122 protein-coding genes, 2 pseudogenes and 1 riboswitch (2 of these 125 only partly in view) are annotated in these 114,674 nt (G+C 28.9%); of the genes and pseudogenes, 87 read left to right on the plus strand and 37 right to left on the minus strand.

What is annotated here, in order from left to right; genetic code table 11:
• The 9 genes from leuS to hpf form a co-directional block, all read left to right on the plus strand.
• On the plus strand, positions 1-1,211 hold the end of the coding sequence (leuS, locus tag L8W69_RS00310) for a leucine--tRNA ligase (protein ID WP_263666139.1). The gene continues 1,219 nt to the left of window position 1, outside the view; the window shows 1,211 of its 2,430 coding nt (coding positions 1,220-2,430); its start codon lies beyond the left edge, outside the window; the stop codon is at positions 1,209-1,211.
• On the plus strand, positions 1,208-1,705 hold the full coding sequence (gene lptE / locus L8W69_RS00315; protein ID WP_133318709.1) for an LPS assembly lipoprotein LptE: 498 nt from the start codon (positions 1,208-1,210) through the stop codon (positions 1,703-1,705). Before leuS ends, lptE begins: the two co-directional genes overlap by 4 nt.
• Positions 1,706-3,073, plus strand: coding sequence for a hypothetical protein (locus L8W69_RS00320; RefSeq protein WP_263666140.1), 1,368 nt, complete (start codon positions 1,706-1,708; stop codon positions 3,071-3,073).
• 1 nt (position 3,074) lies between these two features.
• Entirely contained in the window at positions 3,075-4,244 is a 1,170-nt protein-coding gene (locus L8W69_RS00325) for a Mur ligase family protein (protein ID WP_263666141.1), read from the plus strand.
• Complete coding sequence (locus tag L8W69_RS00330) at positions 4,231-5,142, plus strand: M23 family metallopeptidase (RefSeq protein WP_243705623.1); 912 nt, start codon at positions 4,231-4,233, stop codon at positions 5,140-5,142. Before L8W69_RS00325 ends, L8W69_RS00330 begins: the two co-directional genes overlap by 14 nt.
• Positions 5,070-5,474: a bactofilin family protein gene (locus L8W69_RS00335; RefSeq protein WP_263660127.1), complete on the plus strand. Its 405-nt coding sequence runs from the start codon at positions 5,070-5,072 to the stop codon at positions 5,472-5,474. The genes L8W69_RS00330 and L8W69_RS00335 overlap by 73 nt, the downstream gene beginning before the upstream one ends.
• Complete coding sequence (locus L8W69_RS00340) at positions 5,464-8,403, plus strand: DEAD/DEAH box helicase (RefSeq protein WP_263666142.1); 2,940 nt, start codon at positions 5,464-5,466, stop codon at positions 8,401-8,403. The genes L8W69_RS00335 and L8W69_RS00340 overlap by 11 nt, the downstream gene beginning before the upstream one ends.
• Positions 8,400-9,080, plus strand: a complete 681-nt coding sequence (locus L8W69_RS00345) for an endonuclease III domain-containing protein (RefSeq protein ID WP_263662500.1) — start codon at positions 8,400-8,402, stop codon at positions 9,078-9,080. Before L8W69_RS00340 ends, L8W69_RS00345 begins: the two co-directional genes overlap by 4 nt.
• A 78-nt stretch (positions 9,081-9,158) precedes the next feature.
• Positions 9,159-9,677: a ribosome hibernation-promoting factor, HPF/YfiA family gene (hpf, locus tag L8W69_RS00350; protein WP_263666143.1), complete on the plus strand. Its 519-nt coding sequence runs from the start codon at positions 9,159-9,161 to the stop codon at positions 9,675-9,677.
• 34 nt (positions 9,678-9,711) lie between these two features.
• Here hpf and L8W69_RS00355 read toward each other — a convergent pair whose 3' ends face one another.
• Positions 9,712-12,255, minus strand: a complete 2,544-nt coding sequence (locus L8W69_RS00355; protein WP_263666144.1) for a hypothetical protein — start codon at positions 12,253-12,255, stop codon at positions 9,712-9,714.
• 162 nt (positions 12,256-12,417) lie between these two features.
• Between L8W69_RS00355 and groES the strand changes: the two genes are divergently transcribed.
• The 3 genes from groES (at position 12,418) to L8W69_RS00370 (ending at position 15,027) form a co-directional block, all read left to right on the plus strand.
• Positions 12,418-12,678, plus strand: coding sequence for a co-chaperone GroES (gene groES, locus L8W69_RS00360; RefSeq protein WP_039626536.1), 261 nt, complete (start codon positions 12,418-12,420; stop codon positions 12,676-12,678).
• A gap of 13 nt (positions 12,679-12,691) precedes the next feature.
• Positions 12,692-14,329, plus strand: a complete 1,638-nt coding sequence (gene groL, locus L8W69_RS00365) for a chaperonin GroEL (protein WP_263659042.1) — start codon at positions 12,692-12,694, stop codon at positions 14,327-14,329.
• A gap of 128 nt (positions 14,330-14,457) precedes the next feature.
• The gene (locus L8W69_RS00370) at positions 14,458-15,027 is read left to right on the plus strand and encodes an NUDIX domain-containing protein (protein WP_263662502.1); all 570 of its coding nucleotides are present in this window, start codon (positions 14,458-14,460) and stop codon (positions 15,025-15,027) included.
• 12 nt (positions 15,028-15,039) lie between these two features.
• On the opposite strand, the gene L8W69_RS09330 is transcribed toward L8W69_RS00370, so the two are convergent.
• The 5 genes and pseudogenes from L8W69_RS09330 to rpmB all read right to left on the minus strand — a co-directional run bounded on the left by L8W69_RS09330 (position 15,040) and on the right by rpmB (position 17,818).
• Entirely contained in the window at positions 15,040-15,501 is a 462-nt protein-coding gene (locus L8W69_RS09330) for a CZB domain-containing protein (protein WP_412175450.1), read from the minus strand.
• Positions 15,487-15,771, minus strand: a pseudogene (locus L8W69_RS09335) (methyl-accepting chemotaxis protein); the annotation flags it as partial. The pseudogene L8W69_RS09335 and the gene L8W69_RS09330, both read right to left, overlap by 15 nt.
• Before the next feature lie 431 nt (positions 15,772-16,202).
• A complete protein-coding gene (locus L8W69_RS00380) occupies positions 16,203-16,418 on the minus strand; it encodes a YdcH family protein (RefSeq protein ID WP_133318720.1) in 216 nt (71 codons plus the stop codon).
• 52 nt (positions 16,419-16,470) lie between these two features.
• Entirely contained in the window at positions 16,471-17,598 is a 1,128-nt protein-coding gene (locus tag L8W69_RS00385) for a potassium channel family protein (protein WP_220566855.1), read from the minus strand.
• A gap of 25 nt (positions 17,599-17,623) precedes the next feature.
• Positions 17,624-17,818, minus strand: a complete 195-nt coding sequence (gene rpmB, locus L8W69_RS00390; protein WP_012661734.1) for a 50S ribosomal protein L28 — start codon at positions 17,816-17,818, stop codon at positions 17,624-17,626.
• 142 nt (positions 17,819-17,960) lie between these two features.
• Here rpmB and rpe point away from each other — a divergent pair, with 142 nt between their 5' ends.
• The 3 genes from rpe (at position 17,961) to thiC (ending at position 20,848) form a co-directional block, all read left to right on the plus strand.
• Positions 17,961-18,608 (plus strand): ribulose-phosphate 3-epimerase, encoded by a 648-nt coding sequence (gene rpe, locus L8W69_RS00395; RefSeq protein WP_220566854.1) that lies wholly within the window; start codon positions 17,961-17,963, stop codon positions 18,606-18,608.
• Complete coding sequence (locus L8W69_RS00400) at positions 18,605-19,369, plus strand: 3'-5' exonuclease (protein ID WP_220566853.1); 765 nt, start codon at positions 18,605-18,607, stop codon at positions 19,367-19,369. The genes rpe and L8W69_RS00400 overlap by 4 nt, the downstream gene beginning before the upstream one ends.
• A 32-nt stretch (positions 19,370-19,401) precedes the next feature.
• Positions 19,402-19,506: riboswitch (TPP riboswitch) on the plus strand.
• Between the two features lie 43 nt (positions 19,507-19,549).
• Positions 19,550-20,848, plus strand: a complete 1,299-nt coding sequence (gene thiC, locus L8W69_RS00405) for a phosphomethylpyrimidine synthase ThiC (RefSeq protein WP_263660121.1) — start codon at positions 19,550-19,552, stop codon at positions 20,846-20,848.
• Between the two features lie 27 nt (positions 20,849-20,875).
• On the opposite strand, the gene L8W69_RS00410 is transcribed toward thiC, so the two are convergent.
• Together L8W69_RS00410 and nrfH are read right to left on the minus strand one after the other, a co-directional pair.
• The gene (locus L8W69_RS00410; RefSeq protein ID WP_263666145.1) at positions 20,876-22,693 is read right to left on the minus strand and encodes an ammonia-forming cytochrome c nitrite reductase subunit c552; all 1,818 of its coding nucleotides are present in this window, start codon (positions 22,691-22,693) and stop codon (positions 20,876-20,878) included.
• Positions 22,694-22,709: 16 nt separating this feature from the next.
• The gene (gene nrfH / locus L8W69_RS00415; RefSeq protein WP_039618639.1) at positions 22,710-23,204 is read right to left on the minus strand and encodes a cytochrome c nitrite reductase small subunit; all 495 of its coding nucleotides are present in this window, start codon (positions 23,202-23,204) and stop codon (positions 22,710-22,712) included.
• Positions 23,205-23,431: 227 nt separating this feature from the next.
• Between nrfH and L8W69_RS00420 the strand changes: the two genes are divergently transcribed.
• On the plus strand, positions 23,432-25,525 hold the full coding sequence (locus L8W69_RS00420; RefSeq protein WP_263664387.1) for an RNA degradosome polyphosphate kinase: 2,094 nt from the start codon (positions 23,432-23,434) through the stop codon (positions 25,523-25,525).
• A gap of 21 nt (positions 25,526-25,546) precedes the next feature.
• On the opposite strand, the gene rpoD is transcribed toward L8W69_RS00420, so the two are convergent.
• Complete coding sequence (gene rpoD / locus L8W69_RS00425; RefSeq protein ID WP_133318727.1) at positions 25,547-27,424, minus strand: RNA polymerase sigma factor RpoD; 1,878 nt, start codon at positions 27,422-27,424, stop codon at positions 25,547-25,549.
• A 134-nt stretch (positions 27,425-27,558) separates the two neighbouring features.
• Here rpoD and L8W69_RS00430 point away from each other — a divergent pair, with 134 nt between their 5' ends.
• The 14 genes from L8W69_RS00430 to purU all read left to right on the plus strand — a co-directional run bounded on the left by L8W69_RS00430 (position 27,559) and on the right by purU (position 39,417).
• On the plus strand, positions 27,559-28,371 hold the full coding sequence (locus tag L8W69_RS00430; RefSeq protein ID WP_133318728.1) for a flagellar hook-basal body protein: 813 nt from the start codon (positions 27,559-27,561) through the stop codon (positions 28,369-28,371).
• Positions 28,372-28,387: 16 nt separating this feature from the next.
• Positions 28,388-29,182, plus strand: coding sequence for a flagellar basal-body rod protein FlgG (flgG, locus tag L8W69_RS00435; protein ID WP_133318729.1), 795 nt, complete (start codon positions 28,388-28,390; stop codon positions 29,180-29,182).
• Between the two features lie 168 nt (positions 29,183-29,350).
• Positions 29,351-32,125 carry a periplasmic nitrate reductase subunit alpha gene (gene napA / locus L8W69_RS00440; RefSeq protein WP_263666146.1) on the plus strand — a complete coding sequence of 925 codons (2,775 nt, stop codon included), beginning with the start codon at positions 29,351-29,353 and terminating at the stop codon, positions 32,123-32,125.
• A 2-nt stretch (positions 32,126-32,127) separates the two neighbouring features.
• Positions 32,128-32,877 carry a ferredoxin-type protein NapG gene (gene napG / locus L8W69_RS00445; protein ID WP_263666147.1) on the plus strand — a complete coding sequence of 250 codons (750 nt, stop codon included), beginning with the start codon at positions 32,128-32,130 and terminating at the stop codon, positions 32,875-32,877.
• Positions 32,874-33,665, plus strand: coding sequence for a quinol dehydrogenase ferredoxin subunit NapH (gene napH, locus L8W69_RS00450; RefSeq protein ID WP_263666148.1), 792 nt, complete (start codon positions 32,874-32,876; stop codon positions 33,663-33,665). Before napG ends, napH begins: the two co-directional genes overlap by 4 nt.
• Positions 33,655-34,173 (plus strand): nitrate reductase cytochrome c-type subunit, encoded by a 519-nt coding sequence (locus tag L8W69_RS00455; protein WP_263666149.1) that lies wholly within the window; start codon positions 33,655-33,657, stop codon positions 34,171-34,173. Before napH ends, L8W69_RS00455 begins: the two co-directional genes overlap by 11 nt.
• Before the next feature lie 4 nt (positions 34,174-34,177).
• The gene (locus L8W69_RS00460) at positions 34,178-35,104 is read left to right on the plus strand and encodes a WD40 repeat domain-containing protein (protein ID WP_263666150.1); all 927 of its coding nucleotides are present in this window, start codon (positions 34,178-34,180) and stop codon (positions 35,102-35,104) included.
• Positions 35,091-35,426, plus strand: a complete 336-nt coding sequence (locus L8W69_RS00465) for a chaperone NapD (protein WP_133318735.1) — start codon at positions 35,091-35,093, stop codon at positions 35,424-35,426. Before L8W69_RS00460 ends, L8W69_RS00465 begins: the two co-directional genes overlap by 14 nt.
• A 2-nt stretch (positions 35,427-35,428) precedes the next feature.
• Positions 35,429-35,596, plus strand: coding sequence for a hypothetical protein (locus L8W69_RS00470; RefSeq protein ID WP_087699327.1), 168 nt, complete (start codon positions 35,429-35,431; stop codon positions 35,594-35,596).
• 2 nt (positions 35,597-35,598) lie between these two features.
• On the plus strand, positions 35,599-36,771 hold the full coding sequence (locus L8W69_RS00475) for an MFS transporter (protein ID WP_263659053.1): 1,173 nt from the start codon (positions 35,599-35,601) through the stop codon (positions 36,769-36,771).
• A gap of 61 nt (positions 36,772-36,832) precedes the next feature.
• On the plus strand, positions 36,833-37,081 hold the full coding sequence (locus L8W69_RS00480) for a hypothetical protein (RefSeq protein WP_087691144.1): 249 nt from the start codon (positions 36,833-36,835) through the stop codon (positions 37,079-37,081).
• Positions 37,078-37,515 carry an effector protein CiaD gene (ciaD, locus tag L8W69_RS00485; RefSeq protein ID WP_263666151.1) on the plus strand — a complete coding sequence of 146 codons (438 nt, stop codon included), beginning with the start codon at positions 37,078-37,080 and terminating at the stop codon, positions 37,513-37,515. The genes L8W69_RS00480 and ciaD overlap by 4 nt, the downstream gene beginning before the upstream one ends.
• Positions 37,484-38,587, plus strand: coding sequence for a CCA tRNA nucleotidyltransferase (locus L8W69_RS00490; RefSeq protein ID WP_263660115.1), 1,104 nt, complete (start codon positions 37,484-37,486; stop codon positions 38,585-38,587). The genes ciaD and L8W69_RS00490 overlap by 32 nt, the downstream gene beginning before the upstream one ends.
• A 2-nt stretch (positions 38,588-38,589) precedes the next feature.
• Positions 38,590-39,417 (plus strand): formyltetrahydrofolate deformylase, encoded by an 828-nt coding sequence (purU, locus tag L8W69_RS00495; RefSeq protein WP_133318739.1) that lies wholly within the window; start codon positions 38,590-38,592, stop codon positions 39,415-39,417.
• Between the two features lie 24 nt (positions 39,418-39,441).
• Here the strand turns inward: purU and glnA are convergent, their stop codons facing one another.
• Positions 39,442-40,872: a type I glutamate--ammonia ligase gene (gene glnA / locus L8W69_RS00500; protein WP_263664393.1), complete on the minus strand. Its 1,431-nt coding sequence runs from the start codon at positions 40,870-40,872 to the stop codon at positions 39,442-39,444.
• A 213-nt stretch (positions 40,873-41,085) separates the two neighbouring features.
• Here glnA and L8W69_RS00505 point away from each other — a divergent pair, with 213 nt between their 5' ends.
• From L8W69_RS00505 to L8W69_RS00590, 18 genes are all read left to right on the plus strand, one after another.
• The gene (locus tag L8W69_RS00505) at positions 41,086-41,793 is read left to right on the plus strand and encodes a protein phosphatase CheZ (protein WP_263659057.1); all 708 of its coding nucleotides are present in this window, start codon (positions 41,086-41,088) and stop codon (positions 41,791-41,793) included.
• Complete coding sequence (locus tag L8W69_RS00510; RefSeq protein WP_263659058.1) at positions 41,790-43,046, plus strand: peptidase U32 family protein; 1,257 nt, start codon at positions 41,790-41,792, stop codon at positions 43,044-43,046. Before L8W69_RS00505 ends, L8W69_RS00510 begins: the two co-directional genes overlap by 4 nt.
• Positions 43,043-43,537 (plus strand): 5-(carboxyamino)imidazole ribonucleotide mutase, encoded by a 495-nt coding sequence (purE, locus tag L8W69_RS00515; RefSeq protein ID WP_133318743.1) that lies wholly within the window; start codon positions 43,043-43,045, stop codon positions 43,535-43,537. The genes L8W69_RS00510 and purE overlap by 4 nt, the downstream gene beginning before the upstream one ends.
• A 9-nt stretch (positions 43,538-43,546) precedes the next feature.
• Positions 43,547-44,053 carry a DUF3972 domain-containing protein gene (locus L8W69_RS00520; RefSeq protein ID WP_220566839.1) on the plus strand — a complete coding sequence of 169 codons (507 nt, stop codon included), beginning with the start codon at positions 43,547-43,549 and terminating at the stop codon, positions 44,051-44,053.
• Positions 44,050-44,910 carry a glycine--tRNA ligase subunit alpha gene (gene glyQ / locus L8W69_RS00525; RefSeq protein WP_263659059.1) on the plus strand — a complete coding sequence of 287 codons (861 nt, stop codon included), beginning with the start codon at positions 44,050-44,052 and terminating at the stop codon, positions 44,908-44,910. Before L8W69_RS00520 ends, glyQ begins: the two co-directional genes overlap by 4 nt.
• On the plus strand, positions 44,900-45,625 hold the full coding sequence (locus L8W69_RS00530) for a Nif3-like dinuclear metal center hexameric protein (RefSeq protein WP_133318746.1): 726 nt from the start codon (positions 44,900-44,902) through the stop codon (positions 45,623-45,625). The genes glyQ and L8W69_RS00530 overlap by 11 nt, the downstream gene beginning before the upstream one ends.
• 11 nt (positions 45,626-45,636) lie before the next feature.
• Complete coding sequence (locus tag L8W69_RS00535) at positions 45,637-46,356, plus strand: zinc ribbon domain-containing protein (protein ID WP_263666152.1); 720 nt, start codon at positions 45,637-45,639, stop codon at positions 46,354-46,356.
• A complete protein-coding gene (gene waaA / locus L8W69_RS00540) occupies positions 46,353-47,537 on the plus strand; it encodes a lipid IV(A) 3-deoxy-D-manno-octulosonic acid transferase (RefSeq protein WP_220566838.1) in 1,185 nt (394 codons plus the stop codon). Before L8W69_RS00535 ends, waaA begins: the two co-directional genes overlap by 4 nt.
• Positions 47,518-48,270, plus strand: coding sequence for a pseudouridine synthase family protein (locus L8W69_RS00545; protein ID WP_263659061.1), 753 nt, complete (start codon positions 47,518-47,520; stop codon positions 48,268-48,270). The genes waaA and L8W69_RS00545 overlap by 20 nt, the downstream gene beginning before the upstream one ends.
• 64 nt (positions 48,271-48,334) lie before the next feature.
• The gene (gene ffh / locus L8W69_RS00550; protein WP_263666153.1) at positions 48,335-49,672 is read left to right on the plus strand and encodes a signal recognition particle protein; all 1,338 of its coding nucleotides are present in this window, start codon (positions 48,335-48,337) and stop codon (positions 49,670-49,672) included.
• 71 nt (positions 49,673-49,743) lie between these two features.
• A complete protein-coding gene (gene rpsP, locus L8W69_RS00555; protein ID WP_012661702.1) occupies positions 49,744-49,971 on the plus strand; it encodes a 30S ribosomal protein S16 in 228 nt (75 codons plus the stop codon).
• Between the two features lie 2 nt (positions 49,972-49,973).
• Entirely contained in the window at positions 49,974-50,219 is a 246-nt protein-coding gene (locus L8W69_RS00560; protein WP_043019956.1) for a KH domain-containing protein, read from the plus strand.
• Positions 50,209-50,733, plus strand: coding sequence for a ribosome maturation factor RimM (gene rimM / locus L8W69_RS00565; protein WP_263666154.1), 525 nt, complete (start codon positions 50,209-50,211; stop codon positions 50,731-50,733). The genes L8W69_RS00560 and rimM overlap by 11 nt, the downstream gene beginning before the upstream one ends.
• A complete protein-coding gene (trmD, locus tag L8W69_RS00570; RefSeq protein ID WP_263666155.1) occupies positions 50,730-51,434 on the plus strand; it encodes a tRNA (guanosine(37)-N1)-methyltransferase TrmD in 705 nt (234 codons plus the stop codon). The genes rimM and trmD overlap by 4 nt, the downstream gene beginning before the upstream one ends.
• A gap of 11 nt (positions 51,435-51,445) precedes the next feature.
• Positions 51,446-51,802: a 50S ribosomal protein L19 gene (gene rplS, locus L8W69_RS00575; RefSeq protein WP_012661698.1), complete on the plus strand. Its 357-nt coding sequence runs from the start codon at positions 51,446-51,448 to the stop codon at positions 51,800-51,802.
• A 1-nt stretch (position 51,803) separates the two neighbouring features.
• Positions 51,804-52,157: a cupin domain-containing protein gene (locus L8W69_RS00580; protein ID WP_243705616.1), complete on the plus strand. Its 354-nt coding sequence runs from the start codon at positions 51,804-51,806 to the stop codon at positions 52,155-52,157.
• Between the two features lie 53 nt (positions 52,158-52,210).
• On the plus strand, positions 52,211-53,551 hold the full coding sequence (locus L8W69_RS00585; protein WP_133318753.1) for a class II 3-deoxy-7-phosphoheptulonate synthase: 1,341 nt from the start codon (positions 52,211-52,213) through the stop codon (positions 53,549-53,551).
• Positions 53,545-53,874 carry a Spx/MgsR family RNA polymerase-binding regulatory protein gene (locus tag L8W69_RS00590; protein ID WP_263666156.1) on the plus strand — a complete coding sequence of 110 codons (330 nt, stop codon included), beginning with the start codon at positions 53,545-53,547 and terminating at the stop codon, positions 53,872-53,874. The genes L8W69_RS00585 and L8W69_RS00590 overlap by 7 nt, the downstream gene beginning before the upstream one ends.
• 52 nt (positions 53,875-53,926) lie before the next feature.
• On the opposite strand, the gene L8W69_RS00595 is transcribed toward L8W69_RS00590, so the two are convergent.
• The 5 genes from L8W69_RS00595 to L8W69_RS00615 form a co-directional block, all read right to left on the minus strand.
• A complete protein-coding gene (locus tag L8W69_RS00595) occupies positions 53,927-56,155 on the minus strand; it encodes an autotransporter outer membrane beta-barrel domain-containing protein (RefSeq protein ID WP_263666157.1) in 2,229 nt (742 codons plus the stop codon).
• Between the two features lie 95 nt (positions 56,156-56,250).
• Complete coding sequence (locus L8W69_RS00600) at positions 56,251-56,817, minus strand: anthranilate synthase component II (RefSeq protein ID WP_263666158.1); 567 nt, start codon at positions 56,815-56,817, stop codon at positions 56,251-56,253.
• A complete protein-coding gene (locus L8W69_RS00605) occupies positions 56,814-58,562 on the minus strand; it encodes a bifunctional anthranilate synthase component I family protein/class IV aminotransferase (RefSeq protein WP_263666159.1) in 1,749 nt (582 codons plus the stop codon). The genes L8W69_RS00600 and L8W69_RS00605 overlap by 4 nt, the downstream gene beginning before the upstream one ends.
• 65 nt (positions 58,563-58,627) lie before the next feature.
• Complete coding sequence (gene fliP / locus L8W69_RS00610; RefSeq protein ID WP_133318758.1) at positions 58,628-59,362, minus strand: flagellar type III secretion system pore protein FliP; 735 nt, start codon at positions 59,360-59,362, stop codon at positions 58,628-58,630.
• Positions 59,363-59,506: 144 nt separating this feature from the next.
• A complete protein-coding gene (locus tag L8W69_RS00615) occupies positions 59,507-61,843 on the minus strand; it encodes an autotransporter outer membrane beta-barrel domain-containing protein (RefSeq protein ID WP_263666160.1) in 2,337 nt (778 codons plus the stop codon).
• Between the two features lie 162 nt (positions 61,844-62,005).
• On the opposite strand from L8W69_RS00615, the gene glmU reads away from it, so the two are divergent.
• From glmU to truA, 7 genes are read left to right on the plus strand one after another with little or no spacing between them, the layout of a single operon-like run.
• Positions 62,006-63,298: a bifunctional UDP-N-acetylglucosamine diphosphorylase/glucosamine-1-phosphate N-acetyltransferase GlmU gene (gene glmU, locus L8W69_RS00620; RefSeq protein ID WP_263666161.1), complete on the plus strand. Its 1,293-nt coding sequence runs from the start codon at positions 62,006-62,008 to the stop codon at positions 63,296-63,298.
• Positions 63,295-64,458, plus strand: a complete 1,164-nt coding sequence (coaBC, locus tag L8W69_RS00625; protein ID WP_263666162.1) for a bifunctional phosphopantothenoylcysteine decarboxylase/phosphopantothenate--cysteine ligase CoaBC — start codon at positions 63,295-63,297, stop codon at positions 64,456-64,458. The genes glmU and coaBC overlap by 4 nt, the downstream gene beginning before the upstream one ends.
• Positions 64,455-65,075, plus strand: a complete 621-nt coding sequence (locus L8W69_RS00630) for a hypothetical protein (protein WP_263660976.1) — start codon at positions 64,455-64,457, stop codon at positions 65,073-65,075. The genes coaBC and L8W69_RS00630 overlap by 4 nt, the downstream gene beginning before the upstream one ends.
• 1 nt (position 65,076) lies before the next feature.
• Positions 65,077-65,745, plus strand: coding sequence for a polyprenyl diphosphate synthase (uppS, locus tag L8W69_RS00635; protein WP_220567269.1), 669 nt, complete (start codon positions 65,077-65,079; stop codon positions 65,743-65,745).
• Positions 65,742-66,491, plus strand: coding sequence for a prepilin peptidase (locus L8W69_RS00640; RefSeq protein WP_263666163.1), 750 nt, complete (start codon positions 65,742-65,744; stop codon positions 66,489-66,491). The genes uppS and L8W69_RS00640 overlap by 4 nt, the downstream gene beginning before the upstream one ends.
• Positions 66,488-67,513, plus strand: a complete 1,026-nt coding sequence (locus L8W69_RS00645; RefSeq protein ID WP_214100351.1) for an LptF/LptG family permease — start codon at positions 66,488-66,490, stop codon at positions 67,511-67,513. Before L8W69_RS00640 ends, L8W69_RS00645 begins: the two co-directional genes overlap by 4 nt.
• Positions 67,513-68,247, plus strand: a complete 735-nt coding sequence (truA, locus tag L8W69_RS00650; protein WP_263666164.1) for a tRNA pseudouridine(38-40) synthase TruA — start codon at positions 67,513-67,515, stop codon at positions 68,245-68,247. The genes L8W69_RS00645 and truA overlap by 1 nt, the downstream gene beginning before the upstream one ends.
• On the opposite strand, the gene L8W69_RS00655 is transcribed toward truA, so the two are convergent.
• Both L8W69_RS00655 and L8W69_RS00660 read right to left on the minus strand, forming a co-directional pair.
• Positions 68,201-69,079, minus strand: a complete 879-nt coding sequence (locus L8W69_RS00655) for an EamA family transporter (protein ID WP_263660096.1) — start codon at positions 69,077-69,079, stop codon at positions 68,201-68,203. The genes truA and L8W69_RS00655 overlap by 47 nt on opposite strands.
• 1 nt (position 69,080) lies before the next feature.
• A complete protein-coding gene (locus tag L8W69_RS00660) occupies positions 69,081-69,533 on the minus strand; it encodes a methylated-DNA--[protein]-cysteine S-methyltransferase (RefSeq protein WP_263660973.1) in 453 nt (150 codons plus the stop codon).
• Between the two features lie 108 nt (positions 69,534-69,641).
• On the opposite strand from L8W69_RS00660, the gene L8W69_RS00665 reads away from it, so the two are divergent.
• From L8W69_RS00665 to L8W69_RS09340, 11 genes and pseudogenes are all read left to right on the plus strand, one after another.
• Positions 69,642-70,889 carry an ankyrin repeat domain-containing protein gene (locus tag L8W69_RS00665; RefSeq protein ID WP_220567259.1) on the plus strand — a complete coding sequence of 416 codons (1,248 nt, stop codon included), beginning with the start codon at positions 69,642-69,644 and terminating at the stop codon, positions 70,887-70,889.
• Positions 70,886-71,632, plus strand: coding sequence for an SDR family NAD(P)-dependent oxidoreductase (locus tag L8W69_RS00670; protein WP_220567258.1), 747 nt, complete (start codon positions 70,886-70,888; stop codon positions 71,630-71,632). The genes L8W69_RS00665 and L8W69_RS00670 overlap by 4 nt, the downstream gene beginning before the upstream one ends.
• 16 nt (positions 71,633-71,648) lie before the next feature.
• Entirely contained in the window at positions 71,649-73,361 is a 1,713-nt protein-coding gene (locus L8W69_RS00675; RefSeq protein ID WP_263666165.1) for a Na+/H+ antiporter NhaC family protein, read from the plus strand.
• Positions 73,362-74,399: a tRNA (uridine(54)-C5)-methyltransferase TrmA gene (gene trmA, locus L8W69_RS00680; RefSeq protein WP_220567256.1), complete on the plus strand. Its 1,038-nt coding sequence runs from the start codon at positions 73,362-73,364 to the stop codon at positions 74,397-74,399.
• Between the two features lie 803 nt (positions 74,400-75,202).
• Entirely contained in the window at positions 75,203-75,526 is a 324-nt protein-coding gene (locus L8W69_RS00685; RefSeq protein WP_133318774.1) for a MarR family winged helix-turn-helix transcriptional regulator, read from the plus strand.
• A gap of 13 nt (positions 75,527-75,539) precedes the next feature.
• The gene (locus L8W69_RS00690; protein ID WP_263659077.1) at positions 75,540-76,712 is read left to right on the plus strand and encodes an MFS transporter; all 1,173 of its coding nucleotides are present in this window, start codon (positions 75,540-75,542) and stop codon (positions 76,710-76,712) included.
• Between the two features lie 74 nt (positions 76,713-76,786).
• A complete protein-coding gene (locus L8W69_RS00695; protein ID WP_220567274.1) occupies positions 76,787-77,158 on the plus strand; it encodes a CoA-binding protein in 372 nt (123 codons plus the stop codon).
• Complete coding sequence (ilvA, locus tag L8W69_RS00700) at positions 77,151-78,362, plus strand: threonine ammonia-lyase (RefSeq protein ID WP_220567254.1); 1,212 nt, start codon at positions 77,151-77,153, stop codon at positions 78,360-78,362. Before L8W69_RS00695 ends, ilvA begins: the two co-directional genes overlap by 8 nt.
• Before the next feature lie 43 nt (positions 78,363-78,405).
• Positions 78,406-78,897, plus strand: a complete 492-nt coding sequence (locus tag L8W69_RS00705; protein WP_133318778.1) for a PAS domain-containing protein — start codon at positions 78,406-78,408, stop codon at positions 78,895-78,897.
• An 85-nt stretch (positions 78,898-78,982) separates the two neighbouring features.
• Complete coding sequence (locus tag L8W69_RS00710) at positions 78,983-79,474, plus strand: PAS domain-containing protein (RefSeq protein WP_220567252.1); 492 nt, start codon at positions 78,983-78,985, stop codon at positions 79,472-79,474.
• 716 nt (positions 79,475-80,190) lie between these two features.
• Positions 80,191-80,862: pseudogene (locus L8W69_RS09340) on the plus strand (methyl-accepting chemotaxis protein); the annotation flags it as partial.
• 10 nt (positions 80,863-80,872) lie between these two features.
• On the opposite strand, the gene lon reads toward L8W69_RS09340, so the two are convergent.
• The gene (gene lon / locus L8W69_RS00720) at positions 80,873-83,251 is read right to left on the minus strand and encodes an endopeptidase La (protein ID WP_220567250.1); all 2,379 of its coding nucleotides are present in this window, start codon (positions 83,249-83,251) and stop codon (positions 80,873-80,875) included.
• Positions 83,251-83,907 (minus strand): outer membrane protein assembly factor BamD, encoded by a 657-nt coding sequence (gene bamD, locus L8W69_RS00725; RefSeq protein ID WP_133318782.1) that lies wholly within the window; start codon positions 83,905-83,907, stop codon positions 83,251-83,253. The genes lon and bamD overlap by 1 nt, the downstream gene beginning before the upstream one ends.
• A 175-nt stretch (positions 83,908-84,082) precedes the next feature.
• Between bamD and fliW the strand changes: the two genes are divergently transcribed.
• From fliW to L8W69_RS00750, 5 genes are read left to right on the plus strand one after another with little or no spacing between them, the layout of a single operon-like run.
• On the plus strand, positions 84,083-84,478 hold the full coding sequence (gene fliW / locus L8W69_RS00730) for a flagellar assembly protein FliW (RefSeq protein WP_012661666.1): 396 nt from the start codon (positions 84,083-84,085) through the stop codon (positions 84,476-84,478).
• On the plus strand, positions 84,478-85,206 hold the full coding sequence (locus L8W69_RS00735) for a pyrroline-5-carboxylate reductase (protein WP_220567249.1): 729 nt from the start codon (positions 84,478-84,480) through the stop codon (positions 85,204-85,206). The genes fliW and L8W69_RS00735 overlap by 1 nt, the downstream gene beginning before the upstream one ends.
• Complete coding sequence (locus tag L8W69_RS00740; RefSeq protein WP_220567248.1) at positions 85,203-85,499, plus strand: hypothetical protein; 297 nt, start codon at positions 85,203-85,205, stop codon at positions 85,497-85,499. Before L8W69_RS00735 ends, L8W69_RS00740 begins: the two co-directional genes overlap by 4 nt.
• Positions 85,483-86,211 carry a hypothetical protein gene (locus L8W69_RS00745; protein ID WP_220567247.1) on the plus strand — a complete coding sequence of 243 codons (729 nt, stop codon included), beginning with the start codon at positions 85,483-85,485 and terminating at the stop codon, positions 86,209-86,211. The genes L8W69_RS00740 and L8W69_RS00745 overlap by 17 nt, the downstream gene beginning before the upstream one ends.
• Positions 86,208-86,624 (plus strand): hypothetical protein, encoded by a 417-nt coding sequence (locus L8W69_RS00750; RefSeq protein ID WP_263666166.1) that lies wholly within the window; start codon positions 86,208-86,210, stop codon positions 86,622-86,624. Before L8W69_RS00745 ends, L8W69_RS00750 begins: the two co-directional genes overlap by 4 nt.
• Here L8W69_RS00750 and L8W69_RS00755 read toward each other — a convergent pair.
• The 6 genes from L8W69_RS00755 to L8W69_RS00780 all read right to left on the minus strand — a co-directional run bounded on the left by L8W69_RS00755 (position 86,617) and on the right by L8W69_RS00780 (position 91,473).
• Positions 86,617-87,252, minus strand: coding sequence for a MarC family protein (locus L8W69_RS00755; protein WP_263659084.1), 636 nt, complete (start codon positions 87,250-87,252; stop codon positions 86,617-86,619). The genes L8W69_RS00750 and L8W69_RS00755 overlap by 8 nt on opposite strands.
• Positions 87,253-87,304: 52 nt before the next feature.
• Positions 87,305-87,565, minus strand: coding sequence for a 30S ribosomal protein S18 (rpsR, locus tag L8W69_RS00760; RefSeq protein WP_039618521.1), 261 nt, complete (start codon positions 87,563-87,565; stop codon positions 87,305-87,307).
• 10 nt (positions 87,566-87,575) lie between these two features.
• On the minus strand, positions 87,576-88,106 hold the full coding sequence (locus tag L8W69_RS00765) for a single-stranded DNA-binding protein (protein ID WP_133318788.1): 531 nt from the start codon (positions 88,104-88,106) through the stop codon (positions 87,576-87,578).
• Positions 88,107-88,109: 3 nt separating this feature from the next.
• Entirely contained in the window at positions 88,110-88,484 is a 375-nt protein-coding gene (gene rpsF, locus L8W69_RS00770) for a 30S ribosomal protein S6 (protein WP_133318789.1), read from the minus strand.
• Positions 88,485-88,574: 90 nt separating this feature from the next.
• Positions 88,575-89,540 (minus strand): DNA polymerase III subunit delta, encoded by a 966-nt coding sequence (gene holA / locus L8W69_RS00775; protein WP_263666167.1) that lies wholly within the window; start codon positions 89,538-89,540, stop codon positions 88,575-88,577.
• Positions 89,533-91,473: a VacB/RNase II family 3'-5' exoribonuclease gene (locus L8W69_RS00780; protein ID WP_263666168.1), complete on the minus strand. Its 1,941-nt coding sequence runs from the start codon at positions 91,471-91,473 to the stop codon at positions 89,533-89,535. The genes holA and L8W69_RS00780 overlap by 8 nt, the downstream gene beginning before the upstream one ends.
• 107 nt (positions 91,474-91,580) lie before the next feature.
• On the opposite strand from L8W69_RS00780, the gene ilvC reads away from it, so the two are divergent.
• The 5 genes from ilvC to L8W69_RS00805 are packed head-to-tail and all read left to right on the plus strand — an operon-like array spanning position 91,581 to position 95,686.
• Complete coding sequence (ilvC, locus tag L8W69_RS00785; protein WP_263666169.1) at positions 91,581-92,603, plus strand: ketol-acid reductoisomerase; 1,023 nt, start codon at positions 91,581-91,583, stop codon at positions 92,601-92,603.
• Between the two features lie 10 nt (positions 92,604-92,613).
• Entirely contained in the window at positions 92,614-93,669 is a 1,056-nt protein-coding gene (locus tag L8W69_RS00790; protein WP_263666226.1) for a divergent polysaccharide deacetylase family protein, read from the plus strand.
• Positions 93,656-94,423, plus strand: a complete 768-nt coding sequence (locus L8W69_RS00795; RefSeq protein WP_263666171.1) for a DNA-protecting protein DprA — start codon at positions 93,656-93,658, stop codon at positions 94,421-94,423. The genes L8W69_RS00790 and L8W69_RS00795 overlap by 14 nt, the downstream gene beginning before the upstream one ends.
• Positions 94,420-94,806 carry a Holliday junction resolvase RuvX gene (ruvX, locus tag L8W69_RS00800; protein WP_263664421.1) on the plus strand — a complete coding sequence of 129 codons (387 nt, stop codon included), beginning with the start codon at positions 94,420-94,422 and terminating at the stop codon, positions 94,804-94,806. The genes L8W69_RS00795 and ruvX overlap by 4 nt, the downstream gene beginning before the upstream one ends.
• Positions 94,793-95,686 (plus strand): RsmB/NOP family class I SAM-dependent RNA methyltransferase, encoded by an 894-nt coding sequence (locus L8W69_RS00805; RefSeq protein ID WP_263666172.1) that lies wholly within the window; start codon positions 94,793-94,795, stop codon positions 95,684-95,686. The genes ruvX and L8W69_RS00805 overlap by 14 nt, the downstream gene beginning before the upstream one ends.
• 187 nt (positions 95,687-95,873) lie before the next feature.
• Here the strand turns inward: L8W69_RS00805 and rpsO are convergent, their stop codons facing one another.
• The gene (rpsO, locus tag L8W69_RS00810) at positions 95,874-96,146 is read right to left on the minus strand and encodes a 30S ribosomal protein S15 (protein ID WP_012661650.1); all 273 of its coding nucleotides are present in this window, start codon (positions 96,144-96,146) and stop codon (positions 95,874-95,876) included.
• Between the two features lie 184 nt (positions 96,147-96,330).
• Here rpsO and L8W69_RS00815 point away from each other — a divergent pair, with 184 nt between their 5' ends.
• Genes L8W69_RS00815 through L8W69_RS00835 form a run of 5 tightly spaced genes read left to right on the plus strand, consistent with a single transcriptional unit; the run spans position 96,331 to position 100,795 of the window.
• Positions 96,331-96,735 (plus strand): Rrf2 family transcriptional regulator, encoded by a 405-nt coding sequence (locus L8W69_RS00815; RefSeq protein ID WP_220567238.1) that lies wholly within the window; start codon positions 96,331-96,333, stop codon positions 96,733-96,735.
• Positions 96,728-98,887 carry a flagellar biosynthesis protein FlhA gene (gene flhA / locus L8W69_RS00820; RefSeq protein ID WP_133318796.1) on the plus strand — a complete coding sequence of 720 codons (2,160 nt, stop codon included), beginning with the start codon at positions 96,728-96,730 and terminating at the stop codon, positions 98,885-98,887. The genes L8W69_RS00815 and flhA overlap by 8 nt, the downstream gene beginning before the upstream one ends.
• A 9-nt stretch (positions 98,888-98,896) precedes the next feature.
• Positions 98,897-99,949 carry a DHH family phosphoesterase gene (locus L8W69_RS00825; protein WP_263666173.1) on the plus strand — a complete coding sequence of 351 codons (1,053 nt, stop codon included), beginning with the start codon at positions 98,897-98,899 and terminating at the stop codon, positions 99,947-99,949.
• Positions 99,933-100,169, plus strand: coding sequence for a hypothetical protein (locus L8W69_RS00830; protein WP_263659094.1), 237 nt, complete (start codon positions 99,933-99,935; stop codon positions 100,167-100,169). The genes L8W69_RS00825 and L8W69_RS00830 overlap by 17 nt, the downstream gene beginning before the upstream one ends.
• Positions 100,166-100,795, plus strand: coding sequence for a hypothetical protein (locus L8W69_RS00835; protein ID WP_263666174.1), 630 nt, complete (start codon positions 100,166-100,168; stop codon positions 100,793-100,795). The genes L8W69_RS00830 and L8W69_RS00835 overlap by 4 nt, the downstream gene beginning before the upstream one ends.
• Here the strand turns inward: L8W69_RS00835 and L8W69_RS00840 are convergent.
• Positions 100,784-100,915: a hypothetical protein gene (locus L8W69_RS00840; protein WP_256374638.1), complete on the minus strand. Its 132-nt coding sequence runs from the start codon at positions 100,913-100,915 to the stop codon at positions 100,784-100,786. The two genes, L8W69_RS00835 and L8W69_RS00840, sit on opposite strands and share 12 nt — an antisense overlap.
• A gap of 240 nt (positions 100,916-101,155) precedes the next feature.
• Here L8W69_RS00840 and L8W69_RS00845 point away from each other — a divergent pair, with 240 nt between their 5' ends.
• Genes L8W69_RS00845 through dnaK form a run of 3 tightly spaced genes read left to right on the plus strand, consistent with a single transcriptional unit; the run spans position 101,156 to position 104,329 of the window.
• A complete protein-coding gene (locus L8W69_RS00845) occupies positions 101,156-101,938 on the plus strand; it encodes an HrcA family transcriptional regulator (protein WP_087700643.1) in 783 nt (260 codons plus the stop codon).
• Positions 101,935-102,444: a nucleotide exchange factor GrpE gene (gene grpE / locus L8W69_RS00850; protein WP_114640401.1), complete on the plus strand. Its 510-nt coding sequence runs from the start codon at positions 101,935-101,937 to the stop codon at positions 102,442-102,444. The genes L8W69_RS00845 and grpE overlap by 4 nt, the downstream gene beginning before the upstream one ends.
• A gap of 22 nt (positions 102,445-102,466) precedes the next feature.
• Entirely contained in the window at positions 102,467-104,329 is a 1,863-nt protein-coding gene (gene dnaK / locus L8W69_RS00855; protein ID WP_263666176.1) for a molecular chaperone DnaK, read from the plus strand.
• 31 nt (positions 104,330-104,360) lie between these two features.
• On the opposite strand, the gene L8W69_RS00860 is transcribed toward dnaK, so the two are convergent.
• From L8W69_RS00860 to L8W69_RS00870, 3 genes are read right to left on the minus strand one after another with little or no spacing between them, the layout of a single operon-like run.
• Positions 104,361-105,014 carry a DNA/RNA non-specific endonuclease gene (locus tag L8W69_RS00860; protein WP_263666177.1) on the minus strand — a complete coding sequence of 218 codons (654 nt, stop codon included), beginning with the start codon at positions 105,012-105,014 and terminating at the stop codon, positions 104,361-104,363.
• Complete coding sequence (locus tag L8W69_RS00865) at positions 105,011-105,454, minus strand: GatB/YqeY domain-containing protein (protein ID WP_263666179.1); 444 nt, start codon at positions 105,452-105,454, stop codon at positions 105,011-105,013. Before L8W69_RS00865 ends, L8W69_RS00860 begins: the two co-directional genes overlap by 4 nt.
• A gap of 10 nt (positions 105,455-105,464) precedes the next feature.
• Positions 105,465-106,424: a Ppx/GppA family phosphatase gene (locus L8W69_RS00870; RefSeq protein WP_263666180.1), complete on the minus strand. Its 960-nt coding sequence runs from the start codon at positions 106,422-106,424 to the stop codon at positions 105,465-105,467.
• A 55-nt stretch (positions 106,425-106,479) separates the two neighbouring features.
• Between L8W69_RS00870 and L8W69_RS00875 the strand changes: the two genes are divergently transcribed.
• Genes L8W69_RS00875 through L8W69_RS00885 form a run of 3 tightly spaced genes read left to right on the plus strand, consistent with a single transcriptional unit; the run spans position 106,480 to position 109,908 of the window.
• Positions 106,480-107,247 (plus strand): pyridoxine 5'-phosphate synthase, encoded by a 768-nt coding sequence (locus L8W69_RS00875; protein ID WP_263662541.1) that lies wholly within the window; start codon positions 106,480-106,482, stop codon positions 107,245-107,247.
• The gene (gene pdxA, locus L8W69_RS00880; RefSeq protein WP_263664426.1) at positions 107,244-108,344 is read left to right on the plus strand and encodes a 4-hydroxythreonine-4-phosphate dehydrogenase; all 1,101 of its coding nucleotides are present in this window, start codon (positions 107,244-107,246) and stop codon (positions 108,342-108,344) included. Before L8W69_RS00875 ends, pdxA begins: the two co-directional genes overlap by 4 nt.
• Before the next feature lie 43 nt (positions 108,345-108,387).
• Positions 108,388-109,908, plus strand: coding sequence for an inorganic phosphate transporter (locus L8W69_RS00885; RefSeq protein ID WP_133318806.1), 1,521 nt, complete (start codon positions 108,388-108,390; stop codon positions 109,906-109,908).
• Here L8W69_RS00885 and mnmH read toward each other — a convergent pair.
• The 7 genes in view from mnmH to L8W69_RS00920 are tightly spaced (each overlapping or abutting the next) and all read right to left on the minus strand, a layout consistent with a single transcriptional unit that may run on beyond the window.
• A complete protein-coding gene (gene mnmH, locus L8W69_RS00890) occupies positions 109,903-110,886 on the minus strand; it encodes a tRNA 2-selenouridine(34) synthase MnmH (protein ID WP_263666227.1) in 984 nt (327 codons plus the stop codon). The two genes, L8W69_RS00885 and mnmH, sit on opposite strands and share 6 nt — an antisense overlap.
• Positions 110,879-111,367 (minus strand): HIT family protein, encoded by a 489-nt coding sequence (locus L8W69_RS00895; RefSeq protein WP_263666181.1) that lies wholly within the window; start codon positions 111,365-111,367, stop codon positions 110,879-110,881. The genes mnmH and L8W69_RS00895 overlap by 8 nt, the downstream gene beginning before the upstream one ends.
• On the minus strand, positions 111,367-111,969 hold the full coding sequence (locus L8W69_RS00900) for an indole-3-glycerol-phosphate synthase TrpC (RefSeq protein WP_263666182.1): 603 nt from the start codon (positions 111,967-111,969) through the stop codon (positions 111,367-111,369). Before L8W69_RS00900 ends, L8W69_RS00895 begins: the two co-directional genes overlap by 1 nt.
• The gene (locus L8W69_RS00905; protein ID WP_263666184.1) at positions 111,954-113,189 is read right to left on the minus strand and encodes a tetratricopeptide repeat protein; all 1,236 of its coding nucleotides are present in this window, start codon (positions 113,187-113,189) and stop codon (positions 111,954-111,956) included. Before L8W69_RS00905 ends, L8W69_RS00900 begins: the two co-directional genes overlap by 16 nt.
• A complete protein-coding gene (locus tag L8W69_RS00910) occupies positions 113,165-113,536 on the minus strand; it encodes a YkgJ family cysteine cluster protein (protein WP_263660942.1) in 372 nt (123 codons plus the stop codon). Before L8W69_RS00910 ends, L8W69_RS00905 begins: the two co-directional genes overlap by 25 nt.
• Positions 113,526-114,218: a tRNA1(Val) (adenine(37)-N6)-methyltransferase gene (locus tag L8W69_RS00915; RefSeq protein WP_263660941.1), complete on the minus strand. Its 693-nt coding sequence runs from the start codon at positions 114,216-114,218 to the stop codon at positions 113,526-113,528. Before L8W69_RS00915 ends, L8W69_RS00910 begins: the two co-directional genes overlap by 11 nt.
• Positions 114,212-114,674 carry the 3' end of an NAD(P)-binding domain-containing protein gene (locus L8W69_RS00920; RefSeq protein WP_220567115.1) on the minus strand. The gene runs 482 nt beyond the window's last position, so only the last 463 of its 945 coding nucleotides appear in the window; its start codon lies beyond the right edge, outside the window; the stop codon is at positions 114,212-114,214. Before L8W69_RS00920 ends, L8W69_RS00915 begins: the two co-directional genes overlap by 7 nt.

The raw sequence follows: 114,674 nt of genomic DNA on the forward strand, positions 1-114,674 counted from the left end.
GTATTGGTAAAAAGGTTACCAATTTTAAAATTCGTGATTGGGGTGTTTCTAGACAAAGATATTGGGGTGCTCCTATACCAATGATTAAGTGTAATTCTTGTGGCATAGTTCCTCAAAAAATAGAAAATTTACCTATTACCTTGCCTGAAGATGTGATTATAAATGGAGAGGGAAATCCACTTGATAAGCATGAAATATGGAAAGAGTGCATTTGTCCAAAATGTGGCAAAAAAGCACAAAAAGAAAGCGATACTTTAGATACTTTCTTTGAAAGTTCTTGGTATTTTGCGCGTTTTGCAAGTGATGATAAAACATGGCAAGAAAAAGCAGTAGATGAAAAAAGCGTTAATTATTGGATGAATGTTGATGAATATATTGGCGGGATTGAACATGCGATATTGCATTTACTCTATGCTAGATTTTTCCAAAAAGCACTTAGAGATTTGGGTTATTTAAAAGATGATGAGCCTTTTAATAGACTTTTAACCCAAGGAATGGTCACTAAAGATGGTGCTAAGATGAGTAAATCTAAGGGTAATGTAGTAGATCCTGATTATATTATAGAAAAATATGGAGCAGATAGTGCAAGATTGTTTATATTGTTTGCTGCACCACCTGCTAAAGAACTTGAATGGAACGATAGTGCGCTAGAGGGTGCGTTTAAATTTATCAATAGACTTTATGAAAAGGCTATGAGTTTAGAATGTGGAAAATTACAAGAAATTGATCATCAAAGTTTAAATAAAGAAGAAAAATATGCTAGATTAAAAGTATATGAAGCTTTGAAAAAATCTTTTGAAGTTTATGAAGAAAGTTTTGCCTTTAATACCTTAATAGCTGCATGTATGGAAGCTTTAAATGCCTTAAATGCTATAAATCATAAAGAAGTTTTAAAAGAAGCTTTTTATATTATTTTAAATATTTTAGAGCCTATTATCCCTCATGTTTGTTTTGAGCTTAGCGAGCATTTGTTTAAATGTGAAAATTTTAAAGTATTAAAAATAAAAGAAGAAGTTTTTGTAAAAGATAGTTTTAATATAGCTATTAGTGTTAATGGCAAAAAAAGAGCACAGATTGAAATAAATTCAGAGGCTAAAGAAGATGAGATTTTAGCTTTGGCTAAAGAAAATGTTGCAAAATGGCTAGAAGGAAAAACCATTGTAAAAGAAATTTATATTGATAAGAAATTGGTAAATTTGGTGGTTAAATGAAAAAATATTTAATATCTTTTTTTGCTTTTTTTATTATATCTTGTGGATATATCCCATCATCTCAAATGGCAAGTAGGGTTTTGGGTGAAAATGTATTTTTGAAAATCAATATTAGTAAACAAGATCCCGAAAATAGTGTTTATATAACAGATATTTTAAGAGAAGCTATGCTTAATAAGCTTGGCAGAAAAGTCACAGATGAGCATAATGCAGATAGTTCTATTATAGTTACGATGAAAAAGTTAGAATTTCATCCTATGGTGTATGATAGAAATGGTTATGTAGTTAATTATAAAGCAGAGCTTTACTTGGAATTTCTTATGCGTTATAAAAATGGTAAAGAAGAAGTTGTAAATACCAAGGGAAGTTATAATTTTGATATTAATCCAAATTCTATTATTAGCGATCAAGCTAGATTTGAAGCAATTAAAAATGCATCAAGTGAAGCTTTTGATGAATTTGTTTCTATCATAGCTATTAGGGGTTATAAATAAATGGCAAGTCATATCAATGAGATTGCAAAAGAAACATTGATAAAATTAAAAGAGCGTAAGTTGCATCCAACTCCTGAAAATTATAGTGAGGTATTTGAAGAATGCGCTAAAAAAGCGGGAGTGATGAGTTTTAATAAAGCAAGGATAGAAAAATATACTAATCTTTTAGATGATATTTATAAGCAAGAGCTAAAAGGAAAAAGCATTCGAACTATTGATGAGTTTTTGATGTTTTTAGTTTCTAGGCTTAATAGGCAAGTAAGTAGAAAATATGAAGATGTTTATGCTTTGCTTGATTTGATTGTGCATCAGCTTAGTATTAGCAAAGATAAAAAAATCAAAGAATTAGCAAAAATTACTCAACACAGATTATCTCAAGCTATGGATTTAGAAACCATATATCTTTTAAGGGCTAAATGGAGAGAGCTTGAAAAATCTTATGAGGATTATGAGCTTTTAAAAAAATTAGAAGAATTTAATATTCGAGCGTTTTTGGATTTTCACACTTTAGTTGAAAAACTCATTGTTATGTTAAAAGAGAGATCTTATGAGAAGCAGGCTGAACTTTTACTAGCTTCTTTGGAGTCTTTGTTTGGAGTAAGTAAAGAGCTTGAGCAGTTTAAACAAAATTTAAAAGAAAATCCTAAATTAATTGCCAGGAAAGAATTTGCACATGAGTATTATTTAATGTTGCAAAAAAAAGAAGCAACAGATAAATATTATATACAAAAAAACCTTTCTTTTTTTAATCAGCACTTAGAAAGCTTAAATGAAATGGTATCAAAGCTTTATGATAACAGCCAAGAAGATGTGAAATTTATTAATGCTTTAACTAAAGATGAAAATGGTAATGTTCAAATTAATTTTGATACACTAAAAGATAAACTTTTATATGCAAACGAGCAAATAGCGCAAATTAAAACTCAAATTCAAGCTACAAGTGACGATGAGCAAAGAGAGCAGTGGAGTCTTGCTCAAGAACTTAAAAAACTTGATGAAAACTATAAGCTTTATGCTGTTAATTATGCATTATGTTTTTTTAAAATTAATAATATAGAGCATGTTATTAATGTCTATGGTGTTGATAGTTTTAAGGCAATTAGTGGAAAGTTTAAAAAGATACTTAAAGATTTATGTAAAGATATGGGTGAAATTTGGATTTTAGATGAAAGTTCTTATTTGGTTATACTTCCGGGTAAAAATTTAGAAAGTGCTCAGATTTTTATAGAAAAAGCCTTAAAGCTTATAGATGATTATAAATTTATTTATAAAGAAGAAGTAGTTAAACTTATTTTATCATCTTCTTACATAGAAAAAAAAGAATTTCCAGATGGCGATATTTTAAAAGAATTAATCCAAAAAGCTTAGCATGAAATTTCAACAAACACTTTCACAAAAAACTATGTATGTGCAAAAAATTAGTAGATTTTTTATGTTTAGTATGTATGAGAAGTATAAAAAATTTATTCCAAAAACTAAAAATATCCAAATTATTGGCACTAATGGCAAAGGAAGTACGGGTAGATTTTTAGCGCTTTTACTTTTAGAGCAAGGATATAAAGTAGGTCATTATACAAGTCCACATATTTTTGAATTTAATGAAAGATTTTGGTTAAATGGCAAAATTGTAAGCAATGGACTTTTAGAAAAAGCGCATGAAAAACTAGAAAGTGTTTTTTTAGAAGATGTAAAAAAACTTAGTTATTTTGAATACGCTACTTTTTTAGCTTTTTTTATTTTTAAAGATTGTGATTATGTGATTTTAGAAGCCGGAGTAGGTGGAGAGTATGATGCGACAAGTGTTTTTGAAATAGATTTTAGTATTTTTACTAAAATAGGATTTGATCATCAAGATTTATTAGGTAAAAATTTAGAAGAAATAGCAAGAACAAAATTAAAAGCCATGAGTGCCAAAGCTTTAATTAATCATAAGCAAGAAGCAAAAGTATTAAATTTGGCTCAAAAAATAGCAAATTTAAAACGAGCTAGTTTAAGTATCAGTTTACTAGAAAAAAATAATTTTATTTATCCTTATGTACAAGAATATATTCAAAAATATAATTTTGCGACTTTTTTAAAAGATAATCTTTTTTTAGCTTTAGAAGCTTTTTCTAAAATTTGTGCTAAAAATGAAAAAGAATTAATTCAAAGTATCAAAAATCTACCAAAACTTGATTTAAAAGGAAGGTGCGAGCAAATAAGTCAAAATATTTTTATTGATGTAGGACATAATGAAATGGCGGCTTTAGCTTTAGTTGAAATTTTCAAGGAAAAAAAAGTTCATTTAGTTTATAATTGCTTTTTAGATAAAGATTCTTATAAAATTTTAAAGGTTTTAAAACCTATAATAAAAATAGTTGAAATTTATGATTATGAAAGTAAAGATAGATCCTTGGCGGGTTCTGTTTTGCTAGAAAATTTAGAAAAATTAGATATTGTTTATCAAAAATTTGAACAAATAAAAAAAGATGAGTTATATTTAGTTTTTGGTTCTTTTGTATTGGTAGAAAAATTTTTAAGAGGCTATAATGAAAGATAAATTTACGCTAACTATTACAGATGTAAATGGTTCTAGACATTTTTTATTAAGTCAGATTATAAAAAAAGTAATAATTTATTTTACTACTTTTGTTTTTGTTGTTATAGTTTTAGGTGCTTTATATATTAATTATCTAGCAGATAAGCGTTCAGAGCTTTTAAAAGAACAAGAAATATTATCTTCAAAGAATACTAAATTGTTTTCTCAAAATGAGAGTATGCAAAAAAGTTTAGAAGAAAAAACAGCCTTATATGATGAACTCCAAACCCAACTTGCAGATATTGAGGATAATTTAGGCTTAAAGCAAGATGAAAGTTTAGATATACCAGAAAGATTAGAAAAAGTCAAACTTACTAATGATCAAGCTTATTTATTTTTAACACAAATTCCAAATGGTCATGTGATAGAAGATAATGGAGTCACAGGTAATTTCGGATGGCGTCATCATCCTATATTAAATAAAAAAGAATTTCATCCAGGTATTGATTTAAGAGCAGCTTTAAAAACTCCTATTTATGCGCCTGCAAATGGAGTGGTTGAATACGCTGCATATAGCAATAATGGTTATGGTTACTCAGTGATTTTGATCCATAATTTTGGTTTTAAAACGGTTTATGCACATATGACGCGTCAGGATGTTGTCAAAGCAGGGCAATTTGTAAAAAAAGGTGATTTGTTGGGTTATACGGGAAATACAGGTCTTTCTACGGGCCCGCATTTGCATTATGAGGTTAGATTTATTAATAAACTTTTAGATCCTAAGATTTTTATAGATTTAAACCGAAAAAACTATGAACAAATTTTTGAAAAAGAAAGGAGAGTGCCATGGCAATCTTTAATAAAGGCTCTATTGCTGCAGTATCCGAAACTACAGTCATTTCAAACGGAGCAAAAATAGAAGGAAAATTTTATTTTGATTCTATGCTTCATTTAGATGGAGAAATTACAGGAGTAATTAATTCTTCTAATGTGATAGTGATAGGTAAAAGTGGTGTTTTAAAAGGACAAGTTAAGGCAAGTAAAATAGTAATCAATGGAGTTTTTGAGGGAGAAATGCAAGTTGATTCTTTAGAAATTTTATCCGGCGGTGTGCTTAATGGTAATATCATAGTTAAACAATTAAGTATTGAAAATGGTGGGAAATTTAACGGAAGTAGTAAAATAATTGAAAAAGAAGAAGAGCTTGCAACTATTGATGTGAGTATAGAAAATTCAGAAAATGCAAGCTAAATTATATGAATATTTATTAAGTAATAAAACTGAGTTAATAATTTGTGAGAATGATAAAGAGGCAGATGAATTAGCTCAAGTTTGCTTATTTTTAAAATTAAAAACTTTTATTTTACCTGATTTTAGAGCAGAATTTGGTAGCGATTTACGCTCTTTTTCTAAAGAACTTTTTGAAATTTGTAAAGTATTAAATGCTTATCATAAAGAAAATGAAAATAAAATTTTAATATCTCCCATAAAAACAATTTTGCAAAAATTACCAGGTAAAAAGCATCTAAAAAACATTATTCTTAAAAGAAATTCACTTCTTGTTTTAGAGAAATTTAAAGAAGAAATTTTACATAGTGGATATGAGTTTGTAGATATAGTGCAAGATAAGGGTGAAATTTCAATACGCGGGGATATTATAGATATTTTTGCGATTAATGAAGAACAACCTTTTAGAATTTTACTTTTTTCAGATGAGATAGAAAGTATAAGATATTTTGATATACATACGCAAAAATCAATCCCTGCTGAACTCTCTAATATAGAAATTTGTCCTTTTTTGAGTGCTTTTAGTCAAGAGCAATATGAAAATTTACAAGAAAAAATTCAAAATTTCCAAAGCCAAAGTATTATAAACGATGTTAATTCTTTAGGTTTTTGGTGTGTTGATGATTTTTGTGATTATTTAGATTTAAATTTTGTAAGCATAAAAAAATTTGATGTAAATGATTTTGAAGAAGATATTAGTAAAATCAATCAAAATATTTTACCTGAACCAAAATTTTATAAAGATTTGGTAAGTTCTTATAATTATGATTTTTTCACTTTTCACAAAGATAAAAAAATTACTATTTTGGCAAAAAATGAAGCTTTGTTTAAAGCTTTAAATTTACAAGAATTTTCAAATATTAAATTAAAAATATCCCAAGAAAGAATTAATTTAAGTACTCAAGATGAGCTTATCATATCTTTAAATAAAAAAGAAAAAAATAAAAGAGTTAGAAAAGCAAGTTTGGTAATAGATGAGCTTAGGGTTGGGGATTTTGTTGTGCATGAAGATTATGGTGTAGCTAAATTTTTAGGTCTTGAGATTATTGCAATAGCAGGAGCAAAAAAAGAATTTGTCGCTCTTGGGTATTTAAATAACGATAAGCTTTTATTGCCTGTTGAAAATTTATATATGATTGATAAATATATCGGTGCAAGTGGTGGCGTGCCTTTACTTGATAAGCTTGGAAAAGGAAGTTTTTTAAAAATCAAGGAAAGATTAAAAGAAAAATTATTTGCCATTGCTTCAAATATAGTTTCTTTAGCAGCGGCTAGAGCTTTGATAAAAGCAAAAGAATTAAAAATTTCTCAAGAATTACAAGATGAATTTATCAATAAGGCAGGATTTTTTTACACTAAAGATCAAAGTCAAGTTTGTCAAGAAATCACTCAAGATTTAAAAAGTATGCAGGTGATGGATAGGCTTTTAAGTGGCGATGTGGGTTTTGGTAAAACAGAAGTTGCTATGAACGCTATACTTACTTGTGTAAAAAGTGGTTATACGGCTTTATTTTTTGTGCCAACTACTTTGCTTTCAGCCCAGCATTTTAAAACCTTAAAACGAAGATTTGATTCTTTTGATATAGAGGTTTTTAAGCTAGATCGTTTTACTAGTGCTAAAGAAAAAAAACAAGTTTTAGCATTTTTAAAAGAAAATAAGCCTTGTGTAGTGGTTGGAACGCATTCTCTTTTAGGGGTTGAGTGTGAAAATTTGGGTTTAGTCGTGATAGATGAGGAGCATAAATTTGGTGTAAAACAAAAAGAAAAACTCAAGGAACTAAGTAAAAATTCACATATTCTATCTATGTCGGCAACACCTATACCAAGAAGTTTAAATCAAGCTCTTAGCTCTTTAAAGTCATATAGTGTTTTACAAACTCCACCTGAGGATCGTTTGGATGTGCGTACCTTTGTTAGAGAAAGTAGTGATGCTTTGGTTAAAGAAGCTATTTCAAGAGAATTAAGAAGAGCGGGACAGATTTTTTATATACACAATCATATAGCAAGTATTGATGGGTGTAAAAAATATCTTTTAGATTTGTTTCCAAATTTAAAAATTTTAATCTTGCATTCTAAAATTGATGCAAAAACTACTGAAGAAGAAATGATTAAATTCGAAAATAAAGAATATGACTTATTGCTTTGTACTTCTATAGTTGAAAGTGGTATTGATTTAGCAAATGCAAACACTATCATAGTAGAAAATTCAGATCGTTTTGGTATGGCTGATTTGCACCAACTTAGAGGAAGAGTAGGGCGTAGTGCTAAGCAAGGATATTGTTATTTTTTGATTGAAGATAAGGAAAAAATCACAAAAGATTCTTTAAAAAGACTTACGAGTTTAGAGAGTAATTCTTATTTAGGTTCAGGAAGCGTGCTTGCTTACCATGATTTAGAAATTCGTGGTGGTGGAAATTTATTAGGCGTAGATCAAAGTGGACATATAGAACAAATTGGTTATAGTTTGTATCTTAAAATGTTAGAAGATGAGATTAATAAATTAAGTAAAAAAGAAGAAATTAAAGAGAAAAAAATAGATCTAAAGCTTAATATCAATGCTTTTTTAAATAGTGAGTATATTAGTGAAGATCGTTTGAGATTAGAACTTTATAGAAGACTTAGTAAGTGTATGAGTGTTAATGAAGTTTATGAGATAGAAAGTGAGATGAATGATCGTTTTGGAAGGCCTGATATCTTCACAAAGCAGTTTTTGGATTTAATCATCATAAAAATTTTAGCTAGCAAGCATTATAAACTAGTGAGTAATTATGAGCAAAATATTTGTTTTGTAAAAGATGATGAGAGCAAGGAAGTCATTAAGGCAAAAAGTAAAGACGATGATGATGTAATTGAGGCTATTTTGATGCATTTAAGAAAGAGTGAAAAAGCATGAGTGGATATGAAATTTTTAAAGCTTTAGTTAATGCAAATATTGTTTATAAAGATTTTGAATGGCTAGAAAATAATACTTTAAGTGAGTTTGAAATTTTAATTTCTGTAGTTTTAACTCAAAATACAAATTGGAAAAATGTATTGAAAGCTTTGATAAATTTAAAACAAGCAAATATTACTAAGATAGAAGATTTATCAAATTTAAATACTCAAGATTTAGCGTTTTTAATAAAGCCAAGTGGATTTTATAATACTAAGGCAAAATATATTAAAAATTTTACTCAAAAATATTTTCAATATTTTAATTCTTTTGAGCTTTTTAAAGAAGAAGTTGATAGAGAATGGCTTTTGGATATTAAGGGTTTTGGTCAAGAAAGTGCTGATGGAATTTTAAATTATATATGCAAAAAAGAAGTTTTAGTAGTTGATGCTTATAGTGCAAAAATAGCTAATTATTTAGGCTATGAGTGTCAAAGTTATGATGAGTTGGCAGATTTTTTAAAAAAAGACATAGCTAAAAATCAACAAGAATTGTGTGTTTTATTAAAAAAAGAATGTAAATTATATGAGCTTTATCAAATTTTTCATGCTTTAATTGTTTCTTTTTGTAAAACACACTTTCAAGGTAAAAAACTTTCAGAGGATGGTGTGCTTATTCTAGATCCTTTAAAATTTTAAATTTATTTTTTATTTAAAAAGTTATTTTTTTACGATTAAAGTGCTATAATGTATTTAACTTCATAAAAAGGAGAAGTAATGAATACAAGTATAGTTGGAAAGCAATTTGAGCTAACTGAGTCTATAAAAGAGTATGTGGAAAAAAGCTTTGATGCTTTAAGTAAATATGGCTTAGATGTGATTTCTGCGCGTTGTGTTATAAGTGCTGATGAAAGGCATGGAAAGAAAGGATTTTGGGCTGAATTTAGCATTAATCTAGCCGGTATTAATACAGTGGTTGTAAAGCAAAAAGATAAAGACTTATATGCTGCTATAGATTTAGCTATTGATAGAATTTCTAAGGTTTTAAGAAGATTGCATGATAAAAATATTACCCATAAACATCAAGATGAGATAAAAGAAAATTTAGTATTATCGAGCTTGATTGAGGAAGATGAGATAGTTCCAACAGAACTTGAGCTATATAAGCCTTTGGAAATTGAAGAAGCATTGGAAAAATTAAAAGCAAGTAAAGATATATTTTTAGTTTTTAATGACATAGATGCAAAAATGAGGGTGTTATATAAGAAAAAAGATGGTAAATTTGGTTTATTTTAATAAAAATCTAGCCTTTTTTTAAAGGCTAGATTTATTAGAAGAGTTTGTTAAAAATTTTATCTATTGCTTGATCTACTTTTTTACCTGTATTTTTAGCACCATCACTAGCATTTCCACCTATTGTATTAACAATAGAATTTACAACACTTTTTGTATCAAGACTTACTTTTGGATCTTGCGTTGTTCCTTTTATAACACCTTTGAAGTTTGCTCTATCAATGACGATATTAAAAGGAATGTTTAATTTGGTACTTTTTGTATCAACCTTACCTTTGCTAATATTTATATTGCTTCTATCAGCCACTAGGTTTAAATTTAAATCTATAAGATTTTTGTTGATATTTATTTTGGCTTCACCGTTGCGATATACATCTTGAGTGATATCTTTTTGTAAAAGTAACATTAAAGCACCTGTGATGAGATTTTTCTTAAGTTGCCCATCGGCTAAATTCATTAGCACTACACCACTTTCTTTTAAAAGATTATAATCAATGCTTAAATTTGATTTTGCTTGGTAATAATCAGGTAAATCTAAGCTTTGAGTTAAATTTGAAAGATCGGTATTTTGCATTTTAGCGTTAAAAATATTATTTTTTAAAGTGGCATTTAACGAGCCGTTAAATATATTTTTACTATTAATACTTGCATCTATTAAAGCGTTTTTAAAATCAAATTTTCCTTCAAAATCAGCCTTGCCTTTTAAGTTTCTATCAACTAAAAATCCTAACTTAGAAAAATCTTGTAATGATATATTATAAGTGCTTGCTAGAGCCATTTGATTAAGATCAAATTTACCTTTTAATGAATTAATATTTGCAAATGAACTTAAAACTTTAGCGTTAAAATCAATGATTGATTTAGAAATTTTTCCATCAAGATTGATTTTTGCTGAAGTATTCTTTGGAAATTTTTTCTCTAAAAGCTTGGATAATTCTACTTCATTAAAAGAAGAATTAATATTTGCTTTAAAATCACCATTAATATTGTTAAAATCAAGTGACTTTAAGTCAATATCTGCATTTACATTACCAAATGCTAAAACTTTTTGTCCTATCAAAGGAAAAAGTTGTTCTAATTTTATATTATCAATCTTTGCTTGTAAACTTTTTCCATTGGATTTTGCATTGATAAGCCCTTGCATGATTTTAATATTTGCATCAAGATTTTGAATTTGATTTGACTTAAGATCAACTTTGGCATCTAAATTTAAAGGTCCATTGAGATCTTGTTTGGTTAAAGGTTTTAATTTGTTAAGATTATCTATAAAAGCACTAATTTGTACATTTAAATCTTTGTTTGTAAGGTTATATGAACCTTTTAGATGAGGTATTTTTGCTATGTTTGAATCAAGTAAAGCTTCATAATCAATCAAAGAATTTTTCGCATTTGCTTTAGCTTGTAAGTTAAAATTTGTTTTTGGAAAATCAAGATTGCTTAGTTTTTTAAATTCCATAACATTTATATTTGCATTGTTTAACCTAGTATTTAGATTGAAATTTTTAAAATCAAGCCCTTGTGCTTTTAAATCTAAAACTAATTTAGAATTAATAAAAGCAGGCATAGAGATAGTCTTTAAAAGTTCTGCTACTTCTATATTAGTTGTATTGATATTAAGATTATTATTTTCTAAAACAGCTTTTAAGCTACCACCAAATCCAAGCAAGTTAGCATCTAATCTTTGTAATTGATTGTTTGCAAAAAGTAAATTACCTTGAATTTGACTTTTGCCTTGGAGTTTCATTTTAGCTAGAGATGAAAATTGATTAAAATCATCTATTTTGATATCAAAATCACTAGTTAAGCTTTGTTTTGCTATATCATAAATGCTTTTTTGTGTATAAAGTTTGAAGAAGTTGCTTAAAATTTCACTTTTAGAAATAACTTCATTGTTTTGGATTAAAGATCTTATTTCACCTTTTATATAGCTTTGTTTTGGTAAGCTTAGATTAAAATCTTTTTCAATTAGAGTATTGTTGATAGAACTTGTGTAAAAATTAATCAAAGCATTACCATTTGGTTTTAAATCTTTAGCTTGTATATCACTTATAATGCTAATTTTTCCTTGAGCATATCTTGGTAGATTAGCAAAATCTAAAATTTGAGCCAAATCTATATTTTTACCAATAAATTCAAGATTTATAGGAGAAAAATCAACAATTTTTGCATCTAAGCTAAGATTAGAATCAAACAAAAACCCATTACCTTTTACTAAAAAATCACTACTTTTACCTACAGCACTACCTTTAAATGTAAAATCTTTATCACTTTTTAAGCCAAGATTTTGAATATAGTTTTGTTTAAGTCCTAAAAGATAGTTTAAATTAAATCCTAGTCTTAAAGGTGATATGCCACCTTCTATGTTAGCAAAAAATTTATCATCAATATTTGCTTTAATGTCAAGTTGTGAAAAACTAATTTTAAAATTTTCAAATTTAACATTCATACCACTTTTTTGAGCAATAATCGTTTCGATTCTTGGCTTTAAAAAAGCATTACCCATGCTTGTAAATAATAATGTATATATAGCTAGAAATACTATACACACTACACCTAAAAGAATGTAAAGAATTTTTTTCATGAGAAACCTTTATAATAATATATCATATAAATTTAGTGATATAGACTAAACTTATATGATATATTTTACTTAATTTATTGACAATTAACTTTCTTTAATGTATAATTCTATCACTCAAAAACAAAGAGTGCTAAAAATGGCACATTTTAGAAAGGATAAAAAATGAATTTTCAACCTCTAGGAAAGCGTATTTTAGTAAAACGCTTAGAAGAAATGAAAACTACTGCTTCTGGGATTATTATACCAGATAATGCTAAAGAAAAACCATTAAATGGTGAAGTTGTTGCAGTAAGCAAAGAAATAGAAGATATTAAGGTAAATGATAAAGTAATGTTTGCAAAATACGGTGGAACTGAAATTAAACTTGATAATGAAGAGTATTTAGTTCTTAATGTTGAAGATGTTTTAGGGATTATTAAATAAAAAAGGATAAAAAATGGCAAAAGAAATATTTTTTTCAGATGAAGCAAGAAATAAACTTTATGAAGGTGTTAAAAAACTTAATGATGCTGTAAAAGTCACTATGGGGCCACGCGGTCGTAATGTATTAATCCAAAAAAGTTTTGGTGCTCCAACTATCACAAAAGATGGTGTGAGTGTAGCTAAAGAAGTGGAATTAAAAGATTCTTTAGAAAATATGGGTGCTTCTTTAGTTAGAGAAGTAGCTAGTAAAACAGCTGATCAAGCAGGCGATGGAACAACAACAGCAACAGTTTTAGCGCATGCTATTTTTAAAGAAGGTTTGAGAAATATTACAGCAGGTGCTAATCCTATCGAAGTTAAAAGAGGTATGGATAAAGCTTGCGAAGCTATAGTAGCTGAACTTAAAAAACTTTCTCGTGAAGTTAAAGATAAAAAAGAAATAGCTCAAGTTGCGACAATTTCTGCGAATTCAGATGAGAAAATCGGAAATTTAATCGCTGATGCTATGGAAAAAGTTGGAAAAGATGGTGTTATCACTGTTGAAGAAGCAAAATCAATCAATGATGAATTAAATGTAGTTGAAGGTATGCAATTTGATAGAGGTTATTTAAGCCCATATTTCATTACAAATACTGAAAAAATGACAGCTGAATTGCAAAATCCTTTTATTTTGTTATTTGATAAAAAAATTGCCAACTTAAAAGATTTATTACCAATTTTAGAACAAATTCAAAAAACAGGAAAACCACTTTTAATTATAGCTGAAGACATTGAAGGCGAAGCTTTGGCAACTTTAGTTGTAAATAAATTAAGAGGTGTTTTAAATATTTCAGCAGTTAAAGCTCCTGGCTTTGGCGATAGAAGAAAAGCTATGCTTGAAGATATTGCTATTTTAACAGGTGGTGAAGTGATCTCTGAAGAGCTTGGAAGAACTTTAGAAAGTGCTAGTATTCAAGATTTAGGTCAAGCTTCAAGCGTGATTATTGATAAAGACAATACAACTATTGTAAATGGCGCAGGTGAAAAAGCAAATATTGATGCAAGAATTAACCAAATCAAAGCTCAAATTGCTGAAACAAGTTCAGATTATGATAGAGAAAAATTACAAGAAAGATTAGCTAAATTAAGCGGTGGTGTAGCGGTGATTAAAGTTGGTGCGGCTACTGAAACTGAAATGAAAGAGAAAAAAGATAGAGTTGATGATGCATTAAGTGCTACAAAAGCTGCAGTTGAAGAAGGTATAGTAATAGGTGGTGGTGCTGCATTAATCAAAGCAAAATCAAAAATCAGCTTGAGTTTGCAAGGCGATGAGGCTATTGGTGCAGCTATTGTAGAAAGAGCATTGAGAGCACCTTTAAGACAAATTGCTGAAAATGCTGGATTTGATGCTGGTGTAGTTGTAAATACAGTAGAAAATAGTAAAGAAGAAAATACTGGTTTTGATGCTGCAAAAGGTGAATATGTAAATATGCTTGAAAGCGGTATTATCGATCCTGTTAAAGTAGAAAGAGTAGCCTTGCTTAATGCGGTATCAGTAGCTAGCATGCTTTTAACAACTGAAGCTACAATTAGCGAAATTAAAGAAGACAAACCTGCTATGCCTGATATGAGTGGCATGGGTGGTATGGGAGGCATGGGTGGTATGATGTAATAACCGCCTTTATATTTTTTAGCTTTCTTTATAGAGTTGCTTTTTGTAGCAACTCTTTTAAATTCTTTCATTTTTTTTCATACTCGTTTTATTTTGTTATAATAGATGTAAAATTATAAGGATTTTACATGAAAAATTTACAAGAAGAGCAATTTTCTAACTCAAAATATATTAAACCTAAAAGATATACTTATATAGGTAAAGATAACAAAAAATACACTTGGGATTTTATAGAAGCATTAGATAGCGTTTCTGTTTTTTTATATCATACTCAAAAAGATTCTTTTGTTTTTGTAAAGCAATTTAGAATTCCTTTATGGGATTATCAAAAACGCAATAACTTAAATTTAAACGAGATGGGATTTAGTATAGAGCTTTGTTCAGGTCTTGTTGATAAAGATTTGAGTTTAGAGGAAATAGCTAAAGAAGAATGTATTGAAGAACTAGGTTATGCTCCTAAGGTTGTAGAAAAAATAGGGGAATTTTATACAGGTTTTGGTTCAGGTGTTAGTAGACAATTTTTATTTTTTGCTGAAATTAATGAAGATGATAAAATTGGTAATGGTGGTGGAATTGAGGGGGAAGATATCCAAGCAGTATGGATAAAAAGAAAATATTTTGAAAAGTTTTCTAAAGAAAATCCTATAAAAACTCCTTTACTTGAGTATGCGTATTTATGGTTTAAGGGTAAGAATTAATCTTACCTCTTTTTATTTTTCCTCTTTATTTTCAATATTTAGATCTTTTTCATCAAGCATTTCTTTAAAGATTCCAAATAAATCTTCAGAAGCCTTTTCAGCATTAGAGCATTTATCTAAAATTTGATTTTGTACTAGTTTATCACTTGTATCTTCATTATGTGCTAAAGCAACGGCTTGGTTCATATTTTCATGTACTTTTTGATGTGGTAAATTTAACTTACCAAAAGCTCTTCCGCCAGAAAATCTTTCCTTGCCAATACCAGCAATCCATTTTGCAAGTCTGCAACTTAAATGATCAGATAAAGTTTTTCCTGAAGCATGAATAATTTCATTATATCCATTTAATTTAAATGCAATATGATCTAGTTTTGCTAGTGATATGAATATTTCAGAGGTAATGCTTTTAGCGTGAGAACTAGTTGAATTTGCATTAGAAATTAATTGAGCAAAATTACTAGAGAATTTTACTATATGCTCATTAGATTCTAATGATACTTTTTCTACTTGTTCACTTTGTCCATACATCTCATCAGCATTTTGTTTTAATAGGTTAATATTTAATTCTACTTCAGAAGTTGCTTTTTGTGTTTTTTCAGCAAGTTTTCTTACTTCATCAGCAACAACAGCAAAGCCTCTGCCGTGTTCTCCTGCTCTAGCAGCTTCGATTGCGGCATTTAGTGCTAAAAGATTGGTTTGATCGGATACATCTTTGATTAAGTTAATAACATTAGTGATCTCATCAACGCTGCGGTGTAAATTTCCCGCTGTATCTCTTGAGCGATTAGCTGATTCTATAATGCTTTGAAGTGAAGATATGATAGAGTGAGTTATTGAATTTAACTCTTGCATATCTTTTAAAGAGGAATCAGAATATTGAGAAATCATTTCCGCTTTATTAACATTTTCCTGCATATCACTTTGAACATTTGCAATACCTTTTAAAACACCATTTAATAGCATTTCCAAAAGATTTGTTTCAAGTTCAGTTTTTCCGCAATTTCCTTGAAGTTGTTTTTCATAATTTTTAATTAATTCTTGTTTTTCTGAAAGAAGTCTTTTGTTTTCTTCTTCTAGTTCTTTGATTTTATTTTGTAAATTTTCAAAGTCTTGTGATAATTGACTTTTTTTTCCAAACATATTTAATCCTTAAAAGTTAAAAAAATCGGTAGAAATTATTTTTTATAATTTGATAAATAAGTATTTAATTCATCCTTTAATTTTAACTTTTCTTTCTTTAGATTTGCTATTTCTAAGCTATCTAGATGAATTCTACCTTCTTCTGCATCTTTGATTTTGTGATCAAGTTTGTTGTGCTCTTCAAACAACTTATCAAAATGCATATCCTTGCCTTTTAACTCGGTGATTAAATCCCTAAATTCATGTAGCATGTAAGCCTCCTTTTTTTGAAATTTTATTGTTATTGATTATAGCTTAAATAAGTTAAATGTATTTTAACTCGTCAGGTTTTTGTTTATTTTTAATAATCTTTTTAGCTATTTTTATACTATCTGCTGTACCAACGATTAACAATTTTGCACCAGTGCCTATTAAAGTGTCTCCTCTTGGCATAGGGGTAAATTTTTTATTTTCCAAAATTCCTACTATGCTAACATTTGCCATATCTCTTAAATGGATTTCTTTTAGTCTTTTAAATCTCACCCATGACTCGTCAGGAATTTTAACCTCTTCTAAATCAATAGGGCTATTTTTTTTGTAAAGATAATTTTCTAATAAATTTTCCATATCAGGTCTTGCTGACATAGCACTAAGTCTTTGTGCGACCAATTTTGTAGCAGAAACTATGGAATTTGCTCCAAGTTTTTTGAGTTTTTCAGTTTCGTCTTCATTGCTTGAGCTAGCTAGTATAAAATAAGGATTGATTCTTTGTAATTCTTTTTCAAACAATCTCACTGAAGCAATGATGGCTATATTATCTGCTATGTTATTGCTAAGAGTAATTACACCTTTTGCGCTAGAAAGATTGGTCTTTAAAAAGGCTATATTTGTATGTGGGGCACTTTCTATATAATAAGGATAATTATATTTTTCAGCTATCTCGCTAAAATTTTCTATTTCATCAACAACAACAAAAGGAATGTGATTTTCTTTGAATTGCTGTGCTAGTTCTATGGTAAAATCATTGTGATAGCATATTACAAAATGATTTTTTAATCTTGCAACTTTATGAAGCATTCTTCTCTCCTTGATTATTTTAGACAAGATTCCTTTTTTTACTATTTCTATCACTAAACCCATGCAAAAAGTAAATATTGTAAAAGTTAATAATACATATATAACGGTAAAAATTCTACCCGCTGTTGGTATGGGATTGACTTCAGTGTAGCCTAAAGTGGTAAATGTCATACCAGCTTGGTAAATAGCATCATTGAGATTATAATTACTTGTAAGCATATAACCAAAAGCTCCAATTAGTGTCATTATTACGACAGCAATAAGAGGAATTCTTAAAAATCTAAGTTGCTCGTAAAGCTCGTCATTGAGGTTGATTGAAGGTTTTGGAGAAGGGGACCAATTGAGGAATTTTTGTAGCTTTTTCAAAAAAGACATAATAATTCCTCGTTTATATTAAGGATTATTTGCTACTCTGTTTTTTAAGTGTTCTTAAAGTTGAAGCAGCAACTCTAACTTTTCTAGTAGTTCCATCTTCTAAAGTAATACGAACTGTTCTTAAATTTGGCAAAAAGCGTCTTTTAGTTTTGTTGTTAGCATGGCTAACATTGTTACCTACCATAGGTCCTTTTCCTGTAATTTGGCAAATTCTTGACATAAATTTTTCCTTATGAAATAAAAATAATTTTTAGCATTATATCTAAAGCAAGCTTAAAAAAATCAAATATTATTAAAAATACATAAAGAAAATTTGATAATAAGTATGATAAAATTATTTTTTATTTTATTGGAGATATATAATGTATGTAGCGCCAAGTTTATTGTCTGCAAATTTTTTAAACTTAGAAAATGAGATTAAAGAAGTATCTCAAGCGGGAGCTGATTTGTTGCACATTGATGTGATGGATGGACATTTTGTGCCAAATCTTACTTTTGGTCCTTGTGTGATTGAAAATATTTCAAAAATTACTTCAGTGCCTTTAGATGTGCATTTAATGGTGCATAATGTTAGTAGTTTTGTAGATTTATTTATACCTATAAAACCAAAATTTATTAGTTTTCATTTAGAAGCTGAAAACCATCCTATTAGAGTGTGTGAGTATATAAGAAAAAACGGCATTCATCCTGCTATTGTATTAAATCCACATACTCCAGTTTCAAGCATAGAACATATTTTAGAATTTGTAGATATGGTGCTTTTAATGAGTGTTAATCCAGGCTTTGGCGGCCAAAGTTTTTTACCTTTGGTGTATAATAAAATTCGCCAGTTAAGAGAAATGATAGATAGGAAAAATCTTAAAGTTTTTATAGAGGTTGATGGTGGGGTAAATGGCTTAAATGCACCTGATTTGGATGAAGCAGGAGCTGATATTTTAGTCGCGGGTAGTTATATTTTTTCTTCGCAAGATAAAAAAACAGCAATTAATTCTTTAAAGCTTGAATTTTGAGCCAACAACAAATCGATGATTTAATCATCAAACTAAGCAAAGAAAATAAACCTTTTCCTTGGGTTTTAAGAGAACTTGCAAAAATAGAAGAATTAAACCACTATGATTTTGATTTATATATTTTTGAGCTTTTAGGACTAGGGGTAGAGCTTAATGCACAAAATTGTTTGTGTTTAAAAAGTAAAAATACAAAAATAAAAGATGAGATATTTTGTGTTGTAGATATTGAAAGTACTGGCGGGATAAAAAGTGGTCAAATTTTAGAAATAGGTGCTGTAAAAATTCAAAATTATAAAGAAATTGATAGATTTGAGAGTTTTGTAAAAGTAGAAAGCATACCTGAAAATATTACAGAATTAACTGGGATTAGTTTAGATATGGTAGAAAATGCTCCTTCTTTGAAAGCTGTGTTAAATGATTTTAAGTTATTTTTAAAAGATAGCATTTTTGTAGCACACAATGTGCGTTTTGATTATCATTTTATATCTAAAGCTATGTATGAAAATGATTTTGGAGTACTTTTAAATAGAAGATTATGTACTATTGATTTAGCTAAAAAATGCATTGAAAGTCCCAAATACGGCCTTGATGCTCTAAAAGAGTTTTTGTGTATTGAAAGTAAGCATCATAGAGCTTTAAGCGATGCTTTGGCCGCAAGTGAAATTTTGAAATACTGTCTTAAAAAAATTCCTTTTTACATTAAAACTACTGAAGAATTGTTACATTTTAGCAAGCAAGCTAAAAATCAAACAAAAAAATAAACTTTGTTTTGTATTTATTGCTATACTTCTTTTGCATAAATGACGGGAGCTTGTGATACAGGCTGAGAGTAAGCTAAAAGCTTAGACCGCACCAGAACTAGGTAATACTAGCGTTGGGATAATTTATCAACTACTCACATACCCTTCATTTATCCAAAATTATTTCAAGGATAAATTCAAATGAAAACTCAAATGTCTTATGCAAAAGAAGGAATTTTCACAAAGCAAATGCAAATTGTTGCACAAAAAGAACAAGTAAGTGAAGGTTTTTTACTTGAAAATATAGCATGTGGAAAAATCATCATTCCTGCAAATATCAACCATAAAGCATTAGATCCAAATGGTATTGGCTATGGACTTAAAACGAAAGTAAATGTAAATTTAGGCGTTTCAAATGATTGTGTAGATTATAGTGAAGAGATGAAAAAGGTAGAATTGGCTCACAAATTTAATATAGAAGCTATTATGGATCTTAGTAATTATGGTAAAACTAGTCGTTTTAGAGATGAGCTAATTGCTACTTCAAAAGCTATGATAGGTACTGTGCCTGTTTATGATGCGGTAGGTTTTTTAGAAAAAGATTTAAAAGATATTAAAGCAAAAGATTTTTTAGATGTAGTATATCATCATGCTAAAAGTGGAGTGGATTTTATGACAATTCACGCAGGGATAAATTCTCGTGCTGCTAGGGTTTTTAAAGAGTGTGATAGGATTACTAATATAGTTTCAAGAGGAGGTTCAGTTCTTTATGCTTGGATGCAAATGAATGATGCTGAAAATCCATTCTATGAATATTATGATGATTTGCTTGCTATATGTAAGGAATTTGATGTGACACTTTCTTTGGGTGATGCACTAAGACCTGGTTGTACTCATGATGCAAGTGATGGAGCTCAAATTGCTGAACTTATAGAACTTTCATTGCTAACCAAAAGAGCATGGGCTCAAGATGTGCAAGTGATGATAGAAGGACCTGGTCATATGGCTATTAACGAAATAGAAGCTAACATGCAACTTGAAAAAAGAATTTGCAATGGAGCTCCATTTTATGTTTTAGGACCATTAGTTACTGATATAGGTGCAGGATATGATCATATAAGTGGAGCAATTGGTGGAGCAGTTGCAGCAGCAGCTGGTGCTGATATACTTTGTTATGTAACTCCTGCTGAACATTTAAGACTTCCAAATTTAGAAGATGTAAGAGATGGTATAGTAGCAACTAAAATAGCAGCTCATGCAGGAGATATAGCCAAGCTTCCCAAAGAAAGAAAAATAGATGATGAAATGAGTAAAGCAAGACAAGATATTGATTGGGAAAAAATGTTTAAATTAGCAATTGATGGAGAAAAGGCTAAGAAAATGTTTAATGAAAGAAAGCCTGAAGAACTTAATTCTTGTTCAATGTGTGGAAAAATGTGTGCTATGAACACTATGAATAAAATTTTAAAAGGTGAGGATGTAAGTTTGATAAAAGAATAAACCCTCGATTGCGAGGGTTTATTTTGATTAATCTATTACTTTATAATTATAAGGTTTTAGATTTTTATCATCTTCAAGAAGTTTTGCTGGTGGATTACCATTTACTTCTTGGTGTTTATAGTAGCGATCACCTGCTTTATTACCATTTAGATCTACTTTATAGTGAATTTCACCTGGATTTAATTTTTGAATATCTTCAAAACCTAAATTTGAAGTTTTGAAATCTTTAATGCCATTTTTGGCTGCAATTTCTGCTAGCTTAGTTTGTCCTTGTCTTGACATATCAACTGATTGTAAAAGTATTCTTGAAGCTTCTCTAGGATTGTGGAAACCTGTTGAGTTTTCAGCACCTACAAAGTCTGCTCTAATTTGAGATTTTCTATGTAGTTCTAATACTTCTTTTAATTCAGTCGAAATTTTAGCATCATCTGCTTTGCCATCAGTTTGAAATTTAGGCATTTTTCCAAGTTCTGCACGAATAGTTTCTATATCTTTAATCAAGCTTACTAAAGAATATTCAGCTGTTCTTAAATCATGGGCTACTGAATTTTGAATATCTTTTACTTGTTTAGCTAGATAGCTTTCGCTTTGAGTGTGACAAGTTTTACAAGCTGAGTTAATATCAACTAAAGGTGAAGTAATATTGTGGTTAGTAACTTTTTTTGCACCTTTTCTAATATAAGGCATATGACAATCTGCACAACTTACACCATTTGCAGCATGTACTCCACCACTATAAAGTTCGCTTTCTGGGTGTTGAATTTTAATCATTGGTGCTTTTGTGATTTTATGAACCCAATCACTTGGAAAATTTTCTCTATTTTTTTCATAATAATCATCAATCATTTCTATTCTAAATGGCTCGCCTTTTTTCCACTCACTCCATGGAAATGCTAGCTCTATACCATCAACTTCGATTTCAACTGGCTTGTTACCATCTCTCCAAGAATCAAACTCATCATAAGTTTTTTGAGTGCCATTCCACCATTTTTTAGAACTATCATTAGCAATACTTTCGCCTATAGTTTTCACTTTAGTGCCTGTTGGTTTGAAGTAGTATTCAACATGACATTGAGAGCATACTAAAGTTCTCATTTCGCTTCTTGAAGCTTTAATGCCTTGTTTTTCGTCTGCTTCATAACCTCTTGAAATTAATGCTTTAATTAAAGCTGGTCTTGTAAGTCTTAAACTCATATCTGTTGGGTTATGGCAATCTGCGCATGTTACACCCATTCTTTTTCCACCATGAGGTCCGCTGTGTTCAGGTGAGTTTTCTTTAGCTCCATTTACAGCTGGGATAGTTTTAACCATAGTCCAATATTTTGCAGAGTTAAATGCTACCCAATCGCCTTTTGCAGTGTTGTTTAAAAGCCATGGAGTCCATCCGCTATGGCAGTTCATACAAGCTGTTGGTTGACCGCCAAATCCTGTAAAACCATGTGCATTTAAGAAATCTTTATTATTTCTAGCTGTATCCATTTGATCTACTTGAACCCAAAAGTGTCCTCTTTCTTCATTGGCATCAATGCTAAATGGATAACCTGCCCAAAGAACAGTTAGTTGTGGATAGCGAATAAGCTTTGAATAAGCTAAATTTCCACCAAATTCTGTTGCATTAGGTGTTTGTTTTTCTACTGCTGTGTGCATGTCTAAATAATCAGGAAAGTTCTTTCCCCAGTAATCAAAAGTAGGATTTTCATCACCAAGTTTTACAATTTCTTGTGAAATGATCCCACCTACTGAATCATTTGTTTTAGCTGTAATGTCCTGATTAAGCCATAATACACCTGCAATAGCTACTATAGTAGCACTTATAGCACTATATAAAATGCCTTTGTTATTCATTAAATACTCCTTTCATTTAAAATCCTCTCTTATGACCAACACCTTGGTGGCAAGATACACAACTTAAAGCATTATCTTTATGTGGATCTAGGGTAGGGTTGATAGTGTTACTCGCAATTTCTTTGTGACATTCTATACAGTTATTTTGGACTATTTCTTTACTTTTTGCATTTGCACTCAAATGTGTAGGTAAAGAATCTAGTTTGAAAGTAAATGCATAAGCATGTCCTAAGCCACTTTGAGCTTTAGCAATCCATTTTTCAAAAAAGCTATGTGGCAAATGGCAATCATTACAGGTTGCTCTTGGTTTACCATCAACTTCTTTAGAGTGCGAAGCTTTCAAATAATCATTATAAACCTCGTTCATAATATGGCAATTATTACAGCTTTCACTAGCATCGCTAAAATAAGAAGTGCCCTTAGCATTATGGAAAGTATACATTCCAACTCCTGCTAAAATTACAAGTAAGAAGAGGAAAACAGCAAAAAGTTTTGAGTTTGCTTTTTTCAAAGTCTCTCCTTTGAATGAAGTTTAAGTTACAAGAACTTGTGTATAATTATATAACACCATAAAGGTAAAAAAGTAAATATATATTTATTAATCATTTATTATTTTTTTAATAAGATAAAAAAAGTGTTATTTTTTTATATAATTATATTTACTATTATACAAATAAAATAAATTTTAATGAAAGAAATACTAAAATATAAATATCTAGAAATAAAGGTAGGTATATCATGCAAATTCAACCATCAATGTATATTAACAGAGAACTTTCTTGGCTTGCGTTTAATTCTCGTGTTTTAGATCAATGCTCTAAAGATCTTCCTTTGCTTGAAAAACTTAAATTTATTGCTATATACTGTACAAATTTAGATGAGTTTTATATGATAAGAGTGGCTGGATTAAAACAACTTTTTGTGGCAGGAATAAGCACAACAAGCAATGATGAAATGACTCCTCTTGCGCAACTTAAAGCTATTAGAAATTATCTACATGAAGAAAAATATGTAGTAGAGCAGTATTTTACTAAAATTACCCAAGATTTAGAAAAAGAAAATTTGTTTATTCGCTCATACGAAGAACTTGATGAGGATTTAAAACAGCAATGTAATGAGCATTTTTTTTCTAATATTTTTCCTGTGATAGTTCCAATTGCAGTTGATGCAACTCATCCTTTTCCGCATTTAAATAACCTTTCATTTTCTTTAGCGGTAAAACTTTGTGATCCTATGCACCCTGAACTTTTAAAATTTGGCATGATACGCATACCTAGGGTTTTACCAAGATTTTATCAAGTAAGTTCTAATATTTATGTGCCTATAGAAAGTATAGTACGCTATCATACTGAGCATATTTTTCCTGGCTATAAGCTCTTATCTTCTGCTGCTTTTAGAGTAACTAGAAATGCAGATATGGAAATAGAAGAAGAAGAAGCTGATGATTTTATGTTGATTTTAGAGCAGGGTTTAAAACTTCGTAGAAAAGGTGCTTTTATACGCTTGCAAATAGAAAAAGGTGCAGATGAGCAGTTGATTGAATTTTTAAGTTCTCATATGAATATTTTTCATAAAGATATTTATGAGTATAATATACTTTTAAATTTAGCTTCATTATGGCAAATCATTTCCAACAAAGAATTTACACATTTGCTAAATCCTATGTATACACCAAAAATTTTACCACCTTTTGGGGATAATGTATCTATATTTAGTGCAATAGATAAACAAGATATTTTGGCTATACAGCCTTATGAGAGTTTTGAGCCTGTATATCAATTTATCAAAGAGGCAAGTAAAGATCCTAAGGTTGTTTCTATAAGAATGACTCTTTATAGAGTAGAAAAAAATTCAAACATAGTTCAAGCTTTAATTGATGCAGCAAGCGATGGCAAACAAGTTACTGTAATGGTAGAATTAAAAGCGCGTTTTGATGAGGAAAATAACTTGCATTGGGCAAAATCATTAGAAAATGCAGGGGCTCATGTGGTATATGGAATCACTGGTTTTAAAGTGCATGCAAAAGTAGCTCAAGTGATTAGAAAAGAAGGGGATAAATTAAAAATTTATAATCATTTAAGTACGGGTAATTACAATGCAAGTTCAGCTAAAATTTATACTGATGTGAGTTATTTTACTTCAAAAGAAGAATATTCTCAAGATACTACAACTTTTTTTCACATACTTTCAGGATATAGCAAAAGTCGTCGTTTAAAGACTTTGTCGATGAGTCCAAAGCAAATCAAAGAAAGAATTTTAGATATGATAGCTACTGAAGCAAGCTATGGAAAAGATGGAGTAATCATAGCCAAAATGAATGCTTTGGTAGATGGTGATGTGATTAAAGCTTTATATGAGGCTTCAAATAAAGGTGTTAAAATAGATCTTATTGTGCGTGGAATTTGTTGTTTAAGACCTGGAGTAAAAGGATATAGTGAAAATATAAGAGTTAGAAGTATAGTGGGAAAATATTTAGAACATGCTAGAATTTTATATTTTAAACATACAACACCAAATTATTTTATTTCAAGCGCTGATTGGATGCCAAGGAATTTAGAAAGAAGACTAGAATTAATGACTCCTATTTTTGATGAGCATTCTCGTGCAAAATTGGCTCAAATTTTAAAACTACAATTAAGCGACAATGATTTAGCTTATGAGTTAGACAACGAGGGAAGATATCGTAAGGTTATTTTAAATGAGACAGAAAAAATCAACAATTCTCAACAAACTTTAGAAGAGTATATTAGTAGAATTTTTAATACCTTGAAAAAAGATACTGATCACAGCAGGGCGACGCACTTAGCAACGAAGCTTTTTAGAGATAGCTAATCCTTGCTTTTTTAGCAAGGATTATTTCCAACCTTCTATGTAGTTTTTAAGTTTTCTACCAACTTTTGGGTGTTTAAGTTTTTTTATAGCTGAGCTTTCTATTTGTCTTACTCTTTCTCTTGTGACATTTAATTCTTTACCGATTTCTTCTAAAGTTCTATCACTTTCATCATCCATTAAGCCAAAACGCATTCTAATAACAGCCTTTTCTCTATCATTAAGCTGATCTAAAACTTCATCAATTTGTTCTTTTAAATCATCTTTTAAGATGTGATCCATAGGTGAAATTGAGGTTCTATCTTCTACAAAATCTCCAAATTTACCATCATCCTCGTTGCTAATAGGTGCTTCTAGGGAAATTGGTTCTTTAGTAATTTTAATAACTTGTTTTACTTTATCTATACTAAGTCCTACTTCTTTTGCAATAATACTTACATCCGGTTCTTTACCTTCTTTTTGCAAATACTCGCGAATGATTTTATTGATTTGATTGATAGTTTCTATCATATGAATAGGAATTCTTATAGTTCTTGCTTGATCAGCAATTGCTCTTGAAATAGCTTGTCTAATCCACCAAGTTGCATAGGTTGAAAACTTATAACCGCGTTTGTATTCAAATTTATCTACCGCTTTCATTAAGCCTATGTTGCCTTCTTGGATTAAATCTAAAAATGGTAATCCGCGGTTAGTATATCTTTTGGCAATGCTTACAACTAAGCGTAAATTTGATTTTGCCATTCTAGTTTTAGCCTCATCAGATATTTTTTTACCGCGTTTGATTTGCTCTAGAATTTCTTTTAATTGATCTTTTTCTAAATCAAAAGAATTTTGGCTGGCCTCTTTAGTTTGAATAAGTTTTTTAATCTCCATATAAGTGCTTACCATGGTAGTTTCTAAAGCACGCTCGGCTATTTCTTCTTTGCTAAGTTTGGTAATATCTTTTAAAATATCTTGGTGTCTTTGTTTTAATTCTTCTGAAAACATCGGTAAGCGATACTCCAAGCGTTTTAATTCTTTATCAAATTCCTCATCACTTTTTAATGCTGTTTCCATAGATTTTACTATTTCAGAAATAAGTTTTGATGTTGGACCTAGATCCATTAGTTTTTCTTTTAGTATATTTTTCTTAAAAGCAATTATGAGTTTATCTAATAGTTCATCATCATTTTTTTCTGCATTAATAGTAGATATAGTTTTTAACCATTCTTTTTTTGCTTTTTCTAATGCTTTAAAGCTTTCTATGACTTTTAAAGTTCTTTCATCTTCTTTTTTATTTGTTTTTTTAGGTTTTTTTTCATTAGAATTTTCATTTTCCTCATTTTCATTTTCTTCTTCAGAGTCTATTTCTTCATCGCTTTTATCATCATCGCTTTTATCATCATCCTCAAAGCTTTTAAAAAGCTCTTTCACTCTTCTTTCTCTATTAATTAAAGGTTCTTTATAATCAAGTATAAAATCAATCAAATAAGGCACAGAACAAAAAGCATCGATGATAATGTCTTCGCCTAGCTCAATCTTTTTAGAAATTTCAATTTCTTCATCTTTATTTAAAAGAGCAATTTGTCCCATTTCTCTTAAATACATTCTTACAGGAGAGTCTGATCTGCTCCACTCAAGTAAATCATTTTCATTGGCTAAATCAAATTCATTTTCCAAACTTGTATCTTGTAATTTTTGTTTTTCCTCTTGTAGCTTTTTTGCTTCTTCTAAATTTCTTTTTTTGGCAATTTCAGCTGAAGAGATTAATTCTACTTTATATTTATCCATTAGATCACGGATTTTTTTTGCACTTGTTGCGTTTGGAAGCTTTGCAAAATACTTGACAAGTTTTTCATATGTGATATAATCTTTAGAATTTTCTTTGAAAAGTTCTTCTAAAACATTAGTTTCATTAGCCATGGATACCCCTTGTATTTAAGTAATGAGTGTAAAACTAAATATTATGCCTAAAAATTAATTAAAAACAAATAAAAATATTTTGGAACGACTTTTGCTTTGTTAGTGAAAAATTAAGATTTTAGTTAGGAAAAATAATGCAAAATGGGTATTATCAAGCCACCGGTGCTATGGTTACGCAATTTAATCGCTTAGATGTTGTAACTAACAATCTAGCAAATGTAAATACAAGTGGCTATAAAAGAGATAATGTTGTTATTGCAGATTTTAAAAGGATTTTTAAAGAAACTCAAGATGAGTTACCTATACAAAATCACACAAGAGATGCTGCAAGATTTGTTAATACAACTATAGATAGAGTTCCGCAGGTTAATCATGTCTATACAAATTTTAGTGTAGGTTCTATGAAAATGACGCATAATCCTTTGGATTTAGCTCTTACTCGCGAAGATACTTTTTACTTGATTAAAACAAATAATGGTGAAATAAGATTAAGTCAAGATGGAAATTTCCAACTTGATGATGAGGGTTATTTGGTAAATCGTCAAGGATACAGAGTTTTAAGTAGTGATTATTTTAATAATCCCGAAAATGATGGCATACGCATAGGAGATTCTACTTCTTTTATTAATGTGGATAAAAATGGAATTATCAGTGCAGCTAATCAAAATATTGCAAGATTATTTGTAGCACAAGTTGATGATTTAAGAGATTTGCAAAAAGATGGCGATAATATGTATAAAATTGATAATTTAAACAAGATTAGAGATTTACCAAATTCAAATGCCATTAAGCAAGGTTTTACTCAAGGATCAAATGTTAATCCAGTTACAGAAATGGTAGGATTAATTGAGGCAAATAGAATGGTTGAGATGTATCAAAAAGTTATGACATCTCATATGGATGATTTAAATCAAGAAGCTATTAATAAATTAGCAAGTACTAAATAAACTAAGGATAGATAAAATGTTAAGATCATTATACACAGCAGCATCAGGGATGGTATCGCAACAAACACAAATTGATGTGACTTCAAATAATATTTCAAATGTTAATACAGTAGGTTATAAAAAATCGCGTGCAGAATTTGCAGATTTGATGTATCAAACGATGAAATATGCAGGAACTTCAACCTCAAGCACCACAAAACATCCAAGCGGCATTGAAGTAGGGCTTGGAGCAAGAGTAACAGCTGTAAGTAAAATTTTTAGTGAAGGTAGTTTAAAACAAACATCAACTTCAGGTCTTGATATGGCAATTGCTGGTAATAATGGCTTTTTCCAAATTCAAATGCCTGATGGAACTATAGCTTATACTAGAAATGGTCAATTTACTAAAGATGCTGAAGGAAACATAGTAAATTCAGATGGTTATAGACTTTTACCGGAAATGACTATACCTGAAGATGCTATTGCTATAAATGTTGCAAGCGATGGGACAGTTTCAGTAATGCAGCCAGGAAATACAGCTGAAACTCAAATAGGACAAATTGAACTTGTAAATTTTATCAATCCTGCAGGTTTACATGCTTTAGGGGATAATCTTTTAGTAGAAACTGATGCAAGTGGGGCGCCTATTGCAGGTATAGCGGGCGAGAACGGTTTTTCTGTCATCAAACACGGCTTTGTGGAGCTTAGTAATGTTCAACTTGTAGAGGAAATGACTGATCTTATTACAGGACAAAGAGCTTACGAAGCAGGCTCAAAAGCAATCACTACAAGTGATGATATGCTTGGAATTGTAAATCAATTAAAACGCTAGAATTAACTAGCGTTTATAATATGTAAAAATATTTAAAAATATACTAAAAAACTCCTATTTATAAATACTTATAAAATATTCTTTTTTATAATTTAAATTTTATCATTAATGTAGTAATATTTTTTAGATGTATTAAAATACATTGAATAAACAATAACGAGGGATATAATGAACAGAAGAGACTTCATTAAAAACACCGCTATTGCTAGTGCTTGTGGTGTTGCAGGTCTTAGTGTTCCAAGTAGTGTACTTGCTAATACTGAGAATAAATGGCGTTGGGATAAGGCTGTTTGTAGATTTTGTGGTACAGGCTGTGGAATTTTAGTTGCAAGTTTAGATGGTAAAATTGTTGCTGTAAAAGGAGATCCAGCAGCTCCTGTAAATCGTGGATTAAATTGTATTAAAGGTTATTTTAATGCAAAAATTATGTATGGAGAAGATCGCTTAGTAACACCTTTACTTCGCGTAAATGCAAAAGGTGAGTTTGATAAAAATGGAAAATTTCAACAAGTTTCTTGGCAAAGAGCCTTTGATGAAATGGAAAAACAATTTAAAAAAGCTTACAAAGAAAAAGGTGTTGAAGGAATTGGAATTTTTGCAAGCGGTCAATATACTATACAAGAAGGATATGCTGCTGCAAAATTAGTAAAAGCTGGTTTTAGATCAAACAATATAGACCCAAATGCACGCCATTGTATGGCTAGTGCGGTTGTTGGTTTTATGCAAACTTTTGGAGTTGATGAGCCTTCTGGCTGTTATGATGATATAGAGCTTACTGATACTATTATTACTTGGGGTGCAAATATGGCAGAAATGCATCCGATTTTATGGTCAAGGGTAAGTGATAGAAAATTAAGTAATTTAGATAAAGTCAAAATTGTAAATTTATCTACTTTTTCTAATAGAACTTCTCATATAGCAGATACTGAAATCATCTTCAAGCCAAATACTGATTTAGCTATTTGGAATTATATCGCTAGAGAGATTGTTTATAATCATCCTGAAGCTATGGATAAAGAATTTATTGAAAAACATTGTATCTTTACAACAGGCTATGCTGATATTGGTTATGGAATGAGAAATAATCCAAACCATCCTAAATTTAAAGCAAGTGAGAAAGATACAGTAGCAAAACAAAATGCTATTATTGTAGATGAAGAAGAAGCGGTATCTTTGGCTTATTTAGGAGTAAAAGCAGGTGATAAATTTGAAATGAAACACCAAAGTGTTCCTGATGCACATTGGGAAATTTCATTTGAAGATTTCAAAAAAGCATTAGAGCCTTATACGCTTGATTATGTTGCTAAAGTTGCTAAAGGTAATGAAGATGAAAGCATTGAAGAATTTAAGAAAAAACTTCAAGAATTAGCAAATTTATATATAGAAAAAAATAGAAAAGTTGTAAGTTTTTGGACTATGGGCTTTAATCAACACACAAGAGGTACTTGGGTGAATGAACAAGCTTATATGGTGCATTTCTTACTTGGTAAACAAGCTAAGCCAGGTAGCGGTGCGTTTTCATTGACAGGGCAACCAAGTGCTTGTGGAACTGCAAGAGAAGTAGGGACTTTTTCGCATCGTTTACCTGCTGATATGGTCGTTGCAAATCCTAAACACAGAGAAATTAGCGAAAAAATTTGGAAAGTTCCGGCAAAAACAATCAATCCTAAACCAGGTGCTCCATACTTAAAAATCATGAGAGATTTAGAAGATGGAAATATCAAATTTGCTTGGGTGCAAGTAAATAATCCTTGGCAAAACACTGCTAATGCAAATCACTGGATAGCAGCAGCTAGAGAAATGGATAATTTTATCGTTGTGAGTGATTGCTACCCAGGAATTAGTGCTAAGGTGGCAGATTTAATTTTACCAAGTGCTATGATTTATGAAAAATGGGGTGCTTATGGTAATGCTGAAAGAAGAACTCAACACTGGAAACAGCAAGTGCTGCCTGTAGGTGAGGCTATGAGTGATACTTGGCAAATTATGGAATTTGCAAAACGCTTTAAATTAAAAGAAGTTTGGGGTGAAACTAAGGTAAATGATAAACTTACTCTGCCAAGTGTTTTAGAAGAAGCTAAAGCTATGGGTTATAGTGAAGATGATACTTTATATGATGTATTATTTGCAAACAAAGAAGCAAAATCTTTCAAAGCAAACGATTCTATTGCAAAAGGATTTGATAATAGTGATGTTAATGGCGATGAAAGAAAAATTATAGGTAGTGATGGTAAAGAATTTACCGGCTATGGCTTTTTCGTTCAAAAATACCTTTGGGAAGAATACCGTAAATTTGGTTTAGGTCATGGCCATGATTTAGCTGATTTTGATACTTATCATAAAGTAAGAGGTTTAAGATGGCCTGTGGTAAATGGTAAAGAAACACAATGGAGATTTAATACTAAATTTGATTATTATGCTAAAAAAGCAGCTCCAAATTCAGATTTTGCATTTTATGGTGAATTCGCTAAAGAACTGCCAAAAGGAGATTTACTGGCTCCGCAGACTAAAGAAAAATATAGCTTGAAAAACAAAGTGAAAATTTTCTTTAGACCATTTATGAAAGCTCCTGAAAGACCGAGTGAAGAGTATCCATTTTGGTTATGTACTGGTAGGGTTTTAGAGCATTGGCATAGTGGAACTATGACTATGAGAGTTCCTGAGCTTTTCCGTGCAGTACCTGAAGCACTTTGTTATATGAATGAAGATGATGCTAGGGCAATGAAAATTAATCAAGGTGATATCGTATGGGTACAATCACGCCGTGGTAAAGTAAAAGCTAGAGTAGATTTTCGTGGTAGAAATAAACCATCTAAAGGGCTTGTGTATGTGCCTTGGTTTGATGAGAATGTGTATATTAATAAAGTTACATTAGATGCAACTTGTCCATTGTCTAATCAAACAGATTTCAAAAAATGTGCCGTAAAAATTACTAAAGCATAAAAATGAAAAATAGAAGAGAATTTTTAGCCTTTACTTTTAAGCTTTTATGTATAGGAAGCGGAAGTGCATTTTTAGCAAGTTTAGCATTTAGCTCAAATCAGGAGTATTTTTTAAGACCTCCTGGGGCAGATAATGAAAAAGAATTTTTATCAAAATGTATACGATGTGGACTTTGTGTAAAAGCTTGTCCTTATGATGTTTTAAAACTAGCAAATTTAGAAAATAGTGCTAAAAATGGCACACCTTTTTTTATAGCAAGAGAAAATCCTTGTAGATTGTGCGAGGATATACCTTGTATAAGAGATTGTCCTACAAATGCGCTAGATCATAAATATTTAGAGCAAAATGATGGAATTTATAAAACAAAAATGGGTATAGCTATAATTGATAGCGCAAGTTGTGTTGCTTATTGGGGAATTCAATGTGATGCTTGTTATAGAGCCTGTCCATTGATAGATAAAGCATTAAAGCTTGAAATAAAACGCAATGAAAGAACTGCAAAGCACGCATTTTTATTACCTGTAGTAGATCATGAAGTATGCGTGGGATGTGGGATTTGTGAGAAAGCCTGTATAACGCAAAAAGCTGCTATTAGAGTTTTACCTAGAGAATTTGTCTTGGGAAAAGCTGGGGATAATTACATCAAAGGTTGGGATGAAAAAGATGAAAAACGCTTGCAAGATGTAAACACAGATAAAAATTTCAATAAAAACAAGGCTAAAGATTATCTTAATGATGGAGAATTGTTATGAAATATCTTATTTTAAGAAGAATAGTGCAATTGTCTATCTTAACTTTTTTTTCTTTTGGTGTATTTAATTTTATATTAAAAGGAAATTTAAGCTCTTCGGTTTTATTTTCTTCAGTGCCGCTAAGTGATCCTTTTGCGTTTATTCAACTTGCTTTAGCAAGTTTGCAAGTAGATTTAATGGCTTTAAGCGGTGCTTTGATAGTATTTTTATTTTATGCTATTTTTGCTGGAAGAGCGTTTTGCGCTTGGGTTTGTCCTGTAAATATCATTACTGATTTTGCTTATTTTATTAGAAGTAAATTAGGTTTTAATCAAGCAAGGATTTTTAATGTAAATAAAAATTTGCGTTATTATGTTTTGGCTTTTGTTTTGATTTTTTCTTTTCTTTTTTCCTTTCCTGTTTTTGAGGAATTTTCTTATATAGGAATAATCCAAAGAGGAATTATTTTCGGCGGTATTTCTTGGCTTTTTGTAGCTTTGATTGTTTTTTGTATAGATACATTTTTTAGTCCAAGATTTACTTGCTCACATTTTTGTCCTTTAGGAGCTTTTTGGGCTTTAAGTTCGCATTTTTCATTACTAAAAGTAAGATATAACTTGCAAAAATGCACCAAGTGTTATAAATGCCTTGGAGTATGTCCTGAAAAGCAAGTGCTTTGGATGATAGGTAAAGAAAATCAAGATGTAAAATCAGGTGAGTGTATAAGATGTGGAAAATGTATTGATGTTTGCGGTGATGATGCTTTAGGTTTTAGTATAATAAATTTAAGGAGAGAAAATGAAAAATAAAATCTTTTTATCCTTAGCAGCAGCTGTTTTAATAAGTGCTTGCGGACTTGCTGTTAAAAGTGTTGATTCAAAAGATATAGGTTTAAGAAAAACAAGTTTAGAAAGTGAAAATGTAGAGTTATTGGATGCAAAGTATTCTCAAGTAATGGCTGGAGAATCTGTTTTAATTGAGAGATCATTTGAAAATGCTCCGCCATTAATTCCACATACTTTAGAGGATATGCTTCCAATTACTAAAGATAATAATATTTGTTTAAGCTGTCATGATAAGGCCATAGCTAAAGATGTTGGAGCCACTCCGCTTCCAAGTAGCCATTATTTTGACTTAAGAAAAAACAAATCTACTAAAGATATGATAAGTGATGCAAGGTTTAATTGTACACAATGCCATGTACCACAAAGCGATGCAAAACCTTTAGTAGGAAATAGTTTTGAAGCTAAATTTAAAAATGAGGAACTAAAGAAAAAATCTAATCTTTTAGATGTTTTAAATGAAGGCGTAAAATAAAACTATGAAAAAAATATTTTTAATCTTACTAATGAGTGTATATGTATTTAGTTATGAGCTTAAACTTGATTCAAATTTAAATGCCTTAAAACTTGTTGATAGTAGTTTACTTATAGGACTTGATAATGGAGAATTAAATCAGTATTTTATTAAAGACAAAAAAATGCAAAAAATCACTCAACTTGATAAGATTAAAAATTTTTACGAAGAAAATCTTAGCCCTAGAATTTATAGTATTGATTACTTAAATGGGGCTATTTTGATTTTAAGTGAAGGTGATTTTGGTAGTAAAAGGCTTAGTATTTATAAAAATAAACAACTTTATAACTATAAGCTTTTAAATGATGGAGTAAAAAAAGCTTTGTTTTTAGATGATGATACTATTTTATTAGCCTTGCTAGGTTCTAATATAGAGCTTTTTGATTTAAAAACAAAAAATATTATAAAAAATTTTACTTTCTCTAACTCAAGTTTAAGTGATGTGGTTTTAAATGAGGCAAAAACTCAATTAGTAGCAGGTTTTGAAAGTGGTGAAATAGTACTTTTTGATGTGAAAAAGTGGCAAAAAATAAAAAGTTATAAAAATCTTCATAAAGATAATATTTATCAACTTGATTTTAAAAATGCAATTATTACAAGTTGTAGCACTGATAGAAAATTAGGCATAGTGCGAAATGATCAAGAAAAAAGCATAGAAAGAGACTTTTTAATATATGCTTGTAGTCTAAATAAAAGTGGTTCTATAGCGGTTTTTGGAGATAATGAAAAAAATATTATAGAGCTTATAGATACTAAAAATTTAAAAACAATAAAAAAATTCCAAAATAAAGATTTTTTGCTAGAATATCTTATATTTTTAAACGAGCATGAAATTATTAGTGCTGGTTATGAAGATAAAATTATATTTTGGAGTATAGATGAATCTTTCTAGTGTATTGATTTTAACTAAAGAGGAAAAATTAGAAAAACTTAAAGAACAAATTCAACAAACACCATGTTGTAGTGTGGAATTAGCTCAAGAAGAAAAAATTATAGTGGTAATAGAAAGTGAAAATTTAGATGATGAGTTAAAAGCATATAAACAATTAGAACAGCTTGATGGGGTGATAAGTATTAATATGGTATTTTCGTATCAGGATTTGGATGAAGAAAGAGAAAAAATTTTAAAAGCAAATTTTGAGGCAAATACTTTTGATGAAAATTTAAAAAAAGATAATTTAGAATACTATGGTAATGTTTTTAGAAAGTATTGATTATGATTTTTTTAATTCCTTTAATTGTGATTATTTCTTCTATTTTTATCATTGATCACTTTTATTTTTCCAAAGAGAATGAAGTTGTAAAAGAAAAAAAACAAGTAGTGCAAAAAAACACCGATTCTGATAAACAAAGATATCTTGAAAATATATTAAATCAAAAATAATCATGTACACACAAATTTCATATAAAAAATTCTTTTGGATTAATATTTTAGTTGTGATTACTCTTGCTTTAAATTTAAGAGCACCTATAACTTCCATAGGTCCTATGATAGAACATATTCAAGAATATTACAATATTAATTCTACTTTAGCAGGTATGCTAACAACCTTACCTTTAATAGCTTTTGGTCTTATATCGTTTTTTGTAGCGTATTTTTCACAAATTAAAGCTTTGTTTTTTGCTTTAATTTTGATTGTCTTTGGAGAAGTTATTAGAAGTTATGGAGGAACTATAGGTTTATTTTCTGGGGTTTTTTTGATAGGAGCAGGCATTGCAATAGCTAATGTTTTATTACCTTCTTTTGTAAAAGAAAAATTTTCTAAAAATACTTATAAGATAATGGGTTTATATGGATCAATTATAGGCTTATCTTCAATTGCTGGCGTGGCCTTATCACTTCCTTTGCTTAAATTTTTTGATGTACCTCAAGCTATGTTTTTTTGGGCTATATTGGCTTTAATTGCTTTGATTTTTTATTTTCCGCATTTGAAAAATAAAAGATTATTACGCCCTAAAAAGAAAAATATTAATAAAGTGAATATCTTTTTAAACTTAACAGCCTGGAAAGTTACTATTGTAATGGGATTGCAAAGTTTTTTATCTTATAGTCTTTTTGCATGGCTTAGTGTGATGATTAGTGAAAAGGGCTTTGGAATTGACTTTGGTTCTAATGTTTTATTATTATCTCAAATCATAGGGATGCCCGTGGCATTTTTACTACCTATCATTTTAGGAAAGCTTAGATCTCGTGCTAAAAGTTTTGCTATAGTGATGTTAGGGTTTTTGTATTTTTTAAGTTTTATGATGATTTTTCTTTTTAAAGTAAAAGCGATTTTGTTTTTAGCGGCTATTTTTTTAGGTTTTGCTTCTAGTGGAGTTTTTACAATTTCGTTATTATTTATTGCTATCAAAAGCTCAAATTCTATCATAGCGGCTAAACTTTCTGCTATGTCGCAAGGTATAGGGTATTTAATAGCTGCTCAATCACCTTGGATTATAGGCATGCTTCATGATAATTTTAGAAATTTCACTTCAGGCTTTATTATGCTTATTGTGGTAGCTATAATACTTAACATTTTTGTATTTTTAGCATATAAGGCTCCTGTGATTAAGTGAAAATTAAAAATAAATTAAAGCCTTTTTTGTTAGAATTTTAGGATTTTATTTTTGTGAGTTAATAATGCGATATACAGTAACAGAGGCTTCTATTTATGAAGCACAAGGCTTAAAAGATGAGGCTTTGGAGATTTATAAAAATATATTAAAACAAGATCCGCAAAATAAAAATGCCATTGATGCTATAAGGCGTTTGAGTGGCTTGCGTTCTAATCATGAAGATTTAAATTATGATATGCTTGATTTTTTTGTCAATATGAAAAGTGAAGAAGAAATTAATGAATTTAAAAGGTGGTTGATAAAACTATGAATATAGAAGATTTAGCAAAAATGGCTATTAGTGAAGTTAATTCAGAGTTAGATAATAAAAAAAATAAAAACGATGAATTTGCCCCTATGGTAGAAGAAATTACTCAAGAAAAAAATGTTAATGCTCAAGAGAAAAAAATCAAAGAAGAAATTAGTAAGGTTACACAAGAGCTAATCCAAGAACTAGATGATTTAGAAGTAAAAGTAAAAGATGATAAACAAAATGTCGCTATTAAGGTTGAAGCTTTAGAAGAAAAAGAAGAAAGCATTATAAATAATGAAGAATTTTTCTTGAAAAATCTTAGAGAGCGTATTTTGGTTTTATTTGAAGGATTAAAAAATACCAAAGATGAGCATATGGAAAAAAGACTAGATATGACCATTACTTTTTTAGAGTTTTTACTTGCAAAGATTGAAGATAGACTTAAAAAATGACCAAGATTTTTTAAGAATTAAAAATATACTTAAGCCTTACACACAAAGGGTTTATTTAGTAGGTGGTTGTGTAAGGAATTCTTTTTTAGATTTATCTAGTGATGATTATGATATAGAAATTTATGATATTGAGCCTATGCTTTTTGATGAGCTTATGCAAAAACTTGGTGCAAATGGAGTAGGAAAAAGTTTTTTTATGTATAAATATAAAAAATTTGATTTAGCTCTAGCACGCTATGAAAATAAAATTTCTACAGGCCATAGAGGTTTTGAAGTTAAAGTTTGTAATAATGAGCAAGAAGGAGCAAGAAGAAGAGATTTTACCATTAATGCATTGATGGTAAATATTTTTGATTTTGAATTTTTGGATTTTTTTAATGGTTTGCAAGATTTGCAAGCAAAGATTATAAGACATATTGATGATAAAAGTTTTATTGAAGATAGTTTAAGAGTACTTCGTGGAATTTCTTTTGCATGTAGGTTTGATTTAACAATTGCAAAAGAAAGTTTAAAATTAATGCAAACTATGGATATAAGCGATTTATCTAAAGAGCGTATTAATAATGAACTTTATAAAATTTTTAAAACTTCAAGACTAAATAAAGCTTATGAGTATTTTAAAATTTTAAATTTAGAAGAAAAAATCTTTTTTTATCAAAGTTGTAATAAAGAATTTGAGAGACTTTTAGAGTATAGCCAAAAGTTAATTTGTGATGAGGCTTTGTTTTTGTATTTGTATTTGAATTTTTTTCATATAAGTAAAGAGGAATTTTTTAAAAAAACAAAATTAAAAAAAGAGCTTTTAAAAAAATGCGAACAAGAATTTATTTTAGGTAAAATTGATGATTTTGATTTAGCTAAAATTGCTTTAAAAATACCACTTTGCAAATGGCTTGGACTTTGGAATAATGAGCGTATAACACAAGCAAAAAAAATAAATTTATATCATCATGCTTTTGAAAGTAAAATTAGCGCCAATGACTTACTAAAGGAAGGATTTAGCGGGAAAGAACTTGGAATTGAACTTGAAAAAAGAAAATTACAAGAATTAAAAAACTATATAAAGGAGTAAAAATGAATGAGTATATTTTAAAAATTTCATGCAGCGATGAAAAAGGATTGATTTATAGAATTTCAGATGTTATTTTTAAATATAGAATCAATATTATAAAAAATGATGAATTTGTTGGAGAAAATCGTTTTTTCTTTAGGGCGCATTTAGAAGGTGAGCTTGATATAAAAGCTTTTAAAGGAACGCTTGAAGCTATGCTTCCTGATAATGCACAAATTGAAATTACTTCAAAAAGAAAAAAAGATATTATTGTTTTAGCTACTAAAGAAACTCATTGTTTAGGTGAGTTACTTATCCGTCAATTTAGTGGAGAATTTAATGCAAATATTAAGGCAGTTATTGCAAATTATGATGTATTAAAACCTTTAGTGGATAAATTTAACATACCTTTTCATACTATTTTAGCACAGGATTTAAGCAGACAAGAGCATGAAAAAAAACTACTAGAGTGTTTAAAACAATATGAGTTTGATTATATTGTTTTAGCAAAATATATGAGAATATTATCTCCATCTTTTGTAGAGAATTTTGAGGGAAAGATTATTAATATCCACCACTCTTTTTTACCTGCATTTATAGGAGCTAATCCTTATAAGCAAGCTTATGAAAGAGGGGTAAAGATTATAGGCGCAACAGCGCATTTTGTAAACAATAACTTAGATGAGGGGCCAATTATTACCCAAGATGTTATACCAGTTACTCATGAATATTCTTGGCAAGCTATGCAACAAGCAGGGCGCAATGTAGAAAAAAATGTTTTTTCTAAGGCCTTGGATTTAGTGTTTGATGATAGGATTTTTATATATGATAATAAAACAATAGTATTTTAATCTTGATGCTAAAAAGCATCAAGATTAGCATGAATAGCAAGTTTTAAACTCATATGCAGTTGGTCTAGCTTCTACAGGCCATACTTGGGTTTCAAATTTCATATGTTGATAATCATCAATAAATACATCACTCATAACAGGCTTTAAGAAGGCATTTTTTCTAATGAGTGCTTCCAAAGATCCTCTTAAAGTGTGAGGTAATTGCTCTATACCTTTTTCTCTAATCTCATCTAGGGTTAGTGCAAATAAATTTTCATCCATAGGACCTACCGGTATGGTTTTATTTTTAATACCATCAAGTCCTGCCATAAGCAAGCTTGTAAAAGCTAGGTAAGGATTGGAAGTGCTATCAGGAAATCTTATTTCAACTCTTGCGCTTTTTTCATTAATACCATAAGGCACGCGACAACTTGCAGAGCGATTTTGGCAAGAATAAGTTAGTATACAAGGTGCTTCAAAACCTGGAACTATTCTTTTATAAGAATTTGAACTAGGATTGGTAAATGCAGCAACACTTCTTGCATTAGCTAAAATTCCACCGATGTAATTAATCGCATATTCACTTAATTTTCCATATCCTTCTTTATCATAAAATAAATTTACTCCATCTTTCCAAAGGCTCATATGCACATGCATACCACTTCCATTATCTCCATAGAGTGGTTTTGGCATAAAGGTCGCTGTTTTTCCATTTAAATGCGCTACCATTTTAACTACATATTTATAAATTTGTACATTATCAGCAGCTTCAACTAAATTCCCAAATTCTACACCAATCTCAGCTTGTCCTTGTGCTACTTCATGATGATGTACGAAAGTTTTTAAACCAACTCTTTCTAAAACTTGTACCATTTCAGCTCTAATATCCACACTAGAATCAATAGGACTTACAGGAAAATATCCACCTTTATTTCTTGGGCGATGTCCACTATTGTAACTATCTGTAAAATCTTTATTATCATTCCATTCACCTTCTTCAGTATCTACTTCATATTTTGCACAGTGAGAAGAATCAACTATTTTTACATTATCAAAAATAAAAAATTCATTTTCAGGACCAAAATAAGCAGTGTCAGCGATATTGCTTGTGCTTAAGTGTTGCATTGCTTTTTTAGCAATACTTCTTGGACATTTTTCATACATTTGATCTTTGTAAATATCATATACATCGCAAATTACTATGATAGTAGGATCAGCTGTAAAAGGATCTAAAAACGCACTTTCCACATCAGGTTTTAAAATCATATCTGATTTTTCTATAGGCTGCCAACCATGCAAAGAGCTTGCGTCAAAAGGAATTCCGTTTTCAAAGGTTTTATCATCAATTGCTTTTATATTATAAGTGATGTGATGCCAAGTGCCTATCATATCAGTAAATCTAAAATCAACAAATAAAACTTCATGTTCTTGACAATAACTAAAAAACTCATCAATGCTATTTACAAATTTACCCATTTTTTCTCCTTTTTATTTTTTTGGTTTTTTAATTTATTTTATAGATTGTAGTATATTTTTTTTAAATTAAGTTTAAATTAATATTTTTTTTATAATCAAATTAAAAAAAGATTATTTTGTGTAAAAAAATAATTAATTGGTAAAATTAATGTTGATTTATATTTTTTTGTAATATAATCTCGCATTAGTTTTTTTATTAAAAAAGGTGTAACAATGACTCAAGAAGAATTAGATGCTTTAATGAATGGCACTGAAGACTTAGATCTTGATTCTGTAGAAGAAACAGAAGAAAAACCAGATACAGATTATGAAGATGAGGAAAAAAATAAGCAAATTGTTAATGATATGATTAATGGTGATTATAAAGCAAGAGCGGATATGGCTTGGCCACCACCTCCACCTAGTAAAGAACATAAAGTTGTACATCAACTTGATGATGTTACAAGAGATAGTGAAATAAAAGCCACAGAGATGATGGAAAAATTAGAAGCTATTAACGATTTTTTTGCAAATTCTGAGAGTGATCTTTGTGTAATCAGTGATGCTTTAAATAAAAATATAGAAATTTTTGAAAAATTAAATGCAAAATTTCCTAATGTGGTAAGCTTTAAAGAAGCTATTGAAATAAATAACAATGCTAAAAATATCATAGATGAGATTACAGGTTGTTTGCAAACTGGACAAGATGAAGTTATGATGGCAATGGATGCTATGCAATATCAAGATATTCATCGTCAAAAAATTGAGCGTGTTATTAATGTTATGAGAGCTTTAAGTAGATATATGAGTAGTTTGTTTGAAGGTAAAATTGATGATGAAAAACGCGTGGGATCTGCTGTGCATATCGAAGGAGATACAACTGCAGATGTTGTAAGTAATGATGATATTGAGGCATTAATCGCAAGTTTAGGAAAAAAATGATTATTCCTGAAATAGTAGCTCCTGCAGGTAATTTTACAAAATTAAAAATAGCTTTAGCTTATGGAGCTGATGCTGTTTATGCAGGAGTGAGTAATTTTTCATTAAGAGCAAGAACTGCTAGAGATTTTAATTATGAAACTTTTAAAGAAGCTATTGAGTACACGCATGCAAAAGGAAAAAAAATTTATGTAACGATTAATGGATTTCATTTTAGCTCTCAAATTGAAGGTTTGAAAAGGCATATTTTAAAATTAAAAGAAATGAAACCCGATGCTTTTATAGTAGCTTCTGTAGGTGCTATGCGTTTGGTTAAAGAGCTTGCACCTGAAATCAATCTTCATGTATCAACCCAAGCTAATATTTTAAATTACTTAGACGCTCAAGTTTATAAAGATATGGGAGCTAAGCGTGTTGTTATAGCAAGGGAACTTGGTTTAAAAGATGCAAAAGATTTGAAAAATAATTGTGACATAGAACTTGAAAGTTTTGTCCATGGTTCTATGTGTTTTGCGTATTCTGGCAGATGTTTGATAAGCTCAGTGCAAAGTGGACGCATGAGTAATCGTGGATCATGTGCAAATGATTGTAGATTTAACTATGAACTTTATGCAAAGAACCCAGAAACTAATACACTTTTTAGACTTGAAGAAGATGAGAATGGCACGCATGTGTTTAATTCTAAAGATTTAAATTTAAGCTCGTATATTCAAAAAATTATGCAAGAAGATTGCATTCATGCTTTTAAAATAGAAGGAAGAACGAAAAGTGAGTATTATGTAGCTTTGACTACAAGAACTTATAAAATGGCAGTGCAAGATGTATTGCAAAATACTTTTGATGCGGCTAAGTATGAAAAAGAAATTTATACTTTAAAACACAGAGGTTTTACAGATGGATATTTAGTTTCAAGAGCTTATGAAAAAACCGATTCAATAAATCATAATACAAGTATAGAAGAAGGAACCCATCAAGTGCATGCTATTAGCGAAGATGGTGAATTTTTTAAATGTAAGGGTAAGATAGAATTAAACAAAGAATATGAAATTCTAGCTCCGGTTGATTCTAATATAGAATTAGGGGAAAATAAACTAGGTTTAGTATATGAAAATGAAGGAAAAAAATTCATAGTGTTTAAACAATTATTAGCAAAAAACAATAAAGAATTTAGTGAAATTCATAGTGGTAATGAAAATGAAATTACTTTGCCGTTTAAACTTCCAGAATTTAGCTTTTTAAGAAGGAGTGTTGAATGAAATTTGTTTCCATATTGATGGGAAGTAAGAGTGATTATGATATAGTAAAAGAAGCTTTAGGAATTTTGGAAAAATTTGATGTAAAATATGAAGTCTTGATCACTTCAGCTCATAGAAGCCCTCAAAGAACCCAAGAATACATCAAAAATGCTGAAGAAAAAGGCGCAAAAGTATTTATTGCTGCAGCGGGTATGGCAGCTCATTTAGCAGGAGCTGTTGCAGCACATACAACAAAACCTGTTTTAGGTATACCTATGCCAGGAAGTAATTTAGCTAGCATGGATTCTTTATTTTCTACTGTGCAAATGCCAAGTGGAATTCCTGTAGCAACTGTGGCTATAGGTAAAGCAGGGGCTATTAATGCAGCTTATTTGGCAGTGCAAATTTTAGCAATAGAAGATGAGTCTTTAGCGCAAAAATTATTAGAAGATAGACAAAAACAACAAGAGAAATTAATCCAAGATTCTAATACAATTGAAGTTTTTCTTTAAGGAGCGTATATGCAAACTTACTTGGAATTAAAAGAATTTTGTCAGTTAGTTCATTTATCCGAAGATGTTGTAAAAGGAATGATGGCAAATGGTGCTTTAAATTTCAAAGAAGAAGAAGGTAAAATTTATATAGAAGCTAATCAAGGTACTTTTAGCGTAGTTCCTTCAAGTTCAAAGCAACCTGCTATGGTAAATTCTATGACCTTGGCAGGAGAAAGTTTTGTAGAAAAAACTATAGGGACTATTTTAAATTTACATGAAAAAGTTCTTGATGCTAAGGATGAAACCTTAGAAGCTTTAAAGGGTGAAAATAAATTTTTAAAAGATGCTCTTTATTCTATGCAAGAGCTTTATGATGAGGATAGAAAAACTATAGAAAATCTTAACGAGCAACTTAAATATGCGCGTAATGAAGTTGAATTTCTAAAAAGAAAATATAAAATGATGTGGAATAAAACAGTGGAATTATATGCAAATTCGCCTGAGAAGTCTGAAGAATTAAAGGAAGAAAAATGACTTTTTCTCAAATGATTTTAAATTTACAAGAATTTTGGCAAAAGCAAGGTTGTGCTATTATGCAACCTTATGATTTTCCAGCAGGTGCAGGGACTTTTCATCCGGCAACTTTTTTAAGAAGTTTAGGTAAAAAACCTTGGGCGGCTGCTTATGTAGCACCAAGTAGAAGACCAACTGATGGAAGATATGGTGAAAATCCTAATAGATTGGGTGCTTATTATCAATTTCAAGTTTTAATTAAACCAAGCCCTGATAATATCCAAGAATTATATTTAAAAAGTTTAGAAAATTTAGGCTTTGATTTGAAATCACATGATATTCGTTTTGTTGAAGATAATTGGGAAAGTCCAAGTTTAGGTGCTTGGGGTTTGGGCTGGGAAGTTTGGCTTGATGGTATGGAAGTTACACAATTTACTTATTTTCAACAAGTTGGTGGTATAAGCGTAGATTTAGTTAGTGCTGAAATTACTTATGGCTTGGAAAGACTTGCAATGTATTTACAAGATGTAGATAATGTATATGACATAGTTTGGAATGAATTTAACGGCGAAAAAATTACCTATAAAGATGTTCATAAGCAAGGCGAGTTTGAATTTAGTAAATATAATTTTGAAGTAAGTGATGTAAAAACTTTAAATGTACAATTTGAAAATGCTTACAATGAGTGTAAAAATGCATTAGATGCAAAACTTGCTTTACCAGCATATGATTATTGTATGTTAGCAGCACATACTTTTAATTTGCTTGATGCAAGAGGAGCTATTTCAGTAACTCAAAGACAAGATTTTATGCTTAAAATTAGAGAATTATCTAAAAGTTGTGCTTTAGTATATAAAGAAAGTTTAGATGAAAATTAAAGAAATTTATGATTATTTAGATACTATTAGTCCATTTAATACGCAAAGTTCATGGGACAATAGTGGTTTATTGCTTGGAAATTTCGATCAAGATGTAAATAAGATTTATCTTGCGCTTGATGTAGATATGCATTTAATTGAAAATGCAAGCGAAAATTCACTTTTTATAGTCCATCATCCTTTAATTTTTAAAGGTTTGAAGAATTTAAGTGGAGTGCTTTATCCGCAAAATCTTCTTACAAAAATGATACAAAAAAATATAGCCTTGATTGCTATGCATACAAATTTTGATTTAAGTCATTTAAATACTTATTTTACTAGCGAAATTTTGGGTTTTAAGATCAAAGAACAAAATGAATTTTTGATCTATTGTGATGTAGATTTTCAATTAGATACATTAGTTGATCATGTTAAAAAGTGTTTAAAGCTTAATCATATTAGGGTTGTTAATGCTCATCAAGAAAAAATAAAAACTTTAGCAATATGTACAGGCAGTGGTGGAGATTTGATTTCTAGTGTAAAAGCAGATTGTTTTTTAAGTGGAGATTTTAAGTATCATCAGGCCTTAGAAAGTTATCATAATAAACTCAATTTGATTGATATAGGTCACTATGAAAGTGAGTCATACTTTGGTGAAATTTTAGCAAAAGATTTGCAAAAATTTCATTTAGAAGTTATAATATCAGTTTCAAAAAATCCATTTCAATATTTTTAAGGAAAAAATCAATGAATAAATATTTAGAACAACTTATAGCTTTATCGCAAATTGATAAAGAGTTAGATGGTTTTGCAAATAAAGTAGAAGATGCTACAAAGGATTTAAAAGAAAAGCGTAATTTGCTTGATAAAACTGAAGAAGAAATTGCAGGTTTTGAAAAAGATATTAAAGATATAGAAAATCAAAAAATACAAAACAATAACCATATTGCAGAATTTGGTGTGAAAATTAAAGAAATAGCCAAAAAAAGTGCTGCAGTGAAAACTGAAAAAGAAGCAAATGCTTTAAAAATCGAAGAAGATATAGCTAAAGAGCAACTTGATGCAGCAAATGAAGAGATAGAAAGATTAGATAAAATTTTAGAAAACAAAGAAAAATTTATACAAGAATTGCAAACTAAGAGAACTGAACTTGAAAATGAAGTGGATCAAATAGATGCTCAAACAAAAGTTGTATTAGTTGATATTGAAAAAGAAAGATTAGAGATTTATGATAAAAAAGTAAAGCTGGTTGGCGAAATAAATCAAAAAGTTTTAACTTTTTATGAGAAAATTAGAAAATGGGCGGGAAATAGTGCTCTAGTTCCTGTGAAAAAACATGCTTGTTATGGCTGTTTTATGAGAATTTATGATAAAACTTATTTAGCAGTTTTAAAAGGTGATGAAATCGTAACTTGTCCGCATTGTGGAAGAATTTTATATAAAGAAAAAGAAGAAAATCAAAATTGATTTTTTTTTATTACATTTTTGCTGTGATTATATATGTAATCGCAGTTCCTTTTTTGTTGATTTTAAGTTTTTGTAAAGAAAAATATAAAGCGTCTTTAAAATCTAGATTTTTTCTTTACAAAAACTTAAAACAAGAACAAGGAGATATATATTTTCATGCTTGCTCCTTTGGGGAGATTAAAAGCATTGTTCCCTTAATAAAACTTTTTCCAACTTGTAAAATTTCAACTATCACGCAAACCGGATTTAATGAAGCTTTAAGACATTCTAAAAAAGTAAATTTTTTACCATTTGAAATTTTTATACCATTTTGGATGAAACCTTGCAAAGTTTTGATTATTTTTGAAGCAGAGCTTTGGCTTATGCTTGTATTGATGGCTAAATTTTATAATGCAAAAGTTATTTTATTAAATGCTAGGATTAGTGATAGATCTTTAAAAAACTACAAGCGTTTTAGCTTTTTTTATCGTTTGATTTTTAAATATATTGATGTTGTGTTTGCGCAAAGTCAAAAAGACAAAGAAAGGTTAGAGTGTTTGGGTGCTAAAAATGTTGCAGCATACAAAAATATCAAAGCATATATAAAACAAGAACAAGTGAAAAATTATTCAAAACCTAAGGCTAGGGTTATTATATTTGCTAGTACGCATGAAAATGAAGAACTATTATTGCTTAATGAGATTAAACTAGAAGAAAATGATAGATTAATTATCGCTCCAAGACATCCGGAGCGTTTTGGCGAGGTTGAGGGGATTTTAAAAGATTTTTGCCAAAAAAATCATTATAATATGCAAAAATTTTCAGACTTTACTTTAAGTGAAAATGATTTTGCAAATTTTTTTAAGACCAAGTGTTTATTACTAGATACTTTGGGTGAGCTAGAAAGTTTTTATAAGATTAGTGATGTAGTTTTTTTGTGCGGCTCTTTTGTAAAAAATATAGGTGGGCATAATCCTATAGAAGCGGCTAGATGGAATAATGTTATTATCTCGGGGAAATATTATTTTAATCAAGAAAGTTTATATCAAGAAGTTGATGATTTGTATATTTGTGAGAGTGTAAAAGATATAAATGATTTTTTAAAGCAAAAATTATCACAAGCACGAGTCAAAGAGCAAAATGATTTAAATGAAATTATATTAAGTATAAAAGAAGGTTTAGATGCAAGAAAAAGCTTATAAATTGCTTGCAATGCAAGAAAAAATTTCTAATAATGCAGCAAAAGATTTGATTGATAAAGGTTGTGTTTTTGCTATGGGAAAAAAGGTTGTTATAGCTAGAGCTTTGATGAGCTCAAAAACAAGATTTGTCGTGCAAAAAATAAAAAAAGCAAAAATACTTTTTGAAGATGATAAAATCATAGTTTTAAATAAGCCTTATGGGGAAATTAGCGAGAATTTAGAAGGTGTTTATAATGCTAAATTAATTAACAGGCTTGATAAAGAAACAAGTGGAGTTTTGCTTTTAAGCAAAGATGAGGAATTTAGACTAAAATGCATTCAAGAGTATAAAAAACAAAATGTTTATAAAAGCTATTTAGCTATTGTCGATGGAGTAATTGCTGAAGAACTTGAAATTTGTGAAAAAATAACTACTATAAAAAATAAATCCGGAGCTTTTAGTAAAATCGATAAATTTGGCTTAGAAGCTCATACTCAGGTTATACCTTTAATGGTAAATGCAAAAAAAACTTTAATAAAAGCAGTCATTAAAACAGGTAGAACACATCAAATCAGAGTGCATTTAAATCATATAAAACATGGTATTATTGGCGATGAAAAATATGCAAAAAATAGCTCTTCTAGAATGTATTTGCATTCTTACGAAACGCATATTTTTGATTATCAATTTAAAGCTTTACTTGATGAGAGTTTTAATGCTTATGGTTTTGAAATAAAAAATTTAAATTTTTAAAGGCGTTTAAAGCTAAAAGGGTTTATAATTTAGCTTTTTAGAATTTTAATAAAGGGAAAATAAAGTGTTTGAAATAGTTAGTGAGTCATTTAAATCCGCGGTTAATAAACTTCGTTTTGTTGATGATGAAAAAGCTTTAAAAAATGCTCTTGACACTTTAAAAAAAGCCCTTTTAAAAGCAGATGTACATCATAAAGTTACGAAAGAATTACTCACTTTAGTAGAAAATGATGTAAAAACTAATGGCATAGGCCAAAAGCAATTTTTAGACTCAATTAAGAAAAATTTAGAAGAAATTCTTAGTGTTAAAGGTAAAAATCAAGGTTTTGTATTTGCTAGTAAGCCACCTACGGTTGTTTTGATGTGCGGTTTGCAAGGTGGTGGTAAAACTACTACTACGGTAAAAATTGCTAATTACTTAAAACTAAGAAATAAAAAAGTATTAATTGCTGCATGTGATTTGCAAAGATTAGCTGCGGTAGAGCAATTAAGACAACTCACTCAAGCTAATGAGCTTGATTTATTTTTTATAGAAAATGAAAGCAATCCTTTAAATGTAGCTAAACAAGCTTTGGAAAAAGCAAAAAATTCTATGTATGATGTTTTGCTTGTAGATACTGCCGGTCGTCTGGCAATTGATATAGCTTTGATGAATGAGCTTAAAGAAGTAAAAGCTATTTTAAATCCTGATGAAGTATTTTATGTAGCTGATGCTATGAGTGGTCAAGATGGAGTTAAAACAGCAAGTAGCTTTAATGAAGCTTTAGAAATCACTGGGGTTATTTTAAGTAAATTTGATGCAGATACTAAAGGTGGTGTTGCGCTAGGTATAGCTAAACAAATTGGTGTGCCTTTAAGATTTATTGGTGTTGGTGAGAAAGTAGCTGATTTAGAAGTATTTATCCCTGATAGGATTGTTAATCGTATCATGGGTGAAGGTGATTTGGCGACTTTGGCTGAAAAAACTGCCGCTATTATAGATGAAAAAGAAGCAAAAAAACTTAATAAAAAAATCAAAAAAGGTGAATTTAATTTCAATGACTTTTTAAATCAAATGGAAAGTGTTAAAAAACTTGGTAGTATGAAATCAATCATTGGTATGATACCTGGTTTATCATCTATGGCAGCAAATATTAAAGATATTGATTTGGATAATTCTAAAGAAATTATTCATATTAAAGCAATGATTTCATCAATGACGCCAAAAGAAAGAGAAAATCCTGATTTATTAAACAACGCAAGAAAGCGTCGTATTGCAGAGGGTGCTGGTTTATCTCAAATGGAAGTAAATCGCTTTTTAAAACAATTTGGTAATGCGGCTAAGTTGGCAAAAAAATTTTCAAACAAAAAAGGAATGGAAAATTTTATGAATATGTTGCAGCAAGCTAAAAGACCGCAATAATTAAAGCTTTTTTATGGATATATGAGTTAAAATATCTATAACAAAATTTTAATTTTTTTAGGAGTATTAAAATGACAGTAATTAGACTTACAAAAATGGGACGCAAAAAAAGACCATTTTATCGTATAGTTGTAACTGATAGTAGAAAAAGACGCGATGGTAGTTGGATAGAAAGCATTGGATATTATAATCCTATGGTTGAACCTGAAGTAGTAAAATTTGATGCTGAGCGTTTAGCTTATTGGAAGAGCGTAGGTGCTAAATTAAGCGATAGAGTAGCAGCTATTACAAGCAAATAAAAATGGTTGAAAATTTTTTAAGAGAATACGCAAAACTAATTGTTGATTTTCCTGAAAAAGTTGATATACAAAAACAAAATTTAGAAAACAATTTTGCTGAAATTATCATTTATGTTGATCCGACTGATACTGGTAAGTTGATCGGAAAAAATGGGAAATTAATCAACGCAATAAAAACAGTTATTATGGCTTATAAAGTTAAAGATGCAACTTCATATCGTATAACGGTAAAAGCTATTGAAGAATGATTTGGTCCAAGTTGCTAAACTTGGGAAAAGTGTTGGTTTGAAAGGTTATGTAAAATTACATAATTTAAGTGATTTTTATGAGCAGTTTAAAGCAGGTGCTAAATTTTTTGATGGTAATCAAAAAATTTACACCATAAAAGCTTTCGATAAAACAAGATCTTTGGTTTTATTTGAAGATTTTGAGAATTTAGAATCTGCGAAAAAACTAACTAATATTACACTATTTCAAAGCATAAAAACTACAAAAGAAACTTGTAAGTTAAAAAAAGATGAGTATTTTTATTTTGATATTATAGGCTGTGAAATTTTTGAAAATGAACAAAAATTAGGTGTAGTTGAAGATATTTTAGAAAATGGAACTGGATTTTTATTCTGTATAAAATGCGATGAAAAACTACAGACAAAGGTTAAAAACTTTTATATTCCTTATGTTGATAAATATATTCAAAAAGTTGATATAGAAAATAAAAAAATATTCACACAATCTGCTTTAGATATTTTAGAAAATTCATGAAATATACTTTTGTAAGTTTATTCCCAGAGCTTATTGAGCCTTATTTTAAAGCTTCTATTTTGGCAAGGGCAAAAGAAAAAGGAATTTTAGAATTTGATTTTGTTAATCCTAGAAATTTTACTACAAATAAACATCTAAAAGTAGATGATTATAAAATAGGCGGTGGTGCGGGACTTTTATTACAAGCTCAGCCTTTATATGATTGTTTAACGCATATTAAAAGCCAAGATAAAAATACGCATTTTATTTTTCTTTTGCCATGTGCTAAAACTTTTAAGCAAATAGATGCTAAAAGATTAAGCGTCAAAGAGCATATTTGTTTTGTATGTAGTAGATATGAGGGTTTAGATGAGCGTATTGTGGAAGAATTTGCTAATGAAGTGTTTTCTATAGGAGATTTTATACTTACAGGTGGAGAGTTAGCATCTTTGGTGATGTGTGATGCTATTAGTAGAAATATTCAAGATGTTCTTGGAAATAGTGAAAGTTTAAGTGAAGAAAGTTTTGAAAATGATTTATTAGAAGCACCATCATTTTCTAAGCCATTTGTTTTTGAAAAGGAAAATAAAAAATTTTATGTTCCTTCAGAGTTTTTAAAGGGAAATCACGCTAAAATTACAGCTTTAAAAACTACTTTGGCGTCTTGCAAAACGAAATATTTTCGTCCTGATTTGTATCAAAAGCATGAACGCAAATTTTAAGGAATATCGTTATGAAAAATAAATACATTGAGCAATTTGAGCAAAAACAAATTGAAGGTAAAAATGTTCCAGAATTTCGTGCTGGAGATACTTTAAGACTTGCTATTCGCATTAAAGAAGGCGATAAAACAAGAATTCAAAATTTTGAAGGTATTTGTATAGCGCGTAGAGGAAATGGTGTAGATGAAACTTTCATTGTGCGTAAAATAGGCGCTAATAATGTAGGTGTTGAAAGAATTTTCCCTATTTATAGTGAAAGTTTAGAAAGTATTACAGTATTAAGAAGAGGTCGTGTACGCCGTGCTAGATTATTCTATTTAAGAGATAGAAGAGGTAAGGCTGCTCGTATTAAAGAACTTAAAAAATAAAATGAAATTTAGAACTCAAATGCATGAAGTAATTTCTTGGGAACAAGAAATTGAAAATGGCATAAATATATCTAAAAAAATAGAAAATGCTTATGCTAAGGAAATATGCATAAATATGTCAAAGGATAGCTTTATGAAAGATCATAAAGCACCTTTTGATATTACTATACAAGTATTAAAAGGCTCTATTGATTTTGGAGTTTTAAATCAGCAAATTCTACTTAAATCTTTAGATAGCATTAGTTTAAAAGCTAATGAAATTCATAATCTTTTAGCACTAGAAGATTCTATAGTGCGTTTAACTCTATATAAACAAGATAGCCTTGAACGCGTTGAGAGTGTTTTGAAATCTTAATTTAAGTCTCATTTTGTATAATTTTAGCTTACTTAAAATTAGGAAGTTAAGCTATGAAATGGACTAAAGATTCTTGGAAAAATTATAAAATTCAGCAACAGCCGCAATATCCTGATGAAAATGAACTACAAGATGTTGTTAAAAAATTAGAAAAATTACCACCACTTGTTTTTGCAGGTGAGGTAGATAAGTTAAAAAAATCTCTTGCTAATGTTGTAAATTCTCAAGCATTTTTACTCCAAGGAGGAGATTGCGCAGAGAGTTTTGTAAATTTTGGTGCTGATAATATAAGAGATATGTTTAAAGTTATGCTTCAAATGGCCATAGTGCTTACTTTTGCAGGATCTTGTCCTATTGTTAAAGTAGGGCGTGTTGCAGGACAATTTGCAAAGCCAAGAAGTAGTGATTTTGAAGAAGTAGATGGAGTAACACTTCCAAGTTATCGTGGGGATATTATTAATGGTTTTGAATTTAATGAAAAATCAAGAATAGCTGATCCTAAAAGAATGCTAGAAGCGTATTATCAAAGTGCTACAACTTTAAATTTATTAAGAGCTTTTTCAAGAGGTGGTTTAGCGGATTTAAGAGTAGTGCATAAGTGGAATTTGGGTTTTTTAAAAAAAGCAGAGCTTGGGAAAAAATATAATGAACTTAGTGAAAAAATCACTCAAGCTTTAGCTTTTATGCAAGCTTGTGGTATCACTGATACCCCAAATCTTTCCCAAACAGCCTTTTATACTTCCCATGAAGCCTTGCTTTTGCCTTATGAAGAAGCTTTAACTAGAGTAGATAGTTTAAGCGGGGAAATTTATGATTGTTCAGCACATATGCTTTGGATAGGTGAGCGTACTAGAAAAGCAGATGAAGCACATGTGCATTTTTTAAGTGGAGTAAAAAATCCACTCGGTGTTAAGCTTAGTGCTAATTATGATTTAGATGAAATAAAAAAGCTAGTAAGTATTTTAAATCCGCATAATGAAGCAGGAAGATTAAATTTCATCATCCGTATGGGATGTGATAAGATAGAAAATGCCTTGCCAAAATTATTTAAAGAGTTAAAACAAGAAGGGTTTAATATACTTTATAGCATAGATCCTATGCATGCAAATACGGTTAAATCAGGTAATTTTAAAACAAGAGAATTTGATAAAATTATTCAAGAAGTGCGTGCGTTTTTTGAGATAGCTATAAGTGAAGGAGTGTATCCTGGTGGGGTACATTTGGAAATGACAGGGCAAAATGTAACAGAATGTGTAGGAGGCTCTTTAAATATCACTCAAGAAGAACTTTCTAAACGCTATGAAACACAATGTGATCCAAGATTAAATGCTGACCAAGCTTTAGAATTAGCATTTATCATAGCAGACTTAGTTAAAAAGGCAAGAAAATGTTAAAATTTTATGGTATTAAAAATTGTAATAGTGTTAAAAAGGCCATGGATTATTTAAATTCTAAGCAAATTGAATTTGAATTTTTAGATATTAAAAAGCTAGACGAAGAAACTTTGGCTTTTTGGCTTAGCAAAAGGAGTGTTTTAGAGCTTGTAAATACAGCGGGTATGAGTGCTAGAAAATTAGGGTTAAATAAAGAAAAACTTCAAAATTTAAACCAAGATGAAATTAAAGTGATGATTTTGCAAAATCCAACGCTTATAAAACGCCCATTAATTATAAAAGATGATGAAGTTTTTATAGCTAAAGAGTATGAGAGTTTTTAAAATGCTAGAGTGAAAAACTCTAGCATTTAGGAGTTTCTCAAAAAATATTTTTTTAGAATTTGTATTTAAAACCTACTTGACCACTTACATAAGTTTCATTTTTACCATCTGTTTTACCAGCTAGTATTTGTTTAGCTCCAATACCTGCATTTAGGCTAAATTGCTCGTTAATATCTACATTTCCACCTATGATGATTTGTCCATAAGTTTTTTTCTTATCATCACTTTTTACGCTAGGTAGTGCTACTCCATTTAAACTCGCTACATAATCATCTCCATTATTCATTACATATTGTTCTATTTTTGGAGTGATAAATAAATACGATGTTTCGCTCATATATTTTCTAAATTCAGCACCAAGTTCTAAAGAAATAGAATTATTACTAGCGCTATTGACATCTTTTCCTGCAATTCCGTTTTCTTTATAGCTTGGGGTATGCGCATAGTAGTAGTTTGCTCCGGCAAAAGGTTTGATAAATAAGGTATTATTACTAAAATCAAAAATATATCCCATGTTAGCACTCAAACCAAGGAATTTTCTATTAAAGTCAGCACTATTTGTAGTGTTAAATCCTCTATTTACAATATCTTGATCTGTTGGAGAAATTTGAGCATAAGCCTTAACATTAACTTCTACCTTTGGACTTATATGGATATTAGAATAAGCGCCAAATTGGAAATTATCTGATTTTTGGGTTAAAAGATTATCTTTTATTTCAGCGTTTGCATAAGTAAAATAAGCACCAATAATAACATCATCATTGATTTTTCTATCCATACCTATAGTGGCTCCATATAAAGCACCACTATCTCCATCTATGATGTTTGCACCGCCTATTACATTACCCCAAATGCTGTTATTATAATTATCAACATAATTTCCTCTATAATCATTAGTAGCAAATCTTATTTGAGATAATTTTGTAGCGTAATTTCCATAAGGATTATTTAACATAGCTACACGAGAACCTATAGATACATCATTTGATACATTGATAGTCGAGTTTATACCCGATGAGGCTTGATTTGCATTTGAGATAGATTTAGCTGAATCTTTTATATCATTTGCTACTTGCTCTCCAGCTTTATCAAATTTAATACTACCTATTGCATTAAAATCTTTACCGAGTGCAAGTCCATCTAAAATTTTAGAAACAAAGTCTTTGTTAGAAGTTGAAACACTAGAATCGTTTTTAATATAATCATCATTAGAGATTATTCCACTTTCAGCATTGCTAATCATATCTTGAATTTGCTTTATTTGCTCATCAATTTTTGCAATGGCTTCATCTATTTTTTCTATATTAACACCTTCTTCATCTTTGGCATCTTCTAAATCAGTTTTAATTAATTCTAGATATTTTTTATCACTTTCTAAGACTTTCTTATTATTAAGTACATTTTCATTTGCGCCACCGCTAATTAAAAGCTTATTATCTTTTGTAGAAAGTTCATAATCAACAAAATCTTTTACATCTATAGCTCTTACAATTTCATAATCAAGTCCTAAATCTTTGCTACTCATACCTACAATGTTTTCAAAATTTTTACTTATGTTTGCACTAGCTTTGTTTGAGCTTGTTATATCTTCATTAAATCCTTCGCTTGCACTCATGAAAACATAATTATTTAAAGCCAAATCACCAAAGCTTGTTGTTCCTATGGAAAAGTTTGAATTTGTGATATTTGCTTTACCATTTACTTGTATGTGGTTTTGACTTTTATTACCACCTATGGTAAATAGAGTAGATTTATCTGCTGTAAAATTTCCATTTACTTCAAGAGAACCTTGTAGGCCATGCCCATCAGCGATTAAAATAGCTGAAGATTTTATATCATCTAAAACACCATCTGTAGGATTAGATGAACCTTTTATGCTAAAATCTCCATTTACGATGGATTTTCCATCTAAGCTTTGAAATATCACATCTGTTGCCTCAGTTTTTTTAGCATTAATGGTATAGTTTGTTACATAACTAGCACCTTCGGAAGTATTTTTCAAAGTAAGATTATTAGAATTTAAGTTAATATTTACTCTTGAGAGATCTTTAAATTCATCGTTAGCTATAGCATTAGCTAGGTCTGTCATTGTGAGATTTATAGCTAAGTCTTGATTGGTATGTTCTTGTTTTAGATTGAAATTTTGACCATCACTGGTTTCAAAATAATTTTTCATAGTGTCATCTGTTATGGTAATTTCTTGTGCTAAGATAGCACCGCTTAATAAAGCACTAATACCAACTCCCATTAAAACTTTACTTGTGTAATAAGAAAGTTTCATTTGATTACTCCTTGTAAATTTAAATTGAAAAAAAGCATTATACCCCCCCCCATAAATTTAAGTTTAAAGTAAATGAAAAAAATATAAATATTAGATTATTGCAAAGTAAGAAAGTTTTTAAGTAGCTTTTTGCCATTTTGACTCAGTATGGCTTCAGGGTGGAATTGAACTCCATAAATATCGTATTTTTTATGTTTTAAAGCCATGATGATATTATCTTCACTATGGGCTAAAATTTCACATTTTCCACCTATATGATTAACATAAAGAGAGTGATATAAACAAATTTTAAAATTTTGTTTAAGATTTTTAAAAAGTGGGTTTGGTTTAAATTTTATAGTTTTTACCTTACCATGAGTTGGGTTTGGAAGTTTAGAAATTTTACCACCAAAAACATGTGCTATACATTGGTGTCCTAGACAAATTCCAAGAATTTTTTTATCTTTTTTAAAATACTTTATAGCTTTTAAACTTAACTTTGATTCTTTTGGAGAATTTGGTCCAGGGGAGATTAGAAGATGGGTAAAATCATATTTTTTAAGCTTTTTTGGATTTTTGAATTTATCGTTTTTAATAATTTTATAAGTAATGTTTAATTCTTTTAAATAAAAGGCTATGGTGTAGGTAAAAGAATCATAATTATCTATAATCAAAACTTTCACAAAAATACCTTTTTTAAGCCTCTTAAAGAATTAATAGCATAAATTTCTTTAGCATTTAAAAGCTCATCTTTAGTGATATCTTTTTCTTTGATGAGCTTGTGTTTTAAGAGTGTTTGTCTATAAATACCATTTAGGCAGTTTTTAGCATAAGGGGTAAAATACTCATCATTTAAATTTATAATAATGTTACTTCTTGAACCCTCACAAAGTATGCCTTTTTCATCAAAAAAAACTATGTCATAGCAAATATTTTCTTTCCATAGATGAGAATTTGCCTCATATAAACTACGCAGAGAAGTTTTATGGTGTGTTAAAAGATTTACTTTTATGATGTCTTTACTTATGAGTAGTTTTTTGCTTGAATTTTCTTGTATATTGCTAAAATCAAACTCATAAAGGCCATTTTTAAAAAGTTTTAATTTAATAGCCTTTGAGCATTTTTGAGTAAAATTACTTTTTGTAAAAAAATGATGATGATTGAAAACAAAATTGTTAAAATTTTGTAAAGATTTAAAATGGAATTTTTTATCTTTACTCTCTAGTATATTTTTAAAATCATGTTTTAATCTTTGAGTATCAAAGCCAAAAAAATTAGCTGAGTTTAAAATTCTTGTCAAATGTTCTTTGAAAAATAAAATAGAATGATTTTTATAATACATTGTTTCAAATAAATAAAAGTTAGGTTTTAAAATTTTACTTTTTAGTTTTAATTCTTCAAATTCATCTTGTTTTTGTGAGTCCCACACAAGTCCGCTTCCTACACCATATCTTAAAAAATCATCATTATTTTTTTTCTCTAAAGTGCGTATGGCTACGCTAAATTTTGCTTTATCTTTATGGATTAAACCTATTGCTCCACAATAAATCCCGCGTTTTCTTTGCTCTAAATTTTCTATGAGTTTAATAGTTTCTATTTTGGGTGCACCCGTGATAGATCCACATGGAAAAAGGGCTTTGAAAATTTTAAAATAATCATTTTCTTGTTTTAATTTCCCACTTATTTTTGAAATGAGTTGGTGTAAGGTAGGGTAGGTTTTAACCTTAAAAAGTTTGCATTTTAAAGAATGTTTTTTGATGAGTTTTGAAATATCATTGCGTAATAAATCAACTATCATTACATTTTCGCTAATAGTTTTTTCATCGCATTTTAAAAAGTTTTTTAGATTTTCATCTTCTTTTGGATTATTTGAGCGTTTGATTGTGCCTTTCATGGGTTTTGTGATGATTTTTTTATTTTTGATTTTAAAAAAAAGTTCAGGTGAAAATGAAGCCAATTCTAAAAATTCATTTTTCATATAAGCTTTATAGGGGGTATTTTGCTTAGGATAAAGGCTTAAAAAACTCTCATACACATTAAGATTTGATTGTAAATGTAGTTCTTGAGTAAGATTAACTTGATAACTTTGACCTTTAGCTATGGCTTCTTTGACTTTGTCAAAGTTTTCAAAATACTTTTCTTGGTTTAAATTGGATGAAAAACTTGGATAAAAGTCTAAATTTTTTTCTTCGTTCGTAAAGATTTTTTTTGATTTAAAAGCAAAAAAATATAAAAAAGGCTCTTTGCTTTTATAATTTTTATCTTCTAGATATTTATAGAATTCATATTGAATATAGCCTAAAAAATAATATTGATTTTTATATTTTTCTATGATTTTAAAAGCTTTTTTACTTTCTTTTTGAGTGTGAGCTTTAAGAGTGAAGGCAAGATCATCATAAAGGTATTTTCCAAATATAGCAAATGCCATTTAAAATCTTTGATTTAGAAAAATACAAATAAAGCTAATAATACACATATTTTTGCTCTAAATTGCTAAGTTAAAAAGCTTTTGACGAGATTTTGTATAAGCAAATTCCATCCATCTACCAAAACAAAAATAAGCAATTTAAAAGGCATGGAAATCATAACAGGTGGTAACATCATCATACCCATAGCCATTAGCACTGAGCTTACTACCATATCAATAACTAAAAATGGCAAGAAAAGTAAAAAGCCTATTTCAAAAGCAGTTTTGAGTTCACTTATCATAAAAGCAGGCACTAAAACCGTTAAAGGAACATCATCTATGGTTTTTGGATTTTCTAAATTTCTGATCCTATAAAAAAGTGCTAAGTCTTTTTCTCTGGTATTTTTTAACATGAAATCTTTAAAAGGTTTAACGCCTTTAGCAAAGGCTTCTTCATAGCCTATTTGTTCAGCAATATAGGGTTTTATGCCTTCATTGTATGATTTTGTAGCAACAGGTTCCATAATAAAAAAAGTTAAAATCAAAGCTAGTGTCGCTAAGATAGTATTTGGAGGCATGGTTTGTGTGCCAAGAGCAGTTCTTAAAAAAGAAAAAACTACTATAAGTCTTAAAAATGAAGTCATTACAAAGATGATAGTTGGAGCAAGTGCTAGTATAGTTAAAACTATAATTATATTTAAAGTTGTTACGAGCTGTTGAGGGCTATTTGGGGCACTAAGGCTTAAATTTACAGTTGGTATAGTTGCTTCAGCACCAAAAAGAGCTAGGCTTGATAAAAATAAAACTAGTAAAACCCTCAAAATATTTCCTTGGTTAAAATTAAAAGCATTATTTTAGCAATTTTACTCTTAAAAATGCAATTTATATGATTGAATTAATGGTTTATTTTTAAAATGCTAGAGTGAAAAACTCTAGCATTTAGGAGTTTCTCAAAAAATATTTTTTTAGAATTTGTATTTAAAACCTACTTGACCACTTACATAAGTTTCATTTTTACCATCTGTTTTACCAGCTAGTATTTGTTTAGCTCCAATACCTGCATTTAGGCTAAATTGCTCGTTAATATCTACATTTCCACCTATGATGATTTGTCCATAAGTTTTTTTCTTATCATTACCTTTGATGATAAAATTTGAATTTGATCCAACAAATCCAGCTATATAATCATCTCCATTATTCATTACATATTGTTCTATTTTTGGAGTGATAAATAAATATGATGTTTCGCTCATATATTTTCTAAATTCAGCACCGAGTTCTAAAGATATGGAATTATTTGTCATACTTTGAACATCTTTTGCAAACATACCACTTTCTTTATAACTTGGAGTGTGTGCGTAGTAGTAATTTATACCAGCAAAAGGCTTGATGAATAATGATGATGAATTTGGATTAAAAATTCTACCGGCATTAGCACTTAAACCAAAGAATTTACTATCAAAATAAGCCTTATTAGAATCATTTAACATTACAACACTTTGATCTGTTGGAGAAATTTGCCCGTAAGCTCTTAGATTAATTTCCCATTGATCGTTTGGATTAATTAAAGAATAAATACCAAATTGATAGTTATCTGATTTTTGTTCCATAACTCCATCTTTGATAGTTGAATCAGTGTAAGTAAAGTAAAAACCAAGCAAAGCATTATCATTGATTTTTCTATCAGCACCTAGTGTAAATCCATATAAAGCACCACTATCTCCATCTATGATATTTGCACCACCAAAAACATTACCCCAAAAGCTATTATTAAATGAAGAATTTCCATAATAATTATAAACATCGCTTGCTAGTGCTGCTATATGGGTTGTAGCAAATTTTTCTACTAAAGCTTTATCTTGATAAGGATTTGAAAGTTTTGCTATTCTTGTTCCAATTGCTAGGTCATTTGCTACACCTATAGATGAATTAACAGAAGAATTTTGAGCATTATTTACTATAGCTTTTGCACTTGCTTTTGTATTTGTGGTAAGTGTGTTTAGATTTTTTCCTGTGGTATCTAGAGTGAGTGCTGCGATAGCATCATTGCTAAGTTTAGAATCTAAAATACTATTTAGCATATTTACAGCTAAATTTTTATTTTCTAAGCTAACATCTTTCATATTTTCAACTAAATCACTACCATCAAATTTTCCACCATTATTTTGTATATCTTGGATTTGTTGTTCTAATTTTTTAATTTGTTCTTGCAGTTCTTTTTCTGCTTGTGCTATGGCTTCAAGCATAGCATCATCGCCAATATATCCTGGTTTTTGGTAGGAATTTTTGTTATATTCTTCATCATATTCTATATTCTTTTTTATATTCTCAAAAGTATCTAAAGCTTCTTTTCTAATATCAATTTCAGATTTTAATATTTTTGATAAATCTCTTACATTTTCATTAGCACCACCGCTAATTAAAAGACTTTTGCCATCATTAGAAACACTAAGTTTATAATCTGTAAATTGAGCCAAATCAGTATCTTCAAAAAATACATTTTTTGGAAGTAAATTACTTGTTTCAAGCATGCTCGTTATATCTTTAGTATATAGTGCCGTTACTATGTTTTTATCTATATCTTGGTTAAAATTGCCTGTTGTTTTTATAGCTACATAGTTGTTTATACCTAAATTTGAAACACTATTTGTGCTTATGCCTATAGCTGAATCTTTTATATTTACATCTCCATCTACAGAGATTAAGCCACCTTTTTTATTTGCATCAAATATACCAATAAAAGAATTGTTTACATTTAAATTTCCTTGTATGCTCATATAGCCATCTTTTTCGCCATATCCATTCCATACATTTAAAGCAGGTCTATCAAGTTCTTCGTTGCTTATATTATCATTTGTTATAGGTGAGCTGCCTTTTAGTGTAACATTTCCTTTTATATTAAAAGCTTTATTTGCTTCTAAGGTAGCTCTATCAGAATTTAAAATGATTTCTTTTGCTTCTAAATTAACACTATATAAATCATATTTTGCTTCATTAGTTGAAGTGCTACCTACATCTATCCAGTCTGAATCAGATCCTATGGTTAAAACGCCACTTGTTTTGATGTTAAATTCATTTATAGGTTTATCATTATTTTCTCCACCATAGTATGATTGAATATCTGAAGGACTTATTTTTAATTCTATATTTTCTTTAGAATCTAAACTCCAAATTCCATCTTTATAGTTAAAAAAATCAGAAAAATTTCCATGATTTATCTCTTGAGCTAAAGCAGCACCGCTTAATAAAGCACTAATGCTAACTCCCATTAAAACTTTACTTGTGTAATAAGAAAGTTTCATTTGATTACTCCTTGTAAATTTAAATTGAAAAAAAGCATTATACCCCCCCCATAAATTTAAGTTTAAAGTAAATGAAAATCTGTAAAAAACAAATAACAACTAGTAAGAATTTTTACTTTAGCTTGTTAAAATAAGCAATAATTTTTAAAACAAAGGTAAATTATGAAAATTTCTGTGCTTATTTTGGCTGCTGGACTTGGCACGCGTATGAAATCACAAAATCCAAAAGTGCTTCAAAAAATTTGCTCAAAAGCAATGATTTTACATATTTTAAAACAAGCATATAAAATTAGTGATGATGTATGTGTGGTGCTTTCTCATCAAAAAGAAAAGGTTGAACAAGTTGTTTTAGAGCATTTTCCAAATACACGCTTTTTAGAACAAGACTTGCAAAATTTTCCAGGTACTGCAGGGGCTTTAAGGGGTTATGAGAGTAAGCATGAAAAAGTGTTGATTTTATGTGGCGATATGCCTTTGGTTAAAGTAGATGATTTAGAAAAAATAGCTTTAAATGAGAGTGATTTTAATGTGGCAGTTTTTGAGGCAAAAGATCCAAAAAGTTATGGAAGAATAGTTTTAAAAGAAAATAAAATTCAAAAAATAGTAGAAACAAAAGATGCAAGCAAAGAAGAACTTGCTATAAACATTTGCAATAGTGGTGTTTATGCTATAAAAGCACAAATTTTAAAAGAAGTATTGCCTTTGATAAAAAATGATAATAAAGCTAAAGAGTATTATTTAACCGATGCGGTTTATTTAGCAAAAGAAAAGGGCTATGAAATCGATGCGGTGTTTGTAAATGAGCAAGATTTTATGGGGGTAAATGATAAAATTGAGCTTTGCCTAGCTCAAGATCTTATGCAGGAAGCGATTAAAAAAGAATGGATGAAGCAAGGAGTGATTTTTCACATGCCTGCGACGACTTTTATTTCAGATGAAGTTGAGTTTGTAGGTGAGTGTGAAGTGTATGAAAATGTGCGTATAGAGGGAAAATCAAAAATCATTAATTCTATCATCAAAAGTTCAAGTGTGATTGAAGATAGTATAGTAGAAAATAGCGATGTAGGGCCTTTAGCGCATTTGCGTCCAAAATGCCAGCTTAAAAATACCCATATAGGAAATTTCGTAGAATGCAAAAATGCTTTATTAAATGGAATTAAAGCAGGGCATTTGAGTTATTTAGGGGATTGTGAGATAGATGAGGGAACTAATATAGGTTGTGGTACTATCACTTGTAATTATGATGGGGTTAAAAAGCATAAGACCAAAATAGGTAAAAATGTTTTTGTAGGTTCAGATACGCAATTTATCGCTCCGGTTGAGATAAAAGATGAGGTAATCATCGCAGCAGGAAGCACCGTGTGTAAGGATGTAGAAAAAGGCTCTTTGTATATTAATAGAGCAAAGACGCAAATTATAGAAGATTTTTACTATAAAAAACTAGGTAAAAAATGAAAACAATCTTACTAGCAGTAAGTGGAAGCATAGCCTTTTATAAAGCTTATGAGCTTATTTCTTTATTAAAAAAAGAAGGTTTTAGGGTTAAAGTTTTACTAAGTTTGGGAGTTTTAAAATTTGGCACTAAGCTTAGCTTTGAAGCTTTAGTGGATGAAGTTTTATGTGAAGATAATGAAAGTTGGCAAAATACTAATAATCATATAGCTTTTAGCAAGACTTGCGATTGTGTGCTTTTTGCGCCTGCTAGTATAAATTCTATTAATAAATTAAACTATGGTATAGCAGATAATTTATTCATTCAAACTTTAATAGCAGTGGATAAAAATAAGCCATTTTTAATCGCACCCGCTGCAAATACAAACATGTATTTACATTTTAGCACTCAAAATTCTTTAAAAAATTTAAAAGAGCAAGGTTGTATTATCATTGATCCTATAGTTAAAACTCTAGCTTGTAAAGATGAAGGATTAGGAGCTTTGGCTGAGCTTGATAGTATTATAAATGCTTTAAAAAGAAGTCTAATGCAGGAAGATTTTTTTAAAGATAAAAGTTTTATTGTAAGTGGTGGTGGCACTAAAGAAAAAATTGATGATGTAAGATGTATTAGTAATTTTTCAAGTGGAAAAATGGCAAAGGCGGTTGCTGATGCTTTATATTTTTTAGGTGCTAAGGTGGTGCTAATTAGCTCAGTAGAGTTTAAAACACCTTATAAATTAGAAAAATTTGAATCTTCTTTAGAACTAAAAGAAAAATTGCAAAAATACAAAGATTTTGATGCTTTAATTATGGCTGCTGCTGTGAGTGATTTTACTCTTGAGGCTTACAAGGGTAAGATTAAGAAAAATGAGCATTTAAACGGACTTGATTTAAAATTAAAGCTTAATGAGGATATCTTAAAAAATTTAGATTTTAAAGGCAAAAAAATAGGCTTTAAAATGGAATTTGATGAGCAAAATGCTTTAGAAAATGCTAAAAAATCTTTAGTTAGTAAAAATTTAGATATGGTGTGTTTAAATGTCTTAAATGAGCAAATGAACTTTGGAAGTGATGAAAATAGCATTTGTTTTATCACTAAAGATAGTATCTCTCAAAGTTTTAAACAAAGCAAAGAAAAACTTGGTTTTATTTTAGCACAAGAATTAAGGAAACTTTGGTGAATATCATCAACTCAACCTTACCTGTAAGAATGCAAATTTTAGAAAAACGCGCATATAATCGCTATGTATTGCTTTTAAACACTAAAAAGCTTGAAACAAAAAGTTTGATAGAGCTTGAAGTAGGGGAGGAGTATTTAGCTGAAGTTTATGAAGATAAAGGCGTGATTTCTTTTAAAAATCTTTTGAAAAAGCCTAAAATTAGACTTTTTGAAGAAGGGACTGAACTTATAGAAAAGCTTTTACAAGAAGGTGATGAAAAAGCTTGGTATAAAAAATTCATTATCCAAAGACTTATGGAAAGCAAAAGCGCATATGAGTTTGAAATTTATAAGGAAATGTTTTTTGCGTTTTTTGAAGGAATTTATCATATACCTTTTGTTTATGAGGGAAATAGAGCTTTATTTGAAGCTAAGAAAAATGGAAATATTTTAGAGGTGTATTTGTATTTTGAAATTTTTGGTGCTTTAAAAATTATAATTGATAATGGTAAAATCATACGCATACAAACACCTTTTGCCAAAGTAGCACATTTTTTAAACGAGTATTTTAAATTTGAAGTAGTTAATACGCTCAATCCTATGTTTGTTTTTAAAAGATTGATGGATATAAAGGGATAGAATGAATGAGTTAAAGCATCTTGCTGTAGTAATGGATGGCAATAGAAGATGGGCTAGAAAAAATGGACTTTTAGAAAAAATTGGCTATAGTCAAGGTGCTAAAGTTGTTGAAAAAATTATAGAAGTATGTATAGATGAAAAAATTCAAAATCTAACCCTTTATGCTTTTAGTACAGAAAATTGGCAAAGACCAAAAGAAGAAGTGGAGTTTCTTTTTAAGCTGTTAAATAAATATCTTGATGAATCTTTAAATAAATTTATAGCTAATGAAGTGTGTTTTAAAGCCATAGGAAATTTAAGTCTTTTAGATGAATTAACCTTAAAAAAAATACAAAATTTTCAAGAACAAACTAAAAATTACACAAAATTATGCGTAAATTTAGCTATTTCTTACGGAGGCAAGGATGAAATAGTTAGAGCGGTTAAAAAGGTGATTGAAAAAAATCTTGAAATTAATGAAGCAAATATACAAGCAAATCTTGACTTAAGTGAAGATGTGGATTTGTTTTTAAGGGTAGGGAGTGCTAAAAGAATTTCAAATTTTTTATTATGGCAATCAAGTTATGCAGAAATTTATTTTAGTCAAACCTTATTTCCTGCACTTACTAAAAAAGAAATCACAAATATCATTACTGAGTTTAAAAAACGCAAAAGAACCTTTGGTAAATGATATTTTTATTTTTATTACTAGGGCTTTGTGTGGGTTCTTTTGTCAATGTTTTGATTTTAAGAACGATTAATAAAGAAAGCATAATAAGCCCAAGATCAAAATGTCCTAAGTGTTTTAAAACTTTGAAATTTTATCATCTTTTTCCTTTGTTATCTTTTGTATTTTTAAAAGGCAAATGTGCTTTTTGTAAAGAAAGAATTTCTTTGATTTATCCTTTTAATGAATTTATTTGTGCGTGTTTGTTTGTCTTTGCTTTTTATTTAATCGAAGATGTTTTTCAAATTTTAATTTTTGCTTGTATGCTAGCTGTATTATTAGCACTTTCTTGGATGGATTATTATCTAAAAGCAGTGAGTGAGCTTTGGCTTTGGATTTTGTTTATTTTAGCTTTTTGTTTTGATTTTTTACAAAATGGCTTAAATTTAGAGGATTTTCAAGATAGCTTTTTGTTTCGAGTGTGTTTTGGGGCGGGGTTAATTTTCATACTAAAAAGTGTGATTAATTTTATTAAAAATTTTAAAAAAAGAGATGAAATTTTAGAAAGTTTAGGGGAAGGTGATGTTATAATAATAGCTTTGATTTTTGGAATTTTTGGCTATGAAAAAGGCTTTGTGATTTTATTTATTGCAAGTTTTTTAAGTCTTTTGATGTTTATAAAAATAGCCAAGAAAGATTATCAAATGCCTATGATTCCTTTTTTATTTTGTGGAATTTTGATTAATCTAAGTATAGAAAGTATATTATGAAACTAGTTTATAAGTATTTGCTTAATCAGTTTTTAAGTACAATGTTATCTTTATTTTTTACTTTATTTATTATTGTTTCGATTATTTTTTTTATACAACTTGCTAAAATTACTGCTTATATTGAAATTACTTTTTTTGAATTAATCAAATTATATATTTTTCTTTTACCAAAGATATTAATTTTTACTCTACCCATATCTTTTTTCATAGCTTTGACTTTGGCCTTTTATAGACTTTCTAGGGAAAATGAAAGCACAGTGTTATTTGCTTTGAGTATAGCTCCAAGCATGATAGCAAGTTTTTTTGCAAAAATTGCAGCTTTGGTAAGTGCTTTTATGCTTGTGGTGGTTTTGGTTTTTATACCTATATCTTTTGAACTTTTTGATAATTTTGTAGATTATAAAAAAATTAGTGCTAAAGTAAGTATAAAAACAGGGGAATTTGGACAAAGATATGGAGAATGGCTTGTTTTTATCGATGCCAAAAATTCTGATGAAACTTATAAAAATATCATAATGTATCATCCAAAGAAAAACCCACAAGATAAAGAACAAGTGATTTTAGCCAAAGAAGGAAAGTTAGAAACAAATGATGGGGTTATTACTTTTAAGCTAGATGAAGGAAAAGCTTATGAGATTAAAGAAGAAGATTGGCATATTTCTAGTTTTAAAAATTTATTAATTAAAAGCAAACTTTCTTCTAAAGAATTAAATACTCAAAGTTTTTATGGGTATTGGTCTGATGTAACAAGCAATAAAGAAAAAGCAAAAGAATTTGTTATTTATATTCTTATAGCTTTATTTCCTTTAGCTAGCGTGCTTTTTGCACTCTCTTTTGGTATAGTAACTTATCGTTATGAAAAAGGTTTTGCTTATTTTGGAATTTTTGTGATTATTTTTGCTTATTTTACGCTTTTGATTAGTTTTTATAATCCTCCTTTTGTAGCTATTGCTGTGATTTTTTCAAGCTTTTTAATTACTTCTTTGTTTTATTTTAAAGCAAAAATTGCAAGTAAGTATTAATGCTTTTAAAATTAACTTTTTCTTATGATGGTTCTAAATTTCAAGGTTCAGCCACCCAACCACATAAGCTTAGTGTTCAAGATACCTTAGCGCAGGCCTTGTCGCATTTGGGTATTTATGAAAAGCCTTTATTTGCTTCAAGAACTGATAAAGGTGTGCATGCATTTAATGCAGTCGCTTGCGTAAAAGCGGGAGAACATTTTAAAGATTTTGTATATTTAAAAAATAAAATCAATCATTTTACACACCCATTTATACATATAAAGCATATCCAAAGAATGCAAGAAAATTTCCAAGTGCGTTTTGATGTGCAAAAAAGAGCATATCGCTATATTATAAGTCATGGAAAATATAATCCCTTTTTAGCCTCATATGTGTATTTTTATCCAAAAATAAATATTAAATTAGCCAAGGAAATTGCTTTTTTATTTGAAGGAGAGCATAATTTTAAACTCTTTCAAAAAGAAGGCTCTGATAATAAAACAAGTACAAGAAAAATGTATAAAACTAGAGTTTATGCTTATAAAAATTACACTGTGTTTTATTTTGAAGCAAATGGTTTTTTAAGATCTCAAATTAGAATGATGATGGCAAGTATTTTAAAAGTATTAGAAGGAAAAATGAGCAAAAATGATCTTTTAGAGCAAATCAATGCCAAAAAAGCTCATTGTAGATTTTTAGCTCCTGCTAGTGGTTTGTATTTGAGTAAGATTTCTTATTATAATAATGCATGATTTTTTTATGTATAAAAAATGAAAAAAGAATGATCAAGGTCCCTATGCAAAAAGGTAGTAGCTCTACATCTACTCCAAAAATACTCATATTGATAAAAATACTTATAGGTATAATAGCATTATTCATCAAAGCTAAAACCCCGCTATCTACTTCAGTGGAGCCTTTGTTCCATAAAAAATATCCAAATCCTGAAGCAATAGTCCCAAGATAAATCAAAGCTATCCAAGAACTTAAATTGGATGGTAAATTATTATAATCTCCAAAAAATAAAAAAGCAGGTAGGGTTATACTAGTTGCGCCTAAATAAAAATAAGCGAAAGCTTCTTTTTGATTTAAATTTGTATTTTTTTCTAATAAAATTTTATAAAAACTTTGTCCAGCGCCAAATACTAAATTAGCTCCTTGAATAAGTAAAAAACCATATAAAAAATTAGAGTTAATATTATCAAATTTAACTACAAAAGCACCTACAATACATATAAAAATACTTATAAAATATAAATATCTAAGATTTTTTGAAAAAAGCCCATAAAAAAGTACAACATAAAAAGGTGTAAAAATCGTAAAAAGTGCCACTTCGCTTACACTTAAATATAAAAAAGAATGATAATAAAATAAATTCATCACACCAAGTTGTAAAGCTCCAATGCTTATGAGTTTTAGTTTTAAATGCAAATTCAGCTTAAAATTTAAAAAAGGTAAAAATACTAATAAAGACAAAAAAACTTTTGCAAATGCAGCAAAAAAACTATCCATTTCTAAGGTTATAAAATGCCCAATTAATGGAAAAGAAAAAGCCCAAATAAAACTTGCTAGTAATAAACTTGGCATTTTAAAGCACACCTTCTAATTTAAGTAAAGCTTCTTTGATAAATAAACCACCATTGTATCCGCCTAAGTGATTTTTAGCTACCACTCTATGACAAGGTATAAAAATTGCAAGTTTGTTTTTAGAATTTGCATTACCTACCGCTCTAAAAGCTTTTGGATGATTGACAAAAGAAGCAATTTCTTGATAGGTTTTAGTTTGTCCATAGGGAATTTTAATTAAAGCTTTATATACTTTTTGCTCAAATTCGCTCCCCTGAAGAGCTAGGGGTGTATTAAAGAAAAAAAGTTTTTTATTAAAATAAAGGTCTAACTCTTCTAAGGCTTGTTCTAAAATAGTGTGTTTATCTTTAGTAAAATTGGGCTTATATGTTATAAAATCAACATTGATAAGTTTATTTTCATTGCTCTGCAAAAGAATATAAGCAAAACTAGCTTTGTAAAAACTTTGATACATTTTTTCCTCATTTTAAAATAATCATTGTATGAATTTTAAATTAATTAATTGTTATTAAAGCAAAAATTTAGTTAAAATAGTGATTTAATTTATATCAAAGGAAAATATTTGAGGATTTTATTATTTAGTTTGATTATAAGTTTAAATGCATTAGCTTTAGATTACACTTGCGGGTATGTCAAAGAAAATAAGATGGATTTTTTTAAAGAGTTTAAACCACAAGTTTCTCAAGATTTTGCTCAAGTAGATTTAAATTGCGATTTTTCTTTAAAAAATAATCAAATTACAAAAAGATTATATGAGCTTGCTAATGAAATTAGAGGAAGTAATAGTGCCTGTATGGGAGGGGAATATTTTAGCGATTTGAGAAAATTTGATTTTAAATTATTAGAAATTGCGCTTGATCCGCAAGTTTATCAAAAAACTTTACAAGATCCTATAATACTTGAAGAAAAATTTGCAAAATTAAAAGCTTATTTTAGATTTTGGGCTTATCAAAGTATAGGAAATTTTAAGCTCTTTAAGGAATTTTGGAAAGAGTATAATAATGCGATTAATCCTTTAACAAAATATTTTCAAAACGAATTTAATTTAGATAAAGCAAGTGCTATTTACTTTGCTAGTAATGCTTTGAATGAATTTTTAAATTGGGCAGTTGGTGAGACTAAAATCTTTAAAGATATTTCGGACTTTGAAAAATTTGTGGCTAATAAAAACAACTCTTTAGGACAAATAAAAGAATATATTTATTCTAAAAAAATTAGCAATTTAGAATTAAATAATGGTTTTAAATCTGCTTTGTTAAACAATAGAGAAAGTCAAATTATAAGTGAGTTTATAAAATTAGGTGTAAAAATAAATGAAGGTTATGAGTCTGCTTTGTTTTTTGCATTAGATAGTGCAGATAATGTCAAGCTTTTATTAGAAAATGGGGCTATTATTGATTATAGAAATTCTTTTGGAAAAACACCTTTGTTTTATGCAGTTGAATACAACAATTATAAGGTTGCAAAAGTTTTATTAGAAAATGGAGCTAATGTAAATCAAAAATACATTAACGATAATGAAAAACTTTCTATTGCTAGTATGGGAAGTAATACGCCATATTTCATTACTTTATGTGCACTTGAGCATACTTCTAAAAATATTTTTATGCATGGAGCAAACTATGCAGATGTAAAAATGCTTAAGTTGCTTATAGATTACAAAGCAAATTATAAAGAAATTGATGATTTGGGATTTAATGCTCTTGATTTTGCCATAATTGCAAAAAAAGAACAAAATATTAAATATCTAAAAAAACTTGGTTTAAAGGAAAATGAGAATTTAATGCTATATGAAGAGACACAGCCATGAAAATTGCTTTAATAACTGGAGTAAGTTCAGGTTTTGGACTAGAGAGTTTAAAAGCTTTAATAGAACTTGATTATAAAGTTATAGCTATAGCAAGACGCAAAGATAGATTAGAAAAACTACAAGAGCTTTATGGGGATAAAATTTATCCCATAGAACTTGATGTTAGAGATAAACAAGCAGTTTTTGCATCAATTGAAAATTTACCTCAAGATTTTGGCAATATTTCTTTGCTTATTAACAACGCAGGTCTTGCTTTAGGTTTAAATGAATTTGATTCTTTGGATATTGAAGATATTGAAGCCATGGTAGATACTAATATCAAAGGCTTTTTATATGTAGCAAGAGCTGCTTTACCTTTACTTAGAAAAGTAAAAAATGCCCACATAATTAATCTTGGCTCAATTGCAGCTAATGTGCCTTATTATGGAGGTAATGTTTATTGTGGAACCAAGGCTTTTGTGGCACAATTTTCCAAAGCTTTAAGAACGGATTTGCGTGGAAGTAATATAAAAGTAACAAATATTGCTCCAGGACTTTGTAAAACTGAATTTAGTGAAGTGAGATTTAAAGGTGATATTAAAAAAGCTGATGAGATTTATGAAAATACTAAATATATCAAAGCTGAAGATATAGCAAAAATTATTACTTTTATCATTAGCTTACCTGAGCATATTAATATTAACGAAATAGAGCTTATGCCTGTGACTCAAACATGGGCAGGAACTTTTAGCGAAAAAATATAAAAACTTAAGGATAATTATGAAAATTTTTTATTTATTATTAGCTCCTTTGTTGTTATTTGCTGATGCACAAGCAAATGCGGAACTTTTTGGAGCTTGGACGCTTTTACCACCGGTGATAGCTATTATTTTAGCTTTTGTTACTAAAGATGTAGTACTTTCGTTATTTATTGGTGCATTAAGTGGTACTTTTATGTTAGGACTTATTGAAAATAGTATTTACCATGCTATCATAGCTTCTTTTACAGGCTTTATTTCTAAAGTGGTAAATGCTATGGCAAGTCCTGGTAATGCAGGAATTTTATTGCAAGTTTTAACCATAGGTGGTGTTGTAGCTCTTATTACTAAAACAGGGGGGACAAAAGCAGTAGCTCTTTGGCTTTCTACTAAAGCTAAACAAGTAAAAAGCTCACAATTTGCTACTTGGTGTATGGGAATTTTTATTTTCTTTGATGATTATGCCAATTCATTAATCGTAGGTCCTATCATGCGTCCGGTAACAGATAAATTTAGAGTAAGCCGTGAAAAACTTGCTTTTATTATGGATGCAACTGCAGCACCAATTACCGGTCTTGCTATCATTTCTACTTGGATAGGACTTGAAATTTCTTTAATTCGTAGCGGATATGATCTAATTGATAATGCAACTTTTGCACATTTAGGTGTAGTAAAAGAAGAAATTAACGCTTTTGAAATTTTTGTACAAACCTTACCTTATAGATTTTATAATCTTTTTATGTTGATTTTTGTTGTTTTGACTATTTATACAGGTAGGGAATTTGGACCTATGTTAAAAGCTGAACTTAGAGCTAGAGCGGGTAAATTTTCTCATGGTCATGAGCAAATTGATAATATAGAAGATAAGGTCTTAGAGCCAAAAGAGCATGTAAAATTGCAAGCTTCTAATGCTATTATACCTTTGGCTGTTTTGATTGTGTTTTCATTTATAGGTTTTTATTTTAGTGGTTATAATGCCTTAGATGATGTGAGTGTTAAAGCACAAATTGATGCAGCACCGTTTAGTTTATTTGCTTTTAGAGAGACTTTTGGCGCAGCTGATGCTTCAGTTGTATTATTTCAAGCAGCACTTTTAGCTACCATAGTAGCTATTATTTTGGGAATGTATAGAAAAATATTTACTTTAAAAGAAGCTATTGCGGTTTGGACTCATGGCTGGAGAACTATGATTATGACTGTGATTATTTTACTTTGTGCATGGTCATTAGCTTCTGTGATTAAAGATTTGGGGACTTCTAAATATTTAATTGATTTATTTTCAGATAAAACACCTCTTTATTTGCTTCCTACAGCAATTTTTATTTTTGCTTCTATTATTTCTTTTTCAACGGGAACTAGTTATGGAACTATGGGTATTTTAATGCCTTTGGCTATTCCTTTAGCTATGGCTGTTGGGGTTCATAATGAATTAAGCGGAGCAGAGTTACACCAATATATGATTATTAATATTTCAGGGGTTTTAACAGGAGCTATTTTTGGAGATCATTGCTCGCCAATTTCTGATACAACTATACTTTCGTCTATGGGAAGTAAGTGTGATCTTTTAGCTCATGTTAGTACACAAATGCCTTATGCTTTGAGTGTTTGTGCTATTAGTATACTTTGTGGTTATTTACCGGTAGCATTAGGACTTAATGTGTGGCTAGGACTTGTTTTTGGAATCTTAGCTATGATAGTTTTACTTTTTGTGGTTGGCAAAAAGGTAGATGCGTAAATGCATTTTGAAGAAAAAATTGCTTTAAACAAAGCATTGTTTTCTTCTTTATATGATGGAGAAATTCAGTGCTTTAAATCACCTTTAAAAGCTTATAGAACTAGGGCGGAATTTTCTATATATCATCATGAAAATGGGAAAATTTCTTATGCAATGTTTGAAAATAAGAAAAAAATTCCTATTGAAAATTTTGATATAGCAGATGAAAAAATTCAAAAATATATGCCTATTTTATTAAATAATCTAAATGAAAATTTAAAAGAAAAGCTTTTTGGAGTAGAGTTTTTAGCTACAAAATTAGATTTAAGTATAACTTTACTTTTCCATAAAAATATAGAGCTAATCACACAAGATTTACAAGAATTAGCAGAAAAATTAAATCTCAAGCTCATAGCAAGAAGTAGGGGTAAAAAACTTGTATTTAATGGAGAAAATTTAAGACAAATTTTAAATATCAATACAAATGAATTTTTATATGAGTTTAATAATGATTGTTTTATCCAACCCAATACTTTTATTAATGAAAAGATGAACGAATGGGTTGTATCTTGTGTAGAGAGTGATTTTAAGCAAGATTTATTAGAGCTTTATTGTGGTTATGGAAATTTTACCATAGCTTTAGCAAGAAATTTTAAAAAAGTTTTAGCAACTGAAATTTCTAAGAAAAATATTGAGTTTGCTTTAAAAAATTGCGTTTTAAATTCTATTGAAAATATAACTTTTACAAGGCTTTCTAGTGAAGAGTTAAGTCAAGCATTGAAAAAAGAAAGGGAATTTAATCGCTTAAAAGACATAGATTTAGATGGTTTTAAAATATCTCATGTCTTAGTTGATCCTCCAAGAGCAGGACTTGATTTAAGTGTGATTGAACTTATTAAAAATTATGAAAATATCATTTATATATCGTGCAATCCTATCACTTTAAAAGAAAACCTTGAGAAATTATGCAAAACTCATAAAATATCCAAATTTGCATTTTTTGATCAATTTGCAAACACAAATCATCTTGAATGTGGTGTTTATTTGAAAATCAAATAACAATATAAAACATTAATTTTGCACATATTACAATAATTATAGTAAAAATAAATACAATAGGATGAATATATGCATGAAAAGGATTTTGTTTTTTTAAGATTATTTTATAAAAAAGAGAAAATAGTATTAATATAAAAATACAAAAAGCAAAGAATATTTTGCAAATAAATATCCAATTTAATGAATTTAAGTGAAAATGAGCTAAATATAAACCGCTAAGAAATAAAATCAATACAATAGGTGGCATTATTTTAATTGTATTTTTTATATCCAAATTTAATTTTCTTAATAAGAATACATCGGTAAATAAAAATCCTATAAAAAATATAGCACAAAATAAATGTATTATTAGTATATAAGGATAAATATCGATCATGATTACAACCTTTATTGCGATAATTTTTAATATTTTACAATACTCAGTGGTAAAATTTATTGACTTATGTTAAATTATATTAAGCATTATAAAATAATAATGCAAGTTTTATTAGTATAAATAAAGTCTCTAATGTCATAGTTTAATCTAAGCTAATTTGAGTTTGTCAATACTACAAATATTTGTAAATTTAAAATATTATAACAAAGTTACAAGCTTTAATTTTTTGATATTTTTTATCTTAAATGTAGAATGTATTTAAGGAAAAAACTTATATAAGTTAGAATTTATGTAATCTTTGTTACTATTAAAATAGTTGATTTAATCAATTAATTTTTACAAAGGATTTCTCATATTTTTTCAAAAAATTACTTATACAAATAGAAAAATACTCTATAAAGTCAATGAAATTTTAAAGCCATTTGGATTGAAATCAAGTGATTGGAGAGTTTTTGTTTATTTAAGCCATCATCAAAATAGCACTTTAGCTCCAATATGTGAATTTTATCAAATGGATAAAGCTATACTTTCTAGAGTTGTTTCCAAACTAGCAAAACTTGAATATATAGAGTTTTTAAAAGCTGATGATAAAAGAGAAAAGATCATTACTTTAAGTGCCAAGGGTAAAGAAATTTTTTTTGATGCAAATGTTTGTATAAGAAAATATGAAAAAGAAATCTTAGATATATTAGATGAACAAGATCAAGAAGTGCTTTTAAAATTACTTGATTATATCAATGAAAAAATTTAAGAAAGGTTTTTTCATGGGTCTTAGTAAGAAATATAATTTATTTAATATAAATTTTTTCTGTATTTTTGGGATAAATTTTGTTATTTGTCTTGTTTTTTATATGAGTACTATTTCTAGTACAGATTATGTTTTGGGTGTTTTAAATCTTCAAACTAGCACCGCAGGACTTATAATGGGTGCTTTTGTTATAGGTGCTTTGCTTTCTAGACTTTATTTTGGTTCTATTATTGATGGTATTAATATAAAAAAAGTGATTATATTTTCACTTTTATTTTATCTTTTTATTAATTTAATGTATTTGAAATTTTATAATGTGTATTTTTTGGTATTGATACGCTTTCTAGCTGGAGTTTGCTATGGAATTTGTTCTTGTGCTTGTGGGGCAGCTATTGCTAGAATAATACCTAGTAATAAAAGAGGAATTGGTATAGGGTATTATGCTACGAGTGTTGTTTTAACTTCAGCTTTAGGGCCTTTTTTGGCCATAAAACTTGACTCTATCAACTTATTTCAACTAAGCTTTTTAATTGCAAGTGTGAGTATTATCTTTGCATTAGTTTTATCAATTTTTTTAAAAGTAAGAAGATTTAAAAAACATTATCATGTAAAAAGAAAATTTAGTATTTATAATTATTTTGAAAAATCAGTTTTAAATTTGGCTTTGATTACTTTTTTGATCGCATGTCCTTTTGGAGCTATTATAGCTTATATGAGTGCTTATACTCAAAGTTTAAATTTAAGCTTTGCTGGATCTATGTTTTTTGTAATATATGCTGGATTTTCTATAGTTTTTAGACCTCTTGCTGGAAAGGTATTTGATAAACATGGAGCTAATATTGTAATAATTTTTTCATTATTTAGTTTTATATTGTGTTTACTTTTACTTGCGTTTGCAAAAAATTTTTATATGATTATTATCGCCGGTATATTTTGTGCACTAGGTTATGCAAATGCTACTTCAAGTGCACAAGCTTTGGCTATCAAACTAGCTCCTAAAGAAAAAATGGGGTTAGCTAATTCTACTTTTTTTCTATCTTTGGATTTTGGCATAGGAGTTAGTCCTTATTTGTTGGGTATTGTTGAACCAAGTATAGGTTTTGCTAATGTCTATGCACTTTGTGCTGTACTTGTTTTGTTTGCTCTTGTTTTATATTATTTATTAATAGTTAAAAAAACTTTTTGTTAATTTTATTTTAGATACAATGCTTTTTTAAAAATAAGGAAAAAGCATTGTGTGATACTCATAAAATACTAAGTTCTATGAAAAATATCGCCATTATAGGACTTAGTCCTAATCAAGAAAAACCTTCGTATTTTGTAAGCAAATATTTACAAGATTTATCTTATACAATTTATCCTATCTATCCTAAAGAAGATTTTATTTTAAACGAGAAAGTTTATAGAAATTTAAGGGAAATTCCTTCTGAAATTGACACGGTTGTAATGTTTAGAAAAGCAAGTTACGCAAATGAAATTTTTGAAGATCTTTTAGCTAAAAATGTTAAAAATTTTTGGATGCAACTTGGTATTATTAACGATGAAATAATGCAAAAATGTAAAAAATTTGGTATAAATTGCGTTCAAGATCGTTGTATTAAAATAGAATTAGATAAAAAGGTAAATCATGATTGAGTTAAATAAAATTTATCAAGCAAAGCAAAAAATTGCAGATTTTGTATTAAAAACCCCTTTGGTGCACTCTTCTTTTTTAAGTGAGTTTTTAGATACTGATGTTTTTCTAAAATGTGAAAATTTACAAAAAACAGGTGCTTATAAAATCAGAGGTGCTTATAATGCTATTGCTAATTTAAGTAAAGAACAAAAGCAAGCAGGTGTAATAGCTGCAAGCGCTGGAAATCATGCACAAGGAGTTGCAATTAGTGCTAAAAAATTTGGGATAGAAGCTGTGATTGTTATGCCTGAAGCTACACCTTTGCTAAAAGTAAGTGCGACTAAAAATTTAGGCGCAAAAGTGATTTTAAAAGGAGATAATTTTGATGAGGCTTATGCTTATGCGTTAAATTATGCTAAAGAACATCATTTAAATTTTATTCATCCTTTTGAAAATGAAAGTATTATAGCAGGGCAGGGTACTTTAATGCTTGAAATGCTTGATGAAATAAGTGATTTAGATATGATTTTAGCTCCAGTTGGTGGTGGAGGTTTGATTAGTGGAGTGGCGAGTGCTGCTAAGCAGATTAATCCTAATATAAAAGTTATTGGAGTGAGTGCTAAAGGAGCTCCTGCTATGTATGAGAGTTTTAAAAGTAAAAAAATAATCAATTCAAAGGCTGTGAGAACCATAGCTGATGGTATTGCGGTGCGTGATGTAAATAAAATTAATTTTGATATTATTCTTGAATGTGTTGATGATTTTATTCAAGTTGATGATGAAGAAATAGCTAATGCGGTGTTATATTTACTTGAAAAACATAAAATCACAGTTGAAGGTGCTGGAGCATCAGCAGTTGCTGCACTTTTACATAAAAAAATAGATTTAAAAAATCATAAAAAAATAGGCGTGATTTTAAGCGGTGGAAATATTGATGTACAAATGTTAAATATTATCATAGAAAAAGGTTTGTTTAAAGCTTTTAGAAAAATGCTTATCAATGTTACTTTGGTTGATAAACCAGGAGCTTTGAGTACTTTGAGTGATGCTATAAAAGAAGCTCAAGCTAATATAGTTAAAATTGATTATGATAGATTTTCCACTAAGTTAGAATATGGTGATGCGATGATTTCAATTACTTTAGAAACAAAAGGAAAAGAACATCAAGAATTAGTCAGAAAGATACTTTATGACAAAGGTTTTAATTTCAATGAAATTTTATGATAAATGAAATATAATATTTTGTAAATAAATTATAAGGAAAAAAATGTCGCAAGAAAAAATTTTAGAACCAGATACATTAATAACCTCTAAGACAGATTTAAAAGGGGATATTATTTATGCTAATGATGATTTTTTAAAATATGCGGGTTATAAAATGGAGGAAATTTTATATAAACCTCACAATATTGTGCGTCATCCTGATATGCCAAAAACTGTTTTTAAATGTTTATGGGATTATATACAAGATGGAAAAGAAATTTTTGCTTTTGTTAAAAATAAAACCAAACAAAATGATTATTATTGGGTTTTTACTAATGTTACAGCTTCTTTTGATGAACAAGGAAATATTATAAATTATTATTCAGTTAGAAGAAAACCTAAAAGAGAGGCAATATCAACCATAGAGCAAGTTTATAAAATTCTTTTAGAAATAGAAGAAAAAGATGGTATAAAAGCCGGAGTGGATGAACTTGTTAAGATAGTTAATTCTTATGGTATGAGTTATAATCAATTAATTTTAGAGCTTCAAAGATGAATTTGATAAATTTTGTTTATAAATTATTATTTTGTATTAAGATATAATCACTCTCTTTTTAATTTTAAACTAAGGAGATTGTGTTATGTCTTCAGAAAAAATTCTAACCTCGGATGTTTTAATAACATCAAAAACTAATTTAAAAGGTGAGATTATTTATGCAAATGAGGATTTTTTGAGATATTCTGATTATAAAATTGATGAAATTTTATATAAACCTCACAGTATTATGCGTCATCCTGATATGCCAAGAACGGTTTTTAAATATTTATGGGATAACATTCAGCTTAAAAAAGAAATTTTTGCTTTTGTAAAAAATAAAACAAAATATAACGATTATTATTGGGTTTTTGCTAATGTAACTGCTTCATGTGATGAAAATGGAAACATTTTAAATTATTATTCAGTTAGAAGAAAACCTAATGTTGATGCTATCAAAACAATGGAAGAAATTTATAAAGTTCTTTTGTTGAAAGAAAAAGATGGTGGTATTAAATCTGGAATAGAGGAGTTAAAAGCAATAGTAAAATCTTATGGGGTAACCTATAATGAACTAATGATGAAAATTCAAAAATAAAAAAAGGATTTCTTATGAAAAATATTTTGTTTCTTGGTATAGTTTTAAGCATAGTAGCCTGTATTAATTCTTTGCTTTATGCAGAGTTTATTTCTTTAGGTTTCTTTTTAGTTTTGTTTTGTTTATTTATATATGGATTGTTTATTTTAAAAAAAGAAGAACAATTTAGTGATAAGATTTTACATCTTAGTAGAGAGTTAAAAAATGGTAATTTTGATTCAAGAATTGTATATATTAAATGTACTAATAAAAAATTAAAAGAAATTGCTGATAATCTTAATAATACAATAGATGGTTTAGAGGCTTATTTAAGAGAGATAAATACTTCAATTGCTTGTTCTCAAAAAGGTGAATATTTTAGAAGAGCTATCCCTGAAGGTTTAAAAGGTATTTTTGTTCATAATATTAACTTTATTAATAAAGCTTTGGATGAGATAGAAAAAACTGGAAAATTGGTGTTTAAGAATGCTTTATCAAGAGAACTTATGGACTTGAGTTTAAATAGTCAAAATAAAAATTTATTAAAATTATCTACAGATTTAAATGCTATCATTAAACTTATGAGGAAAGTTTTTGGTGATATTAAAGTTATTTCCAATACAGCGCAAAAAAATGGTATCGAGATTGGTGGCTTACAAGAATCAATTGGTTTTATGATGCAAGTAGCCAATGAAAGTAAAAATGCTGTTGATACTTTTGCTTCAAATTCTCAAAACATTAATGCGATTGTTGAAGTAATTAGGGATATTGCAGATCAAACTAACCTACTTGCTTTAAATGCAGCTATTGAGGCAGCTCGTGCGGGAGAGCATGGTAGAGGTTTTGCGGTAGTTGCAGATGAAGTAAGACAACTTGCTGAAAAAACACAAAAAGCAACAGGTGAAATTACTTTAGCAATTCAAGTAATGAATCAAGAAATAGGCTTAATACAAGAAAATAGTGAGAAGGTTTATGGTATAGCTAGTTCTTCTGATGCTAAAATTTTAGATTTTAGCCAAGCTTTTAAAGATCTTGAAGGAAAGAGTTTGCATTTAGGAGAAGATTTTGTTAATTTTGCATCTGATTTAACTCTTTCTGCTATGAAAATAGATCATATATTATATAAATCTGATGTTTATTTAACTCTAAATGGTTCTCAAGAAAATCTTCAAAATCTAGATCCTATTTCAACTTTATGTAAAGATGAAGATGCAAAAAGCATTTTCTGTCCTTTAATTCCTCCTAAAGAATTAGAGTCTAAAAGTGAATTTATTCAAAATGTAGCTAACAAAGCAGTGAAGCTTTCTAAAAAGGAAAGCATTTCTAAAGAGGATTATGATTGTATTATAGAAGATATACAAAATTTAGAAAGAGAAAGTAAAGCTATTATAGATAAATTAGAAGCTTAAAGCTTCTAATTTAGATAAGAGCTATTTTTAAAACTTCTTGTAAATTTTTTACCCCAATAATTTTCATATTTTTTACTACTTCTTCAGGAATATCTTTTAAATCTCTTTCATAGTTTTTATGTGGGATAATGGCTGTTTTAATATCAGCTTTATAAGCAGCAATAAGTTTTTCTTTTAAACCACCTATTGGTAGAACATTGCCCATTAGATCAATTTCTCCAGTCATTGCAACATTTGATTTTACTTTCTTGTCGCTAAAAATAGAAGCAATGGCTGTGGTAATAGTTATGCCTGCACTTGGTCCGTCTTTTGGAGTGGCTCCATCTGGTACATGAATGTGAAGATTGTATTGATTATATATGTTTTCATCTTCTTTGTAGAAAAGTTTCTTTGAGACTTTAATTTGTTCATCATCGATTAAATTCTTAACAAGACTTTGAGCAATTTTTGCTGATTCTTTCATTACATCACCCAAGCTCCCTGTTAAAGTTAGATCACCCTTGCCTTTGATTTTAATGACTTCGATTTTCAATACATCTCCACCTACTGCAGTCCAAGCAAGTCCATTTACCTGTCCGATTTTATTTTCTTTTTCGTGCTTTTCTATTTCAAAGACTTTTTTACTTAAAAAATCTTTTAAATTTTTATCATTAATTTCAATATTTTTAATATCTTTTTCTAAAAGAAGTTTTTTAACACATTTTCTACAAATTTCAGCAATTTTTCTTCTTAAATTTCTTACACCTGATTCTCTAGTATATTCATTTACTATTAATTCTATAGCATCATCACTAAAGCTTATTTCTTCTTTTTTTAATCCATGTTTTTTTATTTCATCAGGTATGAGATAGTTTTTGGCTATTTGGAATTTCTCTTGAGGAGTGTAAGAGCTAAGTTCTATAAATTCCATTCTATCTTTTAGAGCAGGTGGAATTAAACTTGCATCATTTGCAGTAGCTATGAAAATGATTTTGCTTAAATCGATGTTGAAATTTAGATAATAATCTCTAAATTTAGTATTTTGTTCAGGATCTAAGATTTCAAGTAAAACTGCACTTGGATCTCCTCTATGATTGCGACTTAGTTTATCAATCTCATCAAGCACAACTACTGGGTTGCTTTGTTTTGCTTCTATAAGTCCTTGTATAATGCGTCCTGGCATAGCTCCTATATAGGTTCTTCTATGTCCTCTTAGTTCATTAACATCTTCTAAACCACCTAAAGCTATGCGCACTAACTCTCTTTTTAATGCCTTTGCGACTGAATTTGCTAAAGAAGTCTTGCCAACACCAGGAGGGCCAACTAAGCACAAGATGACTTTTGCACCATCTCTATCTTTAATCTTGCGTTTTTCTAAAAGTTCTTTAACTGCAAAGTATTCTTCGATACGCTCTTTTGGTTTTTCTAGGGCATAGTGATCACTATTGAGTTGTAAAGATACATCTTTTAAATTTAGTTTTTTCTTTGAGGAGTGCTCAAAAGGTATATCTAAAACCGTTTCTATGTAAGTTTGCACCATAGAAGCTTCTGAATTATCTTGATGAATTCTTTCATATTTTTGAATTTGCTTTTTGATTTCTTTATAAGCCTCTTCATACATAAAAGCTTTTTTCTTTTCTAATTTTTTATTATATTCCTCTACTTCGCTTTCTTTTTGTATATCGCTTCCAAGCTCTCTTTGAATTTGTTTGAGTTGTTCTTTTAAAAAGTATTCTTTATTAACCTTGTCAATTTTAGAATGAACTTTATTTTTGATTTCTTTTTGGATTTTATTTGCTTCAATTTCTTTAGCTAAATAATCAATTAAATTTAAAAGCTTGGTTTCTAAATTAGTTTCGATAAAAAATTCATAAGCTTGTTGTTTTTTGATTTTAATAGAATTTAATATTAGATCACAAATTCTGCTAGGCTCGACATCTTCTTCTATAGTTCTTAAAAGATCAGGTGGAAAATAATGACTCACAGTCGATAAAGCTTTTGCTTTTTCTCTAACTACTTCTATAATAGCTTCTTTTTTTGTATTGCAAATTGGCTCTTGATGAATTAAATCAACTAAAGCATATAAAGGATCATCCGAAATTCTCTCAACAATCTTGGCTTTTGCATATCCTTGGAATAAAATTTTTATCCTACCATCAGGCAGTGGAACTTTTCTCATAATACTCCCAATGACACCACAATCATATATATCATCAAAGCCACGCCCACCTTCAATTTTTGATGGTGCCACAAAAATCATACTTTCATTTTGTAAAGCGGTATCTAAGGCTTTAATATTTTGCATATCATTTAAAAAAATAGGTGTTATCATAAAAGGGTATAAAAAAAGCTCATCTTCTACAAGAATGGGAAGTTTTGTTGGATAGTTTTGAATATTTTCTAATTTCATTACATTATACCTTCTTCAAATATTTTTCTATACCATGGAAGTTCTGGTTTAATCATATCGATTTTATTAAAATCGGAATTTTCGATTTTTTGCTTATAAATTTCATAGCTTTGTTCTCTGTTTTTTTTCTGATATAATTCTGCTATACTTGTATCAAGGTAAAAAACTGCAAGATTAAATTTAGTTAGCATGGTATCGATTAAATCATTATATTGTACATTAGGATAGTTTTGATTGTATTCTTTGATTTCTTCTATTGTTTTTAGCATTAAGGCTTGGTTACGATTTGGAACAGCAAAAGAGTCAAATTTAGCTTTGATTTTTAAATATCTTATATAAGCTACATTTTTAGAATCACCAAATTTGTTTAAATATTCATCAAGATAAAAATTTGCCATTTCATATTCTTCTTCACTAATATGAGCTTGAGCTAATATAAGTAAAGTTTGTTCTAATAATGGATCAGCAATATGTTCACCTGCCATTGAAGTATAGTGTTTATCAGCTGCTTCAAGATTTTTTTCTTGTAAATCTTTTATAATTTGTTGATACCATTCCATAGAACTTAGATTATATAAATCTTCAGCTTTTTTCGAGCTACATGCTCCTAAAAATAACCCTGCAATAATAAGTGAAAAAATAAAAAGTTTTTTCATTGTGTTACCTTATAAATTTAATAATTGTAATTATAATGTTTTTATGTTTATGAAATTGTTAATTTTTAAAACTAAAATTATAGTCAAAAACTCTTAATTAGTGTAATTTTTAAAATTGGAACTAAAATTGCTTAATGAGTTGTAATTTCTTAGTCAATAGATTTTAGGAGGCAAGATGAACTTAGAAGTTAAATGTCCTATTTTAGGTTTTGAAGATACCAAAAATATGAATTTTTATAAAATAGACGAGGTTTTTTATAGACTTAAAAGCCTTGATGGTAAAGATTTTTCTTTTGTGATGATTGATCCTTATATGATCCGTCCTGATTATGATTTTGAAGTGCCTGATTATTATCAAGAATTATTAGCTTTAAATGAGCAAACTAATTTTGGTGTGTTTGTTATAGTGGCTATTAATGAGCCATTAGAAGAATCTACGGTAAATTTTTTAGCACCTGTTGTGATGAATTATGATAATAACTCTTTAGTGCAAGTGATTTTAGATACAAGCAAATATCCTAATTATTTTCAGTCTGAAAAGATTTCAGCTTTTATTAAACAAACAAAATAATGTCTGAAATTTATATTTTAGGAAATGGTGCTATGGCAAGTGCTATAGCTAAAGGTTTAGAGGATACTTATAAAGTAGTTATTGTTGCTAGGGATTTAAAAAAAGCCAGTGGTTTAAATTTAAAAGTATTATCATATGATGAGCTTGATATGGATAATAAAAATATTATTTTGGCTTTTAAACCTTATGCGTTAGAAGAAGTAGCTGTTAAATTAAAAGGCAAGGCAAGATGGCTTATTTCGGTTTTAGCAAACACTACTTTTGAGCGGCTTCATTGTATTGATGCACAAAATTATGTGAAAATTATGCCAAATACAGCAGCCGAATTTAAAGCTTCTACAACTGCTTATTTAATGGAAAAAGATTTATTTAAAGATGAAATTTTATCTTTGTTAAATACTTTTGGTAAAGCCATAAGTTTGCAAAATGAAAAAGAATTTGATATAGCTATGGTTTTGAGCGGTTGTGCTCCTGCATTTTTAGCTTTGGTAGCAGAAAGTTTAGCTAATGCAGGTGTGAAAAATGGTTTAAAAAATGAGCTTAGTTATGAGCTTACTCGCGCAAGTTTTGAAAGCTTTAGTGCTTTGTTTAATCGTGCTCATCCTGCTATTATTAAAGAAAAAATTTGTTCTCCAGCAGGGGTAACTATAAAAGGAATTGAAGCTTTGGAAAAAAGAGCTTTACGCGGTGCTTTTTTTGAAGCTTTTAATGCAAGTTTAAATAAATGAAGCAAGCTTTTAGTCTCCTAGAGCTTGCTTTTTGTATTGTAATTTTATCTTTTATTTTTGGATCTTATTATCTTGTATTTGCAAATAAATCTTTAAATGTTATATGGCAAAATCAAACCCTTTTTAATGAAGAAAAAGAATTGCTAAAGAAAATTCCTTTATATAAAGCAAAAGAGATAAATATAAATACTTACAACTTTTTAGAATACACTAGTGATGAATTTAAACTCAAATCTTTAAAAATAAAAGATTTATCCTATAAAGAAGCTTTTATAGATGACAAAGGCTTTTAGTTTATTGGAACTTGCGTTAAGCCTTGTTATTTTGGGTATTTTGATTACTATTTTAATTAATCCAGCTATGTATATTTATAATTATAGTTTTAATGTTAAAAAATCTAGTGAAATATTTTTTGATTTAAATCAAGCTTTACTTAGCATGGAGAAAATTTATAATTCTTGCTTGAATGCAATATTTACAAGTAATTCTTTTGAGTGTTATATGAATGCAAATGATGATATTTTTTATGATTTGTCATTAAAAAAATTAAACTTCAGTGGTATTATTTTAGAAAATAATGAAAGTTTTTTTAGCCCAAAAAGTAATTTGTATTTTATAGAAAATGGAATTTCTGAAGGAATTTTGAGCAATTATAAAGATATGCATAGTATGAAGAAGTTGAAAATATACACTAGTGATTATATGTATATTTATGATATAAAAAATTCAAAAATCTATAAAATATTAGTTGATGATAGAGAAAAAATCAATTTTTTTGATGAGAGTTTTAGTGGATTTTATACTATTTTATATGCTTATATTAAGGTGTATTTGAAAAATAAAAATATTTATATGCAAATTGATGATTTAAATCATAACAAACAAGTATTTTTATTAGCTCAAAATATTTCAAAACTTATTTTCAAGCATGATGGTGAGTTATTAAAAATTACAATTTGCAGTAATACTCAAAATAGATGTTTAGATAAATGGATGCTTTTGTGAAAAAATCATTTGCAATGATATATACAATATTTTTTATTTTATTTATTTCTTTTATTATGGCGTTTATAATAAAAATTTCTTCATATCCACCAAGAATTATGAAAGATTTAACGCTTTATACCCAAGGAAATATTTTACTTCATGATGCTAAAGAGTTTGCTAAATATTTTTTATATCAAGCCTATTTGGAGGGTAAAGAATGCTTAAGTGAATATAATTTTGAATATAATAATATAAAAATACGAATTGATTATGCTTATCCTTTGGGTGAATGTAAAAATAATAAATTAATTGCAAAGTATGTTCATGCAAAAAGTATTGTAGTGGTAAATATTAGTGTGTTGTTAAATACCAATAAAGCAGTAAATGAAGAAGTGTTTTTACAAAAAAGTTTTTTTATTTATCCTAGGTAGATTGAATGTAAGTTTGAATTCCAATAGCTATCATTTTTACTCCCATAGCCATAATAAAAACTAAAGCAATGCGCGAAAAAACATAAAGTACAAGCTTACCGATAACTTTTTCAATAGTAGCTGAAAAGTGAAATAAAGCAAAAATAAAAGCAAAAGTAAGTAATACAGAAGCTATAGCTATAGCTAAATTTTGATCTTCTGAAATAACTACTATGGTAGAAAGTGTTCCAGGTCCTACAAGCATAGGAAATGCCATTGGCACTATACTTTTTTTTAATAATTCTTTGTGGCTTAATCCTTGATAGTGTTGAAATTGAGTGCTTGATGGGGTGAAAAGTAGATTTTTTGTACTCATAATGATTAAAATCAAACCACCTGCAACTCGTAAATCATTAATATCTATTTTAAATAAATATTTCATGATAAATGGTCCAGAAAGTAAAAAAACTAAAACAATACAAAATGCAGTGTAAATGATATTTCTAAAAAGTTTTTTTCTTATATCAGCATCTAGACCTTCAGTCATTGCAATAAATTGTGGAAGATTTCCAAAAGGATTTAAAACTGCTATAATAGCAACGGATGCAAGTAAAATAACATAAATTTCAGATTCTATATCTGAAAACATAAAACAACCTTTTATTTTCCCAAGCTTAAAAAGCTTGGGTTTGATTTAATAATTATAGTCCTTCAAAAGGATTAGTAACAACTTCTTTTCTATCTACGATATAAGGGATAAGTGCTACATGTCTTGCACGCTTAATAGCAACTTCAACCATTTCTTGGTGTTTTTTGCTAGTGCCTGTTAAACGGCGTGGCATAATTTTAAATCTTTCTGATAAAGCATGTTTTAGCAATGCTGTATCTTTATAGTCTATAAAATCAACTTTAGCTTCAGTATATTTACAATATTTGCGTGAGTATTTTCTTTTTTCTGCCATGTTTTTTCCTTTAAAATGGTAATTCTGTATCATCATCATATTTATCAATATCAATTTCCTTCATAGGGGCTTCCTTTTGAGGATTTTGATAGGTATTATTAGATGAATTTGTTCTAGTTTGTACTTGAGCATAAGGATCAAAGCTTTGTTGTTGATTAAAATTTTGATTATAACCATAATTTTGATTTTCAAAATTACTTTGTTGATTATTTTGTACAGTTGAACCTAGCATTTCTAAATTTTCAACTTGAATACTATGCTTTGATCTGTTTTGTCCATTTTGATCGCTCCATTGCTCAAATCTCAAACGACCTTCGATTAAAATTTTACTACCTTTGTTAAGGTATTGATTAGCAATTTCTGCAGTTCTTCCAAAAAAGCTAATGTCGATAAAGCAGGTTTCCTCTCTTTTTTCTCCTGTATTTGTACTAAATCTTCTTGTTACAGCTATAGCAGAAGAGCCTATTGCGCTACCTGATGGAGCATAACGCATTTCTATGTCCCTTGTAAGATTCCCTACTAAAACGACTTTGTTAAACATTAATTAGCCTTCTGTGCTTTCACTAGCTTTAATTTCTTTTTTATTTTGTTTGATACCCTTGCTTAGTCTTTCCCAAGCCGCAATTTCTTTTTTATTTTCATATTTTACGATTAAAAATCTGATTACTTCTTCAGTGATTCTTAATACCCTTTCAAGCTCTGCTATTAAATTTGTAGGAGCTTTGAAATAAATCACAAAATAAGTTCCTCTTTCGTATTTTTTAATTTTGTACGCAAGTTTTCTTGTTCCCATTGGAACTACGCTTTCAATTTCTGCGCCATTTTTTGTAAGGACTTCTTTTACGAATTCCAACTTAGCACTTACTTCTTCTTCTGTAAGTGTTGGTTTTAATATGAATAAAACTTCATAATGTCTCATTTAATTTCTCCTTATGGATATAAAGCCTAAAATTTTAGGCAAGGATTTTGCATAAAATGCGAATTTCATTTTACCATAAGTTTTCTTAATTTAACTTTTTAATATGGAGCTAAGTTGTAAAAGTGTTGCGATTAAAAATTCTTTTTTTTCTATTTTAGAATTCTTTTTTAATTCATATTCGCAATTACAAAGTGTCAGAAAGATATTTTTATATTGTGATATTTTGATCATAAGAGCTTGTTTTTGAAGATTTTGTGCCACAGAAATAGGTGGAGCATAGCCTAAAATTTCTTTTAAGTCTAAATTTCCATAAATTTTAATATGTAAAGCTATTTTAAAAAGTCTAGAAAAATTTGCATATAAGGCATTAATCAATGCTATTTCATTGTAATTTTCTAAAATATTTTCAAGTTCATTCCTTAAATCTTTTTTTTGCATTAATTTATCAAAAAAACTTTCAAAACTAATAGTACTTAAACTATAACAATGCTCTTGGATAATTTTTTCATTGATATTTAGACCACTAAATTTATTTAACTCATTAGCCGCTAAATATAAATTTTCATTAAAATTATAAAAAAGAGCATAAAGGGCATTTTGAGTAATGTTAATATTTAATTCTTTAGCTTTTAAAGCTAGTAATTCCATGCCTTCCTTAGCTGAATTTACTTTATAAAATCTACAAAAATTATTAGCAAAAATTTTCTCCGCTTCACTTTGTTTGGAGCTTTCATCATAAATTTCAAGTAAAAAATAATTATCTTGCGAATTTTGACAAAGCTGTAAAAGTTGCTTGAGTTCTTTACTTGGGATTTTCTTTTGAGTTTTGATTTCTAGCAATTTTCTTTCGCTAAATAAGGAAGCGCTAGATAAATAATCATATGCTTGCTTAAAATCATATTCTTCAAAATAAAATCTTAAACTCTCATCAAAAGAGTATTTGTCTTTAATAAATTTAGTATAAAGCTCTATTTGGAAATTATCCGCTCCATAAAGTAAGAAATAATTAGGAAAATTATTGCTATTAAGTAAGCTTTGGAGTTGATTTTTATACATTTTGGTTTCTTTCTAAACTAAAATGCTTGGTGATTTTGCCAAAAATTTTAGCACTAACAATATCTACTTCAGTGATTTCTACTTCTATATTTTCTAATAAATTTGCCCTTGAACCTATGATGGTAATCAAAGCCCCCTTAATTTCATCATTTAATTTTACTTGCAATGAACTTTGATTTTCTACCACTAAAGCCTTAAATCTTTTTCCTATATTTTCTTTTGCCCATCTTGCAAATTTTCTATCCATGAAATGCCAAGCAACCTTATCTGCTTCTCTTTCTAATAAGCTTAATTCCTCACAAGTGCTTTGTATGTTTAAAAGCAAATAATTAAACATTTTTTCATCATTATTGATTTTAGCTTTTAAAAGTCTATGTAATATAAGATCAGAATATCTTCTAATAGGACTTGTAAAATGGGTATATTTATCAAAACCTAAGCCAAAATGCCCTGCATTTTCACTAGAATATTCTGCTTTTTTTTGCGCCTTGATGATGAGTTTATCTACTTCTTCTCTTATATTTAGCTCATTTGCTAAGACTTGAATGTCTTTAAATAATTCTATGACATTATTTTTAGGATTAATATCTATACTAAGTGTTGAAAGATCAGCTAGCAATTGATCTATTTTTTTATAATCAGGACTTAAATGATTTCTAAAAACTCCTATATCAATGAGTTTTGCTGCAGCTTTATTAGCTAAAAGCATGCAATCTTCGATTAAATTATGCGAGGCAGTGTCATTTTCAAGGCGTGTTTTTATGAGTTTATTATTTTCATCTAAAGTCATTCTTAGCTCTTGGGTTTTAAACTCACAAGCATTTTTTAATCGTTTTTTTCGTAAATTTTGAGTGATTTTGAAAACCTCATAAAGCCAATTGATTGCGCCTAAATCTTCTTGCTTTTGTAAATACTCATCAACTTCATCGTAATTAAAACGGCGTTTTGAGTTGATAATAGCCTCAAAAAGCTCTTCTTTAATCACTTCATTGTTTTGATCTAAGCTTATTTTAAAACAAAATGCTAACCTATCTTCATTAGGTTTTAGTGAGCAAATATTTTCACTCAAAGCTCTTGGTAGCATAGGTATAGCAATATGAGGAAAATAAATCGAAAAACCCCTTGATCTTGCTTCTTTATCAATAGCACTATAAGCATGCACATAAGCACTTACATCAGCTATGGCTACATAAATAGCATGCTCATTTTTATCATAATAAATTGCATCATCAAAATCTTTTGCATCAATTGGATCAATGGTACAAAAATTTAAATTTCTAAGATCTTTTCTTGATGGATACATACTCGCATCAACTTCATTTCCATAAGCTCTTGCTTCATTTTCACATAAATTATCAAAAACTGCATTTTTATTAAAAAGTGCTAAGGAAATTTTTTCATCTACAAAATCATCATCAATATGTCCTATCACTTCAGTGATATTATTATCATGATTTTCTATTTTTAAAATAGTTCCCAAAGGTAGAGTTTTTAAGGATTTTTGAGAGGCTTTTAAGGCACATGTGAGTCCTGTTTGAATATTTACTCCAAGGACTGCTTCGCCGTATTTTTTAGTTATAACCAAAGAAGTTTCATGGACTCTTTTAAGTATTAAGATAACTTTAGCACTTGGACGCTTTTTTTTAAGAGGAAGTAATTTTGCCACAACTATGTCAGCATAATTCGCTCCTTTTAAATTTTTATTTTCTATGAGCAAATCACGCTTAAAAACAGGATCAAAACTTTCTAAAAATCCCGTTCCATTAGCTGAAATATCAATCTTACCAAAAGTAAAGCCATCTTTTAAATAGTATTTGTTTTTATAAAATTTAATGATATCGCAAGTTAGCAACTCTCTAATGATTTGCTTGCTTTTATTGGTAATTTCATCAGCATTTAGACCATAGCTTAGTTGATTAAATAATTCTTTCATAATACTCTTTATAGTAATTTTTCAAAACTTAAATTTTATCATAAAAGGATTAAATTTATATTTTTTAGTTATAATCTTTGCTTTAATTTTAATTTTAGGAGTGCATAATGGCTGTGTCAATTTATTATGATAAAGATTGTGATATTAATTTAATAAAATCAAAAAAAGTAGCTATTATAGGTTTTGGCTCTCAAGGTCATGCTCATGCTATGAATTTAAGAGATAGTGGTGTAGAAGTGATCATAGGGTTAAAAGAGGGTGGGCAAAGTTGGGCAAAAGCTCAAAAAGCAAATTTTATAGTAAAAAGTGTAAAAGAAGCTACTAAAGAAGCAGATTTGATTATGATTTTAGCTCCTGATGAAATTCAATGTGAAATTTTTAATGAAGAAATTAAACCTGAATTAAAAGCAGGTAAAACTCTAGCATTTGCACATGGATTTAATATCCATTATGGACAAATTGTTGCTCCAAAAGGTATAGATGTGATTATGATAGCTCCTAAAGCTCCAGGTCATACTGTGAGACATGAATTTAGTATAGGCGGGGGTACTCCTTGTTTAATTGCTATCCACCAAGATGAAAGTAAAAATGCTAAAAATTTAGCTTTAAGTTATGCTAGTGCTATAGGTGGTGGTAGAACAGGTATTATAGAAACGACTTTTAAAGCTGAAACTGAAACAGATTTATTTGGCGAACAAGCGGTGCTTTGTGGAGGACTTAGTGCTTTAATCCAAGCTGGTTTTGAAACCTTAGTTGAAGCAGGGTATGAACCTGAAATGGCGTATTTTGAGTGTTTGCATGAAATGAAATTAATTGTAGATTTGATTTATCAAGGTGGTATTGCTGATATGAGATATTCTGTTTCTAATACTGCTGAATATGGAGATTATATCACAGGGCCTAAGATTATTACCAAAGAAACTAAAGAGGCTATGAAAGGTGTTTTAAAAGATATACAAAATGGAAGTTTTGCTAAAGATTTTATCTTAGAAAGAAGAGCGAATTTTGCAAGAATGCATGCAGAGCGTAAATTAATGAATGATTCTTTGATAGAAAAAACAGGACGCGAACTTCGTGCTATGATGCCTTGGATTAGTGCTAAAAAATTAGTTGATAAAGATAAAAACTAATTTGAAAACTATAAATAAAAAATACAAAGTGCTTTTAGCGCTTTGTCTTGTTGTAATTGGAATTTTTCTTTTTGCATTTGGAGCTTTGTTTTTAAAAAAAGAAGAAAATAAAGGTTTAGATTACAATCAAACAATAAACAAAAAAGAACCATTACCTATAATAGAACAAGAAAATAATTTTAGTTTTAATGATATAAATTTGACTTTAGAAAATGAAAATTTAGAATTTTTAGATAAAAATATTAGTGAAATTTTAAATTTAAACCCTGTAAATACAGAGTTAAATCAAACTAAAGAAGATAATCAAACTTCAATTTTAGAAGTAATAGATCAAAATACAAGCAAAGAATCAAAAAATGTAGAGCAAAATATATCAGATAAAAGCGAGGATAATAAAACTCAAATTCTAGTACAAAAAAATACCAAGCCTCGTCTAGCAATTATCATAGATGATATGGCAAGTCACACTCATGTAGATATGCTTAAAAAAACAAATTTAAAATTAATCCCATCTTTTTTTCCACCTGATAAACGCCATCCTTATACAGCTGAGTTTGCAAAGGATTTTGACTTTTTTATGGTGCATTTGCCTCTTGCTGCTATAAAATATGACAAGGCAGAATTAAACACTTTACACCCTAGTGATGATATGGAAAAAATAAGCAAGCGCATTGCTTTTGTAAAAGAACAATTTCCAAAAGTAAAATTTATTAACAACCATACAGGAAGTTTATTTACTGCAAATAAGCAGGCTATGGAAAAATTATTTAATGCTTTTAAACAAAATGATTTTATTTTTGTAGATTCAAGAACCATAGGAAATTCTAAAGCTAAAAAATTAGTAAGTCAATTTAATCAGCCTTATATAGCTAGAGATGTTTTTTTGGATAATGAAGATGATATAGCATATATTAAAAATCAACTCAAACAAGCAGTAGAAGAGGCAAGAAAGAAAGGTTTTGCTATAGCTATTGGTCATCCAAGAGAAAAGACTTTTAAAGCTTTGGTGCAAAGTAAAGATTTATTAAATTCAGTTGAACTTGTATATTTAAATGAAATTTATTGAGAATATTGAAGATTTTAAAAATCTTTTAAATCCACCTTCAAAGATTTATTATAAAGGCAATTTGGAGCTTTTAAATGCTAGAAAAGTAGCTATTATAGGTTCTAGAAAAATGAGCGTTTATACTAAAAATTGTCTCATTGAGTTAGTATCTTTGTTAAAAAAGACTAAGGTTTGTGTAGTAAGTGGTGGGGCTTTGGGTGTGGATATCCAAGCAGCTAAAATAGCTTATCCTCAAACTATAGCCATATTTGCTAATGGACTTGATGAGATTTATCCAAAAGCTAATACAAATGAAATTTTAAATATTTATGAAAATGCATTAGCTTTAAGTGAAAATGAAGCAAAATATAAAGCAAAGCCATATGATTTTTTATTAAGAAATAGGCTTATTATTGCTTTAAGTGAGGTTGTTATAATAGCTCAAGCTGATTTAAAAAGTGGTTCTATGCAAAGTGCAAGGCTTGCTTTGAGTATGAATAAACCTATATATGTATTACCTCATAGGAAAGATGAAAGTGAAGGAACAAATTTACTTTTAGCCACAAAAAAAGCAAATTTAATTCATAATTTTGAGGAATTTGCAAAAATGTTTGGAGAGCTTTATCAAGATCAAAGTGAGGATGATTTGTTAAGCTTTTTAAAGCATGAAAATGATTTAGAAAAAGTTTTGAAAAAATTTGGTGATAGAGTTTATGAATATGAACTTGAGGGTCTGGTGGAAATTTCTGGAGTGAAAATAAGAGCTTACATATGAATACTTTAGCGTTAGATATAGGTTTAAAGCGTATTGGTGTTGCTTTGTGTATTAATAAAAGCATGGCCATGCCACTTGAAGCTATCATTAGAAAAAATCGCAATCAAGCAGCAAATGAGGTAAAAAAATACATTAAAGACTATGATGTAAATACTTTGGTGGTAGGAATTCCTTTGGGCGGATCTAGTGAAGATGAAATGCGAAAAAGAATAGAGCATTTCATATCTTTACTTGGTTTTGATAAAGAAGTTTTTTTTGTTGATGAGAGTTTTAGCTCTAAAAACGCACAAGAGCTTGGTGTAGTGAATTTAAAGAAAAAAGATGGCAAACTTGATTCTTTAGCTGCATATTTATTTTTAAAGGATTTTTATGGCCTTGCTTGATTTAAATACAGCTTTAGATGAAATTTATACAAAAGAGCAAAAAGAACAAATCCTTCAAAGTTTTAATCAAGAAAAATATGTCAATATTTTTAGAAATTCTTTGCTTATTGACAATGAAAAACTAGAAGAAATTCTAAATGAAAAAAATATAAAATTTGAAAAAATTGATTTGTATTGTTATAAAATACCTAGTATTTTTAAAAGCAAATTAAGCTCAATGAATGCTTTTAATGAGGGTAAGTTTTATATACAAAATTATTCTTCGTATTTATGTGCTAAAACCTTGGGCGTTAAAGCTGGTGAGAGTGTATTAGATATGTGCGCAGCTCCTGGTGGAAAAAGTTTAAATTTGGCCAATTTTATGCAAAATGAAGGTTATTTAGCAAGTTGTGAATTATCTAAAACACGCTTTTTTACCTTAAAAACAACTATGGAAAATTATCAAGTTAAAATTGCAAAATGCTTCTTAAAAGACGCACGCACTATAGGTAAAGCTTGTCCTTTGAAATTTGATAAAATTTTGCTTGATGCGCCTTGTTCAACTTTTGCAAAAATGGGTTTTGAAATACAAAAAAACACAAAAGAAATTAAGCAAATAGCAAATTTGCAAAAAAAACTTTTACATTCAGCATTACTAGCCTTAAAACATGGTGGGGAATTGGTTTATAGTACTTGTACATTTTTAAGAGAAGAAAATGAAGCTGTTTTAGAAAATGCGTTAAGAAATGAAAATTTTAAATTAGAATTACTAGATTTTGATTTATTAAATGTTAACTTCATTAATGCAAAAAGTGATGATTTTGACTTGTCATTTGCCAAAAGAGTTTTACCAGATAATTATGCAGATGGGTTTTTTATAGCAAAAGTGAAAAAACATTAAAAATCAATAAAATTAAATGTGAAAAATATTTTTACTCATAAAACTTAAAGTGCTATTTTTAGATACTTAGAAGCTAAAATCACATCGTGAAACTCTTGTGAATAAAATATTGAAATTTTGAAAACTTAAATTAAAGAAGTGGTAAATAACTAAAATAAAATATATTAAAGATAAATAAGCACGAGGCTTATTTATCTCTTAAATTTAATTCGCTGATTAATTTAGAATAAGCTTGATAATCTTTTCTTTTTAGATAAGATAAAAGTCTTTTTCTTTGACCAACAAGCTTTAAAAGACCTAAACGAGAAGAAAAATCTTTTTTGTAGATTTTTAAATGTTCTGTTAAATCTGAAATTCTTGCACTTAAAAGTGCGATTTGAACTTCTGGAGAACCAGTATCTCCTTCTTTTCTAGCAAATTTTGCAACTATTTCTGCTTTTTTAGCCGAATCTAAAGCCATAATAGACCTCCTGAGCGGTATTTAAAATAAAAAGTGCAATTATAACTAAAAAAACAAAAAAAATGCTGAAATTTGAAAAATAAGAAATTTAATATTTAACAACACATATTTTTGATATAATTAAAATTTTTATTTAAAGTTAAAAATAGATATTGTTTATTAATATTTCAATGAAAGGAAAAAAGTGTTATTTACCAAAGCTAGCGAATATGCTTTATTGTCTTTAATTCATATAGCAAAATCCCAAGAACCACAAGATGTAGATACTATGTCAAGTGTTTTAGATATACCAAAAAGTTTTTTAGCAAAAATTTTACAAGCGCTTGCCAAAGACGCACTTTTGAAATCTTATAAGGGTGCTAAAGGTGGATTTATGCTTGTTAAAAAGCCAAGTGAATACACTTTAAAAGAAATTATTAATAGTGTAGAGAAAAAATCTATCAATGTATTTGAGTGCAGTAATGGAATTTGTCCTTCGCAAAAAGAAGAAAATTGTAAAATTATGCCTGTGTTGGTGAAGCTTCAAAATAAGATAGATGATTTTTTAGTTTCTATTACTCTAGAGGATATTATTCAAAATAATGGCTAAAAGGGATATTTTTAGCTTAGTATTGCCTTGGATTGCTCCACTTGTTGCACCTATTTTAAAGGCAAAGAGTCTAACTATAGTAGCTGTAATTATTGCAATTTTAGCTATTATTATAGTACCTTTACCAAGTATAGTTTTAGATTTTTTTCTTGCATTAAGTATAGCAATTTCAGTTTTAATTATTTTAATTTCTTTATATATACCAAAACCTACAGATTTAACAACTTTTCCAACTATGATTTTAATTATTACGCTTTTTAGACTTTCACTTAACATAGCTACAACGCGTATGATTTTAAGCGAAGGTCATCAAGGTCCAGCTGCTGTTAGTGATATAGTGGCAAGTTTTGGTGAATTTGTTGTTGGTGGAAATTATGTTATAGGTATGGTTGTTTTTTGTATTTTAGTTTTAATCAATTTTATGGTTGTAACTAAAGGTAGTACAAGGGTTTCTGAAGTTCAAGCAAGATTTACCCTTGATGCAATGCCAGGTAAGCAAATGGCTATTGATGCGGATTTAAATGCAGGTTTGATTGATGAAAAAACTGCACGCGCAAGACGCCAAGAAATCATAGCTGAAGCAAATTTTTATGGAGCAATGGATGGTTCTTCTAAATTTATAAAAGGGGATGCTGTTGCTGGGATTATTATCACCATTGTAAATTTAATTGGTGGGTTTATGATAGGTTATTTTCAGCATGATATGGAGCTTGGAGAATGTGCTTCAACTTATACTATATTAACAATAGGTGATGGACTTGTTTCTCAAATTCCTGGACTTATAACTTCAACGGCAACTGCAATTATCATCACGCGTGCTAGTAAAGATGAGGATAATTTTGCTGAAGGTTCTATCAATCAGCTTTTAGGGGAATACAAAACTTTATTAATTGTAGGCTTTGTTTTATTTATATTTGCTTTAGTACCAGGCTTGCCACATTTTTCTTTGGGCTTTATGGCTTTGGTGTTTTTAGGACTTGGTTATATGATAAAGCAAGTGCAAGAAGGTAAAATTCAAATCAATGCAATTTCAGCTAAAAAGTCTCAAGAAACCCATGAAGAAGAACAAGCTAAACCTCAAAAACGCAGCGAAGAAGAAATCTTAAAAGAAGAAGAGAATAAAATCACAGATATTTTAAAATTAGAAATTTTAGAATTAGAATTAGGTTATGGACTTATCAAACTAGCAGAAAGTGAATTAACAGAGCGTATTAGATCAACAAGACGCAATATAGCTCAAAGTTTAGGTTTTTTAATGCCAAAAATTAGAATTAGAGATAATTTGCAATTAAAACCAAATGAATATACTTTTAAACTCAAAGGTGTAGGTATAGCTAGTGCTGAAATTTATCCCGATAAATATCTAGCTATGGATAGTGGTTTTATCACTGAACCTATCGAAGGTATAGCTACTAAAGAACCTGCTTTTAATTCTGATGCTTTATGGATAGAATCATCTTTAAAAGATGAGGCAACGCTAAATGGTTATATTGTAATTGATCCAGCAAGTGTGATTTCAACCCATATGAGTGAGCTTATAAAAGCTAATGCTTCAGAGCTTTTAACTAAACAAGAGGTTCAAAATTTATTGGATAAAATCAAAAATGATTATCCTATCGTGGTAGATGATTGTTTAAGGGTTGCTAGCATAGGTTTAATTCAAAAAGTTTTAAAAGCTTTACTTAAAGAACATATTCCTATTAAAGATATGCTTACAATTTTAGAATCAATTAGTGATATAGCTGAAGTAAGCAAGAGTTTGGATATGATTATTGAGCATGTAAGGGCTTCTTTAGCAAGAGCAATTACAAATTTATATGTGGATGAAAAAGGGCAAATTAGCTTTTATATTTTTGATGCTGCTGCAGCTGCAAAATTAATGGAGCATGTGCAGTTTAAAGATGGTTCGTATCATTTAATGATAAATGTAGCTCAAACTGGTGCTTTAGTAGAAGCTTTAAAAGCTGAACTTGCAAGTGTGGCAAATACAAGAATTAAGCCTTTCTTGCTTTGTGTTGAGCCGCAACTTAGAAAATTCATTGCTGATATTTGTTCTAATTTTGGTATTAATATTACGGTCTTAAGTTTTGCTGAGATTGCAGAAAATACCAAGTTTGAAACAGAAGGTATCATAAAAGTTGATAATTTATAAAGGAAAAATATGAAAATTTATCATCTTTCACATACGGATTTAGATGGCTATGCTTGTCAGTATGTGCTAGATTTTTATTTTAAGAATTGTTATTTTTATAATTCTAATTATGGTAAAGAGATTAATGAAAATTTTAATGTGATTTTTAAAAATATAGAGGAAGATTTAAAGCAAAATCCTAATGAAGAATTTGTGATTTTAATCACGGATTTAAATTTAACATTAAGTCAATGTGAAGATTTTCAAAAAGCCATAGAAGGCAAAAAAATCAAACTTTTACTTTTAGATCATCATCAAAGTGGCTTAGAATGTATGCAAAAATATCCTTGGTATTTTTTAGATGATAAAAGATGTGCTACTAAGATTGTTTATGATTTTTTTAGTAAATGTTATGGTGAAAATAAGGCTTTGTTAGAATTTGTGGATGTGGTAAATGCAGTAGATATTTGGTTGAGTGAAGATGAGAATTTTGAACTTGGAAAAGTACTACTTGGTATGGTTTCTGGAGCAAAAGAAATCAATAGGGTAATGTTTGCACAAGAAAATATCAAATATCTTTTTTATCTTTTTGATGTTTGTAGAAAATACATTCATCAAAAAAATGCTCATATTAATTTAGATGATGATTTGCATGGCTTAAAAAAATCTTTTTTTAAAAAAGAAAATGATGATACTTTAAGCAATTTAATTTCTAAATTTGTGGTAGAAAGATTAAGTGTAAATAAAGAAAAATTTAGTGTATTTTATAAAGGAAGTAAAGGTTTATTAACTTCAAATATAGGCAATACTTCCGTAATTGGAAATGATTTTTTAATGCAAAATCCTGATTTTGATTTTTTTGTTGATCTTAGTTCGAGAAAAACCTTAAGTTTTAGAGCAAATAATAAAATCGATGTGAGTTTGATGGCTAAAAGTTTGGTCAATGGGGGAGGGCATAAAAATGCTAGCGGAGGATTATTTGCTGCGTATAAAGATAGCTCTAATTATGATTTTATAAAAGCACAATTTGTAGATTTAATTAAAAGTAAAGAATTAAAGGAAAATAATGAAAACAAATCATGATTTTAAAGAAGAAATAGAAAATTTACAATATGAATTAAGTATAGTTTTAGAAGCAATGCTCTTGTTTGCTGGGGTAAAAAGAGTAAAATTAGAAAAAGCAATTGGAGTTTATATTGATTGTATTGATGAAGTTTGTCATAATACCCAAAAAGAAGGAGTTGATGAGATCTTAGAAGTAGTGGAGTACTTAAAAATTCATCATAAAGATTTATTTGAATGAAAAATTTATTATTGCTTTTTATAGGAATTTTTTCTTATGCAAATATCTATGAAGATTTAAGTGATTTTGCTTATAATAAACAAAACACGCTAAATTTAAGCTCTAGTCAAGCTTTATTTTTAGAATACAAACAAAACAAGCAAGCTTGTGTGGATATAGTACTTGCTAAAGATAAGGCTTTCGTGGTTAAAATTTATCCATTGTGTGAAAAATTAAACGAAAAAAGTCTAAATGAATACTTAAATACGCAATTTATAAGTTTATACACTAAAGATTTATCAAAACTAAGAAAAGAAATTGCTGATATTAAAAATATTATGCGCGATTTTATGATTTATTATACCTTACATCAATCTTTTGCAAATGAAATTAAAAAAATGAGTAAAAATGATAAATTACAAGCGTATGAACTAGATGAGAAAAAAGGTGGAAAAATTCTCTACAAGGTCAATAATCAAGCTTGTGTAATTTTTGATTTATATTTAGATGAAAATTTGCAAGCTAGTATGCAAGTAAGTGGAATGGAAAATTTGGATAAAACTTGTATGGAGTTAATCTCATCCCCTGATTTTAAAGACTTATCTTTCACAAAAGAGGGTATGAGAAAATATAAATTAAAAAACTAATCTAAAAAATCTTAAATAATATAACTTTAAAATTCTACTTAAAGCCATTTTTTTTCTTTCTATATTGGAAAACACATAAGCTTCAAGATCTTGCTTTTCTCTTAAAGTAAGATTTTTCATTATTATAAACCTTTTAAAAAATATTGCTAGACGCAATTATATTATCTTTTCTTTTAAAAAAACTGAAAAATGAGTTTTTATATATTATATATAAATGGCTAAATAAACTTTAGTTATATAGACTAAATAATTTTAAATATTTTTATTTAAAAATAACTTGACATTATTATACTAAAGTTGTATAATTATCTTGTCACTTAAAAACATTGAGTGCTAAAATAAAAAATTTAAGGTTTTATAGTGAAGTCTTATAGTAAAAAAGATTTAATTTTAAAAACTATCATTGAAACCTATCTAGAGGGTAATAACCCTGTGGGTTCTAATGAGTTAAATCATAAAGTTAGCATACCTGCTTCTACTATAAGAGTTTATTTTAAAAAATTAAGTGATGAAGGTGTATTAACGCAACTTCATATTAGCAGTGGTCGCATACCAACTTTTAGTGCTATGAAGGCTTATTGGTATGAGCAACTTTGTGAAGATGAGATTGTGATTAACGATCTTGCATTGTTGGAGTTTTTGCTTGATAAGTTTGAAATTTATACCTTAGTTTATGGTGGCGATGAGCTTATTTTGCAAGATATTACCAAGGTTAATGATAAATTTATCATACTTGATTTTGGACAAAATGAGTTGGTTTTAAGATTTAGCCAAGATAGTCTGGTTTTCTTACAAAGGCTAGTAGGGCTTGATCTAAAAAGTATTGAAAATTTAGCTTTTAGAGTTGAGTTTAAAGAGTTATTGGAAAAAATAACTATGCTAAAAGAAGCTATGGTTTATTATAGATATAATGAGAGTAAAGCTTATCAAATTTATCAAAATGATGAATTTGCTAAGCTTTTATCTCCTCAAATTGGATTTTATTTTAACGATAAATTGCAATTTGATCCTTTATTTGAAGAGGGTTTTATGGGATTAAAGCTTAAGAGTACATTTTTAGGCAAAGAATCTAATGTGGTTTTTGCCGGTAGTGTGTATTCTGATTTTAAAACAATGTTAAATATTATAAAGGAGGCTGCGTGAGCGAAGAAAAGCAAAATGAGCAAATGCAAGAAGAAGCAGTGGAAAATTCAGAAAATCAAAACAATGAATTAGAAAAACTTCAAGCAGAGTATAATGAGTTAAAAGATACTTATTTAAGAGCAAATGCTGAATTTGAAAATATCAAAAAAAGAATGGAAAAAGAAAAAATTTCAGCAACAATTTATGCAAATGAAAGTTTTGCTAAAGATTTGCTTGATGTAGTTGATGCATTAGAGGCGGCTATTAATGTAGAAGCTAATGATGAATTAAGTTTGAAAATAAAAGAAGGGGTTCAAAACACTTTAGACTTGCTTTTGAAAAAACTTGAAAAACATATGGTTAAAGCAATAGAAGCAAATGGTGAGTTTGATCCAAATTTACATGAAGCGATGTTTCATGTTGAAAGCGCTGATCATGAAAGCAATCATATTGTCCAACTTTTACAAAAAGGTTATATGATGAATGATAGAGTAATTAGATCAGCAAAAGTTAGTGTTGCAAAATAAAATTTAATAAAAAGGATAAAAAATGGCAAAAGTTATAGGTATAGATTTAGGTACAACAAATTCTTGTGTGAGTGTATATGAAAGAGGCGAGAGTAAAGTTATCCCAAATAAAGAAGGTAAAAACACTACTCCTTCAGTAGTTGCTTTTACAGATAAGGGAGAAGTTTTAGTTGGAGATAGCGCTAAGCGTCAAGCTGTGACTAATCCTGAAAAAACTATTTATTCTATAAAAAGAATTATGGGTTTGATGATCAATGAAGAAGCAGCAAAAGAAGCTAAAAATCGCTTACCTTATCATATCACAGAGAGAAATGGGGCTTGTGCGATTGAAATAGCAGGTAAAATTTATACTCCACAAGAAATTTCAGCAAAAGTTTTAATGAAATTAAAAGAAGATGCAGAAGCTTTCTTGGGCGAGAAAGTAGAAGATGCGGTTATTACTGTTCCTGCGTATTTTAATGATGCACAAAGAAAAGCTACAAAAGAAGCAGGACAAATTGCAGGATTGAATGTATTAAGAATTATTAACGAACCAACTGCAGCGGCTTTAGCTTACGGACTTGATAAAAAAGAAAGTGAAAAAATTGTAGTTTATGATTTAGGTGGTGGTACATTTGATGTTACTGTGCTTGAAACAGGTGATAATGTTGTAGAAGTTTTAGCAACAGGCGGTAATGCATTTTTAGGCGGTGATGATTTTGATAATAAATTAATCGACTTTTTAGCAAATGAGTTTAAAGATGAAACAGGTATTGATCTTAAAAACGATGTAATGGCTTTACAAAGGTTAAAAGAAGCAGCTGAAAATGCTAAAAAAGAATTGAGTTCAGCTAATGAAACTAATATTAATTTACCATTTATCACAGCTGATGCAAGTGGCCCAAAACACTTAACTAAAACTCTAACAAGAGCTAAATTTGAAAGTATGATTGATGGTTTAGTTGCTGAAACTATTAGCAAAATTAATGAAGTAGTAAAAGATGCAGGGCTTGATAAAAGTGAAGTAAAAGAAATCGTTATGGTGGGTGGTTCTACTCGTGTTCCACTAGTACAAGAAGAAGTTAAAAAAGCCTTTGGAAAAGAGCTTAATAAATCAGTAAATCCTGATGAAGTTGTTGCAATAGGTGCGGCAATTCAAGGTGCGGTTATTAAAGGTGATGTTAAAGATGTATTATTGCTTGATGTTACTCCGCTTTCTTTAGGTATTGAAACTTTAGGTGGTGTGATGACTAAAATCATCGAAAAAGGTACAACTATACCAACTAAAAAAGAGCAAGTTTTCTCAACTGCTGAAGATAATCAAAGCGCAGTTACTATCAATGTTTTACAAGGTGAGAGAGAATTTAGCCGTGATAATAAATCTTTAGGAAATTTCAATCTTGAAGGAATTCCACCAGCACCTCGTGGTATGCCACAAATTGAAGTAACTTTTGATATTGATGCAAATGGTATTTTAACAGTTAGTGCAAAAGATAAAGCTACAGGTAAGGCTCAAGAGATTAAAATCACAGGTTCAAGTGGATTAAGTGAAGAAGAAATCAATAATATGGTAAAAGATGCAGAGCTTCACAAAGAAGAAGATAGAAAACGCAAAGAAGCAGTAGAAGCTAGAAATGCTGCTGATAGTTTGGTACATCAAGTAGAAAAATCTTTAAGTGAGCTTGGAGATAAAGTAGGTGATGATGATAAAGCAAATATTCAAAAAGCTTTAGATGAGTTAAAAGAGACATTGAAAAATGCTAATGCTTCTAAAGAAGAAATCGAAGGCAAAATGAAAGCTTTAAGTGAAGTTTCTCATAAATTAGCAGAAAATATGTATAAAAAAGAAGAACCAAACGCTCAAAAGAAAAAAGAAGATGATGTAATCGATGCTGAAGTTGAGTAAAAACTAAACTAGAAGCCTTGTTGCTTCTAGTTTAATCAATATATTTTTTACAATCTTCCTTAAAATAATTTCTATCAAATCTTGCAAAATTATCATTATTTGGCACTTTATAACATTCGCTGAAATTTTTAACCTTAAGAATTTTGACATAAAAACTAGGAATGGCTATGTTGTTTTTAATGCGTTTTGGCTTATCATCATAAAGTACTAAATTTAAGACTTCTAATTCTTTATTTTTCTTTGCTAAATATCTTTCTCTTTGTTCGATTTCATTCCAAATTTCTGCATTAATATCTTTTTTTTGCGGAGTGATATTGCTCATTAAAAAAGTGCTAAGTTGGGCTTGTGGGGTTGCATTCATGGATTGATTTGGTACAACATGCCCTCTTGTATAACCACTTCTTAGATAATCCTCCCAATAAGTTCTATACTTTTTAGGAATATTGGTATCATCTTTAAATTTTGGGCGTTTTTTGATGTGTCCTTGATTTAAAATTTTAGCTTCTAGTTTATAAGCAATTGCCTTGGTGCCTTTATAATTATAATCATAACAATTAATATAATAATATTTATCCATTAATAAAGAGCAGTCTTTAAAATAAGCTTTAAAGCTAGGATGTAATTCATATTGAGTATAAGCAAAAGAGCTTAAAGCTAAGGCGCAAAGTGTTAAAACTTTTTTCATGCTAAAAGCTTTCTTACCATTTCATTAAGTCTTTTACCATCAACGCTTGCACCAAAAGCTGCTTTAGCTTCTTTCATCAAAATACCTTGTTCTTTTAAAGAGCTAATTTGTAGTTTTTCTATAAGTTTTTTTAGCTCACTTTCTAATTCCTCATCGCTAAGTTGTTTTGGTAAATAAGCACTTAAAATAGCTACTTCTTGGAGTTCCTTTTGTGCTAAATCTTCTCTAGAACCTTTGCTAAAAGCAAGTGCGGCTTCATTTCGTTTTTTAATCTCACTCGCAATGATTTTATATATTCTTTCATTATTAAGTGTGATTCTCTCATCAACTTCTATTTGTTTAAAGCTAGCATTAAGCGTTCTTAAAGTGTTTCTTTTAAAATCATCTTTATTACGCATAGCTTCTTTGATATCTTCTAAAATTTGATCTTTTAAACTCATTTTTTCTCCTTTAAAATTTGATATTTTTAAAATGTGCTATACACACACCTTCTCTAACACCATCATCAATCACAATGAGCTTTTGCTTATTAAATAAAGCAAAAAGTATCATTGAGCCTGCTATGAGGTATTTTTTTCTATTTTCTCCAAGATAAATTTTAGCTTTTTCTTGTTCTAAATTCCAAATTTTTAATGCAAAATCAAAAAAATCTTTGCGTTTGAGTATTTTACCATTTACACTTTCTTCTAGGTAGTCTTTGTATTTTATGTTTTGTTTATAAGCACAAAGTGTGGTAGGTACTCCTGAATTTAGTATGAAAAAATTTCCTTTTAATTTTATATCTTTACTAAGATTAAAAGCTTTTAAGGCAAGTTGCTTTAAATGCGCAGGGTAGGGGCTTAGATGAATTTTTAATTTTTCATCTTTAATACGCACAAGATTTTGTGGATATTTTTTAAAAAAACTTACATAAGCATTTGGTTTTATGGCTTTAAAATGCATTCTTTCATAAAAACTAATGATTCCAAAATCATAACTTTTGCTAAACTTATCATTTGAAATTTCACAAGAAGCACCGCCCAAATCACAATAACTTAAGTCTTTTCTAAAAAGTTTAAGAGCTTTAAGACGCTCTTGCATACCTAAAACGCTTAGTTTTGCTTCGGTTTTTGTATCGATTAATTTTATATCAAGTTTAAATTCTTTTTGAATTTTTTCAAAAATAAGCTTAGTATTTTTTGCTTTTCTAAAAGCAGCTGTGGCGACTGCTTTAGCTTGACTTAAGTCATATTTTTTTTCTTTTAAGATTTTTAAAGCGCTAAAAATTCTTTCTATAGCTTCATCACTAATGGTGTCATTTTGCATATTTTTAGCTGCTCCTATGATAAATTCTTCGCTTTTTAATTTATTAAAATTCTCATCCATCAAAACAGCTCTTAATGTATTTGAACCCATATCAATACCTAGCACTAGCTCTCCTTAAAAAATTTAAAGTATAATAGCAAAAAACTTATAAGGAAAACTTATGCTTTTAGGGGTTAATATCGATCATATAGCAGTTTTAAGAGAAGCTAGAAAAGTAAATGATCCTGATTTGCTTGAAGCTGCGTTTTTGAGTGCAAATTTAGCTGATCAAATCACTATCCATGTAAGAGAAGATCGTCGTCATGCTAATGAGTTTGATTTAGAAAATATCTTAAAATATTGCAAGTGTGTAGTGAATTTAGAATGCTCTATTGATATGATAGAATATGCTTTAAAATACAAACCCTCGCGCGTTACTTTAGTACCTGAAAAAAGACAAGAGCTTACAACAGAAGGTGGTTTAAATTTAGACAATGAAAAATTACAAGAAGCCATTAATGCTTTAAAGCAAGAGCAAATCGAAGTTTCTTTGTTTATTGATCCAAATTTAGAAGATATTAATAAATCATCTTCTTTAAATGCTGATTTTATAGAGCTTCATACAGGCTTGTATGCTAATATTTATAATGCATTATATACCAATATCAATCAAACTTCTTATGCATTGCCTGAATTAATTTTAAGTAAAAATGAACTTAAAAAGCTTTTAGAAAATGAACTCCAAAGATTAAAACAAAGTGCGAGTTTGGCTAAGGGTTTAAATTTAAGAGTGGCAGCTGGTCATGGGCTTAATTATAAAAATGTAAAAAATATTGTGGATATTTTAGAAATAGAAGAGTTAAATATAGGTCAAAGCATAGTAGCAAGATCGGTTTTTGTAGGCTTAGAAAAAGCTATATTGCAAATGAAAGCTTTGATTAAAAGATGAAAAAAATTGCTATTAGCATAGGGGATTTAAATGGTATAGGTATGCAAATTTTATTATCTTGTCATGATGAGCTAGTAAAAATTTGTGAGCCATATTATTTTGTACATTATGAATTATTTCAAAAAGCAAGTAAGCTTTTGAAAATAAATCCTAAATCTAAAATCAATTTAGTTGAAATTTCTAATGCTTTAAAACCACATTTTGCCTTTAAAGAAGAAAAAGAAAATTTTTTAATTTATGAGTTTTCGTATCAAGCTAATAAAATTATTGATTTTGATTTTGAGTTAAATCCTGCAAATTTAGACGCTAAAAGTGGAGCTTATTCTTTTTTAAGTTTTGAAGGAGCTAGTTATTGCACGCATTTATTTTTAGATGCTTTAGTAACTTTACCGATTAATAAAAAAACTTGGCAAATGGGGGGAGTGAGCTATAAAGGTCATACTGAGGCACTAAGAGATTTTTTCAAACAAGATGCTATTATGATGTTAGGGTGTGATGAGCTTTTTGTGGCTTTATATACTGAGCATATGCCTTTAAGAGATGTTTATAAAGAAATTAAGGCTTTTGAACTTGCGAAATTTTTAATTAATTTTTATCAATGCACTTTATTTGAAAAAATTGGAGTTTTGGGTTTTAATCCTCATGCAAGTGATAATGGCGTAATAGGCGGAGAAGAAGAGCAGGAAATAAAAAAAGCTATAAGAATGGCAAATGTATTTTTAAAAGATCATGCATTAAATTTACAAAATTTAGAAAATGAATATTTTTTAAGTCAAAAAGAAAAAGAGTTTTCTTATAAGGAAAATATTTTTTTAAGTGAGCCTTTAGTGGCCGATAGTGCTTTTACTCCTTTTGCATTAAGTAAATGCAAGTATTTAGTCAGTATGTATCATGATTTAGCTTTAGCACCTTTAAAAGCTTTGTATTTTGATAAAAGTATTAATGCGAGTTTAAATTTACCCATAATTCGAACTAGTGTTGATCATGGAACAGCTTATGATAGGGCTTATAAAAATGAAAAAATAAACTTACAAAGTTATATGCAAGCAGTAAAATCTGCTTTACAATTTTTACAAATCAAAGAAAAAAATAAGTAAAAGTTACTAAAATATTCTTAAAATAATTTCTTAAGGAGAATGCTTGAGTAAAGACAATACCATTGCATTTTTTATTTTTATTGTAAGCGTTTTGTGTTTTTTTGTTTGGGGTTATAATTACATTCCTAATAATTCCATGATATTATTTATTCTTGCTAGTGTATTTGGAATTTTTATGGCCTTTAATGTTGGCGGTAATGATGTTGCAAATTCATTTGGCACTAGCGTGGGAGCTAAGACAGTTACTATCAAGCAAGCTTTAATTATTGCAGCAGTATTTGAATTAAGTGGGGCTGTGTTTGCAGGTGGGGAAGTAACTAATACTATAAGAAGTGGTATAGTGGTTTTACCAGATAGTGTTGATCCTATGGTGTTTGTATGTGTTATGCTTTCAGCTTTGCTAAGTTCAGGTATTTGGTTATTTATAGCAACAAAAAAAGGACTTCCAGTTTCTACTACTCATAGCATTATAGGTGGTATTGTAGGTTCAAGTATAGCTATGGGGTTTGTATTTTTTGATCAAGACCAAGCTTTTTCTATGGTAAATTGGAATGGTATTTATAAAATAGCTATGAGTTGGGTTATTTCTCCTTTACTTGGTGGACTTGTGGCGTATTTAATTTATGCTTATATTTATAAAAAAATACTTCAACCTTCGGCTTTGATTAATATGCAAATAAAAGAAATTAAAAAAGAAAAAAAGGAGTTTAAAGAAAATTTTTTTATCAATTTAAAAAACAAAAGTCAAGAAGAGCAAATTAAAGAATTAAGTGCCATTGTTTTAGATGATGATGAAAAAAGAAGTGAATATAAGTTAAAAATTAAAGAATTAAAAGAAAAAGAAAAAAATATAGATGTTTTTTCTAAAATGAAATTTCATGTTCCTTTGGTTGCAGGGATAGCTGCTTTAATAATAGCGTCAATGTTTTTATTTAAAGGTTTAAATAAAGTTTCTACTTTAGATATGGTGCAGAATTTATGGATAGTTTCTATTATTTCTATTTTTGCTTATATAGTTACTTTGGCTGTTGTAAGATTGATGAAAAAAACTGAAGTAAATAAAACTATAGAAAAGATTTTTTCGTGGTTTCAAATTTTTACTGCTTCTAGTTTTGCTTTTTCGCATGGAGCTAATGATATAGCTAATGCTCTTGGGCCATTTGCTGCGATTTTGGATGTGCTTAAAAATAATACCATTAATCCAAGTTCGCCAGTGCCATTTGCTGTAATGCTTATGTTTGGTATAGCTTTGGTTATTGGACTTTGGTTTTTAGGTAAAGAAGTTATTCAAACTGTTGGTTCAAAACTAGCAGAAATTAAGCCAACAACAGGCTTTAGTGCTGAACTTGGTGCAAGTATTGTTATACTTTTAGCAACTCAACTTGGAATTCCAGTTAGCTCAACCCATATTTTAATTGGTGCTATTTTAGGTATAGGGGTGTTTAATAAAGATGCTAAATGGGGTATGATGAAACCTATTGGCTTAGCTTGGGTTATTACTTTACCAGTTGCTGGAATTCTTTCAAGTATTATTTTTGTAATTTTTGTAAATATAATCTTATGAGTTTAAACTCATAAGATATTTTTTAGCTTCATTTAAATTAGAGCTATTTATAAAATAATCAATTTTTGCAGGTTTTTTATATACTTTATCATAATATTCAAAAAGCATTTTTACACAAAGTTCTAAATTATCCTCTTCATAATTTTTACAAAGTTTTATCTTGAAGTCTTTACTGATATAGGGTGAGATTTTCTCAACACATTGATAAAACACTTTTTTATCCATTGGAGTATAGTTTTTTAAAGCTCTTTGAATGCGTAAATTTATATCACACTCGCACCAAATTTTCTTAGCTTTTTGCATACTATTATATAAATTTAGCGGGATAGTTAAATTTCCAATTTGTCTGCTTTCAGCTTCTATAAAACAAGTTTTGTGAGTATAATCTTTTAAAAAATAAAACAACTTATCTTCAAAGGCTTTTTGGCTTGGTTGTTCTCCATAAATTTTACCAAAACTTGATCCTTGGTGATTAGCTAGTTTTTCTAAATTTAAAGCATTGTTTAAAGTTTGGATTAAATCACTTTTACCACTTGCTGTATTGCCACAAAGACATAAAAACTCAATATTTAAATCTTTCCTAAAAAACTCACTCACATAACTTCTATAGGCCTTGTATCCACCTTCTAATCTTACAACTCTATAACCAAGTTCAGCTAAGATTAAAGCAATAGCTTTTGATCTTTTACCGCCTCTTGCGCAATAAATTCCCACCAAAGAACCTATTTTATAATTTTGATAAAGTTTATTAATATGTTCACTCATATTTTTACAAATATAACTTGCGCCTTTTGCTTTAGCTAAGCCTTTATTTTTCTTATAAAGTGTGCCTATTTCTTCAAATTCATTATCATTTAGTGCGTAGTAATTTTGCGCAGATTTTATATGAGCAAGTTTGTATTCTTTGGGACTTCTTACATCAATTAAAAGATCAAAATTAAATTTTAAAAAATTTTCAAAATCAACTTCTTTATACATAATCTTTAAAAGCTTTGCATAAGGTGGTATAAACTTTTCCCAAATCACTCCCACAAACTCTAGTTTGTCCTATGGTAGTGATAAAATTTGTATCCCCTTGCCATCTTGGGATTAAATGATAATGACAATGCGGCGCTATGCCAGCTCCTGCTGCACTGCCTAAATTCATACCTATATTAACACCCTTAGCATGAAAGTTTTCTTTTAAAATTTTAACTCCAATACGCACAAAATGGCTAATTTCTAGCCATGTATCATTATTTAAATCTTCTATATTTTCTAAATGATCATAAGGGATAATCATGAAATGACCCGGACTATAAGGGTATTTATTCATAATGCCAAAACATTCTTTAGCTCTAAAAATTACCCCAAGTTTTTCATCTTCATTGAGTTCATACTTACAATGACAAAAAGGGCAAAAATTTTTATCTTTATTATTAAAATAAACATCCCTCCAAGGTGCGTATAAATACTCCATCAACTCTCCTTTATGCAAGCATGTAGATTTTTGATATTTTTACTTATAAGAGCTTTATTTTTTGGTATCAAAGGTAATAGCTTTTCATCTTCTAATAAAAAAATTCTAGCTCCTGCTAAAATAGCATTATTAAGATCGCTTTTGCTTTCAATATAAAAAATGGCCTCTAAGCCAAGATGTATTGCAAAATTATAAAGTTTTTTTAGTTGCATAGTTTTTAGTATTTTAGGAAATACAATAAACGCATCAGCTCCATATACCAAGCTTTCCAAAATTTGATATTCATCAAAAATAAAGTCAAATTGCACAATGGGTTTGTCATGATAGCGTCTAAAAAGACTTAAATTTTGTATGTCTTGATTAAGCAAAGGACTTGTTGGTAAAACGATAGCATCAAAATTTTCATGATTAAAATTTAAATCTTTGGAGTATAAAAAATGCGAAAGTTTTCTTTCAAGCAAAAGTGTGTAAATATCTTTAGGATAAAAAGCATTAGAAGCTAGGCTTCTGCCTAGCATATCATAAGGAAAAATTTCTTTTTTATTTTCTAGAATTTTTTGTGTTTTTGAAAAATGATTTTTTAAATCTATTGTTTTAAACATTTTTCAATGGCCTTTAAGTGATCTTTGCTTTCTTGGGAATTTGCAAATTCTTTATCGTGGAATGTTTTTTGTAAAATTTCATAAGCTTTTTTGCAATTTTTAAGTTTATAATAGCCCCAAGCTAAAGAGTCTAGGTAGTAAAGATTTTGTGGTTCTTGTTCAAGCGCCCAGCCTACTAATTCTATGCCTTTTGCAATATCAATATCATATTCGATTAAGGCATAGCCATAGTAGTTTTGATATAAAGCATCGCTACGCACATCTACACTTTGTTCAAATTTTTTCATAATAGAAGCTAGAATTTTTGGATCCGTGATTTTTTTACTTTTAGAATCCATATAAATTTCAAATTCTAAAACCCCTGCCATAGAAAGGTATTTTTTATCTTTGCTAAGTTCATAATGTTTTAAAGCTATTTCGTAAGCTTTTTTATAATTTTTTGTTTGTGTATATAAGAAAATTTTAGTATCAGGATCTATGTTGTATTGTTGGACTAAATTTAGAGCTTGTTTATAATTTTTTTCTTGCACTAGTAATTCTATTATAGCATATATATATTTAATATCATTGTTGAGTTTATATAGTTTTTCAAGGGTTTGAATGCTTGCCTTATTGTTTTTTTGCTCTTGATAAATTTTTAAAAGTAGGGTGCATGTTTTAAGAGTGCATTGTGAATTTTTTACAAATTCTTCTAAAGCTTTTTTAGCTTGATCGATATTTTTATTTTTAATATTAATTTCAACTATTTTAAGTAATAAATTTTCATGTTCAAAAAGCTTATAAGCAAGATTGTATTGCTCTAAAGCTTTGGTGTATAAAGCTTTTTTAGCAAAAATATCACCTAGTATTTCATAGTTTCTATAATCTTGCTCTTCTTTAATGAGTTTATAAAGTATAGTTTCGGCTTGTTTATAATCTCCTATTTCAAAAAAATGCAAAGCATTTAATCTTGCAATAGCTGTATGATTTAAAAATTCTTTAGAGGCTTTTAAAAGTTCATCTTTTTGTTTTAAGTTAGCACCCAAAGCTAAAAGCAATGCTTTTTGTAAATAGATACTTTCATTATTTTCATGAAATAAATTTGTATAAATATCACATGCTTTTTGAAACTGTCCATGTTCTTCATAAATGAGTGCTTGTAAGATTTTATCTTCGCTTTTAGCCAAAGCAAGGTTTGTTAGGATAAAAACGATAATTAGTGAAAGCAAACCCCTATACATTCTTCTTTCAACTCCTCTTTGTGTGTTTTAAAATACTCCCAAAATGGAAAAGTTTTACATTGTTTTGGTCTATGCTTGTAAATTAAACATTTTTTATACATTGTATCAAAAAAAATACAACGATAGCCATTTTCATGCTTTACTTCTTTAAAACTATATTTAAATCCAACTTTGATAAGGTATTGTTCTTTAAAGGCTTCAAAGCTTAAATTTAAAAAAGCAGCAATAGCTTCTAGCTCTTCTTTGCTAGCATAGATATATCCACTTTCTCCAGTGCAGCATTTTCCACCGCATGTTTTACAAGCATTTTCATCAAAAGAATAATCAAAGTTTTTTTCACATATCATAGCTTATAGTTCCTGTATTTTCATAAATTTCGCTAATTTTTGGATTTAAAACATTATTTTCATACATAAAAAGCGTAGGCATTATCACACAAGGGCTTTTACTATTTTTTTTAATATGCATTAAAACAAGCCTTGCATTAGTTTGTGTATTGGTGTGAATGCATTGAAGAGAAACTAGCTTTAATTTAAATTGCTTTAAAGAAGCACAAATTTCATCTAAAAAACTTGCCTCATAGCACATAAAAAAACTACCATTTGGCTTGATTAAAGTATTTATTTTAGCAAACATCTTCTCAAGCGGCATAAATTCTTGATATCTTGATATACATAAATGCAAATCTTGGCTTTTTTGTGTATTTTTTTTATAAAATGGAGGATTAGAGATCAAAAAATCAAATTTTATATCACTTTTATAGTTTAAAAAGTCTTCGCAAATGCTTTGAATTTCAAGTTTATTTTCTTTGGCATTTTTATAACTTAGTTTGATATTTTGCTCTTGAATATCTAGTAGATAAACTTTTGAATTTGGAAATTTTTGCTTTACTAAAAGTCCTAAAATTCCACATCCACATCCTATATCAAGGATATTTCCTTTTAAGTTATTTTTAGATAAAAAGTCAAAAAGTAAAAGGCTATCATTATTATAACGATAGCCTTTTGAATATTGAAAGAGTTTTAGCATTTATAAAGATGATCGCAGATTTTAAATGAATCATTTAAACCCACTACAATAGAAGCTCCGTTTTTACTCGCTATATCACCTGCTACAAATAATCCTTTTACGTTACTTTCTTTGTTTTCATCAAAGCTTGGCACACCTTTTTCATCAACTTCTATAGAGCATTTTTGTAAGAAATCAAGTGGGGTTGAACCACCAATAGCATAAATAATGCGATCATAAATTTCACTTGTATTGTTAGTGAAATTTACTTTAGCTTTACCATTTTCATCTTCAATACCAGTTATATCTATGCCGAGTTTTGCTTTTACACTGCCTTGCTCAAAAGCTTTTTGAATATCTTCAAGATTAATATCATTTAATCTTGAGAAAGTTTCTCTTCTATAGCAAAGTGTAACATCGTTATTTTTAGCTAAATCTATAGCGTATTCTGCTGCTGAATTTCCACCGCCTACAACT

The sequence above is a fragment of the Campylobacter sp. CNRCH_2016_3089 genome (assembly GCF_025772505.1).
Classification (GTDB): Bacteria; Campylobacterota; Campylobacteria; order Campylobacterales; family Campylobacteraceae; genus Campylobacter_D; species Campylobacter_D lari_D.

What these genes read in the sequence shown, in the direction of transcription:
- lptE (WP_133318709.1), top strand. Translation starts at nt 1,208, where the DNA reads ATGAAAAAATATTTAATATCTTTTTTTGCTTTTTTTATTATATCTTGT.
- L8W69_RS00320 (WP_263666140.1), top strand. Translation starts at nt 1,706, where the DNA reads ATGGCAAGTCATATCAATGAGATTGCAAAAGAAACATTGATAAAATTA.
- L8W69_RS00325 (WP_263666141.1), top strand. Translation starts at nt 3,075, where the DNA reads ATGAAATTTCAACAAACACTTTCACAAAAAACTATGTATGTGCAAAAA.
- L8W69_RS00335 (WP_263660127.1), top strand. Translation starts at nt 5,070, where the DNA reads ATGGCAATCTTTAATAAAGGCTCTATTGCTGCAGTATCCGAAACTACA.
- L8W69_RS00340 (WP_263666142.1), top strand. Translation starts at nt 5,464, where the DNA reads ATGCAAGCTAAATTATATGAATATTTATTAAGTAATAAAACTGAGTTA.
- L8W69_RS00345 (WP_263662500.1), top strand. Translation starts at nt 8,400, where the DNA reads ATGAGTGGATATGAAATTTTTAAAGCTTTAGTTAATGCAAATATTGTT.
- hpf (WP_263666143.1), top strand. Translation starts at nt 9,159, where the DNA reads ATGAATACAAGTATAGTTGGAAAGCAATTTGAGCTAACTGAGTCTATA.
- L8W69_RS00355 (WP_263666144.1), bottom strand. Translation starts at nt 12,255, where the DNA reads ATGAAAAAAATTCTTTACATTCTTTTAGGTGTAGTGTGTATAGTATTT.
- groES (WP_039626536.1), top strand. Translation starts at nt 12,418, where the DNA reads ATGAATTTTCAACCTCTAGGAAAGCGTATTTTAGTAAAACGCTTAGAA.
- groL (WP_263659042.1), top strand. Translation starts at nt 12,692, where the DNA reads ATGGCAAAAGAAATATTTTTTTCAGATGAAGCAAGAAATAAACTTTAT.
- L8W69_RS00370 (WP_263662502.1), top strand. Translation starts at nt 14,458, where the DNA reads ATGAAAAATTTACAAGAAGAGCAATTTTCTAACTCAAAATATATTAAA.
- L8W69_RS00380 (WP_133318720.1), bottom strand. Translation starts at nt 16,418, where the DNA reads ATGCTACATGAATTTAGGGATTTAATCACCGAGTTAAAAGGCAAGGAT.
- L8W69_RS00385 (WP_220566855.1), bottom strand. Translation starts at nt 17,598, where the DNA reads ATGTCTTTTTTGAAAAAGCTACAAAAATTCCTCAATTGGTCCCCTTCT.
- rpmB (WP_012661734.1), bottom strand. Translation starts at nt 17,818, where the DNA reads ATGTCAAGAATTTGCCAAATTACAGGAAAAGGACCTATGGTAGGTAAC.
- rpe (WP_220566854.1), top strand. Translation starts at nt 17,961, where the DNA reads ATGTATGTAGCGCCAAGTTTATTGTCTGCAAATTTTTTAAACTTAGAA.
- thiC (WP_263660121.1), top strand. Translation starts at nt 19,550, where the DNA reads ATGAAAACTCAAATGTCTTATGCAAAAGAAGGAATTTTCACAAAGCAA.
- L8W69_RS00410 (WP_263666145.1), bottom strand. Translation starts at nt 22,693, where the DNA reads ATGAATAACAAAGGCATTTTATATAGTGCTATAAGTGCTACTATAGTA.
- L8W69_RS00420 (WP_263664387.1), top strand. Translation starts at nt 23,432, where the DNA reads ATGCAAATTCAACCATCAATGTATATTAACAGAGAACTTTCTTGGCTT.
- rpoD (WP_133318727.1), bottom strand. Translation starts at nt 27,424, where the DNA reads ATGGCTAATGAAACTAATGTTTTAGAAGAACTTTTCAAAGAAAATTCT.
- L8W69_RS00430 (WP_133318728.1), top strand. Translation starts at nt 27,559, where the DNA reads ATGCAAAATGGGTATTATCAAGCCACCGGTGCTATGGTTACGCAATTT.
- flgG (WP_133318729.1), top strand. Translation starts at nt 28,388, where the DNA reads ATGTTAAGATCATTATACACAGCAGCATCAGGGATGGTATCGCAACAA.
- napA (WP_263666146.1), top strand. Translation starts at nt 29,351, where the DNA reads ATGAACAGAAGAGACTTCATTAAAAACACCGCTATTGCTAGTGCTTGT.
- napG (WP_263666147.1), top strand. Translation starts at nt 32,128, where the DNA reads ATGAAAAATAGAAGAGAATTTTTAGCCTTTACTTTTAAGCTTTTATGT.
- napH (WP_263666148.1), top strand. Translation starts at nt 32,874, where the DNA reads ATGAAATATCTTATTTTAAGAAGAATAGTGCAATTGTCTATCTTAACT.
- L8W69_RS00455 (WP_263666149.1), top strand. Translation starts at nt 33,655, where the DNA reads ATGAAAAATAAAATCTTTTTATCCTTAGCAGCAGCTGTTTTAATAAGT.
- L8W69_RS00460 (WP_263666150.1), top strand. Translation starts at nt 34,178, where the DNA reads ATGAAAAAAATATTTTTAATCTTACTAATGAGTGTATATGTATTTAGT.
- L8W69_RS00465 (WP_133318735.1), top strand. Translation starts at nt 35,091, where the DNA reads ATGAATCTTTCTAGTGTATTGATTTTAACTAAAGAGGAAAAATTAGAA.
- L8W69_RS00470 (WP_087699327.1), top strand. Translation starts at nt 35,429, where the DNA reads ATGATTTTTTTAATTCCTTTAATTGTGATTATTTCTTCTATTTTTATC.
- L8W69_RS00475 (WP_263659053.1), top strand. Translation starts at nt 35,599, where the DNA reads ATGTACACACAAATTTCATATAAAAAATTCTTTTGGATTAATATTTTA.
- ciaD (WP_263666151.1), top strand. Translation starts at nt 37,078, where the DNA reads ATGAATATAGAAGATTTAGCAAAAATGGCTATTAGTGAAGTTAATTCA.
- purU (WP_133318739.1), top strand. Translation starts at nt 38,590, where the DNA reads ATGAATGAGTATATTTTAAAAATTTCATGCAGCGATGAAAAAGGATTG.
- glnA (WP_263664393.1), bottom strand. Translation starts at nt 40,872, where the DNA reads ATGGGTAAATTTGTAAATAGCATTGATGAGTTTTTTAGTTATTGTCAA.
- L8W69_RS00505 (WP_263659057.1), top strand. Translation starts at nt 41,086, where the DNA reads ATGACTCAAGAAGAATTAGATGCTTTAATGAATGGCACTGAAGACTTA.
- L8W69_RS00510 (WP_263659058.1), top strand. Translation starts at nt 41,790, where the DNA reads ATGATTATTCCTGAAATAGTAGCTCCTGCAGGTAATTTTACAAAATTA.
- purE (WP_133318743.1), top strand. Translation starts at nt 43,043, where the DNA reads ATGAAATTTGTTTCCATATTGATGGGAAGTAAGAGTGATTATGATATA.
- L8W69_RS00520 (WP_220566839.1), top strand. Translation starts at nt 43,547, where the DNA reads ATGCAAACTTACTTGGAATTAAAAGAATTTTGTCAGTTAGTTCATTTA.
- glyQ (WP_263659059.1), top strand. Translation starts at nt 44,050, where the DNA reads ATGACTTTTTCTCAAATGATTTTAAATTTACAAGAATTTTGGCAAAAG.
- L8W69_RS00530 (WP_133318746.1), top strand. Translation starts at nt 44,900, where the DNA reads ATGAAAATTAAAGAAATTTATGATTATTTAGATACTATTAGTCCATTT.
- L8W69_RS00535 (WP_263666152.1), top strand. Translation starts at nt 45,637, where the DNA reads ATGAATAAATATTTAGAACAACTTATAGCTTTATCGCAAATTGATAAA.
- L8W69_RS00545 (WP_263659061.1), top strand. Translation starts at nt 47,518, where the DNA reads ATGCAAGAAAAAGCTTATAAATTGCTTGCAATGCAAGAAAAAATTTCT.
- rpsP (WP_012661702.1), top strand. Translation starts at nt 49,744, where the DNA reads ATGACAGTAATTAGACTTACAAAAATGGGACGCAAAAAAAGACCATTT.
- L8W69_RS00560 (WP_043019956.1), top strand. Translation starts at nt 49,974, where the DNA reads ATGGTTGAAAATTTTTTAAGAGAATACGCAAAACTAATTGTTGATTTT.
- trmD (WP_263666155.1), top strand. Translation starts at nt 50,730, where the DNA reads ATGAAATATACTTTTGTAAGTTTATTCCCAGAGCTTATTGAGCCTTAT.
- rplS (WP_012661698.1), top strand. Translation starts at nt 51,446, where the DNA reads ATGAAAAATAAATACATTGAGCAATTTGAGCAAAAACAAATTGAAGGT.
- L8W69_RS00580 (WP_243705616.1), top strand. Translation starts at nt 51,804, where the DNA reads ATGAAATTTAGAACTCAAATGCATGAAGTAATTTCTTGGGAACAAGAA.
- L8W69_RS00585 (WP_133318753.1), top strand. Translation starts at nt 52,211, where the DNA reads ATGAAATGGACTAAAGATTCTTGGAAAAATTATAAAATTCAGCAACAG.
- L8W69_RS00590 (WP_263666156.1), top strand. Translation starts at nt 53,545, where the DNA reads ATGTTAAAATTTTATGGTATTAAAAATTGTAATAGTGTTAAAAAGGCC.
- L8W69_RS00595 (WP_263666157.1), bottom strand. Translation starts at nt 56,155, where the DNA reads ATGAAACTTTCTTATTACACAAGTAAAGTTTTAATGGGAGTTGGTATT.
- L8W69_RS00605 (WP_263666159.1), bottom strand. Translation starts at nt 58,562, where the DNA reads ATGGCATTTGCTATATTTGGAAAATACCTTTATGATGATCTTGCCTTC.
- L8W69_RS00615 (WP_263666160.1), bottom strand. Translation starts at nt 61,843, where the DNA reads ATGAAACTTTCTTATTACACAAGTAAAGTTTTAATGGGAGTTAGCATT.
- glmU (WP_263666161.1), top strand. Translation starts at nt 62,006, where the DNA reads ATGAAAATTTCTGTGCTTATTTTGGCTGCTGGACTTGGCACGCGTATG.
- coaBC (WP_263666162.1), top strand. Translation starts at nt 63,295, where the DNA reads ATGAAAACAATCTTACTAGCAGTAAGTGGAAGCATAGCCTTTTATAAA.
- uppS (WP_220567269.1), top strand. Translation starts at nt 65,077, where the DNA reads ATGAATGAGTTAAAGCATCTTGCTGTAGTAATGGATGGCAATAGAAGA.
- L8W69_RS00640 (WP_263666163.1), top strand. Translation starts at nt 65,742, where the DNA reads ATGATATTTTTATTTTTATTACTAGGGCTTTGTGTGGGTTCTTTTGTC.
- L8W69_RS00645 (WP_214100351.1), top strand. Translation starts at nt 66,488, where the DNA reads ATGAAACTAGTTTATAAGTATTTGCTTAATCAGTTTTTAAGTACAATG.
- truA (WP_263666164.1), top strand. Translation starts at nt 67,513, where the DNA reads ATGCTTTTAAAATTAACTTTTTCTTATGATGGTTCTAAATTTCAAGGT.
- L8W69_RS00655 (WP_263660096.1), bottom strand. Translation starts at nt 69,079, where the DNA reads ATGCCAAGTTTATTACTAGCAAGTTTTATTTGGGCTTTTTCTTTTCCA.
- L8W69_RS00660 (WP_263660973.1), bottom strand. Translation starts at nt 69,533, where the DNA reads ATGTATCAAAGTTTTTACAAAGCTAGTTTTGCTTATATTCTTTTGCAG.
- L8W69_RS00670 (WP_220567258.1), top strand. Translation starts at nt 70,886, where the DNA reads ATGAAAATTGCTTTAATAACTGGAGTAAGTTCAGGTTTTGGACTAGAG.
- L8W69_RS00675 (WP_263666165.1), top strand. Translation starts at nt 71,649, where the DNA reads ATGAAAATTTTTTATTTATTATTAGCTCCTTTGTTGTTATTTGCTGAT.
- trmA (WP_220567256.1), top strand. Translation starts at nt 73,362, where the DNA reads ATGCATTTTGAAGAAAAAATTGCTTTAAACAAAGCATTGTTTTCTTCT.
- L8W69_RS00690 (WP_263659077.1), top strand. Translation starts at nt 75,540, where the DNA reads ATGGGTCTTAGTAAGAAATATAATTTATTTAATATAAATTTTTTCTGT.
- L8W69_RS00695 (WP_220567274.1), top strand. Translation starts at nt 76,787, where the DNA reads ATGAAAAATATCGCCATTATAGGACTTAGTCCTAATCAAGAAAAACCT.
- ilvA (WP_220567254.1), top strand. Translation starts at nt 77,151, where the DNA reads ATGATTGAGTTAAATAAAATTTATCAAGCAAAGCAAAAAATTGCAGAT.
- L8W69_RS00705 (WP_133318778.1), top strand. Translation starts at nt 78,406, where the DNA reads ATGTCGCAAGAAAAAATTTTAGAACCAGATACATTAATAACCTCTAAG.
- L8W69_RS00710 (WP_220567252.1), top strand. Translation starts at nt 78,983, where the DNA reads ATGTCTTCAGAAAAAATTCTAACCTCGGATGTTTTAATAACATCAAAA.
- lon (WP_220567250.1), bottom strand. Translation starts at nt 83,251, where the DNA reads ATGAAATTAGAAAATATTCAAAACTATCCAACAAAACTTCCCATTCTT.
- bamD (WP_133318782.1), bottom strand. Translation starts at nt 83,907, where the DNA reads ATGAAAAAACTTTTTATTTTTTCACTTATTATTGCAGGGTTATTTTTA.
- fliW (WP_012661666.1), top strand. Translation starts at nt 84,083, where the DNA reads ATGAACTTAGAAGTTAAATGTCCTATTTTAGGTTTTGAAGATACCAAA.
- L8W69_RS00735 (WP_220567249.1), top strand. Translation starts at nt 84,478, where the DNA reads ATGTCTGAAATTTATATTTTAGGAAATGGTGCTATGGCAAGTGCTATA.
- L8W69_RS00740 (WP_220567248.1), top strand. Translation starts at nt 85,203, where the DNA reads ATGAAGCAAGCTTTTAGTCTCCTAGAGCTTGCTTTTTGTATTGTAATT.
- L8W69_RS00745 (WP_220567247.1), top strand. Translation starts at nt 85,483, where the DNA reads ATGACAAAGGCTTTTAGTTTATTGGAACTTGCGTTAAGCCTTGTTATT.
- L8W69_RS00755 (WP_263659084.1), bottom strand. Translation starts at nt 87,252, where the DNA reads ATGTTTTCAGATATAGAATCTGAAATTTATGTTATTTTACTTGCATCC.
- rpsR (WP_039618521.1), bottom strand. Translation starts at nt 87,565, where the DNA reads ATGGCAGAAAAAAGAAAATACTCACGCAAATATTGTAAATATACTGAA.
- L8W69_RS00765 (WP_133318788.1), bottom strand. Translation starts at nt 88,106, where the DNA reads ATGTTTAACAAAGTCGTTTTAGTAGGGAATCTTACAAGGGACATAGAA.
- rpsF (WP_133318789.1), bottom strand. Translation starts at nt 88,484, where the DNA reads ATGAGACATTATGAAGTTTTATTCATATTAAAACCAACACTTACAGAA.
- holA (WP_263666167.1), bottom strand. Translation starts at nt 89,540, where the DNA reads ATGTATAAAAATCAACTCCAAAGCTTACTTAATAGCAATAATTTTCCT.
- L8W69_RS00780 (WP_263666168.1), bottom strand. Translation starts at nt 91,473, where the DNA reads ATGAAAGAATTATTTAATCAACTAAGCTATGGTCTAAATGCTGATGAA.
- ilvC (WP_263666169.1), top strand. Translation starts at nt 91,581, where the DNA reads ATGGCTGTGTCAATTTATTATGATAAAGATTGTGATATTAATTTAATA.
- L8W69_RS00795 (WP_263666171.1), top strand. Translation starts at nt 93,656, where the DNA reads ATGAAATTTATTGAGAATATTGAAGATTTTAAAAATCTTTTAAATCCA.
- ruvX (WP_263664421.1), top strand. Translation starts at nt 94,420, where the DNA reads ATGAATACTTTAGCGTTAGATATAGGTTTAAAGCGTATTGGTGTTGCT.
- L8W69_RS00805 (WP_263666172.1), top strand. Translation starts at nt 94,793, where the DNA reads ATGGCCTTGCTTGATTTAAATACAGCTTTAGATGAAATTTATACAAAA.
- rpsO (WP_012661650.1), bottom strand. Translation starts at nt 96,146, where the DNA reads ATGGCTTTAGATTCGGCTAAAAAAGCAGAAATAGTTGCAAAATTTGCT.
- flhA (WP_133318796.1), top strand. Translation starts at nt 96,728, where the DNA reads ATGGCTAAAAGGGATATTTTTAGCTTAGTATTGCCTTGGATTGCTCCA.
- L8W69_RS00825 (WP_263666173.1), top strand. Translation starts at nt 98,897, where the DNA reads ATGAAAATTTATCATCTTTCACATACGGATTTAGATGGCTATGCTTGT.
- L8W69_RS00830 (WP_263659094.1), top strand. Translation starts at nt 99,933, where the DNA reads ATGAAAACAAATCATGATTTTAAAGAAGAAATAGAAAATTTACAATAT.
- L8W69_RS00835 (WP_263666174.1), top strand. Translation starts at nt 100,166, where the DNA reads ATGAAAAATTTATTATTGCTTTTTATAGGAATTTTTTCTTATGCAAAT.
- L8W69_RS00840 (WP_256374638.1), bottom strand. Translation starts at nt 100,915, where the DNA reads ATGAAAAATCTTACTTTAAGAGAAAAGCAAGATCTTGAAGCTTATGTG.
- dnaK (WP_263666176.1), top strand. Translation starts at nt 102,467, where the DNA reads ATGGCAAAAGTTATAGGTATAGATTTAGGTACAACAAATTCTTGTGTG.
- L8W69_RS00860 (WP_263666177.1), bottom strand. Translation starts at nt 105,014, where the DNA reads ATGAAAAAAGTTTTAACACTTTGCGCCTTAGCTTTAAGCTCTTTTGCT.
- L8W69_RS00865 (WP_263666179.1), bottom strand. Translation starts at nt 105,454, where the DNA reads ATGAGTTTAAAAGATCAAATTTTAGAAGATATCAAAGAAGCTATGCGT.
- L8W69_RS00875 (WP_263662541.1), top strand. Translation starts at nt 106,480, where the DNA reads ATGCTTTTAGGGGTTAATATCGATCATATAGCAGTTTTAAGAGAAGCT.
- pdxA (WP_263664426.1), top strand. Translation starts at nt 107,244, where the DNA reads ATGAAAAAAATTGCTATTAGCATAGGGGATTTAAATGGTATAGGTATG.
- mnmH (WP_263666227.1), bottom strand. Translation starts at nt 110,886, where the DNA reads ATGTATAAAGAAGTTGATTTTGAAAATTTTTTAAAATTTAATTTTGAT.
- L8W69_RS00895 (WP_263666181.1), bottom strand. Translation starts at nt 111,367, where the DNA reads ATGGAGTATTTATACGCACCTTGGAGGGATGTTTATTTTAATAATAAA.
- L8W69_RS00900 (WP_263666182.1), bottom strand. Translation starts at nt 111,969, where the DNA reads ATGTTTAAAACAATAGATTTAAAAAATCATTTTTCAAAAACACAAAAA.
- L8W69_RS00905 (WP_263666184.1), bottom strand. Translation starts at nt 113,189, where the DNA reads ATGTATAGGGGTTTGCTTTCACTAATTATCGTTTTTATCCTAACAAAC.
- L8W69_RS00910 (WP_263660942.1), bottom strand. Translation starts at nt 113,536, where the DNA reads ATGATATGTGAAAAAAACTTTGATTATTCTTTTGATGAAAATGCTTGT.
- L8W69_RS00915 (WP_263660941.1), bottom strand. Translation starts at nt 114,218, where the DNA reads ATGCTAAAACTCTTTCAATATTCAAAAGGCTATCGTTATAATAATGAT.